This window comes from Nocardiopsis sp. NPDC006139 (genome assembly GCF_040614155.1).
GTDB classification, from domain to species: Bacteria; Actinomycetota; Actinomycetes; order Streptosporangiales; family Streptosporangiaceae; genus Nocardiopsis; species Nocardiopsis changdeensis.
Map to the genome: position 1 here is coordinate 115343 of NZ_JBEXTT010000010.1, position 111905 is coordinate 227247.

Genomic DNA, 111905 nt, shown 5'->3' on the forward strand with positions numbered 1-111905 from the left:
CGTCGGGGCGTTCGCGCAGCAGCCGGTTCCGCAGCTCCAGGGCGCCGCGCACCGGCACCTCGCGGCCCTCCAGCGGGGTCCCGGCGACGGCGGCCCGCACCTGGTCGGCGGACGGGGCGACCGGGGAGCGCACGACCGCCAGGTCGGTGTCCCAGCCCTCGCCGGGCAGGGCGCCCAGCAGGGCCGCCGACCACTTCAGGTAGGAGTCGGAGTCGGCGACCGCCATGACCCTGATCCGTCCGTCCCCGTCACGTTCCACCCGCGTGCTCCTCATCGTTGACCAGGGCGGCGGTCACCGCCAGATCCTCGCGCAGTCCGGGCGAGGCGAGTTCGGTCCACCAGTGTCCGGGGACCGCGTCCGTGCCGATCGACGCGCCGCGCACCAGCAGGCGCAGGGACACCAGCGCGGTGGAGGGCAGCGACCGCACGGCGTACCCCGGCCCCAGTCCGCGCAGCGACAGCTCGACCGGCACCCCGGCGCGCACCAGCCGCGCCCGCGGGTCGGCGGCCAGCAGCTCCAGCACCCGCGGGTCCTCCCGCCGGTGGGGGTGGTAGGCCACCGGCCCCCGCGCGAGCTGCCGCTCCAGCCAGCCCAGGTAGTCGGGCAGCCGGAGCAGGCCGTCGTTGACCAGCGCGGTCCCCAGGACGACCCGCTGCTCGGCGGGGTGGTCGTACTCCGGCAGGGAGCGTAGCAGCGGGAAGTCGTGGCGCATCACCCGGATCCCGGCGGCGGCCGCCGCCTCCCGAAGGTCGCCGGGGAGGGGCAGCATGGTGAAGACGGTGAGGCGGCCCTCCTGGGCGGCGCGGCGCAGGACGCGCGCGGCGGCCGTGCCCAGGGCCAGGCGGGCCGGGGTGCGCCGCACCCGGGCGCGCAGCACCGGCTGGACGGACGGGGCGCTGAGCAGCCGCAGCAGGTGCCACACCGCGAGCCCGTCGTCGACCAGGACGAGGCGGCAGCGGGGGGCGCGCGGCAGCAGCCGCTGCACCTGGCCGGAGAAGGCGTCGCCGATGACCCAGGTGAAGTCGGCGGTGCGGGGGCGGGTGGGGCGGCGGGCGAGCGCCGCCGGCGGGGTCGCGGGGAACAGGCCGCGCAGGGCGGCGTGGACGCCGGGCAGGCCGGCGGCGTCCTGGCGCAGCAGGATGCAGCCCTGGGTGGACAATCCGTGCGCCGCGTACGCCTCCACGGCGGACAGGAACTGGAGCGGGGATTCCACCCACGCCGACCCGTGCCCTTCGAAGGCCCAGGGTACGTCCGTGGGAAGAGGGTTCACGACGTGGCTTTCTCGGATCAATCAGACACGTGGGTTTCCAGCGTACACAGTGCACATAACGACCACTTCACCGAAGTACGTCCACCCGCCCCTGTTCGGCCACTATGTTCCTGCCATGGTGACGACGACCGGATTACAGTGGGCTCAGGAATCGACCCTGGAGGATTCGATGACCGCCGAGCCGCTCCCCTCCTGGTTCATGCCACCGCCCGGCGGGTGGACCGCCGATGCCATGGACGACCTCCCTCCGGGCGCCCCCCGGATGGAACTCATCGACGGGGCCCTCATCGTGCTCTCCCCCCGGACCGCCTTCCACTCCAAGGTCATGTACCGCCTGGCCCACCTTCTGGAGGAGGCCGTGCCGGAGGGCTTCGACGTCCTCCAGGAGATGACGATGAAGCTCGGGAAGTACCAGCGGCCCGAGCCCGACCTGCTGGTCTACCGCTATGAGGCGACGGCCGAGGAGCACCTGGACTGGACGCGGACCACCCACGTCCCCCCGGAGGACGTGGTCCTGGTCGTGGAGATCGTCTCCCCCGAATCACGGGACCGCGACCGCACCACCAAGCCCCTCAAGTACGCCCAGGCGGGCATCCCCCATTACTGGATCATCGAACCCGAGGAGAACGGCGCGGCGATCCACGTCCACGAGTTGGACGGCGTCCGGGAGCCCCGGTACGTACCGGTCACCGTCGCCCGGGAGCGCCTCAAGGTCGACGTGCCCTTTTCCCTCGACATCGACGTGCGGGAACTGCTGCGCCGGTGAGCCCCGCTGCGGCGGCGGGTACGGCGGGGTCAGCGGGGGCGGTGGGCGGGGCGGCGGCGCCGGGCGGGCAGGGCGTCGCGGGCCAGGGCCGCGGCGCCGACCAGGCCCGCCTCGTTGCCCAGGGCCGCGGCCACCACACGGGCCTCGGGGCGGTAGCCCCGGCCGGTGAGCCCGCGCTCGAACGCCTCCCGGGCGGGTCCCAGCAGCAGGTCGCCCGCCTCCGAGACACCGCCGCCGATCACGAACAGCTCCGGGTCGAAGGCCGCCGCGAGGTTCGCCAGGCCCGCCCCGAGCCACTGGCCGGCGTCGCGCATCAGCTCCGTGCAGGCGCGGTCGCCCTTGCGGGCCAGCTCGCTCACCAGCGGCCCGGTGATCCGCCGCACGTCGCCCCCCACGGCCTGGTGCAGCGCACGGGCCACCGGGGACTCGGCGGCCACCAGCTCGCGCGCCTCCCGGGTGAGCGCGTTGCCGCTGGCGTACTGCTCCCAGCAGCCCCGGTTGCCGCACTCGCAGCGGTGCCCGCCCGGGACCACCGTCATGTGGCCGAACTCCCCGGCCAGGCCGTACCGGCCGCGGTACAGGCGCCCGTTCAGGACGATCGCCCCGCCGATGCCGGTGCCCAGGTTGACCACGACCACGTCGTCGACCCCCTGGGCGGCGCCCGCGCTCACCTCCGCCCAGGCGGCGGCGTTGGCGTCGTTCTCCACCACCACGGGCAGGCCCAGGCGCGAGGACAGCGACTCCCGCAGCGGCTCCTCGCGCCAGGACAGGTGGGGGGCGAACAGCACGTTCGCGCGGTGCTGGTCCACGAACCCGGCCGCCCCCACGCCCACGGCGCGCACCGGGTGGCCCGAGCGCAGCTCCTCGACCACCGACACGATCGTGTCCTCCACGACCGCCGGGCTCTTGCTGCGCTCGGGCGTCTCGGTCCGCACACGCGCCAGCACCCGACCGCTCGGGGTGACCACACCCGCGGCGACCTTCGTCCCGCCGATGTCCACCCCGACCGTCAGGGCGTGCCCGTACCGCACCCGGTTCATCCGGTCCCCCCGGTCAGCCCAGCGCCGAACGCACCACCCCGGCGAGGTGCTCGGCGACCGCGGTCGCCTGCTCCTGCTCCGGGGCCTCCACCATGACGCGGACCTTGGGCTCGGTGCCGCTGGGCCGGATCAGGACCCGTCCGGTCCCGCCCAGCTCCTTCTCGGCCTCGCGCACCGCGGCCCACAGCTCCTCGGAGTCGGCGGCGCGGGACTTGTCCACGTCGGGGACGTTGATGAGCACCTGCGGCAGGCGGGTCATCACCTTGGCCAGCTCCGCCAGCCCCTGCCCGCGGTGCGCCATGGCGGCCAGCAGGTGCAGGCCGGTGAGCACCCCGTCGCCGGTGGTGGCGTGGTCCAGCAGGATGACGTGCCCGGACTGCTCCCCGCCCAGGGAGAACCCGCCGCGCTTCATCTCCTCCAGCACGTAGCGGTCGCCCACCGCGGTCTCCGCCACGGCGATGCCCTCGCGCTCCATGGCCAGCTTCAGGCCGAGGTTGGACATGACCGTCACCACGAGGGTGTCCCCGGCCAGGCGGCCCGCCTCCTTGGCCTCGGAGGCCAGGATCGCGAGGATGTGGTCGCCGTCGACCACGTTGCCCCCGGCGTCCACGGCCAGGCAGCGGTCGGCGTCGCCGTCGTTGGCGATGCCCGCGTCGGCGCCGTGCAGCCGCACCGCCTCCTGGAGCGCCTCCAGGTGGGTCGAGCCGCACCCCTCGTTGATGTTGTGGCCGTCGGGCGCGTCGCCGATGGCGATGACCTCGGCGCCCGCCCGGCGCAGCGCCTCGGGGGCCACCAGCGAGGACGCGCCGTGGGCGCAGTCCACCACGACCTTGAGCCCGGCCAGGGAGTGCGGGACCGAGGCCAGCACGTGACCGATGTAGCGCTCGGCGCCGTCGGCGGCGTCGGTGACCCGGCCCACGGCCGTGCCCACGGCCGGGGTCGAGGGCACGTCCAGCAGGCCCTCGATCTCGTCCTCCAGCGCGTCCTCCAGCTTGTGGCCGCCCCGGGCGAAGAACTTGATGCCGTTGTCCGGCGCCGGGTTGTGGCTCGCCGAGAGCATCACGCCGAAGTCGGCGTCGAGGTCACCGGTGAGGAAGGCCACCGCCGGCGTGGGCAGCACCCCCACCCGGACCACGTCCACACCCGTGCTGGCCAGCCCGGCCACCACGGCGGCCTCCAGGAACTCGCCGGAGGCGCGCGGGTCGCGGCCCACGACGGCTTTGGGGCGCCGCCCCTCGACCCTCGGCGCGAGCACCCGCGCCGCCGCGATGGACAACTCCAGAGCGAGCGTGGCGGTCAGGTCCCGCCCGGCGACCCCGCGTACACCATCCGTACCGAACAGCCGTCCCAAGGCGACAGCCCCCTTCAGAAGTGGCGCCGCGTCCGGCGCCGAGAAGATCAGTGTGACCGACAAGCCACGCGAAAAGGAAAGACCCGTACGACGCCCCCGAGTGTCGGGGACGGCGTACGGGTCGGAGCTCAGCCGAGCGCGAGCCGGCGCATGAGCCTTAGCGCTTGGAGAACTGCGGCGCCTTGCGGGCCTTCTTGAGACCGGCCTTCTTGCGCTCCACCTCGCGGGCGTCGCGGGTCAGGAAACCGGCCTTCTTGAGGGTCGGGCGGTTGTTCTCCGGGTCCAGGGACGCCAGCGCACGGGCGATGCCGTGGCGCAGGGCGCCGGCCTGGCCGCTGGGGCCGCCGCCGCTCATCCGGGCGAAGACGTCGTAGGCGCCCTCGAACCCGAGCGAGACGAAGGGCTCCTTGATGGTCTGCTGGTGGACCTTGTCCGGGAAGTAGACCTCGAGCGGCTTGCCGTTGATCTTCCACTCACCCGCGCCGGGCGTGATGCGCACGCGGGCGATGGCCGTCTTGCGGCGGCCGGTGCCGGCGCTGGGGCCGGACGCGGTCGGCACGTAGGCGGCGACCGTCTCCTCGGACTCGCTCGTGTACTCGGAGGGGAACTCCTCCGGGTTCTCGGCGTACTCCTGCTCGATGTCTTCGATACCGGTGGGCTCGACCACGGTTCTCCTCGTGTTCTCTGTGAAGTCTCGCGAACGCCTAGGCGGGCTGCTCGATCTTGGTGATTTCGAACGGGACCGGCTGCTGGGCCTGGTGCGGGTGCTCCGGACCGGAGTACACCTTCAGCTTCTTGGCCATCTGGCGGCCGAGGGAGCCCTTGGGCAGCATGCCCTTGACGGCCTTCTCGACGGCCCGCTCGGGGTTCTTCTCCAGCAGCTCGGCGTAGCCGACGGAACGCAGACCGCCGGGGTAGCCGGAGTGCCGGTAGGCCCGCTTCTGCTCCAGCTTCTTGCCGGTCAGGGCGACCTTGTCGGCGTTCACGACGATCACGAAGTCGCCGGTGTCGATGTGGGGCGCGTAGTACGCCTTGTGCTTGCCCCGGAGGAGCGTGGCAACCTGGCTCGCCATACGCCCGAGCACGAGATCGGTGGCGTCGATGACGTGCCACTGACGCTGAACATCGTTTGGTTTGGGGCTGTAGGTGCGCACGATCGTTTGCCTTCGCTCTTCAGTCGGCTGCCCCATCCCCCTGGTTCGGGATGGTGGACTCGTATTACGAAACACACCCGCGGGCGCGGGGCGTTTGGACCGGACGTCCCGTGCCACATCGTCAGGACGATCCGGTGGTGAGTGCGCAGACGATGGTGCGTGGATCGGCACCGGGATCAGTGGATGTCCCGGGGCCCACGGCAACTCAAACGCACGACGGAATATCCTACTGGCCACCGTCGCGCAGGTCAAAGCCAGCGGTTGGGGCAGACCGGCAGGACCACGCTCGGCGGGGAAAGCGCCGGCACGGGGTCACATCCGTGACCTCTCCGCCTTTCATTATGCCCGTTGCGCGGAGTGCTTCGTCCTTTCCGCGCCCGGGTGTTGGTTACCCTTGCACCGAAAGGCCGGTCTCCGCCCGGAACGACGGGCGCCGACGAGATGCCCGTCACCCCGGCGCGCCAGCGGAAAAACCGCGGGCACGGGCTTTGGTCAAGTCCCATCCCCAACGCCTCCGGAGACTCCCATCAGTACCCATCCGAACCCGCCGCAGTACGGTCCCGACGGGCCGGAGCCCGGTGACGGCCAAGACCTGCTCGGTTCCGCCCCCGCACACCCCCAGTACCCCTCCGCCCCCCGGGCACCGCAGGCGCAGCCGCCGCAGCCCTCTCAGGGAGGACAGCCCCTCCCCGGGCACGGCGCCCCCTCCGGGCCGCAGGCGCCGGGCGCCCCATTCGCCCCGAGCGGGCCGCACCCGGCCTACCCGGGGCACCGGCCCCCCTCCGGGCCGCAGACGCCTCAGGCGCCGACGCAGGGCCCCTCCGGAGCCCCCGGCGCTCCCTCGGGCCCGCAGGCGCCGCAGAGCCCGTACACCCGGCCCGCGGGCACCCCGCCGACCGGACAGTACCAGGGCGCGCCCCTCCCCCCGGCCCAGAACCCTCCCGGCGCGCCGATGCCGCCCACCCAGACGCAGGGCGGAGCCCTCCCGCTCACCCAGACGCAGGGCGGGCCGGTCCCGGGCGGACCGCTGCCTCCCAACCAGACCCAGGGCGGCCCGGTCCCGGGCGCGCCCCTGCCGCCCCCGCCGAACCACGGCGGACCGGCCCAGGGCGGACCGCCGCCCAACCAGACGCAGGGCGGCGCTCTGCCTCCCACCCACGCCCAGGGCGGGCCGCCGCCCGCGGTCCAGAACCCGCCGGGCGCGCCGGTGGGGCCGGGCGCCCGGCCCCCGGTGCCGCACGCCCCCCACCCGCAGGCGCAGCTCCCCCAGGCCCCGCAGGCGCCGTACGCCGCGCCGACCGGCGGCCAGCCGTCCATGGCCCCGCGCCCGCCGGGCACCGGCCCGCAGGCCCCCCAGGCCCCCGGTCCCCACGCGCAGCAGGGGCCCGTGCCCGGCCAACTGCCGCCCGCCCCGTACGCCGCCCCGACCGGCGGCCGGCCCCCGATGGCGCCGGCGCCCGGCGCGCCGATGGGCCCGCCCCCCGGCACGGTGCCCCCCGGCCCGCCCGCGCCCGAGCCGGTGTTCCCGCCCGACGCCATGGGCGCCACCCAGCAGATCTCCGCCGTCCCGGCGGGCCGGGGCGACAACCGGCCGCTCTTCCGCGACGAGGTCCCCGAGGACGCCGGCGCGGACACCGCCCAGTTCGACGTCCGGGCCGTCGACGACTACGACGACTACGAGGGCGGGTACGACGACTACGGCCCCTACGACGACGGGGCCGCCAAGCGCCGCAAGGCCCTGATGATCGGCGGGTTCGCCGTCGCCCTCGTGCTCGTCGGCGGCGGGACCTTCTACTTCGCCAGCGGCGGCCTGGGCGGCTCCTCCGGCAACGCCACCACCGTCTCCAGCGAGGACGACGACCCGGGGGCGCTGGCCGCCGAGACCCTCTTCCCCGAGACCCTGGAGATCGAGGGCCAGGGCTCGTTCTCCCGGGTGGCCGTGGACGAGACCGAGGACTGCGCCGCCGGCGCCCACGGCGACTACGGCACCGTGCTCGCCGACAACGGCTGCCGCCAGCTGGTCCGCGCCTCCTACCTGAGCGAGGACGAGGGGCAGGCCGTCACCGTCGGCGTCGCCGCGATGGCCGACGCCGAGAGCGCCACCACCGCCCTGGACGCCCAGAACCTGAACGACGCCCAGTGGTTCGCCGGGCTGGCCGGCGAGGAGGGCTCCCCCGCCGAGCGCCTGGGGCACGCGGGCGGCCACGGCAGCGGCGGCCAGTGGGGCCGGTACCTGCTCTTCTCCCTGGCCACCAACAGCGACGGGGGCGAAGAGGGCGCCGAGGACCTGGCCCCGGTCAGCGAGGGCTTCCTGGAGACGGCCTACGACCGGCTGTCCGAGGACCGCGGCTGACCCGCACCGCCGAAGCCGAAGGGGACGTCCGAGCGGACGTCCCCTTCGTGTTCTTCCCGGGCGCCCCCTGAGGGGCGCCAGGCCGGCGGCGCCCCCTACCGGCAGGGCAGCTCGCGGACGCGGCGGGTGGCGGAGGCGCGGGCGGCCAGCTCCTCGTCGGCCGGGTAGCGCACCTCCTCCAGGCTCAGCCCCTGCGGGCCGACCACGTGCACGGCCGGGTCCCGCACCGCGGCGCCCAGCACCCGGGCGGGCCAGTCGACCGGGCGGCGGCCGTCGCCCACCGCGAGTAGGCAGCCCACCAGGGCGCGGACCATGTTGTGGCAGAACGCGTCCGCCTGGATCGTGCCGTGGAGCAGGTGCGGGCCCACCCGCTCCCACTCCAGGCGCAGCAGCTCGCGGATGGTCGTGGCCCCCTCCCGCTTCTTGCAGAACGCCGCGAAGTCGTGCTCCCCCCGCAGCCGCTCGGCCGCCGCGTTCATGCGGTCCGCGTCCAGCGGGTTCTTGTGCCACAGCACGTCCCGGCGCAGCAGCGGGTCCACCCCGTAGGGCGCGTCGCTCACCCGGTACAGGTAGCGGCGGAACAGCGGGGAGAAGCGCGCGTCGAACCCGGGCGGGGCCGGACGGGCGGCGGACACCCGCACGTCGGGCGGCAGCACGCCGGCCAGCCGGCGCAGCACCCGCTCCCCCTCGCGCTCCCACGTCCCCGCGGGCACGTCGGCCTGGGCCACCTGGCCGCGGGCGTGCACCCCGGCGTCGGTGCGCCCGGCGCAGGTCAGCGACACCTGGGGCAGGCGCAGCACCCGGGCCAGGGCGGACTCCAGCTCGCCCTGGACGGTGCGCCGGTTCGGCTGTACCGCCCACCCGGAGAAGTCCGTGCCGTCATAGGCCACGTCGAACCGGATCCGGATCGCCGGCTCCGGCACCTCGTTCATCTCGTCCGTCACATCGGTCCCATCGACACCTCGGAAAACACGAGTGCCCGACCCCTGCGGGATCGGGCACTCGTCCGGTCGGTGTGCACCCGGGATGCGCCCGTGTGCCTCACACCCGACCTACTTGCTCTCGGAGTTCTCCTCGGCCGGGGCCTCGGCGGCCTCGGTGGCCTCCGCGCTCTCCTCGGCCTTGGTCTCCTCGACCTGGGCCTCCTCGGCCTTGGTCTCCTCGACCGGCTCGGCCGGGGCAGCGGCGGCGGCCGGCTTGGCGGCCAGCGCCTCGACCAGCTCGATGACCGCCATCGGGGCGTTGTCGCCCTTGCGCGGACCGACCTTGGTGATACGGGTGTAACCACCGGGGCGGTTCTCGTAGCGCGGGCCGATCTCGGTGAAGAGCTCGTGCACCACGGACTTGTCCGTGATCTTGGTCAGCACCTGGCGGCGGGCGTGCAGGTCACCGCGCTTGCCGAGGGTGATGAGCTTCTCGGCGTAGGGGCGCAGGCGCTTGGCCTTGGCCTCCGTGGTGCGGATGCGGCCGTGCTGGAACAGCGAGGTGGCGAGGTTCGCCAGGATGTGCCGCTCGTGAGCGGGCCCGGAACCCAGACGGGCGCCCTTGGTAGGCGTGGGCATGGTGTCGTTCTCCTAGTGATGCGGTCCACGGCCGCACTCGGCCGGGGACCATGGGGCGACGAAGGTCAGTACTGCTCCGTCTCGACGAAGGACTCGCCCTCGTCGTCATCGGAGCCGAAGGAGTCGGCCGCGGTGCCGGGGTCGAATCCGGGCGGGGAGTCCTTCAGCGACAGGCCCATGTCGACGAGCTTCTGCTTCACCTCGTCGATGGACTTGGCACCGAAGTTGCGGATGTCCAACAGGTCCTGCTCGGAGCGGGCAACCAGCTCACCGACGCTGTGGATGCCCTCACGCTTGAGGCAGTTGTAGGACCGGACCGTGAGGTTGAGGTCCTCGATCGGCAGCGCCAGGTCGGCCGCCAGGGCGGCGTCCGTCGGCGACGGGCCCATGTCGATGCCCTCGGCGTCGACGTTGAGCTCGCGGGCCAGACCGAACAGCTCCACCAGCGTCTTACCGGCGCTCGCCACGGCGTCACGGGGACGGATGGCGGGCTTGGTCTCGATGTCGACGATCAGGCGGTCGAAGTCGGTGCGCTGCTCGACTCGGGTGGCCTCGACCTTGTAGGTCACACGCAGGACCGGCGAGTAGATGGAGTCGATCGGGATCCGACCGATCTCCTGCCCGGCCTGCTTGTTCTGCGTCGCCGAGACGTAGCCGCGGCCGCGCTCGACCGTCAGCTCCATCTCCAGCTTGCCCTTGCCGTTGAGCGTGGCGATGTGCAGGTCGGGGTTGTGCACCTCGACACCGGCCGGCGGAGCGATGTCCGCGGCGGTCACCACACCCGGGCCCTGCTTGCGCAGGTACATCAGCACCGGCTCGTCGTGCTCGGAGCTGACGACCAGGCCCTTGAGGTTGAGGATCATCTCCGTGACGTCCTCCTTGACACCGGGCACGGTGGTGAACTCGTGCTCGACGCCCTCGATCCGGATACTGGTGACGGCCGCACCCGGGATGGAGGACAGGAGGGTCCTGCGCAGAGAGTTTCCGATGGTGTAGCCGAAGCCCGGCTCCAGCGGCTCGATGACGAACTTCGAGCGCAGGTCCGAGAGCGGCTCCTCGGTCAGCGTGGGACGCTGTGCGATCAGCATGGTCCGTGTTTCCCTTCCACATGGCCGCCCGCTATTTGACGGCCACCGACGGGCACCGGCGAGGTGCCCGCATTCCCACTCGGATTCCTACCCGTCCCGCGCGGTCCCGGAGCGTCTCCGGGGCCGGCGCGGGTTCAAGCGCGGCGGGGCGCCCGCGTGGATAGGACCGCGGGCGCCACGGCCGGGATCAGACCCGGCGGCGCTTGGGCGGACGGCAGCCGTTGTGCGGCACCGGGGTGACGTCCTGGATCGAGCCGACCTCCAGCCCGGTCGCCTGCAGCGAGCGGATGGCGGTCTCGCGGCCCGAGCCCGGCCCCTTCACGAAGACGTCCACCTTGCGGACGCCGTGCTCCTGCGCGCGGCGGGCGGCGGCCTCGGCGGCCATCTGCGCGGCGTAGGGGGTCGACTTGCGCGAACCCTTGAAGCCCACCTGGCCGGAGCTGGCCCACGAGATCACGGCACCGGTCGGGTCCGTGATGCTCACGATCGTGTTGTTGAACGTGCTCTTGATGTGAGCGTGTCCGTGGACAATGTTCTTCTTTTCCTTGCGGCGCACCTTGCGCGCGGCACCCTGACGGCCCTTAGGCGGCATGAGCGAAACTCCCAGAGATCATCGGTCCGTTGTTGTCTCGGACGCGGTCGAAAGGTCCGAGCGGACTACTTCTTACCGGCCTTCTTCTTACCGGCCACGGTCTTCTTCTTGCCCTTGCGGGTGCGCGCGTTGGTCTGGGTGCGCTGGCCGCGGACCGGGAGGCCACGGCGGTGGCGGATGCCCTGGTAGCTGCCGATCTCCATCTTGCGACGGATGTCGGCCTGCACCTCGCGGCGCAGGTCACCCTCGACCTGGTAGTTCGCGCCGATCCACTCGCGCAGCTTGACCAGGTCCTCTTCGGACAGCTGGTACACGCGGGTGTTGCCGTCGACACCGGTTTCCTTCAGGGTCTCGAGCGCGCGGGTGCGGCCGATCCCGAAGATGTACGTGAGAGCGATCTCCACCCGCTTGTCGCGGGGAAGGTCGACGCCTTCAATACGTGCCATGTGGGCGAAACTCCATCCATGCCTTCGCGGAGGTCTGACCCGCTCCACCCTCTCGTCGCCCAATCGACGAGGCCCCGGCCTCCGACCGGGGGTTCTCCCCGGGCCGGCCGCGTCGCGCGGCGCCCGGAGATCGGAACAGGTTGTTCGTTGTGTGATGCGGTCCCGCACCGGGGGCACTCCCCCGATCGGGTCCTGCGGCGTGAAGCCGCGGCCGGCGGGCCGGGGTGGTTAACCCTGGCGCTGCTTGTGCCGCGGGTCCGCGCAGATGACCATGATCCGACGGTTGCGACGGATCACGCGGCACTTCGCGCAGATCTTCTTGACGCTCGGCTTGACCTTCATGGTGACTCCGAACTCGGAGCCGTCCCGGCCGTGGGGCCCGGACGGTCTACTTGTAGCGGTAAACGATGCGCCCGCGCGTGAGGTCGTACGGGCTCAACTCCACGACGACGCGGTCGTCGGGGAGAATGCGGATGTAGTTCATCCGCATCTTGCCGCTGATGTGGGCAAGGACCTGGTGCCCGTTGTCGAGCTCTACCTTGAACATCGCGTTGGGTAGGGACTCGACAACGGAGCCCTCGATCTCGATGGCGCCGTCTTTCTTGGCCATGTCCTCCACGCCTCGCTCATCAACTGGTCGATCATGACAACCCGACGCGACCCCGGTGTCCCTTCACACGACGCGAAGGCACCGACGACGGGGAGACCCGCGTCGCCGACACCGAGGACACTGGAAGATCGGGCCAACTGCAAGAGCGGTACGTCACTGGAAGGACGTGGTGCGAAGAAGGCAGACTGACCCAACAGCCCGCGTATGGGCAATGACAGTCTATCCCCTCGGGGCAACCACTCCGGACCGCGACCCGTACCGCCCCGGCCACAACGCCGCGGTCGGCCGTTCTCTTCCCGGCCCGTGACCCTTCGGGCCCCGCTCCGCCCCGGCCCGCGCCCGGCGGGCTACTCCCCGATCTCGTCCCGGCGGCCGCGGCCGGTGGCCAGGACGCCGACGGTGACGACGGACATCACGATCCCCCAGGGTCCCAGGACCCACAGGAACCACGGGTAGTCGTAGTCCGTGGTGAGGTAGAGGATGAACCAGATCACGAAGCACAGGACGTTGACCCCGGCGTAGAGCATCCAGGGCACCATCAGCGCCGGGTCGCGCAGGGTCAGGACCGGAGGGGCCGCCCCCTCCTCCCGGCGCGGCGCGGCGCCGCGGACCTCCGCGAGGTCGCGTTCGGGCAGGTCCTGGGTGACCACCTCGAGCTCGTCCACGGTCCGCGCCTTGTAGGCGCGGCCCAGGCGCTCGGTGAACTCCTCGTGGTCCAGCCGCCCCTGCGCGAAGTGCTCCTGGAGGAGCTGCGCGACGCGGTCGCGGTCGGCATCGGACGTACGGGTCGACGGAACCGGGTCGGACACTGCGCGCACCTCGCATCCCGTGAGTGCTGCCGTCCCCCGCGCCGGGCGGCGGGAGCCGGGCCCGGCCTACCAGGCGGGCTGGACGAATCCCATTCGAGAGATCTTATCCCGGTCCGACTCGCGGGCGGTGAGCACGAGCGGGCCGTCCGCGGTGATCGCGACCGAGTGCTCGAAGTGCGCGGCGCGTCTGCCGTCCCGGGTCACCACCGTCCAGCCGTCGTCCAGCTGGAGGACGTCGTGGCGGCCCAGGGTGGTCATCGGCTCGATGGCCAGGCACATGCCCTCGACGAGCTTGAGGCCCTTGCCCCGGCGCCCGTGGTTGAGGACGTGCGGCTCCATGTGCATCTCGGTGCCGATGCCGTGGCCGCCGTACTCGCGGACGTTGCCGTAGCCGCCGTTGGCGGAGATGTAGTGGTCGATCGCGTGGCCGATGTCGCCCAGGCGCTTGCCGGGCCGCAGCTCGGCGATGCCCCGCCACATCGACTCCTCGCAGACCTCCATCATCCGCAGGTCCTCGGGGCGGGCCTCGCCGACCGCGACGGTGATCGCCGAGTCGCCGTGCCAGCCCTCCAGGACGGCCCCGCAGTCGATGGAGATGATGTCTCCCTCGGCCAGCACCCGGTCGGCGCCGGGGATGCCGTGGACGACCTCTTCGTTGACGGACGCGCAGATGGAGCCGGGGAACCCGTGGTAGCCCTTGAACGAGGGGGTCGCGCCGGCGTCGCGGATGACCTTCTCCGCCAGCGCGTCCAGTTCGAGGGTGGACACTCCGGGCCGCACCGCGGCCCGGAGTGTGTCCAGGGCGCGGGCCACGACCCGGCCCGCCGCCCTCATCAGGGCGATCTGCTCCGGCGTCTTGATCTGCACGCCGTTCGCCTTGCCGAACATCAGGACCCGGCCCCGGCCTTGCCCTCGATGGCGGCCATGGCCCGGCCGGTCACCTCGGCCACGGGACCCGTGGCCGCGATGGTGGCCAGCAGGCCCTCCTTCTCGTAGTACTCCACGAGCGGGGCGGTCTGCTCCCGGTAGACCTTCAGCCGGTGGCGGATGGTCTCCTCGCGGTCGTCCTCGCGCTGGTACAGCTCGGCACCGTCGTCGTCACAGCGCCCCTCGGTCTCGGGGGCGTCGTACTCGACGTGGTAGACCCGGCCGCACTGCGGACAGGAGCGGCGGCCCGAGAGCCGGCGCACGACCTCGTCCTCGTCGACCCTCAGTTCCAGGACGACGTCGAGCCGGGTGTCGAGGTCGCGGAGCATGCCCTTGAGCGTCTCCGCCTGGGGGACGTTGCGGGGGAACCCGTCGAGCAGGAAGCCCCCGGCCGCGTCGTCCTGGGCGAGCCGGTCCTTGACCATGGCGTTGGTGACCTCGTCGGGGACGAGGTCACCCCGGTCCATGTACTCCTTGGCCTTCTTACCGAGTTCCGTGCCACCGCTGACGTTGGCCCGGAAGATGTCGCCTGTGGACACCTTCGGGATCGACAGCTCGGCCGCGAGGATCTGGGCCTGGGTGCCCTTGCCGGCCCCAGGCGGCCCCACCAATACAGCACGCATTTATCGCAGAAAACCTTCGTAGTTCCTCTGCTGGAGGTGACTCTCGATCTGCTTCACCGTGTCCAGCCCGACACCGACCATGATCAGGATGCTCGTACCGCCGAACGGGAAGTTGGCGCTGGCGGCGCCGGTGGCGCCCAGGGCGACCATCGGCAGCAGAGCGATCACACCCAGGTACAGAGAGCCGGGAGTCGTCAGCCGGGTGAGCACGAAGTCGAGATACTCGGCGGTCGGACGCCCTGGTCGGATACCCGGGATGAAACCACCGTACTTCTTCATGTTGTCGGCGACCTCAGTGGGGTTGAAGGTAATCGCGACGTAGAAGAACGCGAAACCGACGATCATCACGAAGAAGGTCACCATGTACACGGGGTGTGTACCGGTGAGGAAGTACGTGGAGATGAAGTTCACCACGCGGTTGTCCGAGTCCTGGCCCAGGAGGCCGACCAGGAGCTGCGGGAGGTACAGCAGCGAGGAGGCGAAGATCACGGGGATGATGCCCGCCTGGTTCACCTTGAGGGGGATGTAGGTCGAGCTGCCCCCGTACATCCGGCGGCCCACCATGCGCTTGGCGTACTGGACCGGGATGCGGCGCTGGGCCTGCTCCATGAACACCACGGCCGCGATCAGGGCCAGGCCCGCGATGCAGATGACCGTGAAGATCCAGACCGAGCGCTCCTGGTAGAGGCTCATGATCGAGGCGGGGAACATCGCGACGACCTGGGTGAAGATCAGCAGCGACATACCGTTGCCCACGCCGCGCTCGGTGATGAGCTCGCCGAACCACATGATGATGCAGGTACCGGCGGTCATCACGAAGACGATGGTCACCAGGGTGAGGATGTCCTGGTTGGGCATGTAGGAGCTGACCGGGATGGCCCCCTGGAACAGGGCGCCCGTCCGGGCCATGGCGACGATGCTGGTGGCCTGCAGGACCGCGAGCATCAGCGTCAGGTAGCGGGTGTACTGGGTGATCTTGCTCTGCCCGGCCTGGCCCTCCTTCTTGAGGGCCTCCAGGCGGGGGATGACCACCGTCAGCAGGTTGATGATGATGCTCGCGGTGATGTAGGGCATCACACCGAGCGCGAACACCGCCAGTTGCAGGAGGGCGCCACCACTGAACAGGTTGACGAGCGCGTACACACCGGACTGGTCGCCCGCCGTGATGATCTCCATCTGGTCGCGGATCGCGGCCGAGTCGATACCCGGCGCGGGGATCACCGAACCCAGACGGAACAGCGTCAGGATGAACAGTGTGAACAGCAACTTGTTACGCAGGTCGGGCGTGCGGAATGCACGAACGAACGCACCTAGCACGTCTCCTCCTGCGCGGCTTCGGCGGCGGAACGGATTCCAGACATCGCGGCCGATCCTGAATCGTCGTTGAACGGCAGCCCCGGGCGGTGGCCCGGTGCTCGGAAGTACTCACACTACGTCAAGCGGTGAGGTCAAACAGATGGCACTGTAACAGCCATCACCGTGCTGTTGAGTTCGCGAGTCATAACGATCAACACTCACAAGCACGCGGGGCGCCCGCCGGCCCGATCGTTCTCCGACCGGCCCGGGCGGGCGCCCCAGTGTGCGCATGCGGGGTTGACCCCTACAGCTCGGTGACGGTGCCACCGGCCGCGGTGATCTTCTCCTTCGCCGAGGCGGAGAACGCGTCAGCGCTCACCTGCACGGCGACGGTGATCTCACCGGTGCCCAGCACCTTGACGAGCTCGTTCTTGCGAACGGCGCCCTTGGCCACCAGCGTGGCCACGGTGACCTCGCCGCCCTCCGGGAACAGCTCGCTCAGCTTGTCCAGGTTGACGACCTGGTAGGTCTTCTTGAACCTGGCGTTGCTGAAGCCCTTGAGCTTGGGCACCCGGCGGATGAGGGGCATCTGCCCGCCCTCGAAGCCGGGGCGGACGGTGTTACGAGCCTTGGTGCCCTTGGTGCCGCGACCGGCGGTCTTGCCCTTGGACGCCTCGCCGCGACCCTTGCGGATCTTGGCCTTGTTGGCGCCCGGGGCGGGCCGCAGGTGGTGCAGCTTGAGCAGCTCGTCGGGGTTGTAGTCGCTCATTCCGCGACCTCCTCGACAGTGACCAGGTGCGAGACGATCATGAGCTGGCCGCGCACCTCGGGACGGTCCTCACGGACGGTGGACTTGCCGATCCGGCCCAGGCCCAGCGACTGCAGAGCAGCGTGCTGCTTCTTCTTGCCGCCGATCTTGGAACGGGTCTGCGTGATCTTGAGCTTGGCCATGGTCAGGCTCCTGCCTTCGCCTCAGCACGAGCGCGCAGCATGGCGGCCGGGGCGACGTCCTCGATCGGCAGGCCACGGCGGGCGGCGATCTCCTCGGGCTGGTTGAGCCCCTTGAGCGCGGCGACCGTGGCGTGCACGATGTTCAGCGGGTTGGACGACCCGAGCGACTTGCTCAGGATGTCGTGGATGCCGGCGCACTCCAGGACGGCGCGCACGGGGCCGCCGGCGATGACACCGGTACCCGGGGCGGCCGGACGGAGCAGGACGACGCCGGCGGCGGCCTCACCCTGGACCCGGTGCGTGATCGTGCCCTGGATGCGGGGGACGCGGAAGAAGTTCTTCTTCGCCTCCTCGACACCCTTGGCGATCGCGGCCGGGACCTCCTTGGCCTTGCCGTAACCCACACCGACCATGCCGTTGCCGTCGCCGACGACGACCAGGGCGGTGAAGGAGAAGCGACGGCCGCCCTTGACGACCTTCGCGACCCGGTTGATGGTCACGACCTTCTCGATGTAGGAGACACCCTTGTCTGCGGCGCCGCCGCGGCGATCGTCACGGCGATCACGCCGCTCGCCACCGGCGCCGCGCCGCGGTGCTGCAGCCATCAGTGGTTCCTCTTCTCGTGGTTGTTCTCAGCCTTTACAGAGGTCATACGCCTAGAACTCCAGCCCGCCCTCGCGCGCCGCGTCGGCGAGCTTGGCGATCCGGCCGGCGTACTGGAACCCGCCGCGGTCGAAGACCACGGTGGTGACGCCGGCGGCCTTCGCACGCTCCGCGATGAGGCGGCCGACCTGCGCGGACTTGTCCGACTTGGTGCCCTCGAAGGAGCGCAGGTCCGTCTCGACGCTGGAGGCCGCGACCAGGGTGTGACCCTTGGTGTCGTCGATGACCTGGGCGACGATGTGCTTGGAGGAGCGGAACACGGCCAGGCGCGGACGCTCGGCGGTGCCGAAGATCTTCTTGCGGACGCGGAACTGGCGGCGCGCACGCGAGGTCGCGCGCTTGGCGGTCCGCTTGCGGGCCACGGTGATACCCATGCCTACTTACCAGCCTTTCCGGCCTTGCGGCGGATGTGCTCACCCTGGTACCGCACGCCCTTGGCCTTGTACGGGTCGGGCTTGCGCAGACTGCGGATGTTCGCCGCGACCTGACCCACGAGCTGCTTGTCGATGCCCTCCACGTGGAGGAGCGTGGGCTTCTCGACGCGGAAGGTGATGCCCTCCGGGGGCTCCACCACGACCGGGTGGCTGTAGCCCAGCGAGAACTCCAGGTTGGAGCCGCGGGCCTGGACGCGGTAACCGACGCCGTGGATCTCCAGGGTCTTGGCGTACCCCTTGGAGACACCCTCGACCAGGTTCGCCAGCAGCGCACGGGTCAGCCCGTGCAGCGAGCGGTTCTCCGGCTTGTCGTCCGGGCGGGACACCGTGACGACGCCTTCGGCGTCCTTCGCGACGGTGATCGGCTCGGCGACGGTGTGCTTGAGTTCGCCCTTCGGCCCCTTGACAGTGACGTCTTGCCCGTTAATCGTGACTTCGACGCCCTTGGGGGCCGAGATCGGCAGTCGACCGATACGCGACATGCTTCAATCTCTCCCTGGTTACCAGACGTAGGCGAGGACTTCGCCGCCAACGCCGTTCTTCTTGGCCTGCTTGTCGGTCATCAGGCCGCCGGACGTCGAAATGATCGCCACGCCGAGGCCCCCGAGGACCCGGGGCAGGTTCTCCTTCTTGGCGTACACCCGCAGACCGGGCTTGGAGACCCGTCGGATGCCCGCGATCGAACGCTCCCGGGTGGGGCCGTACTTCAGGTCCAGGACGAGGTTCTTGCCCACCTGGGCGTCCTCGCTCCGCCAGCCCTGAATGAAGCCCTCCTGCTGGAGGATCTCGGCGATGTGCGCCTTGATCTTGGAATACGGCATGGCCACGGTGTCGTGGTAAGCCGAATTCGCGTTACGCAGACGCGTCAACATGTCTGCGATCGGGTCGGTCATTGTCATGGCCGACTGGCCCTTCCTCACCGCGGTTTCCGTGTGCGGGTCTTTCCAGAACCCGTTCCCCGCGTGAACCCGCGGGGACGCACGACCGGACCTTCGGCGTGGTCGTGGGCACCGCCGTCCCTCCCGGGACTGCCGTGCCCTGATTGGTTGAGATCATGCCGTTCCGCCCGTGAGGGGGCGGACACTTTGTGAGACGCCGTGCGGCGCCTCGGTGGGGCCGAGCTCCGCGCACACCATCCGAGGGGGACGGGCGCGGGTCGGCCCCGCCGGGGACTACCAGCTCGACTTGGTGATACCGGGCAGCTCGCCCCGGTGGGCCATCTCGCGGAAGCAGATACGGCACAGGCCGAACTTCCGGAAGACGGCGCGCGGGCGACCGCACCGCGAGCATCGAGTATACGCGCGAACGCCGAACTTCGGCTTCCGCTGCGACTTGGCGATCAGAGCCTTCTTAGCCATCTGTGCTTACCCCTCAGGCTTCCTTGAACGGGAAACCGAGCCGCTTGAGCAGGCTGCGGCCCTGGTCGTCGTTGATCGCGCTGGTGACGACGGTGATGTCCATCCCACGCACGCGGTCGACCTTGTCCGGGTCCACCTCGTGGAACATGACCTGCTCGGTCAGACCGAAGGTGTAGTTGCCGTTCCCGTCGAACTGCTTGGGGGAAAGGCCGCGGAAGTCCCGGATCCGGGGCAGCGCCAGGGAGAGCAGCCGGTCGAGGAACTCCCACATCCGGTCGCCGCGCAGCGTGACGCTGGCGCCGATCGGCTGGCCCTCGCGCAGCTTGAACTGCGCGATGGAGTTCTTCGCCCGGTTGATCCGCGGCTTCTGCCCGGTGATCGCCGACAGGTCGGCGATCGCGCCCTGGATGAGCTTGGCGTCACGCGCCGCCTCGCCGACACCCATGTTGACCACGATCTTCGTCAGACCGGGGACCTGCATGATGTTGGTGATGCCGTGCTCGTCCTTGAGGGCCGGAACGATCTCGTTCCGGTACTTCTCCTTGAGCCGCGGCATCGGCGGGGCCGTGATGTCGTTGGTAACCGTCATCAGATGTCCTTACCGGTGCGGCGGGAGACCCGAACCTTGGTTCCGTCTTCCTCGAAGCGGTAGCCCACCCGGGCGGCCTTGCCGTCTTCCACGAGCGCGACGTTGCTCACGTGGATCGGGGCCTCCTTGGTGACGACCTCGCCCTGCTGGCCGCCCGCCGGGTTGGCCTTCCTGTGCTTCTTGACCAGGTTGACGCCCTCGACGACGACACGGTCCTCCTTGGGCAGGGCCTTGACGACCTTGCCCGTGGCACCCTTGTCCTTGCCGGCGATGACGATGACCTCGTCGCCAGATTTGATCTTCATCGCCTACAGCACCTCCGGCGCAAGCGAAATGATGCGCATGTACTTCTTGTCCCGCAGCTCGCGGCCCACCGGGCCGAAGATACGGGTGCCTCGCGGGTCCCCACCGTCCTTGATGAGCACGGCAGCGTTCTCATCGAAGCGGATGTAGGAGCCGTCGGGCCGGCGGCGCTCCTTGACGGTGCGCACGACAACGGCCTTGACGACGTCGCCCTTCTTGACTCCAGCGCCAGGCAGGGCGTCCTTCACCGTGGCGACGATCGTGTCGCCGATCCCGGCGTAGCGCCGACCCGAGCCACCGAGAACACGGATGGTGAGAATCTCCTTCGCACCCGTGTTGTCGGCGACCTTGAGTCGCGACTCCTGCTGAATCACGTCTGCTCCTGATGTGATGCGTGCGGTCCACTGCCGCACGGCTAGGTGGTCTGCACCCCTCGCGCCGGCGGCCGACAACGGGTGTCGGCCGCCGACAGGCTGGGGTTACTTAGCCTTCTCCAGGATCTCCACGACGCGCCAACGCTTCGTCGCAGAGAGCGGCCGCGTCTCCATGACCCGGACGCGGTCGCCGACGCCGCAGGAGTTCGCCTCGTCGTGCGCCTTGTACTTGGTCGTACGGCGGATGACCTTGCCGTAAAGGGCGTGCTTCACACGGTCCTCGACCTCGACGACGACGGTCTTGTCCATCTTGTCGCTGACGACGTAGCCCTCGCGCACCTTGCGGTAGCTGCGAGCCTCGGTCTGGTTCTCACTCATTCGGCTGCTTCCTTCGACTCCTGCGCCGACTCACCAGACAGCGGGGCGATACCCAGCTCGTGCTCGCGCAGGATCGTGTAGATCCGCGCGATCTCGCGCTTGACGGTGCGCAGTCGGCTGTGGTTGTCGAGCTGACCGGTCGCGGCCTGGAAGCGGAGGTTGAAGAGCTCGGCCTTGGCTTCCTTCAGCTTCTCGGCCAGGTCCTCGACGGACTGGTCGCGGAGCTCCTGGGCAGTCACGGACTTGGCCATCACTCCCCCTCCCGCTTAACGAACTTGCACTTCATCGGGAGCTTGTGCATGGCACGGCGCATCGCCTCCTTGGCGATGTCCTCGGGCACGCCCGACAGCTCGAACATCACACGACCGGGCTTGACCGGCGCGACCCACCACTCCGGGGAACCCTTACCGGAACCCATGCGGACCTCGGCGGGCTTCTTCGTCAGCGGGCGGTCCGGGAAGATGTTGATCCAGACCTTGCCGCCACGCTTGATGTGACGCGTCATGGCGATACGAGCGGACTCGATCTGCCGGTTGGTCACGTAAGCCGACTCCAGAGCCTGGATGCCGAACTCACCGAAGTTGACGGTCGTGCCGCCCTTGGCCTTGCCGCGCAGGTCCGGGTGGTGCTGCTTGCGGTACTTGACCTTACGAGGAATAAGCACTGGTCAGCTCCCCTCGGACTGAGCGGACTCGGCCGGGGCCTTGGCCTCGGCGTTCTGCGGCTGACCGCCACCGGCGGCACCGCCGCGACGGCGGCGCTGCGGGCGCTCGCGGCGCTGACCGCCGCCGCCACCGCCACCGCCGGCGGAGCGCTGCGCGGCCTGGGCCGCCTCGCGCTCGGCGCGGGTGGCCGGAGCGTCACCCTTGTAGATCCAGACCTTCACACCGATGCGGCCGAAGGTCGTACGGGCCTCGAAGAAGCCGTAGTCGATGTCGGCGCGCAGGGTGTGCAGCGGCACGCGGCCCTCGCGGTAGAACTCCGAGCGGGACATCTCGGCCCCGCCCAGACGGCCACCGCACTGGATCCGGATGCCCTTGGCACCGGACTTGATCGCGCTCTGCATGGCCTTGCGCATCGCGCGGCGGAAGGCCACGCGGCTGCTCAGCTGCTCGGCGACGCCCTGGGCGACCAGCTGCGCGTCGATCTCCGGGTTCTTGACCTCGAAGACGTTCAGCTGGACCTGCTTGGAGGTCAGCTTCTCGAGGTCGGTCCGGATGCGGTCGGCCTCCACGCCGCGGCGGCCGATGACGATGCCCGGCCGGGCGGTGTAGACGTCGACGCGGACGCGGTCGCGGGTGCGCTCGATCTCGACCTTGGAGATGCCGGCGCGCTCCATGCCGCGGGTCAGCATGCGGCGGATCGCGACGTCTTCCTTGACGTAGTCCTTGTAGGACTTGTCGGCGTACCAGCGGCTCTTGAAGTCGGTGGTGACGCCGAGGCGGAACCCGTGCGGGTTAACCTTCTGCCCCACTATCGGGTCCTTTCCTTGGTCTTGGACGAGGCGCCCGAGCGCTCGGCGACGACCACGGTGATGTGGCTCGTACGCTTCGTGACTCGGAAGGCCCGGCCGAAGCCACGGGGTCGAATGCGCTTCAGGGTCGGACCCTCGTCCACCCAGGCGCCCTCGACGACCAGCGACTCGCGGTCCAGCTTGTCGTTGTGCTCAGCGTTGGCGATGGCACTGGCCAGTACCTTGCCAACAGGCTCGCTCGCCGACTGGGGCGCGAACCGGAGCACCGCCTGTGCCTCGTCAGCGGGCAACCCGCGAATAAGGTCCACCACCCGGCGGGCCTTTCGGGGCGTAACACGGACGAACCGTGCCTGTGCCCTCGTTCCCATCGCTTTTCCCTCGCTCACGGAAATTCATCTCCACTCACCGTGGAGAACGTGGTTCTTACTGCCTGTTGCAACCGACTAACGGCGGCTACGGCGGTCTTCCTTGACGTGGCTGCGGAAAGTACGCGTGGGAGCGAACTCGCCGAGCTTGTGGCCGACCATGGACTCGGACACGAACACGGGGACGTGCTTGCGACCGTCGTGGACGGCGATGGTGTGGCCGATCATCTCGGGGATGATCATGGACCGACGGGACCACGTCTTGATGACGTTCTTGGTGTTGGCCTCGTTCTGCGACTCCACCTTCTTGAGAAGGTGGTCGTCGACGAACGGGCCCTTCTTCAGGCTACGTGGCATCAGACGTGCTCCTTACCGCTTCTTCTTGCCGCTGCGCCGACGCCGAACGATCAGCTTGTCGCTGGCCTTGTTCTTGGCCCGGGTCCGGCCTTCCTTCTTGCCCCACGGGCTGACCGGGTGGCGACCACCGGAGGTCTTGCCCTCACCACCACCGTGCGGGTGGTCGACGGGGTTCATGACCACACCGCGGACGGTCGGGCGCTTGCCCTTCCACCGCGAGCGGCCGGCCTTGCCCCAGTTGATGTTGGACTGCTCGGCGTTGCCCACCTGGCCGACGGTCGCGCGGCAGGAGATCTCGACCATGCGCATCTCGCCGGAGGGCATACGCAGCGTGGCGTAGCGCCCCTCCTTGGCCAGGAGCTGGATCTGAGTACCCGCGGAGCGGCCCAGCTTGGCCCCGCCACCCGGCTTCAGCTCGACCGCGTGCACGAACGTACCCGTGGGGATGTTGCGCAGCGGGAGGCAGTTGCCCGGCTTGATGTCGGACTGCGGGCCGTTCTCGACGCGGTCGCCCTGCTTGAGGCCGGCGGGCGCGAGAATGTAGCGCTTCTCACCGTCCACGTAGTGGAGGAGGGCGATGCGCGCGGTGCGGTTCGGGTCGTACTCGATGTGAGCGACCTTGGCCGGCACGCCGTCCTTGTCGTGACGACGGAAGTCGATCACGCGGTAGGCGCGCTTGTGGCCGCCACCCTGGTGACGGGCGGTGATCCGGCCGTGGCCGTTGCGACCGCCCTTGGAGTGGAGCGGACGGACCAGGGACTTCTCCGGCTCCGAGCGCGTGATCTCGACGAAGTCGCTCACGCTGGAACCGCGACGACCCGGCGTCGTCGGCTTGTACTTACGAATGCCCATCTTCTTCGTGCATTCCTTTACGTGTTACTGGTGTGGAGCGGTCAGGCGGGGACTGCTAGCGACCGAAGATGTCGATCTGCTGGCCGTCCGCGACACTGACGATCGCGCGCTTGGTGTCCGGGCGCTTGCCGTACCCGAAGCGGGTCCGCTTGCGCTTGCCCTTGCGGTTGATCGTGTTCACCGCGGTGACCTCGACGTCGAAGATCTGCTTGATGGCGATCTTGATCTGGGTCTTGTTGGCGTCCGGGTGAACGATGAACGTGTACTTGTTCTCGTCCATGAGCCCGTAGCTCTTCTCCGAGATCACCGGCTCGATGATGATGTCCCGCGGGTCGGGGATCCTCACTGGTCGTCCTCCTCGGACTGAGCAGCGGCCTTGGCGGCGCCGGAGGCGTGAGCCAGGAACTCGGCGTAGCCCGCCTCGGTGAACACGATGTCGTCCGCGTAGAGGACGTCGTAGGTGTTCACCTGGTCGGCGTCGAGGATGTGCACCTCTTCGAGGTTGCGCAGAGCACGGCGGTTGTGCTCGTCCTCGCGGGCCAGGACGACCAGGACCTTGTCGGACTCGGTCACCTGGCGCAGCGCCTTGAGGGCGGTCTGCGTGAGCTTCGCGTCGGCGTCCTCGGCCACGAAGTGGCTGATGACGTGGATGCGGCCGTGGCGCGCCCGGTCGGAGAGGGCACCGCGCAGGGCGGCGGCCTTCATCTTCTTCGGGGTGCGCTGGCTGTAGTCGCGGGGCTGGGGCCCGTGGACCGTGCCACCGCCGGTGTACTGCGGAGCGCGGATGGAGCCCTGGCGGGCGCGACCCGTGCCCTTCTGGCGGTACGGCTTCTTACCACCGCCGCGGACGTCGCCGCGGGTCTTGGTCGCGTGGGTGCCCTGGCGGCCGGCGGCCAGCTGGGCGTTCACGACCTGGTGGATCAGCGGGATGCTGACCTGCTGGGCGAAGACGCTCTCCGGCAGCTCGACGCTGCCCTTGGCGCCGCCCTCGGGGTTCTTGACCTCGATCTGGGCCATGGCTTACTTGTCCCCCTTCACAGCGGTGCGGACGAGCACCAGACCGCCGTTGGGACCGGGAACAGCACCCTTGACCAGGATGAGGCCCTTCTCCGCGTCCACGGAGTGAACGGTCAGGTTCTGGACGGTCTTGCGCACGTTGCCCATGCGCCCGGCCATCCGCATGCCCTTGAAAACGCGGCCGGGCGTGGCGCAGCCGCCGATGGAACCGGGCGAGCGGTGCTTGCGCTGCGTGCCGTGCGAGGCGGAGAGACCACGGAAGCCGTGGCGCTTCATCACACCGGCGAAGCCCTTGCCCTTGCTCTTGCCCGAGACGTCGACCTTCTGGCCGCTCTCGAAGACGTCCGCGGTGACCTCCTGGCCGAGCGTGTACTCGGAGGCGTCGTCCGTGCGGACCTCGACGTAGTGGCGGCGCGGGGTCAGGTCGTTCTTGCGCAGGTAGTCGCCGAGCGGCTTGTTGACCTTGCGCGGGTTGATCTGCCCGAAACCGATCTGAATGGCGGAGTAGCCGTCGGTGTCCGGGGTCCGGATCCGGCTCACGACGCACGGACCGGCCTTCAGAACCGTCACGGGCACCATCTTGCCCGCGTCGTCGAAGACCTGGGTCATGCCGAGCTTTTCGCCCAGAACTCCCTTGATCTGCTTGGTGGCCATGTCTGTGCGTCCTTAAAGCTTGATCTCGATGTCAACGCCGGCCGGGAGGTCGAGACGCATGAGCGAGTCGACCGTCTTCGGCGTGGGGTCGATGATGTCGATCAGCCGCTTGTGGGTGCGCATCTCGAAGTGCTCGCGCGAGTCCTTGTACTTGTGCGGCGATCGGATGACGCAGTAAACGTTCTTCTCCGTCGGCAGCGGCACCGGGCCCGCGACCTGTGCGCCAGTTCGCGTCACAGTCTCGACGATCTTCTTCGCCGAGCTGTCGATGACCTCGTGGTCATAGGCCTTTAGCCGAATGCGGATCTTCTGTCCCGCCATGTGGCCTGTTCGTCCTTCGCTTCAGTGTCCGTAACGGTGTCCGGTCACAGACGCCCAGGCCAGGCGGAATCCGCCTACAGCCGTGAGCCCCTATTCCCTTGAGAAACCGCAACAGGGCTTGCCCCTGCGGTGCGTCACCGTCACAGAGCCCGATGACGTCTTTTCGTTGTGCCGGGCGGGCCGCCGTGAGGGCGGCCCGCCCGGCACGTCGGGGCGGCTCCGTGGGGAGCCACCCCGGCGTGTGCTACTTGATGATCTTCGTGACGCGACCGGCGCCCACGGTCCGGCCACCCTCGCGGATGGCGAACTTCAGGCCCTCTTCCATCGCGACCGGCTGGATCAGCTGGACGGTCATCTCGGTGTTGTCACCGGGCATGACCATCTCGGTGCCCTCCGGCAGCGTCACGACGCCGGTGACGTCGGTGGTGCGGAAGTAGAACTGCGGGCGGTAGTTGTTGAAGAACGGCGTGTGGCGGCCACCCTCGTCCTTGGACAGGATGACGACCTGGGCCTCGAACTCGGTGTGCGGGGTGGTCGTGCCCGGCTTGATGACGACCTGGCCGCGCTCGACGTCCTCGCGCTTGATGCCGCGCAGGAGCAGACCGACGTTGTCGCCGGCCTGGCCCTGGTCGAGCAGCTTGCGGAACATCTCGACACCGGTGACCGTGGTGGTCTGCTTCTCGTCCTTGATACCGACGATGTCGACGGTCTCGTTGACGTTCACGATGCCGCGCTCGATGCGGCCGGTGACGACGGTGCCGCGACCGGTGATCGAGAAGACGTCCTCGATCGGCATCAGGAACGGCTTGTCGGTGTCACGCTCGGGCTCGGGGATGTACTGGTCCACGGTGCCCATGAGCTCCAGGACGGACTTGCCCCACTCGGCGTCGCCCTCGAGGGCCTTCAGCGCGGAGACCTTGGTGACGGGGATGTCGTCGCCCGGGAACTCGTACTCGCTGAGCAGCTCGCGGACCTCGAGCTCGACGAGCTCGAAGATCTCCTCGTCGTCCACCATGTCGGCCTTGTTCAGGGCCACCACGATGTAGGGCACGCCGACCTGGCGGGCCAGGAGCACGTGCTCCTTGGTCTGCGGCATCGGGCCGTCGGTGGCGGCCACGACCAGGATCGCGCCGTCCATCTGGGCGGCACCGGTGATCATGTTCTTCACGTAGTCCGCGTGACCCGGGCAGTCGACGTGGGCGTAGTGACGCGCCTCGGTCTGGTACTCGACGTGGGCGACGGAGATGGTGATACCGCGCTCGCGCTCCTCGGGAGCGTTGTCGATGTCCTCGAACGGGGTGAAGGGGTTGATCTCCGGGTACGCGTCGTGCAGCACCTTGGTGATGGCCGCGGTCAGCGTGGTCTTGCCGTGGTCGATGTGACCGATGGTGCCGATGTTGACGTGCGGCTTAGTCCGCTCGAACTTTTCCTTCGCCACTGGATGTCTCCTAGACGTACAGAGCTATCTGGTATCCGGGCCCGCCCCGAGGGGCGGGACCGGATTGGTTACGTGTTCGCGACTACTCGCCGCGAACCTTCGCCACAATTTCTTGGGCGACAGCGGACGGAACCTCCGCGTAGGAGTCGAACACCATCGAGTAGTTGGCTCGACCCTGCGTACGGCTGCGCAGGTCACCCACGTAGCCGAACATCTCGGAAAGGGGCACGAGGGCCTTGACGAGACGGACGCCGGAACGCTCGTCCATGGACTGGATCTGCCCACGGCGGGAGTTCAGGTCGCCGATCACGTCACCCATGTACTCCTCAGGGGTGGTGACCTCGACCGCCATGACCGGCTCCAGGAGAGTCGGCTTGGCCAGCTTGACGGCCTCCTTGAAGGCCATCGAACCGGCGGTCTTGAAGGCCATCTCGGAGGAGTCGACCTCGTGGTACTGACCGTCGGTCAGCGTCACCTTCACGCCGACCAGCGGGTAGTGGGCGAGGACGCCCAGCTCCGCGGCCTCCTGGCAGCCGGCGTCGACCGACGGGATGTACTCGCGCGGGATGCGGCCACCCGTGACGGCGTTGACGAACTCGTAGCCGCTGGTGTCGCCGCTCTCCGACTCGAGGGGCTCGATGTCGATCTTGACCTTGGCGAACTGGCCCGAACCACCCGTCTGCTTCTTGTGGGTGTAGACGTGGCCTTCGACCTTCTTGCGAATGGTCTCGCGGTAGGCCACCTGGGGCTTACCGATGTTCGCCTCGACCTTGAACTCGTCGCGCATGCGGTTGACGAGGACCTCGAGGTGCAGCTCGCCCATACCGGAGATGACGGTCTGGCCGGTCTGGTCGTCGGTGGCGACCTGGAAGGAGGGGTCCTCCTCCGCGAGGCGCTGGATCGCGATGCCCAGCTTCTCCTGGTCGCTCTTCGTCTTCGGCTCGATGGCCACCTCGATGACCGGGGCCGGGAAGGTCATGGACTCCAGGACGATGGCGTTCTGCGGGTCGCAGAGCGTCTCACCCGTGGTGGTGTCCTTCAGACCCATGACGGCGACGATGTCGCCGGCGCCGACCTCGGAGATCTCCTCACGCTTGTTCGAGTGCATGCGGTAGATCTTGCCGATGCGCTCCTTGCGGCCCTTGACGCTGTTGAGCACCTGGGTACCGGTCTGGAGAACGCCCGAGTAGACGCGCAGGTAGGTCAGCTTGCCGAGGTGCGGGTCGCTCATGATCTTGAAGACCAGGGCGGCCAGCGGCTCGTCGTTGCTGGGCTTGCGCGAGAGCTTGGTCTCCTCGCTCTCGTCCTTGGGGTCGTGGCCCTCGATGGCCTCGATGTCCAGGGGCGAGGGAAGGTAGGCCACGACCGCGTCGAGCAGGGGCTGGACGCCCTTGTTCTTGAACGCGGTGCCGCAGACGACCGGGATCGCCGTGCCGGCGATGGTGGCGCGGCGGATCGCCGGGACCAGCTGCTCCAGGGTGGGCTCCTGCCCCTCCAGGTACAGCTCCATGATCTCGTCGTCGGCCTCGGCCAGCGTCTCGAGGAACTGGTCGCGAGCCTCACGCGCGGCGTCGGCGTGGGTGTCCGGGATCTCGATCGTGTCGTACATCTCGCCCAGGGCGGCCTCGTCGTTCCAGACGTAGGCCTTCATCTTCACGAGGTCGATGACACCCTTGAAGTCGCCCTCGGCGCCGATGGGCAGCTGGATCGGCATCGCGTTGGCGCCCAGGCGCTCGCGGAACATGTCCACGCAGCGCTGGAACTCCGCACCGATCTTGTCCATCTTGTTGACGAAACAGATACGCGGCACGCCGTAGCGGTCAGCCTGACGCCAGACCTGCTCCGACTGGGGCTCGACGCCTTCCTTGGCGTCGAAGACCGCGACAGCACCGTCGAGAACACGCAGCGAACGCTCGACCTCGACCGTGAAGTCGACGTGGCCGGGCGTGTCGATGATGTTGATGGTGTGGTCGTCCCAGTGGGTGGTGGTAGCAGCCGAGGTAATGGTGATACCCCGCTCCTGCTCCTCCTTCATCCAGTCCATGGTGGCGGCGCCGTCATGGACCTCACCCACCTTGTGGGTCACACCGGTGTAGTAGAGGATCCGCTCAGTGGTGGTGGTCTTGCCCGCGTCGATGTGGGCCATGATCCCGATGTTGCGGACCCTGCCCAGGTCAAGCGCAGTCTTAACAGCCATGAGGCTCGTCTTCCCTCGGTTTATTGCTGTACAACCGCGGGGTTACCAGCGGTAGTGGGCGAAGGCCTTGTTCGACTCGGCCATCTTGTGCGTGTCTTCACGCTTCTTGACGGCCGCGCCGAGACCGTTGCTGGCGTCGACCAGCTCGTTCATCAGACGCTCGGTCATGGTCTTCTCACGGCGCTGACGCGAGAAGGAGACCAGCCAGCGCAGGGCCAGCGTGGTGGACCGGGAGGCGCGGACCTCGACCGGCACCTGGTAGGTCGCGCCACCGACACGGCGGCTGCGGACCTCCAGCGCGGGCTTGACGTTGTCCAGCGCCCGCTTGAGGACGACCAGCGGGTCCTGGCCGGTCTTCTCGCGGGCACCCTCCAGGGCGTCGTAGACGACGCGCTGGGCGATGGAGCGCTTGCCGTCGAGCAGCACCTTGTTGATCAGTGCGGTGACGAGCGGCGAACCGTAGACCGGGTCGGTGATGAGCTGGCGCTTCGGCGCCGGGCCCTTGCGCGGCATTCTTACTTCTCCTTCTTGGCGCCGTAACGGCTACGCGCCTGCTTGCGGTTACGGACACCCTGGGTGTCGAGCGAACCGCGGACGATTCGGTAGCGGACACCCGGCAGGTCCTTCACACGACCACCGCGCACCAGCACGATGCTGTGCTCCTGGAGGTTGTGACCGATACCGGGGATGTAGGCCGTGACCTCGATCCCGCTGCTCAGCTTCACGCGAGCGACCTTGCGCAGGGCGGAGTTCGGCTTCTTCGGCGTGGTGGTGTAAACGCGCGTGCACACACCACGACGCTGCGGACTCCCCTTCAGCGCCGGGGTCTTGTTCTTTGCGACCTTGTCCTGTCGGCCCTTGCGGACCAGCTGCTGGATGGTGGGCACCGCGTCTCCGTCTTCCTCGTGACCTACGCCGGTTCTCGTAGCCGTATCGCTATTGACCTGCTGGATTTCCCGAACCTCCCCGACCCACGCTGTCGGGCGTGTCGCGCTCGTTCGGACGCACGACGCACACCCTGAAAAGGGGCCGATTTTCACGGGAGGGGGTTCACGTGCGCTGCGCGCCGCAGGCCCTCGAAGACCGGGGCGCCGCACACACACGTGTGACCCGTCGACTCACGGGCACAATCACACAGGCTACCGTCTACCCTCTAGGCGGTCAAAACGGTGTGCGACATGGCGAGGACAGCGGAACCGGTCCTCACGTAGCCGTGGGTCGCCACCAGTCTACGCCGTCCCGGCGTTGCTTCGCCCCGGTTTTCCACCGGAGCCGGGTATAGCAGCGGCCGCTCCCCTCCGACCATTGTCACAGGGAGCGGCCGCCGTCTCTACAGGAGCAGCCAGACCGCGACGGAGATCACGGTGACCAGGATGCCGATCACCGCGAAAACGGTGCCGCCGGTGATGAGGCCGAGCCCGTCCAGCTGTCCGTTGGAGGCCCGGATCGCCCGCTTGGCCTTGGGTCCGGTGACCAGCAGGGCGAGCAGGGCGGTGACGAGGCCGACACCGGGGATCAGCGAGGCGACGCCCAGCCACATGGTGAGGACCGCCCCCCGCTCGGTGTCGGCGAGGAAGTCGACGCTGTCGTAGCCGGGGTAGGGGTCGCCGGCCTCGCCGCCGAGCGGACGGTCCTCGAAGCCGGGGAACTCCTCGGCGATGGGGTCCTTTTTCCGCTTCTTCGCCTTGGGCTTGACCGGCATGCCGTAGTCGGCGGGGGTGAAGCCGTCGTCGTACTCGGGATCCTCCTCCGGGGCGTCCGCCACCGGCGCGATCATCTGCGTGGCCTCGGGCTCCTCGGCCCGGGCGCGGGACTGCATGTCGGCAATCGCCGCCAGCGGGTCCTCCTCCGGCCCGGCCTCCTCGCGCCGCCGCCGCTCGGCCTCGCGCACCACGTCGGGCAGCCGCGGGTCGTCCCGGTCGAACGCCCAGGTGTTGCCGGAGGCGCCGGGCGCCTCGCCCTCCCAGGCGTCGGGCTCGGGCACGTCGGTCCAGGGCGCTGAGGTGCGCTCCTCCCGGGAGTCGGGCACCCGCACGGGGCCGGGGTCGCCGTCGGCGTTCCGGCTCCACCCCCAGGGGTCCTCCTCCCCGGGGGCCGCGTCCCCGTCGCGGAGCGGGTCGCCGCCCCAGCCGGTCCCGCGGTCGTCGCTCAGCGGATCGGCCTGCGGCCCCCAGGAGGAGCCGCGGTCGTCGGCACCGCGCGAGCCGTAGGAGTCGTCCGTCAGCGGGTCGATCCCGCCGCCCCGGGCGGACGCGCGCTCGCCCAGGGGGTCCGCGTCGGCGTCCCACGGCCCGCGCTCACCGAGCGGGTCCGCGCCGCCGTTGCGGCCGTCCGCGTCCCACGAGGTGTTCGGGTACCCCGTGGAGCCGCCGAGGCCGTCGTCCCCGTCGGGCTCCCAGGCCGGGGTGCGGCCGCCGTCCAGGTCGGGGTCCGCCTCCCAGGGGGCGTCCCCGCGCCCGATGGCGGGGCCGCGCAGGTCATCGTCCACACCCGCGGAGTCGCCGTCCCAGGGAGCGCGCTCACCACGCAGGTCCGCGCCACCGCTGCGGCCGTCCGCATCCCAGGAAGTGTTCGGGTACCCGGCGGACTCACGGAGGTCGGTGTCCCAGGTGGAACCGTCCCCGCGCAGGCCGGCGCCGCCGCGGTCTCCGTCCAGGTCGGGGTCCGCCTCCCAGGGGGCGTCCCCGCGCCCGGCGGCGGGACCGCGCAGGTCATCGTCCACACCCGCGGAGTCGCCGTCCCAGGGAGCGCGCTCACCACGCAGGTCCGCGCCACCGCTACGGCCGTCCGCATCCCAAGCAGCGGTGCGGCCGCCGTCCAGGGCGGGATCCGCCTCCCAGGAGGCGTCCTCACGCCCGGCGGCGGGACCGCGCAGGTCGTCCACAGGAGCGTCGGCGCCCCAGGGAGCGCGCTCACCGCGAAGGTCCGCGCCGCCGTTGCGGCCGTCCGCGTCCCAAGAAGTGTTCGGGTACCCGGCGGAGCCGCCGAGGCCGTCGTCCCCGTCGGCGTCCCAGGGGGCGCGCTCACCACGCAGGTCCGTGTCACCGCTACGGCCGTCCGCATCCCAAGCAGCGGTGCGGCCGCCGTCCAGGGCGGGATCCGCCTCCCAGGAGGCGTCCTCACGCCCGGCGGCGGGACCGCGCAGGTCATCGTCCACACCCGCGGAGTCGGCATCCCAGGGAGCGCGCTCACCACGCAGGTCCGCGCCACCGCTACGGCCGTCCGCGTCCCAGGAGGTGTTCGGGTATGCGGCGGGCTCACGGGGATCGGTGTCCCCGGCGGGCTCCCAGGCCGGGGTGCGGCCGCCGTCCAGGTCGGGATCCGCCTCCCAGGGGGCGCTCCCGCGCCCGGGGGCGACGGGGTCGCGCAGATCGTCGGCCGGAGCGTCGGCACCCCACGGCGCACGCTCACCGCCGAGGTCCGTACCGCCGCGGCCGTCCGAGTCCCACGCGGTGTTCGGGTACCCGGCGGACTCACGGAGGCCGTCGGCCTCCTCGGCGCCCCGAGGGGCGCGGTCATCGGCGTCCCAGGCCGGGGCGCGCCCGCCGTCCAGGTCGGGGTCCGCCTCCCAGGGGGCGCTCCCGCGCCCGGGGGTGACGGGGTCGCCCAGCCCGCCGCCGGACGCACCGGCGGCGTCCCAGGGGGCGCGCGTGTCGAGCGGGTCGGCGGTCCCGTCGCGGCCGTCTGCGCCCCAGGAGGCGTCCACGGCGGCGGGGCCGCGGAGATCGGCGTCCCCGGCCGTCGCGGCGCCGTCCGCGTCCCAGGGGGCGCGCTCGCCGCCCCGGTCCCCGGTCCCGGGGGCCGAGGGGGCGCCACCGGAGTCGGGGGTGTCGGTCCACACGGGACCGGAGTCCGGGCGCAGGACCGGGATCTCCTGGGTCTTCGGTTCGGTGTCCTCCCCCGGGATACGGGTGAGCGGCCGGTAGGCCGCGTCCCCCGCGCCCGGGTAGGACAGGGGGTTGGGCGGTTCCGCGGGAGGCCCGCCCAGTGCCTCCGGGTACGGGTCCGCCAGGGCGGGGCGCGACGAGCTCAGGCCCGCGTACCCCCCGCTGTCCGGGAAGACCGTGTCCCTCTGCTGCTGTTCCTGTCCCTCGAGCGGGTCCTGGTAGTCCGACTGCTTGAGGTGGCGGTCCTCACTCGGCTTGAACCACGAAGCGCCACCGCCGGAATCCCGTCCGCCCCCGTTATCAGTCATGCCTCTCCCGCCGGCGCCGTGGCGCCCTCTCCCCGGCCCGTGTCACGGACCCCTCGTTACAACCGAACGGCGGCGGTACCGCCCCCCGGAAGGGGCGGCACGCCGCCGCCGTCAGTTCACTTCGCTACCGGTTGTACGGCCCGAAGTCGTACTCCTCCAGCGGCACGGCCTCGCCGGAGCCCTGCCCGAAGGTGTACTCGCTCGGCTCCTCGTAACCGGAGACCGAGTACATCGAGGCCTTGGCCTCCTCGGTGGGCTCCACCCGGATGTTGCGGTACTGGGGGATGCCCGTACCGGCCGGGATGAGCTTACCGATGATGACGTTCTCCTTGAGGCCGAGCAGCGGGTCGCTCTTGCCGTGGATCGCGTTCTCGGTGAGCACGCGGGTGGTCTCCTGGAAGGAGGCCGCCGACAGCCACGACTCGGTGGCCAGCGACGCCTTGGTGATGCCGAGCAGCACCGGGCGGCCGGCCGCGGGCTGTCCGCCCTCGGCGACGACACGGCGGTTGATCTGCTCGAACTTGGGCCGCTCGACCATCTCACCGGGCAGCAGCTCGGTGTCGCCCGACTCCAGGATGTTCACGCGCTTGAGCATCTGGCGCACGATGATCTCGATGTGCTTGTCGTGGATGGACACACCCTGCGACTTGTACACCTCCTGGACCTCGGACACCAGGTGCTGCTGCACCGCGCGCGGACCCTGGATGCGCAGGACCTCGTGCGGGTTGATCGCACCCTGGATGAGCTGCTGGCCCACCTTGACGTGGTCGCCCTCGTCCACCAGGCGCTGGGCGCGCATGGGGACCGGGTAGGCGATCTCGTCGGTGCCGTCGTCGGGGATGACGACGATCTTGCGGCTCTTCTCGGTGTCGTCGATCCGGATCCGACCCTCGACCTCGGAGATCGGGGCCACACCCTTGGGGATGCGGGCCTCGAAGAGCTCCTGGACACGGGGCAGACCGTGGGTGATGTCCTGACCGGCCGAACCGCCCATGTGGAAGGTCCGCATGGTCAGCTGGGTGCCGGGCTCACCGATGGACTGGGCCGCGATGATGCCGATCGCCTCGCCGACGTCCACCGGCTTGCCGGTCGCCATGGAGCGGCCGTAGCAGGTGGTGCAGACGCCGATCTTCGCCTCGCAGGTCAGCGACGAGCGGATGCGCACCCGGGTGATCCCGGCGGCGATCAGCTTGTCGATGTTCTGCTCGGAGGTGTCCGCCAGCGCCGGCAGCACCAGGTCGCCGTTGGCGTCGAGGACGTCCTCGGCCAGGGTGCGGCCGAAGCCGGTGTTCTCGACGTTGTGCTTGCGCACGACGACGCCGGCGGCGTTCTTCTCGCCGATCTCGTGCCACAGCGACCGGTCGGTGCCGCAGTCGATCTCCCGGACGATGACGTCCTGGGCGACGTCCACCAGACGACGGGTCAGGTAACCCGAGTCGGCGGTCCGCAGCGCGGTGTCGGCCAGGCCCTTGCGCTGGCCGTGCGTGGAGATGAAGTACTCCAGCACGGACAGGCCCTCGCGGTAGGAGGACTTGATCGGGCGCGGGATCGTCTCACCCTTGGTGTTGGAGACCAGACCGCGGATACCGGCGATCTGGCGCACCTGCATCGGGTTGCCTCGGGCGCCGGACTGGACCATCATCCACACCGGGTTGTCGGCGGGGAAGTTGTCCTCCATGTTCTTGGCGACCTCGGCGGTGGCCTGGGTCCACACCTCGGTGAGCTCGTTGCGGCGCTCGTCGTCGGTGATGAGGCCGCGGTCGTACTCCCGCTGGATCTTGTCGGCCTTGCGGTCGTAGCCCGCGAGGATCTCCGCCTTCTGCGGCGGCGCGACGACGTCCTCGATGCCGATGGTCAGGCCGGACCGGGTGGCCCAGCGGTAACCGGCGTCCTTGAGGGCGTCCAGGGTCGTGGCGACCTGCACCTTGGGGTAGTTCTCGGCGAGGTCGTTGACCAGCACCGAGATCTGCTTCTTGCCGACCTGGTAGTTGATGTACGGGTAGTCCACCGGGGTGGTCTCGTTGAAGAGGTACCGGCCCAGGGTGGTCTCGAGGGTGTACGCCTCGCCCGGCTGCCAGCCCTCCGGCGGCGTCCAGTCCTTGGGAGCCGGGGCACCGTCCTCGATGCGCAGGCGGATCTTCGCCTGCAGGTCGAGGTCGCCCAGGTCGTAGGCCATGATCGCCTCGGCGGGGCCGCGGAACGCACGGCCCTCGCCGGTCGCCCCCGCCCGCTCCGTCGTCAGGTAGTACAGGCCGATGATCATGTCCTGGGTGGGCATGGTCACGGGCTTGCCGTCGGACGGCTTGAGGATGTTGTTGGTGGCGAGCATCAGCAGCCGCGCCTCGGCCTGGGCCTCGGCGGACAGCGGCAGGTGCACGGCCATCTGGTCGCCGTCGAAGTCCGCGTTGAACGCGGTGCACACGAGCGGGTGGATCTGGATGGCCTTGCCCTCGACCAGCTGCGGCTCGAACGCCTGGATGCCCAGGCGGTGCAGGGTCGGGGCGCGGTTGAGCAGAACCGGGTGCTCGGTGATGACCTCTTCGAGGACGTCCCACACGACGGGGCGGGACCGCTCCACCATGCGCTTGGCGCTCTTGATGTTCTGCGCGTGGTTCAGGTCGACCAGGCGCTTCATCACGAACGGCTTGAAGAGCTCCAGGGCCATCTGCTTGGGCAGACCGCACTGGTGCAGCTTCAGCTGCGGGCCGACGACGATGACCGAACGGCCGGAGTAGTCGACGCGCTTGCCCAGCAGGTTCTGGCGGAACCGGCCCTGCTTGCCCTTGAGCATGTCGGACAGCGACTTGAGCGGACGGTTGCCGGGCCCGGTGACGGGCCGGCCGCGGCGGCCGTTGTCGAACAGCGCGTCGACGGCCTCCTGGAGCATCCGCTTCTCGTTGTTGACGATGATCTCGGGCGCGCCGAGGTCCAGCAGCCGCTTGAGGCGGTTGTTGCGGTTGATGACGCGGCGGTACAGGTCGTTCAGGTCGGAGGTCGCGAAGCGGCCACCGTCCAGCTGCACCATCGGACGCAGGTCCGGCGGGATGACCGGGATGCAGTCCAGCACCATGCCCATGGGGCTGTTGCGGGTGTTGAGGAACGCCGAGACGACCTTGAGCCGCTTCAGGGCGCGGGCCTTCTTCTGGCCCTTGCCGGTGCGGATGGTCTCGCGGAGCTTCTCGGCCTCCTCCTCCAGCTCGAAGTTGGCGAGCCGGTCCTGGATGGCCTGGGCGCCCATGCCGCCGCGGAAGTACTTCCCGAAGCGGTCCCGCATCTCGCGGTAGAGCATCTCGTCGCCCTCGAGGTCCTGGACCTTGAGGTTCTTGAACCGGTTCCAGACCTCGTCGAGGCGGTCGATCTCGCGCTGGGCGCGGTCGCGCAGCTGGCGCATCTCGCGCTCGGCGCCCTCGCGCACCTTGCGGCGCGCGTCGCCCTTGGCACCCTGCTCCTCGAGCTCGGCCAGGTCGGCCTCGAGCTTGCGGTGCCGCTCCTCGATGGTGGAGTCGCGGCGCTGCTCCATGTGCTGCTTCTCGACCGCGATCCGCGCCTCCAGGGACTGGAGGTCGCGCTCACGGGCCTCGGTGTCCACCCACGTGACCATGTAGGCGGCGAAGTAGATGATCTTCTCGAGATCCTTCGGCGCCAGGTCCAGCAGGTAGCCCAGGCGGGAGGGCACGCCCTTGAAGTACCAGATGTGCGTCACGGGAGCGGCCAGCTCGATGTGGCCCATCCGCTCACGGCGCACCTTGGCGCGGGTCACCTCGACGCCGCAGCGCTCACAGATGATGCCCTTGAAGCGGACGCGCTTGTACTTGCCGCAGTAGCACTCCCAGTCCCGGGTCGGGCCGAAGATCTTCTCGCAGAAGAGGCCGTCCTTCTCGGGCTTGAGGGTCCGGTAGTTGATGGTTTCGGGCTTCTTGACCTCGCCGTGCGACCACTGGCGGATGTCGTCGGCCGTGGCCAGGCCGATGCGCAGCTCGTCGAAGAAGTTGACGTCGAGCACTTAATTCGTCCCCTGCTCTCGAAGAATGCGGAAGTTAGACCTCTTCGACACTGCTCGGCTCGCGCCGACCCAGGTCGATTCCCAGTTCTTCCGCCGCGCGGAAGACGTCCTCGTCGCTGTCCCGCATCTCGATGGACATACCGTCACTGGACAGCACCTCCACGTTCAGACAGAGCGACTGCATCTCCTTGATGAGCACCTTGAAGGACTCAGGGATGCCCGGCTCGGGGATGTTCTCGCCCTTGACGATGGCCTCGTAGACCTTGACCCGGCCCACCACGTCGTCGGACTTGATGGTGAGCAGCTCCTGGAGGGCGTAGGCGGCGCCGTAGGCCTCCAGCGCCCACACCTCCATCTCACCGAAGCGCTGGCCGCCGAACTGCGCCTTACCGCCCAGCGGCTGCTGGGTGATCATGGAGTAGGGGCCGGTGGAGCGCGCGTGGATCTTGTCGTCCACGAGGTGGTGGAGCTTCAGGATGTACTTGTAGCCGACGGAGATGGGCTCGGCGAAGGGCTCACCGGTGCGGCCGTCGAACAGGCGGGCCTTGCCGTCCTCGTTGATGAGGCGGTTGCCGTCCTTGTTCGGGCGGACCGAGCTGATGAGGCCGCTGAGCTCGTCGCCGTGCAGGCCGTCGAAGACCGGCGTGGCGACCCGGGAGTCCGGCGGGACGTCGGTGGCGCCGATGGCGTCGAGCGCCTTCTGCCAGTCCTCCTCCAGCCCCTCGACCAGCCAGCCGTTCTTGGCCAGCCAGCCCAGGTGGACCTCCAGCACCTGGCCGACGTTCATCCGGCCGGGGACGCCCAGCGGGTTGAGGATGATGTCGACGGGGGTGCCGTCCTCCAGGAAGGGCATGTCCTCCTGCGGGAGGATCTTGGAGATGACGCCCTTGTTGCCGTGGCGGCCGGCGAGCTTGTCGCCGTCGGTGATCTTGCGCTTCTGGGCCACGTAGACGCGGACCATCTCGTTCACGCCGGGGGCGAGCTCGTCGCCCTCCTCGCGGCTGAACACCTTGACGCCGATGACCTTGCCGGACTCGCCGTGCGGCACCTTCAGGGAGGTGTCGCGGACCTCGCGGGCCTTCTCACCGAAGATGGCGCGCAGCAGGCGCTCCTCCGGGGTGAGCTCGGTCTCGCCCTTGGGCGTGACCTTGCCGACGAGGATGTCGCCGTCGACGACCTCGGCGCCGATGCGGATGATGCCCCGGTCGTCGAGGTCGGCGAGGACCTCCTCGCTGACGTTGGGGATCTCGCGGGTGATCTCCTCCGGGCCCAGCTTGGTGTCGCGGGCGTCGACCTCGTGCTCCTCGATGTGGATCGAGGAGAGGACGTCGTCCTGCACCAGGCGCTGGGAGAGGATGATCGCGTCCTCGTAGTTGTGGCCCTCCCACGACATGTACGCCACGAGGAGGTTCTTGCCCAGCGACATCTCACCCTGGTCGGTGGACGGGCCGTCGGCCAGGACCTGGCGCTCCTCGACCCGCTGCCCCTCGGTGACGATCGGGCGCTGGTTGAAGCAGGTGCCCTGGTTGGAGCGCTGGAACTTGTGCAGGCGGTACGTCTTGCGGGTGCCGTCGTCGGCCATGACGGTGACGTAGTCGGCGGTGACGTCCTCGACCACACCGGCCTTCTCGGCGAGCACGACGTCGCCGGCGTCGGTGGCGGCGCGGTACTCCATGCCGGTGCCGACGAACGGGGACTCGGCCCGCAGCAGGGGCACGGCCTGGCGCTGCATGTTGGAGCCCATGAGCGCGCGGTTGGCGTCGTCGTGCTCCAGGAACGGGATCATGGCGGTGGCGACCGACACCATCTGGCGCGGCGACACGTCCATGTAGTCGACCTCGTCGGTGCCGACCTGCTCGAACTCGCCGCCCTTACGGCGGACGAGCACGCGGTCCTCGGCGAAGGAGCCGTCGGCGTTCATCGGCGTGTTGGCCTGCGCGATGATGAACCGGTCCTCCTCGTCCGCGGTGAGGTAGTCGACCTGGTCGGTGATACGGCCGTCGACGACCTTGCGGTACGGGGTCTCCACGAAGCCGAACGGGTTGACCCGCCCGTACGCGGCCAGCGAGCCGATGAGGCCGATGTTGGGACCCTCAGGGGTCTCGATCGGGCACATGCGGCCGTAGTGGGACGGGTGCACGTCGCGGACCTCGAAGCCCGCGCGCTCACGGGACAGACCGCCCGGGCCCAGCGCCGACAGGCGGCGCTTGTGGGTCAGACCCGCCAGCGGGTTGGTCTGGTCCATGAACTGCGACAGCTGCGAGGTGCCGAAGAACTCCTTGATGGAGGCCACGACGGGGCGGATGTTGATCAGGGTCTGCGGCGTGATCGCCTCGACGTCCTGGGTGGTCATCCGCTCGCGGACGACGCGCTCCATGCGGGCCAGGCCCAGGCGGACCTGGTTCTGGATGAGCTCGCCGACGGTGCGCAGGCGGCGGTTGCCGAAGTGGTCGATGTCGTCGACCTCGATCGGCAGGGTGCCGAGCGGGGTCTCGCGCTCCTTCTCGCCCGCGTGCAGGCGCACGAGGTACTCGATGGTGGCGACGATGTCCTCTTCGGTCAGCGTGCCCTGCGTGTAGTCGGTCTCCAGACCGAGCTTCTTGTTGATCTTGTAGCGGCCGACCTTGGCCAGGTCGTAGCGCTTGGGGTTGAAGTAGAGGTTCTCCAGCAGCGCCTGGGCCGACTCCTTCGTGGGCGGCTCTCCCGGGCGCAGCTTGCGGTAGATGTCCAGCAGCGCGTCGTCGGTGCCGGCGGTCGGGTCCTTCTCCAGCGTGTTGCGGATGGACTCGTACTGGCCGAAGCGCTCCAGGATCTGGTCGGTGGTCCAGCCCAGGGCCTTGAGCAGGACGGTGACGCCCTGCTTGCGCTTGCGGTCGATGCGGACGCCGACGAAGTCGCGCTTGTCGACCTCGAACTCCAGCCAGGCACCGCGGGACGGGATGACCTTGCAGCCGAAGAGGTCCTTGTCGGTGGTCTTGTCGACGGACCTGTCGAAGTAGACGCCCGGGGAGCGGACCAGCTGGGAGACCACGACACGCTCGGTGCCGTTGATGATGAAGGTGCCCTTGTCGGTCATGAGCGGGAAGTCGCCCATGAAGACCGTCTGGCTCTTGATCTCACCGGTGTCGTTGTTGATGAACTCCGCGGTGACGAACATCGGCGCGGAGTAGGTGGCGTCCCGTTCCTTGCACTCGTCGACCGTGTTCTTGGGCGGCTCGAACCGGTGGTCACGGAACGACAGGGACATCGTGCCCGAGAAGTCCTCGATCGGGCTGATCTCCTCGAAGATCTCTTCGAGACCGGACTGCTCCGTAACGTCCTTGCGGCCAGCGTTCCGGGCCGATTCGACCCGGGCCTTCCACTTGTCGTTGCCCAGCAGCCAGTCGAACGACTCGGTCTGCAGGGCAAGCAGGTTCGGAACCTCGAGGGGTTCCTGGATACGGGCGAAAGAAACGCGGTGCGGACCAAGGGCGTTAGCGGAGGCGTTGCGCGAGGCTGCCAACAGGGGTCCTTCCGAAGGCTTGTGGCGGTTGAAGCGCGCACGCCAGACGATCCGTCACGAGAAGGACCGCCGCAACGCGGTTGAGACGGTCACATCGAGCGGGAACGGGCACCGTGTCCAGACGAAACGGGCTGGTCGGCAGCCGGTCACCGGCACAGGGATCACCAAAGGGCAGCGCAAAAGAGCAGTGTAGCCGAACACTACACCGCTGTCCACTCATGGTCCACAGCGCAACTCACGACACCGGCAGGATCACCCGTGGAAGGCGATCCGTCAACCCCTGCGGGGGACCGATCCGTCCGGTGGACTGTGCGCTCGCCCTGGCCCTGGGGGGTCGTGTGAGCCATCGGACACCCGGAAGGGTTCCCCCGGGGCGGGCGGGTAAACACTCGCCCCCGGGCCCCTCAAGATTCCCGGCACCGGAGATTACCGTGTCCCGGGGACGATCCGCATCCGCGGGCGGTTCCACTCCCGGCCCGGGGCCGTCGCGGGCCCCTCCGGGTCCGAACCAGCTTCGCACACGCGCGCGAGATTCGCCGTCGCGGACTCACGTTCGGCGCGGCGGCGCCCCGGGGCCGCGCGGGGACCCCCGGACACACGAAGGCGGCCGCCCGCCCCCGAAGGGGCGGACGGCCGCGCAGGCGCAGTCGACGGGCCGTGTGGGGCCCGTACGGGACTACTTGAGGGTGACGGTGGCGCCGGCGCCCTCGAGGGCGGCCTTGGCCTTCTCGGCCGTCTCCTTGTTGACGCCCTCGAGCAGCGGCTTCGGAGCGTTGTCGACCAGGTCCTTGGCCTCCTTGAGGCCCAGGCTCGTGAGGCCGCGGACCTCCTTGATGACCTGGATCTTCTTGTCGCCGGCGGACTCGAGGACGACGTCGAACTCGTCCTTCTCGTCCTCGACGGCGGCGGCGCCGCCACCGGCACCCGGGGCGGCGGCGACGACGGCGGCCGGAGCGGCGGCGGTGACGTCGAACTTGTCCTCGAAGAGCTTCACGAACTCGGACAGCTCGAGGAGGGTCATCTCCTCGAACGCGGCAAGCAGGTCCTCGTTGCTGAGCTTCGCCATGATGCGATCTCTCTTTCTTTACGAACACGCGCGCCGTGGGGCATCACGTGCGAGCCAGTGGCCGGGCGCGGTCGGCACCCGCCGTGGTCCATAGGGTTTAAGCGGCTTCCTCGGAACGCTTGTCCGCCAGAGCCTGTGCGAGACGCACGGTCTTGGACGGCAGCGCCTGGAAGACGGCGGCGGCCTGGCCCTGCTTGGCCTTGAGCGCGCCGGCAAGCTTCGAGAGGAGAACCTCTCGGGACTCCAGATCGGCCAGCTTGGTGACGTCCTCGGCGGTCATCGACTTGCCGTCGATGATGCCGCCCTTGATCACCAGCGGCGAGTTCGCCTTGGCGAAGTCGCGCAGACCCTTGGCGGCCTCGACCACGTCACCGTGGACGAAGGCGACGGCGGACGGGCCGACGAGCAGATCATCGATCTGGACGTCGACGCCGGCCTCCTTGAGCGCCAGCTTGGTCAGCGTGTTCTTCACGATGGAGAAACGCGCGTTCTGGCCGAGGCTACGGCGCAGCTCGGTGAGCTGAGCCACAGTGAGCCCCCGGTATTCGGTCAGCACGGCACCGCTGGACTCCCGGAACTCCTCCGAGAGCGCGGCGACCGCGGCTGCCTTGTCCGGCCTCGCCATGGGACTCCTTCCAACATTGAACGCCGGTGATTCCCAAGGACCCGCGACGACGGGCGTCAGCACGAGAAAAAGCCCCGAGCGCGAGGCGCACGGGGCACGTCCGCGTATCCGGTCCGATCGCGCGGAGCGCGTACGGGCGGTACGGGAAAGCTCTTGTGACACCTGCGCGGGCGCCCATCGCGGATGGGTCCTTAGGTCACCCGATCGGGTGACGACCAGCGGTCTTCGGCAAGAAACCATCGTACCCGATCCACAGGGCGCTCGAACCTCCGTTTTCGGGAGCCCTCGCCGTGACGGTGCTCACCGGGGGATCCGGGAGGGATCCGGGGCCGTGCGGGCCCGGATCCCTCCGAGTGAAGCAAGAGGAGAATGCCCGGAATGTCCACTGCGCGTGGGAGCATCGACGGCACCGAGCACACCCCGCTCTCTGGTGCTCATCCCCCTTGAGAGAAAGCGACACAAGCACCGTGAAGACCCGAGTCCCGGCCCTGTTCACCGCCGGGATCCTGGCCCTGTCCCTCGCCGCCTGCGGCGCCGAGGAGGCCCCCGAGCCGACCGAGGAGGCCACCGAGGCCGCCGCGGAGGAGAACGGCGGCGGGGGCGGCCTCATCGACCTGCTGAGCGGCCTGGACGACAGCACCCGCGAGCTCACCAACTACACCCTCGCCCTCTCGATGACGATGCCCGACCCCGACCTGGGCGAGGTCGACGTCGACCTGACCTACGAGGTCATGGACGACCCGCAGGCGATGCAGATCACCATGGTGATGCCCGAGTTCGGGGAGGCGCTGGCAGAGCTGCTCGCCATGGGCGGTGAGGACCCGGGGCTCACCGCGGAGGAGCTGGGCACCCAGATCATGATCCAGCCCGCGGACGGGGAGACGCTCATCTCCGACCACAACGGCATCTACGAAGCGGAAACCCCCTGGGTCCGCGGCGGCGAGGACATGACGGACATGAACCCGGAGGAGCTGTTCGACCTCCAGGGGCTCCCCGACCTGGTCAGCGCCTTCGCGGGGATCGAGCAGGCCGAGGAGACCGGGGCCGAGGACGTCAACGGCGTCCCGACGACCGTGGTCGAGCTCGCCCTCACCGAGGAGGAGGCCGCCGCCCTGGACCCCGGGTCCGCGGCCGCCATCCAGGAGTTCCTCGGCGGCGATGTCCAGGAGACCCTGGAGGTCTCCATCTGGGTCTCCGAGGACGGCTTCCCCATGCGTATGAGCGTCACCGACAACGGGGAGACCATGCAGATCGAGTTCTCCGAGATCGGCACCACCTCGTTCGAGATCCCGTCCGAGGACCAGATCAGCGACATGTAGCCGCCCGCGGCGCCTCTCCCCCGGGCGCCCGCCGGGACCACCGGCCCCGGGAACGGCGACGGCCCCCGGCTCCGAGAGGAGCCGGGGGCCGTCCGTGTCAGGAGGACCGTCAGACCTCGAGCGGGATGCTCGGGCCCATGGTCGTGGAGACCACGGCCTTCTTGATGTAGCGCCCCTTGGCGGCGGACGGCTTGAGACGGGTCACCTCGTCGATGGCGGCCTGGTAGTTCTCCAGCAGCTGCTGCTCGCCGAAGGAGGCCTTGCCGATGATGAAGTGCAGGTTCCCGTGGCGGTCCACGCGGAACTCGATCTTGCCGCCCTTGATGTCGGTGACGGCCTTGGCCACGTCGGGGGTGACCGTGCCCGTCTTGGGGTTCGGCATCAGGCCGCGCGGACCCAGGACGCGGCCGAGGCGACCGACCTTGCCCATGAGGTCCGGGGTGGCGACGACGGCGTCGAAGTCGGTGAAGCCCTTGGCCACCTTCTCGATCATCTCGTCGTCGCCGATGATGTCGGCGCCCGCGGCCAGAGCCTGCTCGGCACGCTCACCGGTCGCGAAGACCAGGACCCGTGCGGTCTTGCCGGTGCCGTGCGGCAGGTTGACGGTGCCGCGGACCATCTGGTCGGCCTTGCGCGGGTCGACGCCCAGGCGCAGGGCCACCTCGACGGTCGCGTCGAACTTGGTGGTGGAGGTCTCCTTGGCCAGCTTCACGGCCTCGGAGGGGGCGTACTGCTTCTCGCGGTCCACCAGCTCGCTGGCTTTGCGGTGGTTCTTGCTGCGCTTCACGCTGTTCTCCTTATGGGGAACGTGTGGTCTGTGGGCCAGCGCGAGGCCCTGCCACGATTCGGTTCTGGAACTGTCGAGCATCCCTCGCCCGGCCTGTGTACGCGGCCGGGTGACGGGGCTACTTGACCTCGATGCCCATCGAGCGGGCGGTGCCGGCGACGATCTTGGCGGCGGCCTCGATGTCGTCGGTGTTGAGGTCGGGCAGCTTGGTCTGCGCGATCTCGCGGACCTGCTCGGCGGTGATGGAACCGGCCGTGCTGCGACCCGGGTCGGTGGCGGCCTTGTCCAGGCCCGCGGCCTTCAGGATCAGCTTCGGCGCCGGCGGCGTCTTCGTGACGAAGGTGAAGGACCGGTCCTCGTAGATCGAGATCTCGACCGGGATCACGTTGCCGCGCTGGGACTCCGTGGCAGCGTTGTACTGCTTGCAGAAGTCCATGATGTTGACGCCGTGCGGACCGAGAGCGGTACCGACGGGCGGAGCCGGGGTCGCCTGACCGGCGGGCAGCTGCACCTTGACGAGTGCGGCCAGTTTCTTCTTCGGAGGCATATCGGGTCCTTTGCCTGATCTGCGTTGTGTGCCGGTCCCTGTCCTCCCAGGGGTGCCGCGCGGCCGGGGACGGCCGGGGAACCACCGCTGCGGGAGGAACTGCGCCCGGCGGTGAAGGCGCCGGGCCGCGGCCCGCCGGGACCGGGCGGGCCGTGCGCGCCCGACCGGGGGCCGGACACGCGAGTGGGTCCGCACGAGGCGGACCCACCAAGTCTACGCCGCCCGGGCGAGTACCCGGGCGCGGTCGCCGGATCAGATCTTGGCGACCTGGTTGAACGACAGCTCGACCGGGGTCTCGCGGCCGAAGATCGACACCAGCACCTTGAGCTTCTGGGTGTCGGGGTTGATCTCGCTCACGGTGGCGGGCAGGGTCGCGAACGGGCCCTCCATGACCGTGACGGACTCGCCGATCTCGTAGGCCACGTCGGAGCGGACCTCCACGCCGCCGGTCCTGGCCTTCTGGACCTGCTCCGGCTCCTCCTCCGGCTCGGGCGCCAGCAGCTTGGCGACCTCGGTGAGGCTGAGCGGGGCGGGCTTGTTGGACAGGCCCACGAAGCCGGTCACGCCGGGGGTGTTGCGGATGGCCGACCAGGACTCGTCGGTGAGGTCCATGCGGACGAGCACGTAGCCGGGCAGGACCTTCTCGGTGACCTGCTGGCGCTTGCCGCTCTTGACCTCGGTGACCTGGTGCTCGGGGACCTCGACCTGGAAGATGTACTCCTCCATGTTGAGGGACTGGGTGCGGCTCTCGACGTTGGCCTTGACCCGCTTCTCGTACCCCGCGTAGGTGTGCACGACGTACCAGTCGCCGGGGAGCAGGAAGAGCTCGTTCTTGAACTCCTCGACGGGGTCGGGGCGCGGGGCCTCCTCGGCCTCCTCCGCGTCCTCGTCGTCCGCCGGCTCGACGTCGGTCGGTTCGGCGTCGGTCAGCTCGGCGCCGTCGGAGTCGGCCTGCGCGGCCTCCTCGGACGGCTCGCCCGCCAGGCCGGTCGCTTCCGCCGACGACTGACCCGGCTCCTCTTCGGGGAAGTCGTCATTGGTCAGTGGGGACTCGGACACGGCTGCTGCTCTTTCTCTCGTCGGGTGCGCTGCGCGGCCCCTCCTCGGTTCCGCCCAGCGCTTCTCGATGCCCAGCGGTTCTGCGCTGCGCCGGGGCCGGAACGCCGCGCGGGGCGCCCGGTTCGGGACCCGGTCCTGTCAGCTTAAGCTCTCCCGGAGCGACCCGGGGCCAACCCGCGCACGGGCGAGGCCGCGTCCCGCACGGGGCGGAACGCGGCCTGTGAGATCGGTGACCCCCCTCGGGGGACGGGCCGACCGGATGGCCGGCCGGGTGGCGCTAGAGGCCCTCGGGGGTGCCGAAGGTGCCGTAGAGCCAGGTGACGGCCTCGCCGAAGCCCCAGTCGAGGAGCGAGACGTAACCCAGGATCATGACCACGAAGACCAGGACCACGATGGTGTAGGTGACCAGCTCGCGGCGCGTGGGCCAGCGCACCTTGCGCAGCTCGCCGACGACCTGCTTGGTGAACGTCACCGGACCGGTGCGGCGCGTGGGCTCCTTGCCGGGCTTGGCGTCGGCGTCAGTCTGAGTCACCTGGGGTCCTTAGGGTCGCGGGTCATCCCCGAGATAGCAGGAAAGCCCGTTCGCGCGACGAAGCGGCCGGTCAGGCCGCCACGCCGCGCGAACGGTCGTGCAGGGCAGGAGGGACTCGAACCCCCAACCGCCGGTTTTGGAGACCGGTGCTCTGCCAATTGAGCCACTGCCCTATGCGGAAACCGCGATCCCACCATAGCCGGTCCGTGCCGTGCGCGCACACTGCCGGTGCGTAACACCTGGGCCACGGACGGCCGACTCGTGAGAGTTTACGGGTTCCCCCGCGCGCGGCCAAACCGATTACCCGCCGCCCGGTCCCGGCCCACCCCGCCACGGGCGCGGCCTCGCATGACACCATGGACGGCATGACCAACCGACCCCGTGTCTCTGCACGCATCAGCGCCATCTCCGAGTCCGCCACCCTCGCCGTGGACGCCAAGGCCAAGGCCATGAAGGCGGAGGGCCGTCCCGTCATCGGCTTCGGCGCGGGGGAACCGGACTTCCCGACTCCGGACTACATCGTGGAGGCGGCCGTCGCCGCCGCCCGCGAGCCGAAGTACCACCGCTACACCCCGGCCGGCGGCCTGCCCGAGCTGAAGAAGGCCATCGCCGAGAAGACCGCCCGCGACTCCGGCTACCAGGTGGAGCCCGCCCAGGTCCTGGTGACCAACGGCGGCAAGCAGGCCATCTACGAGGCGTTCGCCGCCCTGCTCGACCCGGGCGACGAGGTCATCGTCATCGCCCCGTACTGGACCACCTACCCCGAGTCCATCAAGCTGGCGGGCGGCGTGCCGGTCTACGTGGTCACCGACGAGACCACCGGCTACCTGGCGAGCGTCGAGCAGCTGGAGGCGGCGCGCACCGAGCGCACCAAGGTCCTGCTGTTCGTGTCCCCCTCCAACCCGACCGGCGCCGTCTACCCGCGCGAGCAGGTGCGCGCCATCGGGCAGTGGGCGAACGGGCACGGCCTGTGGGTGCTCACCGACGAGATCTACGAGCACCTGGTCTACGGGGACGCCGAGTTCTCCTCGCTGCCCGTCGAGGTGCCCGAGATCGCCGACCGCACCGTCATCGTCAACGGCGTCGCCAAGACGTACGCGATGACCGGCTGGCGCGTGGGGTGGGTCATCGGCCCCAAGGACGTCGTCAAGGCCGCGGGCAACCTCCAGTCGCACGCCACCTCCAACGTCGCCAACGTGTCCCAGGCCGCCGCGATCGCCGCCGTCTCGGGCGACCTGGCCGCCGTCGAGGAGATGAAGAAGGCGTTCGACCGCCGCCGCCGGACCATCGTGCGGATGCTCAACGAGATCGACGGCGTGTTCTGCCCGGAGCCGCAGGGCGCGTTCTACGCCTACCCGTCGGTCAAGGGCGTGCTGGGCAAGGAGATCCGCGGCCGCCGTCCGCAGACCTCCGCCGAGCTGGCCGAGCTGATCCTGGACGAGGCCGAGGTCGCGGTGGTCCCGGGCGAGGCCTTCGGCACCCCGGGTTACCTGCGCCTGTCCTACGCGCTGGGCGACGAGGACCTGGCCGAGGGCGTCAGCCGCATCCAGAAGCTGCTGGCCGAGGCCCGGTAGCCGCGCGCACACCGCCGTACGGGCCCGTCCGGAGCGTTCCGGGCGGGCCCGCGGCATGTGCAGCGCATCACCGGGGAAGTGGACGGCTCCGGCACCACGGGCGGCCCGGATACGGCAGGCTTGGTTCATGGAGACACCCATCACCGGCCGCCGCTTGGACCGGCTGCCCAAGGCCCATCTGCACCTCCACTTCACCGGGTCGATGAGGCACTCCACACTGGTGGAGCTCGCCGAGAAGCGGGGCGTGCACCTGCCCCAGGCCCTGGTGACCGAGTGGCCGCCCAGGCTGCGCGCCACCGACGAGCGCGGCTGGTTCCGGTTCCAGCGCCTCTACGACATCGCGCGCTCGGTGCTGCGCGAGCCCGACGACATGTACCGGCTGCTGCGCGAGGCGGCCGAGGACGAGCGGGAGGCCGGCTCGGGCTGGCTGGAGATCCAGGTGGACCCCAGCGGGTACGCGGCGCTCTTCGACGGGCTGACCGCCACCCTGGAGCTGGTGCTGGACGCCGCCCGGGCCGCCGAGCGCGACACCGGGGTGGGGGTCGGCGTCATGGTGGCGGCCAACCGCACGCGGCACCCGCTGGACGCCCGCGCGCTGGCCCGGCTGGCCCGCCAGTACGCGGGCCGCGGCGTGGTGGCGTTCGGGCTCAACAACGACGAGCGGCGCGGGCGGGCCCGGGAGTTCGAGGCGGCGTTCCGGATCGCGCGCCGGGCCGGGCTGCTGTCGGCCCCGCACGGCGGCGAGCTCCAGGGGCCGCTGAGCATCCGGGAGTGCCTGGACGAGCTGGAGGCCGACCGGGTGGGGCACGGGGTGCGGGCGATCGAGGACCCGTACCTGGTGGAGCGGATCGCCACCCAGGGGGTGACGCTGGAGATCTGCCCGACCTCCAACGTGGGCCTGGGGGTGTTCAACGAGCTGGAGCACGTGCCGCTGCGGCGGCTGTTCGACGCCGGGGTGCCGATCGCGCTGGGGACCGACGACCCGCTGCTGTTCGGTCCGCGCCTGGTGGAGCAGTACCGGATCGCCCGCGAGGTGTTCGGGTTCACCGACCCGGAGCTGGCCGAGCTGGCGCGGATGTCGATCCGGGGCTCGGGGGCGCCCGACTCCCTCAAGAAGGAGATGCTGTCCGGGGTCGAGTCCTGGCTGGCGGACGACCCCGGACAGCGGGACTGACCGCCGGGTCAGGCCAGGAGCATGAGGACGCCCTGGCCGACCATGACCGCGCCCGCGACGAAGAACAGGGACGCGGCGCCGATCCGGACGGCCCGCTCCGGGAGCTTCCTGCCCAGGACGGCGCCGAGGACGATGGCGATGGCGTCGGCGGCGACCATGCCGACGGTGGAGCCGATCCACACCGGCAGCCAGTCGTACTGCGTGCCCACCGCGATGGTGGTGAGCATGGTCTTGTCGCCCAGCTCCGCGATGAAGAACACCGTGAAGACCGTGACGAACGCGGACTTGATGCGCCGGGAGGCGGCACGCTCCTCGTCCTTGGCGGACATCTCGTCGCCGCGCAGCGTCCAGGCGCCGAAGATCAGGAACGCGATGCCCGCGACCAGGGTGATCCAGTCGGTGGGCAGGGACGCGCCCAGCACCTCGGCGATGAACACGCTCGCGATGTGCACGACGGCGGTCGCGGCGGTGATGCCGAGGATGACCGTGAGCGCGCGGTAGCGGGTCGCCAGTGACATGGCGACGAGCTGGGTCTTGTCGCCCATTTCGGCGATGAAAACGGCCAGGGCGCTGAATCCGAGGCCCGCGAGAAATGCCGTCATATGTCCTCTCCCTCGTGGCGGTCTGGGCGGAAGGGAGCGGATACGCCCCTTCGACCCGGTCGTGGTGATGGCCGGGTCGAAGGTCTCGTCCGCCCTGATGACCGCCCCTCCGGCGGGGAGGGAGGCATGCCGGGGCCCGCGTGACCGGGACCACAGGGGGTCCAGTATGTCGACCACGCGATCGGGGACTACTCCCCTTCGACGTGTCCGACCCTAGGACAGAATGGACGGGATTCGCAATTCATGGATCTGGCGAATTCACCGCGGAGGCGGGTCGAATAACGGTGTTCGGCCCGCCTCACTTTTTTATTCGATTCGGGTGCGCCTTTTCTTCGGCGGTGCTTCCGGCCGCCGGGCCGCCGGTGGCCTCACTGGACCAGCGCGGTGTGCGAGTGGCTCCCGCCCGGGTAGAGGAGGGTGGCGGTCGGGTAGGGGAAGGTCCCGCCCGGGAAGCGCGGGCAGACGTAGATCTGGAGGTTGTCGTTGTCGCCGATCTGGGCCCCGACCGGGTTCCCCCACCAGGGGCCGCGCGCCGTGAGGAGGTCCCGGTCCTCGTGCGGGACCCAGCCCGTGCGCTCGGAGTCCCACTCCTGCGAGGCGACGGTCAGCAGCGGGACCACCGTGTCGCCGCAGTAGGGGCAGAACCGGACGACGGGGTCGGTGCGGCCCCACGGGGGCCAGCCGCCGAACTTCCAGCCGGGGGCCCGGGACAGCTCGTTGATGTAGAACCTCTGGGGCTCGTCCTCGTAGGACGCGTCCACCGGGGCTCCGGCCGCCCGCCAGGCGTCCGGGTCCTCCAGTCGCCGCTGGAGCTCAGCGTCGAGGTCGAGGTGGTCCGGGTACTCGGTGACGGCCTCCGGTGAGAGCACGCAGGGCCGCGGGACGTAGGGGTCGTAGTCCTCGTCCTCCTCCGGCCCGGGCTGCTCGGTGCGGACGTCGGTGACGTCGGCGGAGGCGCGCCAGAACACCTCGGTCGAGGGCTTGTAGTCATCGATGTGCTCCCGGGGGCACCACAGCACCTGGAGCAGGTCGGCCCGGCCGAACCCCGCCATCAGGGGCACGTCGCGCGCGTACAGCTGGACGAGGGGGAGCATCGGGGCGGGCGGGCCCTCGTGCCAGCGATCGCAGAGCGGCCACGGATGGCGGGCGGGCCACAGCAGCGGCCCGCCGACCGAGCTGTCGTGGGGCGTCGGGGACCCGGGGCGGGGGTGCAGCCGGACCGCCGGACGCGCCAGCGGCCCCAGTTCGGGGAAGACCGCCGCGACGTCGAGCGGCCGCGGCGGGGTGGTACGGGTGGTGTGCATGGTGCCGATGATCGCAGCGCCCTGCGACCGTTCGCCCGGCCCCTCCCCGGTCTCCTAGAGGGAGACGCCGACCATCACGGGCTCGTTCACCAGGCGCACGCCGAAGGCCGCCTCCACCCCGGCGCGGACCTCGCGGGCCAGGTCCAGGAGGTCGGCGGTGGTGGCCCCGCCCCGGTTGGTCAGGGCCAGGGTGTGCTTGCCGGACAGCCGGGCCGGGCCGGAGCCGTAGCCCTTGCCGAAGCCGGCGCGGTCGATGAGCCAGGCCGCGGACAGCTTGACGCGGCCGTCGGCGTCGGGGTGGGCGGGCACCGGGACGTCCGGGCCCAGACGCTCGGCGGCGCGCTCGCGGACCGCGGCGAACTCCTCGGCGGTGACGACCGGGTTGGTGAAGAACGACCCGGCGCTGCGGGTGTCGGGGTCCGCGGGGTCCAGGACCATGCCCTTGCCGCGGCGCAGGCCCAGGACGGTCTCGCGGGCGCTCTCCATGGGGACCCGCTCCCCCGCCTCGACCCCCAGGGTGCGCGCGACCTCGGCGTAGGCGACGGGGCGGCTGAGCTTGCCGCGGTGCAGGGCGAAGACGACCTCGCACACCACGTACCGGTCGTCGCCCTTGAAGACGCTGTCGCGGTAGGTGAACCCGCACTCGGCGGCCGACAGCACCCGGCGCACGCCCTCGCGCCGGTCGTACACCAGCACCTCCCGGACGGTCTGGGAGACGTCCTGGCCGTAGGCGCCGACGTTCTGGATGGGGGTGGAGCCGACCCGGCCGGGGATGCCGGAGAGGAACTCCAGGCCGTTGAGGCCCTCGGCGACGACCCGCTCCACCAGCGGGTCCCACTCCACTCCGGCCTCGGCGCGCAGCAGCACCACGGGCTCGCCGGTGGCCGGGTCGGTCGTGCCGTCCTCCTCCAGGGACACGCCCTGGGAGGCGACGTGGACCACGGTGCCGGGGAACCCCGTGTCGGCGACCACCAGGTTGCTGCCGCCGCCCAGGACCAGCACCGGCTCGCCGGCGGCGTCGGCCGCGGAGACGGCCGCGACGAGGTCGTCGGTGGACTCGACCCGCCGGTAGGACCGGGCGGGGCCGCCCAGCCCGAGGGTGGTGTGGTCGGCGAGGCGGACGGCGGACGGCTCGGTGTGTGCGGACACGGGGTGTTCCTCCTGCTGCTGCGGCCTCAGGCCAGGCGGACGACGGCGGTGGAGCGGGCCAGGACCTTGGCACCGCCGGAGCGGGCGCTCAGGGCCACGGTGACCGTGCCGTCGTCGTGCTTCTTCTTGACGGTGCCGCCGACGGAGATCTCGGCGCCCTCGTCGTCGTCGGGGACCACGATGGGCGCGGAGAAGCGCACCGAGTAGTCGACGACGGAGCCGGGGTCGCCGGTCCAGTCGGTGATGAGGCGGGCGGCCTGGGCCATGGTGAACATGCCGTGCGCGATCACGTCGGGCAGGCCGACGGACTTGGCGAAGCGCTCGTTCCAGTGGATGGGGTTGAAGTCGCCCGACGCCCCGGCGTAGCGGACCAGGTCCAGGCGGCGGACGGTGAAGGTCCGCTCGGGGATCTCGGTGCCGACCTCGACGTCGGCGTGGCGCAGCTTGCTCACTGTCGCGTTCCTCGGATTGTGGGGGCCGGTGGTCTACTCGCCGCGGACGACGAGCATCATGCCCGCCGTGACGACGTGGTCGCCGGAGGCGTCGGTGGCGACGGTCTCCAGGGTGAGCAGCTCGTTGCCGCCCAGTGCCTTGACGTCGGTGATGCGTGTGACGGTGTCGAGGACGTCGCCCGCGACCACCGGGCGGCTGTAGCGGAAGCCCTGGTCGCCGTGGACGACGCGGGAGAAGTCGACGCCCAGCCCGGGGTCGGCGATGGCCTGGGCGGAGCCCGCCATGCCGAGGATGACGGGGAAGGTGGGGGGTGCCACCACGTCGGCGTATCCGGCGGCCTCGGCCGCGGCCGGGTCGGTGTAGACGGGGGCGGTGTCGCCCACGGCCTCGGCGAACTCGCGGATCTTGACGCGGGTGACCTCGTAGGCCTCCGGAGCCCGGTACTCCCGGCCCACGTAGTCGGGGTTGATCGCCACGCTCTGCCTCTCCTGAAAGGTGCCCTGGGACGCAAACGGCCCGGTGAGCGATTCGCTCACCGGGCTCGAAGTCTATGAGAAGCCGTGCTCCTCACGCGCGGTTCGATCGACCGCAACGGCTCACGCGGACCTAGCGGGTCTCGCGGTGCTCGTTGTGCTTGCGGCAGTTCGGGCAGAACTTCTTGATCGTGAGCCGGTCGGGGGTGTTCCGACGGTTCTTGCGCGTGATGTAGTTACGGTGATTGCACTCCTGGCAGGCCAGGGTGATCTTCGGCCTCACGTCGGTGGCAGCCACGTCGGAGTGCCTTTCTCGTGGAAGACGGACTTGGTGTTGCAGTGCACCGAGGGTGAACACTGCGAAGTCCCCGCCTCGACCCCTGGTGCACACTGTGTGGTGTCCAAGGGTCGGCGAGGTGGTAGCGGAGGCCGGACTTGAACCGACGACACAGCGATTATGAGCCGCTTGCTCTACCGACTGAGCTACTCCGCCCCGATCGGAGGGGAGGTTTCCGTGGTGTTCGGAACCGCCCCGGTCGGCCGGCGGAGATCCACCGGCCACCCACCTGAGTGGACCGGACCTCATCAAGTGGTGGAGCCCCTTTACGGAATCGAACCGTAGACCTTCTCCTTACCATGGAGACGCTCTGCCGACTGAGCTAAAGGGGCGCGCTGCCCGGGTTCCCGCTCCGTCGTTCCGGCCTTTCGGCCCGGCCCTCCGGGGCGTTCCCCCTTGCGCTGGTCATGACTATACATGGGTTGGGGGGTGCTCTGCCAAATCGAATGCGGCCCGCCCCGGAGCGGTCCGCCCGACCCCCGTCCGGAGGCCGCGAAACCCCTGTACGGCAGGGGTTCCCCGGGGTCCGGGAGGCGCGCGCCGACCGTCCGGGAGGACCCCGGATGTGACGCGCGCCGCGCGCTCAGTACCGGTCGGAGCCGTCGGAGACCCACACGTTGGACATGGCGTCCCGGTTGATGGTGCGGATGGTGGCGGGCAGCCCCAGCCGGCGCAGGGCGTCGGGCAGCCGGGTGTCGTGCGTGAACACCACCAGCTGGCGGTGGCGGCCCACCTCCGCCAGGACGGCGGACAGCCCCTCCACGGTCTCGGTGTCCATCGCCTGGACCGGGTCGTCCAGCACCAGGAACCCGAACGGGTTGCCGTCGACCAGGGTGCGCGGCAGGCAGATGGACAGCGCCAGGGCCTGGAACTCGCCCTGGCTGAGCAGCCCCGGGGCGCTGGTCTGGTCCCCGACGCCGTCGACCGTGACGTCCACCTCGACCCGGCGGCGGGCGCCGCGCCCGATCAGGCGCATGCCCCGCAGGTCGATGTGGCGTTCCTGGCGGAGCCGGAACCACACCTGTTCGGCCTGGCCCGCCACCGGGCCCAGGCGCTCCTCGCGCAGCAGGCGGGCCTGCTCCGCCAGCCAGGTGAGCGCCGCCTCGGCCTCGGCCAGGGTGTCGCGGGCGCCCAGCGCCTCCTTGGCGTCGTCGAGCCAGGCGCCCAGCCGCTCGGCCTCCTCCGCCCAGCCGCCGGTGGGGTCCTCCAGGCGTTCGGAGGCCTCCCGGCGGGCGCTGACGGCGGCGGCGCGCAGGCTCTTGCCGACGGTCTCGATGTGGTCGGCCAGTTCGCCCAGGTCGGTGATGGTGGCGCCCGACTCCCACAGGGACCACACGCGTCCCAGCTCGCTGTCGGGCGGCAGCCAGGAGGGGGCCGGGGCCATGAGGAACCGGGCCTGGTCGCGGGCGGCTTCGGCGCGCTCGTGGGCGGCCGCGGCCGGGGCCGCCTGCTGGCGCAGGACGCGCAGCCGGGCCTGGGCCCGGCGGACCCAGTCCGAGCCCAGCGCGCCGGGGGTGTCGCAGGTGGGGCAGGTCGTCTCCCCCGGGTGGCGCTGGTGGTGCTCGATGGCCTCCTCCAGCAGGCGCACCACCCCGTAGGCGTGGTCGTTCTTGTTGCCGGCCGCCATGGCCAGCTCCATCGAGGCGCCGCGCAGCTCGTTGACGACGTCGGTCATCACCACGCGCTCGGGCACCGACAGGCGGCGCAGGCGGCGCATCACCACGTGCAGGCCGGGGTCGCTGGGACCGTCGTCCTCGGCCAGGCGGCGCAGGGCGTCCAGGTCCAGGCCGGGGCCGGTGAGGAGTTCCGCGGCCCGGGCCGCGCGCGGGTCGTCGCAGGCGTGCAGGGCCTCCAGCAGCCGGGGCAGCTCCCGGGAGGGGCGGTCGCGGCGCTTGGCCAGGGAGTCGCAGAAGCGCGCCAGGCGGCGCTCGGCCTCCGCCAGGCCGGTGAGGCCCAGCAGGGCCGTGAGGGTGTCGTACAGCTCCGCGGAGCGCCCGGAGACGGTGCGGCCCAGCTCGTCGTAGGACAGGAACGGCCGGTAGCGGACCAGGTCCTCGCCCCAGTCGAGGGCCCGCAGCGGCGCGGAGGTGCCGTCCGGGCGGATGATCTCGCCGCGGGCGGAGCGGACGCTGTCCCCGGTCCAGCGGCGGGTGATCCGCGTGGGCGCGTCGTCGCCGGCGATGAGGATGTCGACGGTCGCCTCGGTGCTCTCGTCGTAGTGCAGGTTGCGCCAGCCGTCGCGCCAGCCGGTGGGCATGGCGTCCCAGCGGGGGTTGCGGCCGGTGAGCGCGGCCTCGGCGGACTCGGCGAAGCTGGACTTGCCCGAGCCGTTGCGGCCGACGATGACGGTCAGGCCCGGCCCCGGGGGGAAGGCCAGCTCGGCCGGGCGGCCGATGCCGCGGAAGCCCTGGACGCGGATGCGGGTGAGGTAGGCCCGGCGGACCCGGTCCGGCGTCCGCGGGGCCGGTGACCGCGGCGGGGGCTCGGGCACCGCGTGCCCCTGGGCGCGGGCCTGGAGCGCCTCCTCGCCCCACAGGGCGGCGGTGACCCAGGAGTGGACCCCGCGGGGCAGCCCCGACCGTGCCAGTGCGTCCATGAGGACCGCGGCGGTGGGGTCGTCACCGGTGGCGGCCTCGGCGCGGTCGCCGGTCTCGATCCCCTCGGGCACCCGGGTCATTGTCGTACCCCATCTGTCGTCGTTCCTGCACAAGCAGACTAGGACAGCCCGCACGAGAACCGCCCGTAAAGGTCGGTACCCGGTGGTCGGAGCACCGCCCGGGGGCGTCCCCGGGCGGTGCCGCGGCCGCGGGCCGTCCGGTGGGGACGGCGGCGGGCGACGGGCGGGCCGGGGCGGAGCGGGGGTCCGGGGGGAGCACGGCTACACGCCGACCAGGCGGCGCCTGCTGCCGTCCCAGGTGAAGTGCAGGGTGGCGATGCCCGGCACGTTGGGGTCGCGCAGGCATTCGTAGATGTTGAGGCTCGGCACGCTGGCGAAGCAGCCCCAGACGCGTTCGGAGGTGAGGACGAAGTCCAGGTCGAGCTCCACGAGCAGGCCCAGCAGGCGGCCGTGCGTGGGCTCGTCCACCTTGGCGAAGGCGTCGTCGAGGAGGATGAGGCGCGGCGCCCAGGGGGCCCGGGCGGCCAGGGCGTCGAAGTGGGCCGCGGCCGCGGCGAACAGCACGAGGTAGGCGACGACGCGCTGCTCGCCCTGGCTGAGGGCGGTGCGGTGGCCCAGACGGCGCTCGTGGCCCGTGGCGTCGGTCACGTAGACCGTGAACGTGAACCAGGAGCGGTAGTCCAGGGCGGCCCGCAGCTGGGCTCCGCCGGTGGCGGTGGGGTCCAGCCGGCGGATGGCCTCGATGCAGCGGCGCAGGGTGTCGCGCAGGCGGGTGGTCTGAACGCGGGTGCGCTCCTCGGCCGGGGTGGCCAGCAGCGGGACGACGGCCTCGATGTCGGCCCCGGCGTCCGGGGCCAGCCGCCAGTCCAGGCGCACGCCCAGGCCGGCGGAGGTCGTGACGTCCTTGAGGACGTCGTTCATGGTCTCGATGAGGGCGCGGGCCTCGTCGATCTGGCGGGCCAGGTGCTCGGCCAGCTCGCCCAGCAGGTGGCGCTCGAAGGCCTCCTCCTCGGCGATGGCGACGGTCTCCGCGGCCCCGGCGACGGAGGCGGCGATGCGTTCGGCGTAGGCCGTGATGTCGCGGGAGCCGTCCTCGTCGTGGACGGTGAGGCGCTTGAGGCCGCGCGGCTCGGTGAGCTCGGTGCGGGTCTGGGCCCAGCCGACGGAGGTCAGGAGCCGGTGCAGCTCCTCGCGGCTGCCCAGGATGGCGCTGTCGTCGACCTCGGGGACCTCCCCCTGTCCGGCCAGTCCCTCCTCCAGGTCGGCGACGCAGTCCCGCAGCAGGGCCAGGCGGGCGTCCGGGGCGGTGGCCGCGGGGTCGGCGGCGGTGCCCGGGCGGGCGGCCAGGAGGGCGGCCAGCGGGGAGTCCGCGGCGGCGCGGGCGGCCAGGCCCGCCGCGCCCAGCAGGACGGTGTCCGGGAGGTCGGGGGCGTCGCCCTCGCCCGGCAGGGACAGGGCCGCGGTGAGGCGGTCGCCCGCGGCCAGGGCGCGGCGGACCTGCTCCGCGCGTTCGGCGGTGGCGGCGTCCAGGCGGGCCTCGGCGCCGACCCTCTCGTCGCGGGCGCGCTGGGCGGCCCGCTCCAGCTCGGGCAGGCGGCGGGCGGCGGCCTCGGCGCGGTCGCGGACCTGGGCGCGGGCGGCGTCGAGCTGCTCGTCGGGGACGCCGCGGGCGCGGTCGCCGAGCTCGATCTGGCGGCGCACCGTGATCATGTCGTCGATGGCGGCGGCGCGCACGTCCTCGGCCAGGACCCGGTCGGCGCGGGCGCTCCGCCAGGCGTCGATGTGGCGCTCGTGGTCGGCCAGGGTCCAGGCCAGGACCTCCAGGTCGCGCAGCTCCGAGGCGATGAGGACGCGCAGGTGGTCCAGGGCGCGCAGGGAGCTGTCGAGGTCGGCGCGGACGGTGGAGAGGCCGTGCTCGTCCGCGGCGCCGCGCAGCCGGGCGCGGATGCCGAGGAGCTCGGTGCGGGCGGCGTCGGCCGCCCCCGCGGCGGTGTCGTGGGCGCGGCGGGCCGCGGCCGTGTCGGCGCGGGCGATGTCCAGGGCGGCCCAGGCGCGGATGAGCGGGGCCGGGTCGGGCAGGTCGCGGGCGACCTCCAGGAGCTCGGCGTAGGAGTTCTCCAGCCCCCAGCGCCGCTCCCCCGCCTCGGCGAGCAGGGCCTCGGCGATGGCGATGCGGCGGTCGGCGTTGGCGGACTGGCGGTCGCGCGCGCGTTTGCGGGCGGCCTCGCCGATGTACTCGGGCTCGCTCTTGAAGTGGGCGCCGGAGGCGACGCCGAGCCGCCAGGAGCCGGACGTGGACATGGCGCTGACGGTGGCGACCGAGTCGTCGCGGCGGTGCTTGGCCTCGCCGCCCTCCGGGGAGCCCGGGGCGGCGCCGGGTTCGGGGATCAGGGCGATGGAGGCGAGCAGGGCGCGCAGGGACTCGTGGCCCACGCCCCGGTCCGGGACGGCCACCGGGACGAGGGCGTCCAGGAGGGTGCGGCCCTTGGCCGGGCGGGCCGGGGTGAGCATGAGGTCCCGGGTGGCCGGGTCGTAGAGGCCGCCGTCGGCGCGGATCCACCCGGTGAGCAGGCCGGAGGCCTCCAGGGCGGCCTCCAGACCCGCCTGCTCGCGGGTGGAGAGGCCGTCGGCGAAGTCGACGGCGAGGTAGAGGGGGACGCCCTCGGAGTCCGGGCGGGGGTAGGTGGCCCAGGCCGGCCGGCCCGGGGCGTGCTCGGTGCCGCGGGCGCGGCGGTCCGCGAGCTCGGCGAGCTCGTCGGAGAGCCGGCCCTCCTCGCCGACGGCGACGTCGCGGCGGGCCCGCAGCTCCTCCAGCAGGGGGTCGACGGCGGCGTGGGCCAGGCGGGAGACGGTGGCCGGGACGGAGGCGTCCAGGACGCGCAGGGAGTCGGTGATCGGCAGCTCGACGCTGCCCTCCAGCCGGTGGACCGCCTCGCCCAGCGCGTGGGCGTGGCTGGAGTCGCGCAGGCGCGCCGCCCAGGCGCGGACGCCGTCGGCGTAGTCGGCGCTGCGGGCGCGCAGGTCGGCGATGGCGTCCTGTTCGCGGGTGTGGGCGTGCTCCAGGACGGCGTCGGCGCTCTCGGCCTCGCTGGTGAGGGCGACCAGGCGGCGGTCCGCGGCGGCCTCCGCGGTGGTGAGGCCGGTGAGCCGGGCGGCCTGGTCGGCGCGGTCGGTGGCGCGGTCGGCGGCGTCGCTGAGGCGGTCGTGCAGACGGCCCAGGTGCTCGCGCAGGGCGTCGAGGTCGAGGCCCTCGACCGGTTCGCGTTCGACCGCCTGCTCCAGGCCCTGGAGGTCCACGCGGGTGGTGCTCTCGCGGGGGGTGTGGACGGTGGCGGTGGTGTCGGGGACGGCGCCCAGGAGCTCGGCGTCCAGGCCGGCGGCGGTGGCGGCGCGGACCGCCTCGGCGTGGGTCTGGCGCAGGGAGTCCAGGGCGCGGCCGATGGCGTCGGTGTCCTCGCCCAGCAGGTCGATGGTGGTGCGTTCGACCCGTTCGGCGTGCTCGGCGGCGACCCAGGAGGCCTCGGCGGCGCGGATGTAGGCGCCGACCGCCGCGTCCAGGGCGCGGCGCTCGCCGGCGGTGGCCGCCTCGGCGGCCCCGCGGGCGCCGTCGAGGGTGCCCTCGTCGGCCGCGGCGGTGTCGCGGGTGCGGCGGACCTGGTCGCGTTCTTCCGCGATGCGGCTCTCGGCGGTGATGAGGTCGTCGAGCTCGGCGCGCAGCCGGTCGGTCTCGGCGGTGCGCTCGGCGCAGGCGTCGAGCTGCTCGCGGACCTCGGCGACGCGGGCGCGCAGGGAGCCGACCAGGTAGGCGCGGTAGTCGTCCAGGAAGGCGGAGACGCCGTCGCCCGCGGCGGTGAGGGCGTCCTTGTCGGCGCGGGCCTGCTCCAGGTCGGCGATGTTGCGGGCGACCTCGTCCAGGACGGACTCGTCCATGGGCGGCAGCGCCTCGGAGAGGACGCCGACCAGCTCGCCCGCCTCCAGGCGGTCGCCGATGGTGGGGCGGCGCAGCCGGTAGAGCAGGTGGATGAGGTTGCGGTAGCGGACGGAGTCGTCGATGCCGAAGAGGTCGCGCATCACCCGGGCGCGGTAGGGGACGGCCGAGGTGTAGCAGTTGTCGGCGCCGATCTCCGAGCGCAGGCGGTCGACCGGCTTGGGCCGGCCGTCGACGACGAGGTCGAGGTCGTGGCCGACGCGGCGTTCGGTGACGAAGAACACGCAGCGGGGGTCGGCGTTCCCGACCGCCATGACCGCCGCGCCCAGGGTGAGGTGGCGGGGCTCGGGGGCGTCCTCGTCCGCGTCCGGGCCGCCGGCCGCGGCGGCCAGCAGGGCGGAGGCGGTGGCGGCGCCGCGGGCGGCGCCGTCCAGGCCGCGGTCGCCGCGGGCGGTGGTGAACTCCACCCACAGGTAGCCCAGGCGGATCGCGGGGGCGCCGTCGGCGCCGTCCTCCGGCTCGCCGGGGGCCTCCTCCTCGGGTTCCTCCGGGCCGCCGAGCAGGTCCGGCCCGGTGTCCTCGGGGTCGGGCAGGCGTCCGGCGCGCGGGTCCTCGGCCATGAGCCAGCGCAGGCTGGTGCGGTTGGTGCCGGTGGTGTCCAGGCGGCGGGTGTCGCCGTCCAGCAGGAACGGCAGGAGCATCTCCAGCGCCTTGGACTTGCCCGCGCCGTTGCGGCCGCGCAGCAGCAGGCGGCCCTCGGCGAATTCGAGGACGTGGTCGTCGTACTGCCAGACGTTGCGGATGCCCGCGCGTTCGAGTCGGTAGCGGGGGGTGGCGGCGGGATCAGCCGTCGCCGTCGTCTCCTGGGTCACCACTGGTCGCGCTCACCTTCTCGTTCGCCACCGCTTGCAGCACGGACGCCACCCGATCGAGGTCTCTCCGGGGGTCGGGGGAGTCTTCTTCCTGACCGGAACCGCTCGTTCGGGCGGATTGTGTCCGGCTGTCATGGTCATTGTCCTGGATTCGGGGGACGCGCTCGTCCGTTTCGGACCCGTAGCGGGCGGCCGCCGCGGCGAGGCTCCAGGCCCCGGGCGCGCCGCGGAGCAGGCCCAGCCCGGTCAGCAGGTCCAGCACCAGGGCGCGCATCCGGTCGGGGTCGGGGACCTCGGGTCCCGCGGTGCGGGACCACTCGGCGCGTTCGGGGGCGTCCGCGCCGCAGAACACCGCCAGGGCGGCGTCCAGCTCCCGGTCCGGGACGGCGACGGAGGTGACGGGGCGGCCGGGGTGCAGGCGGCCGGAGAGGTGGCGGACGAGGGCGAGCGCCGCCTGGCCGACGGGGTCGTCGGAGGGGAAGCCGTCGGCCTCGTCCGGCAGGACGAGGGCGACGCCCTCGGCGCGGACCTCCACGTCGCAGCCCAGCAGGTTGCCCAGGGCCGCGGCGGCCCGCCACTGGTGGGCGGCGAGCCGGTCGCGCTGCCGGCCGGGGAGGTCCTCGCGCAGGACGACGGCGGTCTCGGCCAGGAGGCGGCGCAGGGCGATCTCGCCCTGGTTGTCGCCGTCGGGGTCGACGACGGACGCGGCGGCGAGGAAGGAGTCGGGGTCGTCGGCGGCCCTGGGCGGGTGCGCGACGACCGCGCGGACGACGCGGGTGTGCGGGACCAGCCGGACGTCGGCCAGGGCATCGGCGCGGTGGTCGGCGATGCGGCCCTCCGCCTCGGTGAGGGCGCCCAGGCCGGCCAGGAACTCCAGGGCCGCGCAGAAGGCGCGGCGCTCGCCCAGGCCGCGGGCGGGGTCGGCGTCGACGCCCGCCTCGTAGGCGGCCTCGCGGACCCGGCCGGCGAGCTCCCGGACGCCGATGGGGCCGGTGTCCTCGACCAGCACCGCCAGCGTCAGAGCCAGGTAGGTGTGGGTGCGCGGGGTGAAGGGCGCGCCGGTGGGCCGCGTCAGCGGCGCGGGCGCGCCGGGTCCGCGCTTGACGAGCCGGGCGTGGTCGTCGGCGACGGTCAGGCGGTACCCCAGGACGCGGTGGAAGCGCTGGATGAGCCATTCGGCGTGCGAGCGGACGAGGGAGAGCTCCGCGGGGTGGGTGCGCTCGGTGAGCAGGGGGCGCGCCATGAGGGCGCGCGCCGCCGCCTGCCGTTCACCGATGAGCGCGGTGTCCTCGCTGTGGATGTCCGACTCCATCACCCCCACGTCCCGGTCCGCGGCCGTTCCCGGCCGGGGCCGGCCGGTCCGGTGCCCCGGTCCTCGTCATCGTCGTTTCGGACCACGGGCAGCGCCCCGGTGGGCGGGTCCACCGCGATCCCCCCGGGCGGGGTCGCCGTCCGCGGCCGCGGGTCCTCCCCGGCGTCGGGGTCTCCGGCGGCGCCCGGGTGGCCGCCGGGCGGTACGGAGGCGTCGGGGTCCGGGCCGGGCCGGGGGCCCTGGACCGCGGGGAAGCCGTGCGGGGGCGTGGGCGCCTCGTCGTCCGGGGCCGCCAGGGGCAGGCCGCCGGGCGGGGTCGGTGTGTCGTCACCCGACGGCGCGGGCGGTGCGGGTGCCCCGGACGGCACGGGCGCCCCGGGGTGCACCGGTGTCACGGGCTGCGCGAACGGCGCAGAAGGCTCGGATGTCACGGGCGGCGCAGGTGATGCGGGGTGCGCAGGCGGCGCAGAAGACGCAGTCGGCTCGGATGGCTCGGGCTGCACGGACGGCGTGGGCGGGTTCGGCGGCCGGGGGGGCGCCGGGGGTTCCAGGAGTCCCGCCGGGATCTCGTGCTGCTCGTACGGGGTCACGCACAGGCGCAGGCCCTCGAGGGTCAGCTCGCCGCCCTCGCCCTGGACGACCACCTCGTACCCGGGCGCGGAGACCACGTGCAGGCGCAGGGCGAACTCCAGGTCGCCCGCCGCGGTGGGGCCGCGGCCCGCGTCGCCGGAGCCGAGCGCCGCGGTGAGGAGCTCCATGAGCACCTCCATGCCCGCCCCGGACAGGTCCAGGCGCGCGCGCGGCCCCGTGGGCCGGGCCAGCAGCGCGCGGACCTGGGCGGCGCCGGCGCGCCGCCAGTGGGCCGACGACTCGGCGGCGTCGCGCAGCCGGGCCTGCTGCGCGCGGTGGTCGCGGACCGGCTCCGGCGGCCGGGTGCCCGGCCGCTCGGTGACGGTGCTGCGGTCGGGTTCGGCCTGCCACCACCCCGTGGTGGCGGCGACGCCCTCGTCGACCCGTCCCCTCAGGTGGCGGGCCGGGTACAGGGCGTAGGCGGCCGCGGCCAGCGCGTCGGCGCGCTCCGGCCCGGCGTCCTCGAACCACGAGGCCAGGCGCAGCAGCGCGGCGCGGCCGTGGCGTGGCGCCGGCCGTTCGCCGCCGCTTCGTTCGTCGTCCGCGCGGTCATCCGCCCACTGGTTGAGTCCCACACCTCAGCAGGGTAGAGACCTCGGGGACGGCGCACGTCGGGTTCTCCCCCTCAGCCCCCTCGAATCACCGCCGGTGACCTGGGATTATGGCTGTTTGAGGAACTTTGGCATCATTCTCGCGGGCACTCCCGCCCGGGTGTTCCCGGTCACTCCTGGGCCGGGTACCCGAGCCGGCCGCCGTCGGCGTCCTCCAGTGCCCGGCGCACCTCGTCGGTCATGTCCTCGTCGTACTCGGTGATCGTGTAGGTGGTGAAGTAGCGGGTCCCCCCGACGTCGACCGGGTCGCCCAGCTCGACCTCCACCTCGTACGGGTCGTTCTGGCACCCCTGCTCCATGCACCAGGTGCCGAGGAGGTCGCCCTCCCCCCGCGCCCGGTCCTGCGACCACTCGTCCCACTCCATCCCGGAGAAGGTCGTGAACTCGGTGGCGACGTACTCGGTCGGCCTGCGGTCGTCGAACCCCTGCTCGTCCCCGTACCGGTTGAGGACGTACGCCCCGGTGCCGTCCGTCGGGGCCTGCGCCGTCGGCTCCTGCGGGGTGGCGCTCGGGGCCGCCCCCTCCTCCGGCTCCTGTGCCCTCTCTCCCCCGCACCCGGCGACCGCCGCCGCGACCGCCGCGGCGGCGACCCACGGTCCGATGCCCCGCATGACCCCTCCTCGTTGCGACGAGGCCCCCCGGCTCGCGCCGGGGGGCCTCTGGATACCGCTCTTTCCCGTCAACGGGGCTCGGGCCCCGCCGTCACCACAGGGTGGTGACTAGTTGTAGCCGTTGCCGCCATCGCGGTCGTGGCTGACGTTGGTGCTCGCCGGGCCGTTGACGCAGTCGCCGGTGGTCTGCGGCGACAGGATCGGCACGTTGGCCCCGACCAGGCCCACCGCCAGCTCGGTGTTGCAGAGCTGGATCGGGACGAGCTGCAGGTTCTGGTTGAACTGCTGGTCGCCACCGTGGGAGGCGGACGCCGGGGACGCGGCGAGGACCGCACCGAGCGCGATGCCTGCGACCGCACCGGCGATCGAGAACTTGCGCAGCATGGCGGTACCCCCTAGTCGATGTTGGTGCTGACCGGGCCGTTGATGCAGTCGCCGGTGGTGTCGGGCGACAGGATCGGCACGTTGACACCGGCGAGCAGGCCGACGGCCAGGTCGGTGTTGCACAGCTGGACCGGGATCGCCTGCAGGTTCTGGTTGTACTGCTGGTCACCGCCGTGGGAGGCGGAGGCCGGGGCGGCGAACAGCGCGGCGCCCAGGGCGATCCCCGCGACGGCGGTCGTCGTGACGAGCTTGCGAAGCATTTCGGGATCTCCTAGTCGATGTTGGTGCTGATCGGGCCGTTGACGCAGTCGCCGGTGGTCTGCGGCGACAGGACCGGGACGTTCACGGCGACCAGGCCGACGGCGGCGCTGGTGTTGCACAGCTGGACCGGAACCGCCTGCAGGTTCTGGTTGTACTGCTGGTCGCCACCGTGGGAGGCCGAGGCCGGGGTGGCGACGAGAACGGCGCCGAGAGCGGCGCCCGCGACGAGGCCGGCAACGCCGAGCTTACGCAGCATTGAATTACCTTTCGAAAAGATTTGAGGCAAGATCGCAGTCGGGCTATTGCCGGAACTAGCTGATGTTGGTGCCGATGGGGCCGTTCACGCAGTCGCCGGTGGTCTGCGGCGACAGGATGGGCACGGTGACGGCGACCAGACCGACGCTGCCGGTCAGGTTGCAGGACTGGATCGGCACCAGCTGGAGGTTCTGGTTGAACTGCTGGTCACCGCCGTGCGAAGCGTGCGCGGGAGCTCCGAGGAGGAGCGCGCCCATCGCGGCACCGGCGACCAGGCCAGCAGCGGCCATCTTCTTGATCATGACTTCCCCCGGAAATCGTCGAGGTGTTGACAGAAAAAGACGCAGGCGCTTCTTGCACCTGTGTCGCGGTGGACTGTGGCAATCATCAACGGCCCCCCGTTTTTTGTCAACGCCGAAACCCCCGGAACGCAATTGTCCATTTTGTCGGGAGAATTCTTTTTGTCGGTCCGGCGAATCCTTTTTTTGGTTCCTTTTCCGACACGCCGCCCCGAGGGCGTTACCCGGCCGTGTCCCGTCCGCTATAGAGCCGCGACCGACCGAATCTCGTTCACCCTGAGTGATGGAACCGTAACGACCGGTTCGTCCGCGTTCCGAAGCCGTTGTGTGATCCGGCTCTCATCCGCGCGTTCGGAGCGGGGGAAGGTCCGGAAACGCGACGGGGCCCCGACACCTGACGGTGTCGGGGCCCCGGTCCCAGTGTGGCAGGTCAAGGATTCGAACCTTGGAAGGCTAAGCCGACGGATTTACAGTCCGCTCCCATTGGCCGCTCGGGCAACCTGCCTGGGCTGCGACTTCGCGGTTCCGCGCGTCGCATGAACGAGAATAGCGGATGTTCCCCCCGAACCTGAAATCGGTTTCTCCGGCGTGCCCCGGTCCGCCCCTCGAGCGCCCCGAACCGGGTCCCCACTAAGCTCTGGGACCATGCCCGCGCCGCCGCCGGCCGGGTTCCGACCGATCGCGCGGGTGCCCCCGGGCGCCCGCCACCATGACAGACCCAGCAACGGGGTGTGAGAACGTGGCCGCCGAATCCAGCTTCGACGTCGTGTCCAAACTCGACCGCCAGGAGGTCGACAACGCCCTGAACCAAACGGGCAAGGAGCTCTCCCAGCGGTTCGACTTCAAGGGCACCGGGACCACCATCTCCTGGCAGGGCGAGGACGGCATCGAGATCCGCAGCACCTCCGAGGAGCGCGCCTCGGCCGCCCTCGAGGTCTTCAAGGAGAAGCTGGTCAAGCGCAAGCTGTCCCTGAAGATCCTCGACGCCGCCGACGAGCCCAAGATCTCCGGCAAGGAGTACCGCCTGCCGATCGGCCTCAAGGAGGGCATCACCTCCGAGGACGCCAAGAAGATCTCGAAGCTGATCCGCGACGAGGGCCCCAAGGGCGTCAAGGCCCAGATCCAGGGGGACGAGCTGCGCGTCAGCTCCAAGAAGAAGGACGACCTCCAGGCCGTCCAGAACCTCATCAAGGAGAAGGACTTCGATCTGGCGCTCCAGTTCGTGAACTACCGCTAGACCGCTGGTCCGTGTTCTCCGGGCCTCCGGGGCGGTCCCGCGGCCTCCGGGCCCGTGGAACGCCGAACGGCCGCCCCTGGGGGGCGGCCGTTCGGCGTTCTGCGGCGTCGGCGGACGGGAGCGGTGTCAGCCCAGGTCCCAGCCCCTGCGGAGGGCGCGCAGCCGCCGCACCCGCTCCGCGGTGGGCGGATGGGCCGCGAACAGCCGCCAGGCCCCCGTGGGGAACGGGTTGGTGGTCATCAGGTGCGCCGCGGGGAGCAGCGTCCGCTGCCGGGGCAGCGGGTGCTCGCGCATGCCCGCCTCCAGCTTGAGCAGGGCCGAGGCCAGCGCCTCCGGGTCCCCGGTGGTCCGCGCCGCCTGCTCGTCGGCCCGGAACTCGCTGCGCCGCCCCGCCCCGGCGCGCACCACCAGGAACGCGACCGGTGCCAGCAGCGCCACCAGCAGCCCGCCCAGCAGCTCGGGGACGTCCATCTCCTCCGAGTCGCCCAGCGGCACCAGGAAGGCGACCGCGCTCAGCGCGGTGATGAGCCCCGTGAGCGTGACGGTCACCGAGCCGGCCAGGGTGTCCGCGGCCTTGATGTGCGCCAGTTCGTGGGCGATGACGGTGCGCAGCTCGCGCTCGTCGAGCGTCTCCAGCAGCCCGGTCGTGCAGCACAGCGCGGCCCGGCGGCCCGTCCCGGTCGCGAACGCGTTGGGCGAGCGGATCGGCGACAGGTACAGCCGCGGCATGGGCTGGCGGGCGGCCGTGGCCGTCTCCCGCACCGTCCGGTACAGGTCGGGCTTCTCGATCTCCCCCACCGGCCGGGCCCGCATGGCGCGCAGCGCCAGCGAGTCCCCGAACAGGTGCACCAGGATCCCGGCGGCCACCACCACCGTCACGGCGAACTGGAACCCCTTGCCGGCGGCGCACAGCCAGCCCGCGAGGAGGAGGACCGCCGAGACGCCGATGAACAGACCGACCGCGCGCGCCGCACCGACGTGCACGCCGCCACCTCCCCGCTCTCTCGTCCCTGTATGTGTACATGGGGATGAACGTGCGGATCGGGGTCCCGCGTTCCCGGTTCGGACGTCCTCCCCGGTCGGCCCCTCCCACGTGGCGGCCGCGGGGCCGGATCCCGGGCACGGCGGCCGCGGCGCCCGCCCTCCGCACCGCCCCCGGCGCACATGTGACAATCGCCACCCGGCCGCGGTCCGCGCCGCCCCGACGACCTATAGTGCGAACGTGGCCCTGATCACTCCCTGCGCGAGGCCGCGGACACCGCTCCGCGTCCGCGCGCGGTCGTGCCTCGCCGCGTTCCCCAGGGTTGGCGCACCCGGTGGACGCGGGGGCCGCACTCCCCGTCCGTGTCCTCGCAGGACCGGGGGGCCGCCCCGCAGCGGTGCGCCCCGGCCGGAGGGCTGACACTCACAAGCGCCGCCGCCCCGACAACCGGCGGCCGAGGAGGTCGTCGATCTCAGTGTCCAAACAGATCGAACAGCTCGACCGCGTCGTCATCCGCTTCGCCGGGGACTCCGGCGACGGGATGCAGCTGACCGGTGACCGCTTCACCCAGGAAACGGCCGCGTTCGGCAATGACCTGTCGACCCTGCCGAACTTCCCCGCGGAGATCCGTGCGCCCGCCGGGACCCTGCCCGGTGTCTCCAGCTTCCAGCTGCACTTCGCCGACCACGACATCATGACCCCGGGCGACGCCCCGGACGTCCTGGTGGCCATGAACCCGGCGGCGCTGAAGGCCAACCTGGCCGACCTGCCACGCGGCGCCACCGTGATCGCCAACACCGACGAGTTCACCAAGCGCGCCCTGACCAAGGTCGGCTACGCCGCCGACCCGCTCACCGACGGGACCCTGGACGGGTTCAAGGTGAGCGCGGTACCGCTGACCTCCATGACGGTGGAGGCCCTGAAGGGCCTGGACATCTCCAAGAAGGACGCCGAGCGCGCCAAGAACATGTTCGCGCTGGGCCTGCTGTCGTGGATGTACAACCGGCCGACGGAGGGCACGACGGCCTTCCTGAAGTCCAAGTTCGCCAAGAAGGCGGACATCCTGGAGGCCAACCTCACCGCGTTCCAGGCGGGCTGGAACTTCGGCGAGACCACCGAGGACTTCGCGGTCTCCTACGAGATCAAGCCCGCCCGGCTGCCCGCCGGCACCTACCGCAACATCACCGGGAACCTGGCCACCGCCTACGGGCTCATCGCCGGTTCGCGGCGGTCGGGGCTGCCGCTGTTCCTGGGCTCCTACCCGATCACCCCGGCCTCGGACATCCTGCACGAGCTGTCCCGGCACAAGGCGTTCGGGGTGCGCACGTTCCAGGCCGAGGACGAGATCGCCGGCGTGGGCGCCGCCCTGGGCGCGGCGTTCGGCGGGGCCCTGGGGGTGACCACCACCTCGGGTCCGGGCATGGTGCTCAAGCAGGAGACGGTGGGGCTGGCGGTGATGACCGAGCTGCCGCTGGTCATCGTCGACGTGCAGCGGGCCGGGCCGAGCACCGGCATGCCCACCAAGACCGAGCAGACCGACCTGCTGATGGCACTCCACGGGCGCAACGGCGAGTCGCCGCTGCCGGTGGTGGCACCGGCCTCCCCGGCCGACTGCTTCGCGACGGCCCTGGAGGCGGTGCGGATCGCCGTCACCTACCGGACGCCGGTGATCATGCTCTCCGACGGGTACCTGGCCAACGGCTCTGAGCCGTGGCGGCTGCCGGAGGTGGCCGACCTGCCGGTGATCGAGCCGGGGTTCGCGACGGAGCCCAACGGGCCCGACGGGGCCTTCCTGCCGTACCTGCGCGACGAGGACACCCTGGCCCGGCCCTGGGCGGTGCCGGGCACCGCCGGGCTGGAGCACCGGATCGGCGGCATCGAGAAGCACGCCGAGACGGGCGACATCTCCTACACCCCGGCCAACCACGACCTGATGGTGCGCACCCGGCAGGCCAAGGTGGACGCCATCGCCCGCGACATCCCCGAACTGGAGGTGGACGATCCCGGCGGGGAGGCCCGGGTGCTGGTCCTGGGCTGGGGCGGCACCTACGGGTCGATCACCGCGGGGGTCCGCCGGGTGCGCCGCACCGGCCGCCGGGTCGCGCAGGCGCACCTGCGCCACCTCAACCCGTTCCCGGCGAACCTGGGCGAGGTGCTGGGCCGCTACGACCGGGTGGTCGTGCCGGAGATCAACCTGGGCCAGCTGGCCCTGCTGCTGCGCGGCCGGTTCCTGGTCGACGTCATCGGTTACAACAAGGTCCGCGGCCTGCCGTTCAAGGCGGAGGAGCTGGCGGGAGCGCTTCAGGAGGTCATCGACCGTGACTGAGCACACGCAGGGGGACGGCGGCTTCGCGGGGCTCCGGCTGGTGCCCAAGACCGACACCGCCTACAAGATGAAGGACTTCAAGTCCGACCAGGAGGTGCGCTGGTGCCCGGGGTGCGGCGACTACGCGATCCTGGCCGCGTTCCAGTCGTTCCTGCCCCAGCTGGGGGTGCCGCGCGAGAACATCGTGATCGTGTCGGGGATCGGCTGCTCCTCACGGTTCCCGTACTACCTGAGCACGTACGGGGTCCACTCGATCCACGGCCGCGCCCCGGCGATCGCCACCGGCCTGGCCACCAGCCGCCCCGACCTGTCGGTGTGGGTGGTCACCGGTGACGGCGACGGGCTGTCGATCGGCGGCAACCACCTGATCCACGCCCTGCGCCGCAACGTGAACATCAACGTGCTGCTGTTCAACAACCGGATCTACGGGCTGACCAAGGGCCAGTACTCGCCCACCTCCGAGGCCGGCAAGATCACCAAGTCGTCGCCGGTGGGGTCGCTGGACCACCCGTTCAACCCGGTGTCGCTGGCGCTGGGCGCGGAGGCCACGTTCGTGGCGCGGTCGGTCGACTCCGACCGCAAGCACCTGACGTCGGTGCTGCGGGCGGCGGCCGAGCACCCGGGCGCGTCGTTCGTGGAGGTGTACCAGAACTGCCCGATCTTCAACGACGACGCGTTCGAGCCGCTGAAGGACCCGCGGGCCGGGGACACCCGGCTGCTGCGGCTGGAGCACGGCGAGCCGCTGCGCCTGGGCGACGGCCGGGGCGTGGTCGCCGGGGAGTACGGCGGCCTGGAGGTGGTGGACGCGGAGTCCGCGGGCGAGGACCGGGTGATCCGCCACGACGCGCACCGGGAGGACCCGGGGTACGCGTTCGCGCTGTCGCGGCTGGACCGCCCGGCGTTCGAGCACGTGCCGATCGGGGTGTTCCGGGACGTGCGCCGTCCCACCTACGACGACCTGGTCAACGAGCAGATCGCCGACGCCCGCGCCGAGCGCGGCGACGGGGAGCTGGCGGCCCTGCTCGCGGGCGGGGACACCTGGGTCGTCGACTAGGCCGTGTTCTTTCGGGCCCCCGCTCCGGCACGCCCGTCGGCGGGCGGGGGTCTTCGTCCCCGCCCGCGCGTCGCGGGCCCCGGGCTCGCGGCCCCCGGGCGCACAGGAGGGCGTTCGCAGGAACGGCCCCCGGAGACACGACGCGGTCGGCAGCGGCCCGCTTCCGCCTCATGGCGGGGGCGGGCCGTCCGCATTCCCCCGCCGGGGTGTGGCGCACGACCGGGCGCCGGGAGCCCCGCGGGGGCGGAGCCCGGGTTTAGGGTGCCGGTATGCGTATCGTCATCGCCGGGGGACACGGGAAGATCGCGCTGCGGCTGGCCGGGCTGCTGGCCGCGCGCGGGGACGAGCCCGTCGCCCTCATCCGCAACCCCGACCACTCGCAGGACGTCGTCGACGCGGGCGCCGAGCCCGTGCTGATCGACCTGGAGAAGGCCACCGTCACCGAGCTGACGGAGAAGGTCATGAACGCCGACGCCGTGGTGTTCGCCGCGGGCGCCGGGCCGGGCAGCGGGGCCGCCCGCAAGGAGACCGTCGACCACAGGGCCGCGGTGCTGACCGCCGACGCCGCCTCGCTGGCCGGGGTGCGCCGCCTGATCCAGGTCTCCGCCATCGGCGTGGACAACCCGCTCCCGCCCGACAGCGACGAGGTGTGGGCCGCCTACGTGGAGGCCAAGCGCGCGGCCGACGCCGACCTGCGCGAACGCACCCTGGAGCTGGACTGGACGATCCTGCGCCCGGGGCGCCTCACGGACGAGCCCGGCACCGGCCGGGTGGCCCTGGGCGAGAAGGTGGAGCGCGACTCGGTGACCCGGGACGACGTCGCCGCCGTGATCGTCGCCCTCTTGGACGAACCGGAGACGGTCGGGAGGGTTCTCAACCTCGTGAACGGTGAAACGCCCGTCGTCGAGGCCGTCCGCGCCGCCGCCCGCTGAAAGCCGAACGCGGCCGCTCAGAGCGGCCGCTTCCGTCCTTCTGTGGCCAGATGGACCCATAGAAGGCATGATGGTTGGCGGAACCCGGCGGAGTCCCGCCACGGTTGGACGCGGATGACCGGGTATAGCAGCCCGACGGGTACTGACGGCTCCTACAGAGCAGATGGGTACGGTTATTCATGAGCGTCACACAGGTCGTGAGGGACAGCACGGTCGTCGAGCACGCCAAGGTCGCGGCGCAGCAGAAGCGGCGGATGTTCATCATCCAGCTGGAGATCAACGCCTACGACGAGGCCTCCAGCAAGCTGCGCCCGGGCCTGACCCGCATCCTGGAGGGGATCGAGGAGGCCGGCTGGCGGCTGGACCTGATCACCCCGGGTGAGGACGGCGAGAAGGACAAGCCGACCCGCATGTTCATCTTCCGCCCGGACCCCGAGGCCAAGAAGAAGGACGCGGCGCAGCAGCAGGAGGCGCAGCAGCCGGAGCCGTCGGGCCAGCAGCAGGCCTACCCGCAGCACACCGGGGCCCAGCCGGACCCCTACGCGGGTTACGGACAGCAGCAGGGCTACGGCCAGCAGCAGCAGTACCCCGGTTACGACCAGCAGCAGTACCCGGGCTACGGGCAGCAGCCGGGTTACGGCCAGCAGCAGCCCGGATACGGGCAGCAGTACCCGGGTTACGGACAGCAGCAGGGCTGGTGACCCCGGCCCCTCGGTGAGGGGGTGCGAAAGGGGCCCGTGCGGTGAGCCGCACGGGCCCCTTTCGCGTGCGCGGGGGGCGAACGGGGGCGCGTGCGGGCGGGCGGATCTCTCGGTTCTGTAACACGGAGGGGGCCGGTCCTCCGACATGTCTTTCATGTCGGACAGGAACCCGAGAAAACCTCGAAGAAACTCTGGATTCTTCCCTCAAAGTACTCCGGGCATGCGGATGACTACGCTAAGTTAATTCCGGCGGCTACAGCCACCCCGTTAGTGAGCTTCCGAAAGGTTTCCACGATGACCCGCATCGCCAAGATCTCCGGCCTCGTCCTCGCCACCGGCCTCGCCTTCGGCGCGATGACCGGCACCGCCGCGGCCGACAACAACGCCAACGTCCAGAACCTCACCATCCCGGTGTGCGTGGACGTTCTCCAGGCCGCGGGCGTCAGCGCCGACGGCTGCAACGTCGTCAGCTGGGACGCCACCTCCGGCATCGCCGCCGGCTAGCCGGCCCCGGCGGCCCCCGCGGCCGCCGACCCGGGACGTCACCGTCCCACCGTGCACGACCTTCACACCCGTAACCGAAAAGGACCTACATCATGAAGCGCTTCGCCTCCGTCTCCGGCCTCCTCCTCGCCACCGGCCTCGCCTTCGGCGCGATGACCGGCACCGCCGCGGCCGACAACAACGCCGACATCCAGAACATCACCGTGCCCATCTGCGCCGACGTGATCACCTTCTCGCTGGTCAGCATGGACGGCTGCAACGTGGTCTCCAACGAGTCCACCTCGGGCATCGTGGCCCTGGACTAGTCACGGCCCCGTGGCCGAGGGCGGGGGCGGTCGACACGCCCCGCCCTCGTGCGAACCGGTTCCAAGCGTGAACTCCGGCGCGGTCCGGCCTGCACCCGGCCCGCGCCGTTCGCGTGTCCGGGGCCGGGCGCGCCCGGCCCGACGGCTCAGGAGCCGCAGGCCGTGAGCGGGACCCCGGCCACTCCGTCCGTGCGCAGCCGGGCGTGCGTGCCCGTGTCGAAGCGCTCGTCGCCGTAGTGCAGCTTCTGCCTCTCGATCCCCTCCGGCCGGAACCCCGCGCGCCGCGCCACCAGGCAGGAGGCCGGGTTGTTGAGCCGGTGGCCCAGCTCCAGCCGGAACAGGCCGGTCTCCGCGAAGGCGTACTCGGCGACCAGCAGGGCCGCCGCCGTGGCCGCCCCGCGCCCGCGGGCGTCGGCGTGGACCCAGTAGGACACCCAGCCCAGGTCGTGGGTGCGGCTGGTCACCGACACCTGCACGTGCCCCAGCGCGACGCCCGTCCCGTCCGTGACGGCGAACCCGAACGCGTCGCCCGCCTCGGCGGCCGTCCGCTGACGGCCGATCCAGGCCAGCGCCTCCTCCCCGGTGGCGGGGACCTCCGGGGACTGCCAGGCCAGCCCGGGTTCGGCGAAGGCCGACAGCAGGCGTTCGGCGTCGCCCGGCTCCCAGAGCCGCAATCGGTACATCCGTCCCACTCCTCGTTCCGTTCCGCGGGTGTCGTCCCGCGGGGAGGACACCTACGGAATCATCCCCCGGCGGGTGTCACACCGGGGGGTGCGTGGTACGTCTTCTGTGTCATGACGACCGATACCTCCGACGCCGCCGGTGTCTTCGAAGCCCACCGTTCGGCGCTGACCGGGGTCGCCTACCGGATCCTGGGCACCGCCTCCGACGCCGAGGACGTGGTCCAGGAGGCGTGGCCGCGCTGGTCCGGCGCCGACCGGTCCGGGATCGAGGACCCGCGCGCCTACCTCGTCACCATCGTCTCGCGGCTGGCCATCGACCGGCTGCGCAGCGCCCGCGCCCGCCGGGAGTCCTACGTGGGCGAATGGCTGCCCGAGCCCGTGAGCGACCTGCCCGACGGCGCCGACCGGGCCGAGCTCGCCGACACCGTGGAGTTCGCGTTCCTGGTGGTGCTGGAGACGCTCAGCCCGCTGGAGCGCGCGGTGTTCGTGCTCCGGGAGGCCTTCCAGATGCCGTACGCGGAGATCGCCGAGATCATCGAGCGCAGCGAGGCCGCCACCCGGCAGCTGTCCCGGCGCGCCCGCGACCACGTACGCGAGCGCCGGCCGCGGTTCGAGGCGGACCGGTCGGCGCGGCGGCGCATCACCGAGCGCTTCCTCCGGGCCTGCATGGAGGGCGACCTGGACGGGCTCAAGGGGCTGCTCGCCGAGGACGCCACCCTGGTCGGGGACGGCGGCGGCAAGGCCAGGGCGCCGCTGCGGGTGCTGCTGGGCCGGGACAAGGTCGGCCGGTTCCTGATGGCGCTGCCGGGGAGCTTCGAGAAGTTCCTGGCGTCGGTCGGCGCGCCGGCGGCGGACATCCGCGTGGAGGTCGGCGAGGTCAACGGGGCCCCGGCCCTGATCTGCGCCGCCGCGGGCCGGATCGTCGCCGCGGTCGTCCTGGACGTGGACGGCGGCCGGATCCGGAACGTGTACCTGGTGGCCAACCCCGACAAGATGTCACATCTGCGCCTGCCCGATCCGTCCTAGGGGGTATGGAACTCACCGTTGTGGGCGGTGGCCTCGCCGGTCTGACCGCGGCCATCGCCGGCGCCGAGAGCGGCGCCTCCGTGACCCTGTACGAAGCACACTCCGCCCCGGGCGGACGGGCCCGGGCGACCGACCCGCCGTACGTGGCCAACGAGGGACCGCACGTGCTGTACGGCGACGGGTTCGCCGCGCAGTGGCTGCTGGAGCGGGACCTGGTCCCGGCGTACCGCCGGTTCCCGCTGGCGGCGGTCCCCGGGGTGAGGATGCGCGAGGACGGCCGGGTGCGGTCGGCCCTGTCGCCCGCACTGCTGGGCGCGGCCGCGCGCCGGCGCCTGCGCGCCCCGCACGACCGCGACTTCGGGTCCTGGGCGCGCGAGCACCTGGGCGAGAGGTCCGCGCGGGTGGCCGCGAACTACATGGGGGTGGCGCTGTTCGACCACGACCCCTCGCGGCTGTCGGCGGAGTTCGTGTGGGAGAGGTTCCAGCGGGTGCTGTCGCCGAAGCGGCCGGCGCCGCTGTACGTGGTGGGCGGCTGGACCGCGCTGGTCGGCCGGATGGCCCGGCGGGCCCGGGAGATGGGCGTGCGGATCGAGACCGGGGCGCGGGTGGACGCGCTGCCCGGGGACCGGCCGGTGATCGTGGCGACCTCCCTGGCGTCGGCCCGCGCGCTGCTGGGCGACCCGTCGCTGGAGTGGGAGAGCGGGCACGCGCTGCTCGTGGACCTGGGACTGCGCCGGGGGCGGGACCCGTTCGTGGTGTTCGACGCCGACGAGTGCGGGTTCGTGGAGCGGTACACGCGGGTGGACCGCACGCTCGCCCCCGAGGGCGAGGAGCTGGTGCAGGCGCAGATCCCGGTGCGGCCCGGGGAGTCCCGGGCGGCGGTGACCGACCGGCTGGAGCGGCTGCTGGACATGTCGCTGCCGGCCTGGCGGAGCCGGGTGACCTGGCGCCGCGACCAGGTCGCCAGGGGGCGCACCGGGGCACTGGACCTGCCGGGCACCACCTGGCGCGACCGCCCGGCGGTCGACCGGGGGGACGGCGTGTACCTGGCGGGGGACTCGGTGGCCGCGCCCGGCCTGCTGGGCGAGGTCTCGGTGGCGAGCGCGGTCCGCGCCGCCGCGGCGGCGGTCTCGGCCCGCGCTCCCCGCTCCGTCTGACCACCGCCGGGGCCGGGGGCGGGCCTCCGCCCCCGGCCCGCGGTCAGGCGACCCAGCGGTAGCGGTGCTCGGGGCGCCCGGCCGAGCCGTAGCGCATGCGCAGCTCGGCTCGGCCGTCGGCGCACAGGTACTCCAGGTAGCGGCGCGCGGTCACCCGGGAGACGCCCGAGCGCTCGGCGACGTCGGACGCGGACAGGTCGCCGTCGGCGTCGCGCAGCACCCCCGCGACCAGCTCCGCCGTGGCCGAGGTCAGGCCCTTGGGCAGCGAGCGTCCGCCCGGGGGGCGCAGCAGGCCGAACAGCCGGTCCACGTCCTGCTGGGTGGCCTCCCCCGCGGAGTCCATCTGGCGGTGGGCCACCGCGTAGCGTTCGAGCTGGTCGCGCAGGGCGCTCAGGGGGAACGGCTTGAGGAGGTAGTGCACCGCCCCGCCGTGCAGGGCGTCGCGGACCTGGGCGATGTCGCGCACCGCCGTGATCATGAGGAAGTCGGTGCGGCGGGCCTCGTCGGCGGCGGCCGCGCGCAGCGTCCGCATCACCTCGATCCCCGACGCGTCGGGCAGGTGCAGGTCGAGCAGCACCAGGTCCGGTCGGTGGCCGCGGATCTGGGCGAGGGCGGTCGCCGCCGTGTGCGCCACCCCCACCGCGGTGAACCCGGGCAGCGACTCCACCAGGTCCTGGTGGTTGCGGGCCACCCGCACGTCGTCGTCCACGACCAGGACGCGGATCACCGGTCCTCCCCCGCGCCCCCGGTGCCCTCCGGAGCGCCCGCGGAGGCCCGCGCGGCCGCGGGCAGGTAGGCGGTGAACACCGCCCCCTCCTCGCCGTCGGGCGCCTCCATCTCCACGCTCCCCCCTCTGCCCTCGCACACCTGCTTGACCAGGGCCAGGCCCAGCCCGCGCCCGCCCGCGTCCCGGGACGCCTTGGTGGTGAACCCAAGGCGGAAGATCTCCTCGGCGATCCCGTCGGCCACCCCGTGCCCGGAGTCCGTCACCCGGATCTCCAGCAGGTCGTGCGGCGGCCCGTCCGCCCCGGCCCGGTGCAGGCGCACCATCAGCTCCACCCATCCCCGGCCGCCGCCCGCGACGGCGTCCAGCGCGTTGTCCACCAGGTTGCCCAGCACCAGCAGGGCGTCGGCCCGCAGCCCCCGGTCCAGTGCGGGCACCTCCGTCATCGGAGAGATCCGCAGGTCCACCCCGATCTCGGCGGCCTGCGCCGACTTGGCGATGACCAGGGCGGCCACCGCCGAGTCCGCGACGTGCTCGGCGATACCCGTGCTGGTGCGGGTGTGCGCCGCCGACAGGTCCGCCAGGTAGGCGCGGGCCTCCTCGTGGGCGCCCAGGTCGAGCAGCCCGGCGAGCGTGTGCATCCGGTTCGCGAACTCGTGGGTCTGGGCCCGCAGCCCCCGGGTGACGGTGCGGGCGCCGTCGAGCTCGCCGGTGAGCCGGTCCAGCTCGGTGCGGTCCCGGAAGGTCACGACCGCGCCGGTCTCCTCGCCCCGGATCCGGACCGTCCTGCGGTTGGCGACCAGGATGCGGTCGCCGGAGAGCAGGAGCAGGTCCCTGCCCCGGTCGGCCCCCGAGACGATGTCGCGGACCCGCTCCGAGGCGCCGAGTTCGTCCAGGGTACGCCCCTCGGCGCCGTCGGGGAGCCCCAGCATCGCACGGGCCGGGGGGTTGGCGAAGACGAGGCGGCCCTGCGCGTCGACGGCGAGCACGCCCTCGCGGACCGCGTACAGGAGCGCCTCCCGGCTCTCCAGCAGCGCGGTGATGTCGGCCGGTTCCAGCCCGTGGGTCTTGGTCCTGACCTGGCGGGACAGCGACCACGCGCCGATCACTCCCAGGCCCAGGACCACGACGACCGTGCCCAGGACGGCGGGGACGGCGGCGCGCGCCTCGGTGGCGGCGTCGGAGCTGAGTATGCCCAGGGAGACGTACGCGACCACTTCGCCGCGGGCGTCGCCGCCGTTGACCGATCCGCCGCCGGAGAACACGGGGACCTTGGCCCGGACGGTGCGCCCCTGGGTGCCGGTCTCCACCCCCGTCCACTCCTCCCCCCGGGCCGCCGGCCCGGGCGGGGTGGACACCATCTCCCCTATGCGGTCCTTGTCCGGGTGGGTGTAGCGGATGCCCTGGGGGGAGGCGATGACCAGGTACTCCACGTCGGTGGCGGAGGCGATCCGGTCCGCCGTCGGGTCCAGGGCGGCGGCCGGGTCGCGGGACTGCACGCCCTCCACGACCGCGGGCATGACGGCGACCGCCCGGGCCACGCTGAGCACGCGCTCGGTGTACTGCCGGTCGGTGTGCCGGTCGAGGTGGAACACCCACAGGGAGCCGACGGCGACCAGGGCCGCGGCGAGCAGGAGCACGTAGCCGACGAACAGGGAGCCGGTCAGGGACAGGCGGGGACGGGTGCGCGGGGCGGTGGTGCGCGGCGGCCGTCGCAGGATGCGCGCGGTCATGCCGGGGCCTTCCGGGAGGGGATCGGTGCGGTCGCGGTGTCGGCGCCGTGGTCGCGGCGCCGGCGGGACGCCTTCCGGGTCTGTGAAGGCCCAGGTGGGCGCCCCGTTCGGCTGCTCGTCACGAACAATACGACCAATATGACGCCAGTTTTAACAACACTCTTACACGGGCGTGCGCCGCGTCACACTGTGACCCGGCTCTCCTCGTTCCCGCACGGCGAGGGGGCGAACGAGGTCGGAAGGAGACAGCGATGCGCGAACGCGGCGTGCCGCTCCGTGTCGCGGGCGGGCTCTGCGCCCTCCTGCTGGTGGGGACCGCACTGTTCGACGTGCGCCAGAGCGCGGCGTCGGGCACCGGTGAGCAGGAGAAGCTCCTGCTCATCGCACCCGCCGCGCCGGGCGGCGGATGGGACACCCTGGCCAGGGAGATGCAGAACGGCCTGCGCGAGGAGGACATCCGCTTCAACGTCGAGGTGCGCAACGCGGAGGGCGCGGGCGGCACCATCGGCCTGGCGCAGGTCGTCAACCGGGAGGGGCAGCACACCGTGATGTCCATGACCGGTCTGGGCATGGTGGGCGCGGTGGAGACCACCGGGTCGCCGTACACGATGGACGACATCACCCCGATCGCCCAGCTGGCCTCGGAGTACCAGGTCGTGGTGGTGCCCGCCGACTCGCCCTACGAGAGCCTGGACGACCTCGCCGAGAACTGGGCCTCCCAGGAGGGGACCCTGCCGGTGGCGGGCGGCTCGATGGGCGGCGTGGACCAGATCTTCGCCGGGCGGGTGGCCCGCTCCATGGACCTCTCCCCCGCGGAGATCAACTACCTGCCGTACTCGGGCGGCGGCGAGGTGCTGACCTCGCTGCTGTCGGGGACCGCCGCGGTCGGGTTCAGCAGTCTGAGCGACTTCGCCGACCAGGTGGGCGACGGGGGCCCGCTGCGGGTCCTGGCCGTGTCCTCTCCCGAGCGGCTGGAGGGCCTGGACGCGCCGACGATGCTCGAGGAGGGCTACGACGTCGAGATGTCGAACTGGCGCGGGGTCATCGCCCCGCCGGGGCTGACCGACGCCGAGGTCGAGGCCCTGGAGGAGCAGGTGCGGGAGCTGGTGGAGAGCCCGTCGTGGGCCGACACCCTGGAGCGCAACCGGTGGACGGACACCTACCAGGGACGCGAGGAGTTCACCGCGTTCCTGGAGGAGGAGGTCGTCGCCACGCAGGAGACCATCGAGGAGCTGGGGCTGTGACCGTGAACGGAACGGAGAAGGCGGCGCCGGGGTCCGTACCGGACCCCGCGGACGCGGTGGCGGCCCCGGAGGCCGGCGGGGCCGCGGAGACCGCGGAGGCCGCGAAGGCGGCGGAGGCCGAGGGCGCCGCGGAGGAGGCGCAGGCCGGGGACGGCCTGGACCCGGACACGGCCCCCTGGGGCGGCCCGGCCCGCTGGGTGGTGCCGGCCCTGGCCGCGGCCGTGGGCGCGCTCATGCTGTGGGGCGCGTTCACCATCGAGGCGCCGGCCAACGCGACCCGGCCCGGACCGGGTTTCTTCCCGGGGATGATCGGCGCGCTGCTGCTTGCGGCGACGGCGTTCCTGGTGGTGGGGAACCTGCGCCGGCGGCCCCAGGGGGCGGTCAACACCCTGGCGTGGTTCGAGGCGCGGCCGGTCCTGATCGTGGTGGCGGCCCTGGCGGTGAACACGGTCCTGCTGGAGTTCCTGGGCTGGCTGTTGGCGGGGGCGCTGCTGTTCTGGGCGGTGGCCTTCGCGTTCGGGGCGCGCGCGTACCTGCGTGACGCCGTGGTGGCGCTGTCGGTGTCGGCGGCCGTCCAGGTGGGCTTCTCGCTCGGCCTGGGGCTGAGCCTGCCGCCCGGGATCCTGGGGTGGGTGCTCTGATGACGGAAACACTGGTCGGACTCGGGGACGGGCTCGTCGCGGCCCTGACCCCGGGCAACCTGATGTGGGCGTTCCTGGGCGTGGTGCTGGGCACCGCGGTGGGAGTGCTGCCGGGCCTGGGCTCGGCGATGGCGGTGGCGCTGCTGCTGCCGGTGACGTTCCAGCTCGACCCGACGAGCGCGTTCATCCTGTTCGCGGGCGTTTACTACGGCGGGATGTTCGGCGGGGCGACCACGTCGATCCTGCTCAACACCCCGGGGCAGGCGTCGTCGATCGCCACCACGTACGAGGGCCACAAGATGGCCCTGACGGGGCGGGCCGCGCAGGCCCTGGGCACCGCGGTGATCGGGTCGTTCTTCGCGAGCATCGTCGGCACGCTGATCGTGGCGTTCTTCTCGCCGGTGATGGTGTCGTTCGCGCTGAACTTCGGGCCGGGCGAGTACTTCGCCCTGACGGTGTTCTCGTTCGTGGCGGTGGCCGCGGTCGTGTCCGGGTCGGTGCTGCGCGGGGTGACCTCGCTGCTCATCGGCCTGGCGATCGGCGTGGTGGGCATCGACGGCCAGAGCGGCACGCCGCGGTTCGACTTCGGGTCGACCGTGATGCTCGACGGTATCGACGTCGTCATCGTGACCGTGGGGCTGCTGGCCCTGGGCGAGGTGCTGTACGTGGTGGCGCGCGGCCGGTCCGCCCCGAACCTGGGCGCGATCCGCACCGGGCGACCGTGGCTGAGCCGGCGGGACTGGAAGCGGTCCTGGGGCCCGTGGCTGCGCGGGACCGCGCTGGGCAGCACCTTCGGCCCGATCCCCGGCAGCGGGGCCGAGATTCCGACGTTCGTGTCCCTGGGCGTGGAGCGCAAGCTCGCCCAGCGGCGGGCCGAGCGCAGGGGCGACCCGCAGGAGAACGAGTTCGGCCGGGGCGCCATCGAGGGCGTGGCCGGGCCGGAGGCCGCCAACAACTCCAGCGCGGCGGGCACGCTGGTGCCGCTGCTGGGGCTGGGGCTGCCGACGTCGGCGACGGCCGCGATCATGCTGGCGGCGTTCCAGCAGTACGGGCTCCAGCCGGGGCCGGTGCTGTTCGAGCGCAACGCGGACCTGGTGTGGACGCTGCTGGCGTCGCTGCTGATCGGCAGTGTGATGCTGCTCGTCATCAACCTGCCGTTCGCGCCGCTGTGGGCGAAGCTGCTGAAGCTGCCCAAGCCGTACCTTTACGCGGGGATCACGCTGTTCTCGGTGCTGGCGGTGTACGCGATCAACGCGTCGGTCGCCCACCTGGTGATCCTGCTGGCGGTGGCCCTGCTGGGGCTGGTGATGCGGTCCTTCGGGGTCCCGGTGGCACCGGCGCTGATCGGCGTGGTGCTGGGGCCGATCGCGGAGACGGAGTTCCGGCGGGCGCTGGCGGCGTCCTCGGGCGACCCGTCGATCCTGGTCGGCAGCGGGATCTCGATCGGGCTGTACGCGCTGGTGGTGATCGCCGCGCTCGTGCCGGTGATCGCGGGCCTGCGGCGCAGGCGGGCGGTGGCGAAGGCCGTGCCCGCGGAGGGCGGCGAGCGCGAGAGCGTGTCCTGACCACGGCCGGCCCCTTACTCCCGGGGGCCGGCGTCCAGCCGACCCACTACTCCCGGGGTCGGCCGCCGAACGGCCCCCGGCCCGTCCGCCGGGGGCCGTTCGCACGCGCGGGCCGGGGCGTGCCGTGCTCAGGCGGGGGGCGGCCCCAGGAGGTCCCAGCGGTTGCCCGCGAGGTCGAGGAAGACGGCGACCCTGCCGTAGGGCTCGTCTCGGGGCTCGGTGACGAACCGGACCCCGTGCCGCTCCATGCGGGCGTGGGAGGCGGCGAAGTCGTCCACCCTCAGGAAGAAGCCGACCCGGCCCCCGGTCTGTCCGCCCACGGCGGCGCTCTGGCGCTCGCCGTCGGCACGGGCGAGGAGGAGGCCGGTGACCGCTCCGGGCGGGCGGACCACCACCCAGCGCTTCTCCCGGCCGTCGTTGGTGAGGGAGGGGGAGTCCTCGGTCAGTTCGAAGCCGAGGGCTTCTGTGAAGAAGGCGATGGCGGAGTCGTAGTCGTCCACTACGAGGGTGACCAGGTCCATGTGCACGGGACCACGCTAGACCACGGTCTCCCCGGGACGGCCCTGGGGCGGGGCGGTCGGGGACCGCCCCGCCCCGCGGTGGCCCGGAGGGCCGTGGTCACAGGGGCTGGTCGTCGACCACGACGTCCCAGCTGACGTTGTCGCCCTCGACGGCGGTCGCCGTGACGGTCACGCCGTAGTTCGTGCCGCCGTCCACCAGGTTGCAGCGGATCTCGGCGCCGACCTGCGCGGGGAGGCCCTCCAGGCAGCTGAAGCCGTCGGGGGTCTGCCCGACCGCCGCCGCCAGCGCCTCGGACGACTTCTGGGCGACCTGGTCGGCGGGCACAGTGCCGTCGACCGCGGTGGCGCTGTTGCCGTCCCCGGCCGCGGGCTCGGTCCCGGCCTCGGTGTCGCCGGCGGCGCCCTCCTCGGTCGCGGCCTCGTCGACCACGACGTCCCAGTTGACGTCGCCGCCCTCGACCGAGGTCACCGTGACGGTCACACCGAGGGTGTCGCCGCCGCTGGTGAGCTCGCAGCGGATCTCGGCGCCGACCTCCGCGGGGAGGTCGTCGGCGCAGGTGAAGTCGTCGGGGGTCTGGCCGACCTCCTCGGCCAGCATCTCGCTCGACCGCTCGGCGACCTGCTCCGCGTCGACGGCGGCGGGGCCGCCGATGCTGAACGAGCAGCCGGTGGCCAGAAGGAGGGGAAGCGCTCCCAGGACGGCTCCGGCGATGACCCTGCCGCCTCTGATCTGCTGCATTGCGGGCTCCTCTACAGTTCGGGGGACGTACCCCCGGACAGACGCCGTGGCGGGCGCACGGGTTCCGCGAACGCGCGCTTCTCCACTCTCCCGTGGCCGAAGGGTCTCCTCCCCGTTGCCTCCGTCACCCTCCCTTCACCCGATGTCGACCGGGCCGTCACCCCGGCCCCGGCCCCGGCGTCCGCACCGACCGACGTGCTGTGCGTCCTCGACGACCGGAACAAGGTCGTCCGGATGCGGCGCGGTCCCGCTCTTGTCGGGGGCGGGCAAGGACCGATAGTGCGCGGATAGGGCCGGGGGCGGCCGGGCTGCTTAGCCTGCCGGTGCACCGGGAACGGCCCGGTGCCGACCACAGGAGGAAGCATGCGCACCCCCCGTCCCCTGGCCACGGCCATCGCCGCCGTCGCCGCAGTCCTGACCGTCGCGGTCTTCCCCGGCACCGCCGCCGCCGAGCCGGTCGACGGCCTCGACTGCACCGTCACGCGGCAGCTGATCAACTTCCAGGAGGTCCACACCTGTGTGGCCGAGTCCGAGGACATCCGCTGGAAGCTCACCGGACGCTGCGCCATGATGTTCGGCATCCAGTTCGTGTCCTCGCCGGTGGTGGAGGGCAGCGGCACCGCCATGGTGGGCTGCCCGATCGCCGGGCCGATCTCGGGCCCCGTCCACAACGTCGTCCGCGTCGTGCTCTGACCGCGTGCGGGACCGGTGAGGCGGACGGCCCGGAGGGGGACCGGGCCTCCGCCTCACCGGTCCCGGCGCCGCCGCTCCGCGAGGGCCGTGTGGACCGAGGCGATCGCGCTGGCCCCCTCGCCCATCGCCGCCGCGACGCGCTTGATCGACCCGGTGCGGGTGTCGCCGACCGCGAACACCGACGGGGCGCTGGTCTCGAACGGCAGCGGTCCGCGCCCCAGCCCCTCCCACACGGGCCCCAGGCCCAACTCGACCAGGGCGGTGTCGGTGCACACGAACCCGCTGCGGTCCCGGGTGACGCCGTCCAGCCATTCGGTCGCGGGGTCGGCTCCGATGAAGCAGAACAGGCCGCTGGTCGGGCGGGGCGCCCCGAGCCCGGTGCGCCGGTCCGTGAGCACGACCTCCGCGAGCCTGTCGTCGCCCCTCAGCCCGGTGACCTCGGTGTTCGTGTGCACGGTGATCTCGGGGTGGTCGTGCAGGCGCGCCACCAGGTACTCCGACATCTTGGCCGACAGGTCCGCGCCGCGGACGACGAGGTCGACGCGGCTGCCCCGGCCCGCCAGGTACAGGGCGGCCTGCCCCGCCGAGTTCGCGCCGCCCACCACGGTGACCGGGTGCCGGGAGCACGAGCGCACCTCCAGTTCGGTGGCGGCGTAGAAGATGCAGCCCGCCTCCTCGAAGTCCGCCCAGCGGTCCAGCGGCAGGGTGCGGTAACGGGCGCCGGAGGCCACCACGACCGCCCGGGTGTCGATACGGCTGCCGTCGGCCAGGTACAGCACCGGGTCGGGCCCGGTGGTGTCCAGCCGGTCCACCCGGCACGGCATGTACATCGCGGCACCGAACTTCAGCGCCTGGATCGCCGACAGCCGGGTCAGCTCCTCCCCCGCGATACCGTGCGGGAAGCCGGGGTAGTTCTCGATCCGGGAGCTGGACGCGGCCTGCCCGCCGGTGCCCAGGGCGTCCAGGACCACGGTGTTCAGCCCCTCGGAGGCCCCGTAGAGCGCGGCCGCCAGCCCGGCGGGCCCGGCCCCCACGACCACGAGGTCGAGGTCCTTGCAGCTCGGCCGGTAGGCCTTGCCGATGAGTCCGGCCAGGATCCCCGGGGTGACGTTGCGGGTCACCCGCCCGGCGAACACGACGGCCGGCAGGTCGCCCTCGGCCAGGCCGACGGCGTCGAGGAGCCTGCGGCCGTCCGGCGCGTCGGCGTCGTGCCACTCGTAGGGGAGCCGGACCCGGGCGGCGTAGGTGCGCAGGGCCAGGGTGGCCGACGAGTCGGGCCGGCCGATCAGATCGACGGGGCGGACCGCTTCGCGCAGGTACTCCCGGCGGACCAGCAGGGCCTCCAGGACGGTGTCGGAGAGCTCCGCCTCCTCGGCCATCATCGTGCGGAACCGCTCCCTGGACAGGCGGTGGACCCGGCCCGGCGCCACGACCCGTACCGTCACGAAGGCCATCTGGTCGCCGAGCAGGTTGACCTCGCCGAGGAAGTCGCCGGGCCCCATGGTCATGAAGACCTCCTCGGGGCGGCCGAAGGAGGCCTCGCGGACCACCTCGACGTAGGCCTCGTCGAGGACGATGAGGTCGCGCTCGAAGTCGCCGGCGCGGGTGAGGACGTCGCCGGCCTTCACCTCGTGCCCGGTCCCGTAGGAGCGCAGCCGGTCGAACCGGGCGAAGTCCAGCCGCGGCCGGAGCCTCTCCATGATCCCGTCGTGCGCAGACCGACCCATCCCGATGCCCCTTCCGCCCCCGTAGTTCCCTTTCCTACCTGTTCGGGCACGCGGATTCCAGGGACCCGGCGGCGGGGCGCCGGAGGCGCTCCGGGAAGGGGCGCCGGCGGGGCGGCCCTCAGGCGGCGCGGACGGGGTGCTTGAAGACCTGCTCGCGGTGCCAGCGCACGTGGTCGGGGGCGACCGGCGGGGAGGCCGCGGGCAGGAGCAGGTCGCGTCCGGCGAGGTCGGTGACGATCCGCCGGGCCTGGTCGGAGCGGGCCTCGAAGCGCGGGGAGACGTCCAGGGTCAGCTCCGCGGTGAGGCCGAGGACGCCCCGGTCCAGGAGCAGGTGGTGCTGGGAGCACAGCGCCAGCCCGTTGTCCACCGTGTCGGGCCCGGCCTGGGACCACCAGCGCACGTGGGCGGCCTCCAGGCCGACCGGGACGCCGTCCATCCACCCGTCGTAGCCGCAGAACGCGCACCGGTGGCCGTAGGCGTCCAGCACCGCCTCCCGGAAGGCGGGGTCGCGGTCGCCGGACGCGGCCCACCGCCCGGGGGCGAGGGAGAGCCCGGCCAGGGCCAGCACCTCCTCGTGCAGGGAGGACGGGAAGTTCGCGTCGAGCAGCAGGCGGGCGACGCGGGTGCGCAGCCCCGGGTCCTCCTCCAGCGCGCGGGAGAAGTCGGGGGCGAGGCTCCCCCGGGCGCCGGAGCGCCGCAGCCGGCCCGGATTGTCCCCGGGGTCGTCGCCGTCGTCCGTGGCGAGCAGCCACAGCCCGTCGTCGTTGGCCAGGCGGCGGAAGGGGAAGGCCGGCGTCGTGCCGTTCTTGGCCGGTGGGGCGAACTCGTCCAGCAGCAGCCGGAGGCGCTCCTCCGCGGCGCTGTAGAGGATGGGGGCGTCGCCGTGGCGCTGGTGGTGGCCCAGCGCGTACAGCAGCAGGAGGGGTTTGTGCGGCGCCCGCACGCCGTCGCGCCGCCACTGCCTGATCCGGCCGATCCGCTCTTCCCAGTCCATGGCGCACGACTCTAGCGGCGGGACGGAGGGCGGGATCACAGGCGACATGTCGGACTAATCGTCCTACGATTGCAGACGTGCCGGAATCCAACCGCGGCGTCGCCCTCGGGGCGGGCGCCTTCCTCCTCTGGGGCTTCGCAGCCCTCTACTGGCCCTTCCTCTCCGCCGCCCAGCCCGCAGAGATCCTCGCCCACCGCATGGTGTGGTCGCTGCTGGCGATGTGCGTGTTCCTGATGCTGGCCCGGCGCGGCTGGAAGTGGCTGCCCGGGGTGGTCCGCAGCCCGCGCCGGCTGCTGCCGGTGGCCGCCGCCGCGGTCCTCATCTCCCTCAACTGGTGGGGGTTCATCTACTCGGTGTCGACCGAGCAGACCCTCCAGGCTTCGCTGGCGTACTTCATCAACCCGCTGATGGCGGTGTGCCTGGGCGTGGTGCTGTTCTCCGAGCGGCTGCGCGCGGCGCAGTGGACCGCGGTGGGCCTGGGCCTGCTCGCGGTCGTGGTGATGACGGTCGGCTACGGCGTCACGCCGTGGCTGGCGCTGCTGATGGCCTCGTCGTTCGCGGCCTACGGCGCGGTGAAGAAGTACGTGGACCTGGACGGGATGCAGAGCCTCACCGTGGAGACCCTGGTGATGTTCCTGCCCGCCCTGGGCTACGTGCTGTACCTGGAGTTCTCCGGGGCGGGGACGGCGGTCTCGGTGTCCCCCGCACACACAGCGCTGCTGGTCGGCGGCGGTTTCGTGACGGCGCTGCCGCTGCTGATGTTCGGGGTGGCGGCCCGGCGCCTGCCGCTGAGCGTGATCGGGATGCTCCAGTACATCGCGCCCACCATCATGTTCTTCATCGGCTGGCTGGTGCAGGGCGAGGAGATGCCGCCCGCCCGGTGGGCCGGGTTCGCGCTGGTGTGGCTGGCGCTGTGCGTGTTCGCGTTCGACCAGGTGCGCGGCGCGCGGGCGCGGTCGGCGCAGCGGCGGCGGGCGGAGAGCCCGGCCGTCGAGCCCTGCGACTGACCTCGGGGTTCCCGGTTCCGGCGTTCCGAAACTACGATCCGTGACCTTGTGCTAACGTCGAGTCGCGAACCGGATGTCTCCCGGTTCCCGACGGTCCGCACGTCACGGAGGGCACCCTCATGTCCCGCACCAGCCGCACGCCCCGCGCCCCGCGCGCGGCCGCGGTGGTGCGTCCGCCCTCCCTGCTGCTGCTGCCGCTGTTCGTCGGGGCGGCCCTGGCCGCCCTGTGGCTGATCGGCGCGCCGTCCGCGCAGGCCGACACCGCCGGGCCGCTCGGCCTGGACCGGGCCGCCTCGCTGGACCGGGCCGCCTCGCTGGACACCGGGCTCGCGCAGGGGCTGGACCCCTCGCTGGAGGCCGGGGTCGCCGAGGTCGCCGCACCGGTCACCGACACCCTGGGCACCGTCCACCGGAGCCTGGAGGAGCGGACGGAGTCCGCCCCCGCCGTCACCGAGGTCGGCGAGGAGGTCCACGAGGGCGCCCGGCGCGTGGTCCGCGAGCTCTCGGCCGCCGACCAGGTCCAAGCGGAGAACCTCGTGGCCCACATCGCCGCCACCCGCGTGGCCCCCGCGCCGGCGGAGCCGGCCGCTGCGGCCCCCGCGGCCGCGGCCGAGCCCGCCGGGACCGCCCGCCCCGGCGCCGGGGACGGGGAGCCCGGCGGGGAGGCCGGTGCCGGGGAGGCCGTCCTCCGGGACGCCGCCCCCGCGCCGCTCCCGGTGCTCCGGGCCGCCGGGGCGGTCGCCGACGCCGCGACGGTGGACGGGCAGCGCCCCGCGGCCGCCGCCGAGCACGACGTCTCCGCGGCCCCCCAGCTCTCCACCGGTTCCGCCGCGCCCACCGGGGCCGGCGCCCCCGCGGTCGCCGGGTACCTCGCCGTCGTGCCCGTCACCGCTCCCGCCGCCGACGTGCTCTCGACCGCCGTCGACGCCGTGCACCCGGTGCCCGCGGGCGCCGCCGACGACCCCACGGTCTCCCCCGACTAGGAACGGGCCGCTCCGACGGACCCGTTCCCAGCCCTTCCCGCTCTGGGAGCTGACCTGAGTCCCGTGCCCCGTACCGCCCCGCCGCGGTCCCGCTCACGTGATTCACGTCAGCCGGTGGTCCACCGGCTCCCGGCCGGCCCCGACCCGACGTCGCGGCCGCCCCGCAGCACACCGCAACCACAGAGCCTTCTGGAAGGAAACCCATGTCGCAGGCCAAGCGCATTTCAGCCAGGGCTGTTCTGCTCGCCGCCGGAACCGCCGGCTTCGTCGCCCTCGGCGCCGGTGTCTCGGGGGCCGAGGCGCTCGCCTCCCCCGTCGCCGAGATCGCCCCCACCGTCGAGCGGGCGCTCGTGGAGGGCGTCGCCCCGACCATGAACAGCGCCTTCCCCGGCGGGATCGGCCCGGTCGCCGGGAGCACGCTCTCCGAACTCCAGGAGACCTCCCGCAACGCCGACAAGCCCGCGCCCGACCTGGCCGCGATGGTGCCCGCCGGCGAGCCGGAGATCGCCACCCCGGTCGGCGGCGTCGCCAACCCGAGCGCGGCGCTGGCCGACGCCCTCGCCGCCACCCAGGACGCGACCGGCCTGGACGGGAACCCGCACGACACCGTCGGGCACGACCTGGGCGAGGCCGTCCAGAAGCGGGCCACCGAAGCGGGCGACGAATTCGGGACCACCGCCCAGGGCGCGGGCGGGGCCGTGGAGGGGGCCGCCTCGGAGGTGCTCCCGCACACGGTGGTCGCGGCGTACGGCCTCCGCGAGGAGTTGGGCGTGCCCTCGGTCTCCGACCTGCCCCGCCCCGGCGACCTGGCCCAGGGCCTCGACGCCTCCCGGCTGTCCGAGGCCGCGGCCGTCACCGAGGCCGTGGACCTGTCCGACCCCACCGCGCTGACCCGGGAGAACACCCTGGGGGTCGGCGAGGTCCTGGACGTGGCCCCCGCCCTGCCGACCGCCGGCGGGACCGTGCCGCAGAGCGCCCAGGAGCCCGTGGTCCCGAACATGTGGGACTTCGCCTACGCGTTCGGCGTGGAGACGCCCAAGGCCCTCCAGGACGTGGTGGAGTCCAACCCGGTCACCGACGACAACTACGTGAGCCTGGGCGAGGAGGAGGTCCTGGGTGCGGTCGGCAACCGCAACCTGGACGAGAGCATCACCGCCGTTCCCCGGCGTGAGCAGCAGACCTCCCCCCTGGCGCAGGGGCCGGCCGTCGTGGAGACGCCCGCCGTCGCGCAGCTGCCCGACGGCCAGCGGACGCCGGGGCTGTCGGACCTGACCGACGCGCTGATGACCGGCGCCTCCGACCTGGGCTCGGCCGAGATGGTCGCCCTCGACGGGCCGATCGCCGACAGCGAGGTGCCGCGGGTGGGCACCGGGCTGCCCGCCGTGGACGAGGCCCTGCCGCAGGTCGCCGACACCTCGTCGCTGCCCACCCTGGCCGAGGGCCCCGACATGTCCACCGCCGAGGACCTGGTGACCGGACTGAGCCGCGGGCCCGCCCTGCTGGAGGACCTGGACACCAGCGACCTGGTCTCCATCGAGGGCGGCACCGCCGAGGCCCCGCCCGCGCCCGAGGGCACGGTGTCGCACCCGACCTTCCTGAACCCGCTGCCCGGCTCCGAGGCCCTGCCCGTGGTGAGCTAGGCGGTTCCCCCCGGGCGCGTACCCGCCCGGGGACCGGGACGCCCCCGACGCGCCCGGGGGCGTCCCGCCGCTCCTTCCCGCAGCCCGATGGCGCCGCACCGGCGGCGCCATCGGCGTGTCCCGCTCAGGCCGGGATGTGGTCGGCCGGCGGGAAGCCGCCCCCGGTTCCCTCCCACCGGGAACGCCGACGGCGCCGGTCCCGGTGGGACGCGGCGCCGTCGGTGCGCGGGCGGGGCGGTCAGCCGGAGCGTTCCACCACGTAGTCGCACAGGGCCTCGAAGGCGTCGCGCGCCGGGCCCTGCGGCAGGGTGGCCAGCTCGGCGCGGGCCTTGTCGGACCAGCCGCGCAGGGTCTTCTCCGCCTCGGCCATCGCCGGGTGGGCGCGCAGCAGGCCCAGGGCCTCCTCGGCCTCGGTGTCGTCCAGCGGGCGGCCCAGCAGCGACTTGAGCCGGTCGTCGGCCGGGTCGGTGGAGCGCAGCGCGTAGAACATCGGCAGGGTCAGCACGCCCTCGCGCAGGTCCGTGCCGGGGACCTTGCCGGACTCGCGGGTCTCGGCGGCCACGTCGATGAGGTCGTCGGCGAGCTGGAAGGCCATCCCCAGCGCGTCGCAGGCGCGGGTGAGCGTGCCGGTGGTCACCGGGTCGACCTTGCCGAACATGCCGCCGAACTCGGCGGAGGAGGCGATGAGGGAGGCCGTCTTGTCCCCGATGACCCGCAGGTAGTGGTCGAGCGGGTCGACGCCCTCGGGCGGGCCGGAGGTCTCCAGGATCTGTCCCTGGACCAGCCGGCCGAACGTCTCGGCCTGGAGGCGGACGGCCTCCGGGCCCAGGTCGGCGAGGATCTCCGACGCCTTGGCGAACACGTAGTCGCCGGTGAGGATGGCGATGGTGTTGCCCCAGCGCTGGTTGGCGCTGGGCTTGCCGCGGCGCAGTTCCGCCTCGTCCATGACGTCGTCGTGGTACAGCGTCGCCACGTGGGTCAGCTCGACCACGGCCGCCGCCGGGACGAGGTCGGGCATGTCCGGGTCGCCGAAGTGCGCGGCCAGCAGCACCAGCATCGCCCGGAACCGCTTGCCCCCGGCCTCCAGCAGGTGGGAGGCGGCCTCGGTCAGCATCGGGTCGCTCGCGCGCACCGACTCCCTCAGGACGTCCTCGACCCTCTCGAGACCGTCCTGGACCTCCCGGGCGAGGGCCGAGTCGACTCTCGGCAGAGCGAGAAACCCGCTCGGGACAGCACCGCTCACCGTAAAGCTCCACCTGTTGAACGGGCACGGCGGCGGCCTTTCGGGGTCGCCGCGTGCTCAGCACATGAACATGATCCGACTTGCCACGGTATCCGACCCGGAATGATCATCCAAAGCCACACCCGGGTACGACCCGGACCGGAACGGAACCGCAGCTCATCCGGCCCGGGCCGGGGCCGTGCCCCCTCGAACCCCCGCTCCGCCCCGGTTCGCGCGAGGGCGCCCGGGGAACTGGGGCCTTCGGCCCTTCCAGAACCCCGTGCGCCCTCGCGGACCCCCGGTGGTACAGGGGTGCGTTCGAGAACGGCCCCTACGGCCGCCCGCCCTCGGTGGACGCCTGGTCCACCATCACCGAGACCGGGTCCTGACCGCTCTCCGGGGAGGGCAGCAGGTTGTCGAGCACCGGCCCGGGGTACAGGCCGAGCGCCAGGGTGGCGGCCACGCCGATGGCGATGACCCCGCCGGTGGCGGCCCCGGCCCGCACGACGGTGGGCCCGTCGGCCTCCGGATCCCGGAAGAACATCACAACGATGATCCGGACGTAGAAGAACGCGGTGACGGCGCTGCTGAGCACGCCGACGATCACCAGCGGGGTGGCCCCGGCGGCGACGGCGGCCTCGAACACCGCGAACTTGCCGATGAACCCGCTGGTCAGCGGGATGCCCGCGAAGGCCAGCAGGAACAGGGACAGCGCCCCCGCCAGCAGCGGGTGGCGGCGGCCCAGCCCCGCCCACCGGTCCAGGTCGCCCAGCTCCTGCCCGCCGTCGGCGGTGCGGACCAGGGTGACCACGGCGAACGCGCCCAGGGTGGTGAACCCGTAGGCGGCCAGGTAGAACATCGCCCCGGCCAGGCCGTCGGTGCTCCCGGCGACCACGGCGGTGAGGATGAACCCGGCGTGCACCACCGAGGAGTAGGCCAGCAGCCGCTTCACGTCCCGCTGGGACACGGCGATGACCGCGGCGACCACCATGGTGAGCACCGCGATGATCCACAGCATCGGCTCCCAGGCCCCGATCCGGCCGCCGAAGGGCACGAAGAACACCCGCAGCAGGGCGCCGAACGCGGCGACCAGGGTGCAGGAGGCCATCAGCGCCGTGACCGGGGTGGGCGCGCCCTGGTACACGTCCGGCTTCCAGTTGTGGAACGGAACCGCGCCGACCTTGAACAGCAGGCCGACGGCGACCAGTCCGATCCCCATGAGCAGCAGCGGCTCGCCGTTGCCGTCGGCGAAGATCGCCGCCCCGCCGGCCTCGACGGCCGCGCGCACCTCGCCGAAGTTCACCGAGCCGGCGTAGCCGTACACCATGGCGGCGCCGAACAGGAAGAACGCCGAGGAGAACGCCCCGAGCAGGAAGTACTTGACCGCGGCCTCCTGGGAGAACAGGCGGCGCCTGCGGGCGAGCCCGCACATCAGGTACAGCGGGAGGCTCATCACCTCCAGGGCGATGAACATGGTGAGGAAGTCGTTCGAGGCGGGGAACATCAGCATCCCCAGCACCGCGAACAGCACCAGCGGGTAGATCTCGGTGTGCTGCGACCCGGCCAGGATGTGCGCCCGCTCCTCCTCGCTGCCGGGGACCGCGGCCGCCTGGGCGGCGAACGCGTCCCGGCCGTCGCGGCGCTCGGCGATGAGCAGCAGGCTCACCAGCGCCAGCACCGTGATGGTGCCCTGGAAGAACAGCACGGTCCGGTCGACGGCCAGCGAGCCGACGCCGACGGTCACCCCGGCCTGCCCGTCGGGCAGGGAACCGACCTGGAGCACGACGAGCACGAACGTCGCGAGCAGGGCCAGCGCGGCCAGGCCGATCTGGAGCGGGCGGCGGCGCGCGGCGGGCACGAACGCCTCGAACAGCACGGCCACCATCGCGGCGCCGAACAGGGTGAGCAGCGGTGCCAGCAGCCACCAGTCGAGGACCGGTGCCTCCTGGGTGACGACGGGGAGGTCCTGGGGGATCACTCCGCGCCTCCTTCCTCGGCGGAGTCGACCGTGGCCACCACGGTGCGTTCCGCGGCCGGTTCGATCGCGTCGAGCAGCGGCTGCGGGTACAGCCCGAACGCGATGATGAGCGCGAGCAGCGGACCGACGGCCCACGCCTCGCGCGCGGACAGGTCCTTGAACCCGGACACGCTGTCGGCGGTGGGCCCGGTCATGGTGCGCTGGTACATCCACAGGATGTAGAGCGCGGCGAGCACGACGCCGATCACGGCGATCAGGGCGGGCACGGGGCTGAACGCGTACACGCCGACGAACACCAGGAACTCGCTCACGAACGGCGCCAGCCCGGGCAGGGCGAGCCCGGCCAGGCCGGTGACCAGGAAGACCCCGGCGAGTTTGGGCGCCGCGTTCTGCACCCCGCCGAAGTCCTCGATGCGCGAGGAGCCGCGGCGGGCCACGAGCAGCCCCACGACCAGGAACAGGGCCCCGGTCGCGAACCCGTGGTTGACCATGTACAGCGCGGCCCCGGTCTGGGCCTGCGCGGTCATCGCGAAGATGCCCAGGGTGATGAACCCGAAGTGGGAGATCGACGTGTAGGCGACCAGGCGCATCATGTCGGTCTGGCCGATGGCCAGGATCGCCCCGTAGACGATGCTCACCAGGCTCAGCACCACCACGGGCCACACGAACCAGGACACGGCCGCGGGGAACAGCTCCATGCAGTACCGCAGCATGCCGTAGGTGCCGACCTTGTCGAGCACGCCCACCAGCAGCACGGCGGTGCCGGGGCGGGAGGCCCCGGCGGCCTGCGGCAGCCAGGTGTGCACGGGCCACATCGGCGCCTTGATCGCAAAGGCGATGAAGAAGCCGAGGAACAGCCAGCGCGCGGTGGACGGGTCCAGGGCGGCCAGCGCCCCGTCCTCCCCGACCAGGTCGGCCCAGAGGAAGGTGCCGCCGTGGACGAAGACCCCGATGACGGCGACCAGCATGACCAGGCCGCCGGCGAGGCTGTACAGCAGGAACTTGACGGCCGCCCGGGCCCGCTCGTCGCCGCGCCCGTACCGCCCGATCATGAAGTAGACCGGGATGAGCATGGCCTCGAAGAACACGTAGAAGAGGAAGACGTCGGTGGCCGCGAAGACCCCGATCATCATGGCCTCCAAGGCCAGTATGAGCGCGAAGTAGCCGCGCCCGCCGTCCTCCCGGTCGTCGTGCTCCCTCCAGGCGGCCAGGACCACCAGCGGGACCAGGACCGCCGACATGAGGATCAGGGTGAGGGCGATGCCGTCCACCCCGACGGCGAAGTGGACCCCGAAGCGGGGGATCCACGGGTACTCCTCCACGAACTGGAGGGAGCCGGCGTTCGACGTGTCGAAGCGCAGGGACATGGCGACCAGGACGGCCAGGGTGGCCAGGGAGAAGCCGAGCGTGATGCGCTTGGCGTTCTCGGCGGAGGCCGCCCCGGAGGCGGTGGCCGCGGGGGCGCGGACCGCCGTGGCGGTGCCGCCGCCCCCTTCGGACGCGACGGCGGCGGCCGACGCGGCCGGCGCCCGGCCGCCCGCACCGGTGCGCGGGAGCGCCCAGACGAGCACGGCGCCGATCGCGGGCAACGCGATCGCGATGGTGAGCCAGGGGATCATTGTCTACAACCTCACAACCAGCGTCGCGGCGACGATCACGGCGCCGAAGAGCATGGTGAGCGCGTACGACCGGGCGAAGCCGGTCTGCGCCCGCCCGAGCCCGCGGGAGGAGTCGCGCACGCCCGCGCCGAGCCCGTTGACGAACCCGTCGATGACCTTGTCCTCGATGTCGGAGAGCACCTTGGTGAGGACCTGGCCGGGGCGCATGAACAGCCCCTCGTTGATCTCGTTGCCGTACAGCTCGCGGCTCGCGGCGACGGTGACGAGGTTCCCCTTCGGCGCGGTGCGCGCGACCGGGCGGCGCAGGTACACGGCCCAGGCCGCCGCCACACCGAGGACCAGCACGCCCAGCGCCGCCAGCCCGTAGGGCGAGGTGAAGGCGTGGGCCAGGTCGAAGTGGTGCGGGTGGGCGCCGATGGTGGGCGCCAGGAAGTTCGCGAACCGGTCGCCGAACACCAGGAACGCGCCCAGGAACACCGAACCGATGGACAGCACGACCATGGGGGCGGTCATGCTCACCGGAGACTCGTGCGGGTGCACGCCCTCGTCCCACCGCTTCTCGCCGAGGAAGGTCATGAAGAACATGCGGGACATGTAGAAGGCGGTGAGCCCGGCGCCGAGGATGACCGCCGACCCCAGGACCATGCCCTGGGTGCCGCCGACGCCGAACGCCTCGGTGATGATGCTCTCCTTGGTCCACCAGCCGGACAGCAGCGGGACGCCGATGATGGCGAGGTAGCCCAGTCCGAAGGTGGCGAAGGTGATCGGCATGACCCGGGCCAGGCCGCCGTAGCGGCGCATGTCGACCCCGTCGTCCATGGCGTGCATGACCGATCCGGCGCCCAGGAACAGCCCGGCCTTGAAGAAGCCGTGCGTGATCAGGTGGGCGATGGCGGCCACGTACCCGACCGGGCCGAGCCCGGCGGCCAGCACCATCATGCCGATCTGGCTCATCGTCGAGCCGGCCAGGGACTTCTTGATGTCGTCCTTGGCCGAGGCGATGATCCCGCCGGCGAGCATGGTGGCGGCCCCGACCACCGCGACGGTGGTCTGCGCGGCGGGCGCGGCCTCGAAGACCGGCCCGGCGCGGACGATGAGGTAGACGCCCGCGGTGACCATGGTCGCCGCGTGGATGAGCGCCGACACCGGGGTCGGGCCCTCCATGGCGTCCAGCAGCCACGCCTGCAGGGGCAGCTGCGCGGACTTGCCGCAGGCGCCGAGCAGCAGGCACAGGCCGATGGCGACCAGCACCCCGTTCCCGGCGCCGGGGACGGCGGCGAACACGTCGCTGAAGCTCACGGCGCCCAGGGCGGTGAACATGATCATGATCGCCGCGAGCAGGCCCATGTCGCCCACGCGGTTGATGATGAACGCCTTCTTGGCCGCGGTGGCCGCCGACGGCTTGTACTGCCAGAACCCGATGAGGAGGTAGGACGCCAGGCCCACGCCCTCCCAGCCCAGGAACAGCAGGGCGAAGTTGTCGGCCAGGACCAGCACCAGCATGGCCGCCACGAACAGGTTGAGGTAGGCGAAGAAGCGCCGCCGCCCCGGGTCGTGGGACATGTAGCCGATCGAGTAGACGTGGATCAGCGACCCGACGAACGTGATCAGCAGGACGAAGCTGATGGACAGGGGGTCGACCAGCAGGTCCGCCCCCACCGTGAACTCGCCGACCGAGAACCACTCGTAGACCGGGACCGACACGCTGCGCGCGTCCTGGGCCCGGCCCAGGAGGTCGAACAGGATGAGGGCCGCCCACACGAACGAGCCCACCGGCAGCGCCGTGGCGAGCAGGTGGCCCCAGGAGTCGGTCCGCTTGCCTCCCAGCAGCAGGACCGCCGCGCCGGCCAGCGGCAGGGCGATGAGCAGCCAGGCGTTCGACAGAACCGCGCCTTCCGCGGCCACCGCCGTCCCGGTGTCGGCGGCGAGGAGAGTGTGTTGTTGCACTGCCACGTCGCCTTCTAGTGCTTGAGCAGGTTGGCGTCGTCCAGCGACGCGGACCTGCGGGTTCGGAAGATCTGCATGATGATCGCGAGACCGACGACCACCTCGGCGGCGGCGACGACCATCACGAAGAAGGCGATGACCTGCCCTTCGATGTCCCCGTGCATGCGGGCGAACGCGACGAACGCCAGGTTGCAGGCGTTGAGCATCAGCTCGACGCACATGAAGACGATGATCGCGTTGCGCCGGATGAGCACGCCGACCGCGCCGATGGTGAACAGCAGCGCCGCGAGGACGATGTAGTTCATCGGGTCCATGTCGACTCCACCTCCTGCCCGTCGCCGTTCTCCTGGGCCTGGTCGCCGGCACCCGCCTCGTGCGGGTGGGCCTCGGCCCCCGCGGTGGGCTCGCCCTCCTTGGAGTGGGCCGAGTCCGACGCCCCGCCGGGGAGCGGCGGGCGCCCCGCCCGGACGTCGTCGGGCACCCGCGACTGGTACTCGGGGTCGCGGGCGGTGAGCACCGGGTTGAGCGAGAGCCGGGCGACCTGGCCGTCCGGCAGCAGCGCGGGCATGTCGATCGCGTTGTGCCGGGCGTAGGTGCCGGGCCCGGGCAGCGGGGTCGGGTGGTCGCCGCGGATGCGGTCCTCGGAGATCTCCCGCTGGGTGCGCCGCTTCTTGGTGCGGGCGGTGTGGGCCAGCACCAGGGCGCCCAGGACCGCGGTGACCAGCAGCGCGGCGGTGGCCTCGAAGGCGACCACGTAGCGCAGCAGCAGCTCCCCGGCGATCCAGGGGATGCTGCCGCCCGCCGCCGCGGTCCCGGCGGCCAGGCCGACCGGGTCGCCCACGGAGATGCGGGTGATGCCGGTGGCCAGGGCGCCGACGAAGCACAGGGCGACGACGGCGGTGAGCAGCCGCTGCCCGCCCAGGGTCTCCTTGAGGGAGTCCGCGGAGCTGACGCCGATGAGCATCAGCACGAACAGGAACAGCATGAGGACCGCGCCGGTGTAGACGACGATCTGCACGACCATGAGGAAGGGCGCGGCGTTGATCCCGTAGAAGATCGCCAGGCCCACCATGGTCAGCGCCATGGACATGGCCGAGTGGACGGCCTTGCGGGAGAACACCACTCCCAGGGCGCCGAGCAGGACGACGGTCCCCAGGATCCAGAAGGCCGAGGCCTCCCCGCCGCCGATGGGGGCGGCGAGGTGGACCTCGTGCGTCGGGCCGAGGGGGGAGGCGAGGAGGGCGGAGGGGGTCATCGGACCGCCTCCGTGCTCTCGTGGTGCCCGTCCTGGGAACCGTGCTGGCCGCGGCCGGTGGCGTAGTAGTCGAGGTCGCTCTCGCCCAGGCGCATCGGGTGCGGCGGCGCCTCCATGCCCTCCTTGAGGGGGGCGAGCAGCTGCTCCTTGGTCCAGATCAGGCTCTGCCTGCTGTCGTCGGCGAGCTCGTACTCGTTGGTCATGGTGAGGGCGCGCGTCGGGCACGCCTCCACGCACAGCCCGCACAGGATGCAGCGCAGGTAGTTGATCTGGTAGACCCGCCCGTAGCGCTCACCGGGCGAGTAGCGGTCGTCGTCGGTGTTGTCACCGGCTTCGACGTAGATGGCGTCGGCGGGACAGGCCCAGGCGCACAGTTCGCACCCGATGCACTTCTCCAGCCCGTCCGCCCACCTGTTCAGCTGGTGCCGTCCGTGGAAGCGCGGCGCCGTGGGGCGCTTGACCTCCGGGTACTCGACGGTCGGCACCTTCTTGAACATGGTGTGGAAGGTGACGCCGAAACCCTTGACGGGATTGAGCCAATCAAGCACCGGTGACCTCCCCCTTCTGCTTGACGCTGCGGCCCGCGGCGGCCGGGGCCGTCCGCGGCGGTTCGGCGAGCACGCTGCTCCCGTAGTGCGGTGCGGTGCTCGGTGGCACGGGGAAACCGCCGAAGGCGGAGTCCTCGTGTGCGCGGCGGGCGTTCTCGGCGCGCTGGGCCGCCTCCTCGGCGCGTTCGCGGCGCGCCGACCGGAGCCAGGCGTAGAACGCGGCGAGGGTGGCGAGGGTGAACGCGGCGACGACCGAGCCGATGACGACCGGGGAGGCGCCGTCCAGGACGAGCATCCGCACGACCGCGACGGCGGTGATCCACACCAGCTGGATGGGGATGAGGACCTTCCAGCCGAACTGCATGAGCTGGTCGTACCGGACCCGGGGCAGGCTGCCGCGCGCCCAGATGAACAGGAACATGACGCCGACGAACTTGAGCAGCCACCACAGGGCGGGCCACCAGCCCTCGTTCGCCCCGGGGAAGGCGGTGCCGATCCCGAAGGGGGCGTACCAGCCGCCGAGGAAGAGCGTGACGGACACGGCGGCGACCGTGCACATGTTCACGTACTCGGCGAGGAAGAACATCGTGAACTTCATGGACCCGTACTCGGTCATGAAGCCGCCGACGATCTCGCCCTCGCCCTCGGCCAGGTCGAACGGGAGCCGGTTGGTCTCGCCGATCATGGTGACCAGGTAGATCAGGAACGACGGCAGCAGCAGCACCGCGAACCACAGCCCGCGCTGGGCCTCGACGATCCCGGACGTGGTGAGCGTGCCCGACATGATGAAGACCGCGACGAACGACAGGCCCATCGCGATCTCGTAGCTGATCACCTGGGCGGACGCGCGCAGGCCGCCGAGCAGGGCGTAGGGCGACTGGGACGCCCAGCCGCCGAGCACGAACCCGTACACCCCCAGGGCCGCGGTGGCCAGGACCACCAGGGCCGCGATGGGCAGGTCGGTGAGCTGGAGCGGGGTGACGACCCCGAACAGGTTCACCTCGGGCCCGATCGGGATGACCGAGAAGGCGATGAACGCGGGGACGGCGGCGATCACCGGGGCGGCGATGTAGACGAACCGGTCGACCCCCTCGGGGATCAGGTCCTCCTTGAGGGAGAGCTTGATCCCGTCGAACAGGGACTGGAGCAGGCCCCAGGGGCCCATCCGGTTGGGTCCGTGCCGCTGCTGCATCCGGCCCATGACCTTGCGGTCGGCCATGATCATCATCAGGACGCACACCATCAGGAAGACGAAGATGGCGAGCGCCTTGATGGTGGTGATCCACCACGGGTCGTTGCCGAAGGCGCTGAGCGTCTCCTCCGACGCCAGGTGCGCCACGCTGGTGGCGACGGGGGTCACTGGTGCCTCCCGGCGGTGCTCGGCGCCGACAGCAGGACCGTCTCGCCCGCGCCGCTGCCCAGGTCGCGACGGATGTCGCAGCCCCTGGCGTTGGCCGGGAGCCAGACGACCCGGTCGGCGATGTCGGTGACGACCACGGGAACGGTGACCGAGCCCCGGGTGCCGGTGACGCGGAGCGATCCGCCGTCGGGCACCCCGACCTCGTCGGCCGTGGCCTGGGACAGGTAGGCGCGGGCCGGCCGGGCCGTCCCGGCCAGGAACGGCTCGCCGTCCTCCATCCGCCCGGTGCCCAGGAGCTGGCGCCAGGTGGACAGCAGGGCCTCGCCGGGGCGGGGCTCGGGGACGGGGACCGGGCGGACGGCCGGGGCCGCGGCCCGCTCCCCCGCCCACAGGCCCAGCTCCAGCAGCTCGCGGTAGGCGGAGGCGGCGTCGGGCAGCCCCAGGTGGACGTCCATCTCGTCCGCGATCGCGGACAGGACCCGCAGGTCGGAGAGGGCTCCGGGGACCTTGAGCGCGTCGCCGAAGGGCCGGTGGCGGCCCTCCCAGTTGACGAAGGTGCCGGACTTCTCGGCGACGGCGGCGACGGGGAAGACCACGTCGGCGCGGTCGGTGACCTCGCTCGACCGCAGTTCGAGGCTGACGATGAACGGCACCCGGGCCAGGGCCGCGCGGGCGGCCTCGGGGTCGGGCAGGTCGTCGAGCTCGACCCCGGCGACGACCAGGGCGTCGAGCTCGCCGCGGGCGGCGGCCTCGATGATGGCGGCGGTGTCGCGGCCCGGCTCCGGCGGCAGCGTGCCGACGTTCCAGGCGCGGGCGACCTCGGCGCGGGCCGAGGCGTCCGAGACGGGCCGTCCGCCGGGCAGCAGCCCGGGCAGGGCCCCGGCGTCGACGGCGCCGCGCTCCCCGGCCCGGCGCGGGATCCACACCAGGCGGGCGCCGGTGCGGTCGGCCAGCGCCGCGGCGGCGGTGAGCGCGCCGGGGACGGCGGCCAGCCGCTCCCCGACGACGATGACCGCGCCCTGCGCGCCCAGGGCCTCGACGGCCTCGGGTGCGGTGTCCTCCAGGGCGTTGAGGACGCGGGCCTCGTCGCCCGGCACGGTGCCGATCAGCGTGCCGCCCGCCTTGGTGAGGCCGAGGCTGGCGTGACTGGCGACGGAGTACAGCTTCAGCCCGCGCTTGCGGTGGGCCTTGCGCAGCCGCAGGAACGTGGAGGGCGACTCGTCCTCGGGCTCGAACCCGGCCAGGAGCACGGCCGGGGCCTTCTCCAGGCCGGTGAAGTCCACGTCGATCGGGGTCCCGGCGACACGGGCCGCCAGGAAGTCGGCCTCCTCCCGCGAGTGGGCGCGGGCCCGCATGTCCACGTCGTTGGTGCCCAGGGCGACCCGCGCGAACTTGGCGTAGGCGTAGGCGTCCTCGTAGGTGAGGCGCCCGCCGGTCAGGACGCCGACCCGGCCGCGGGCGGCGGCCAGGCGGCGGCCCGCGACGGAGACGGCCTCCGGCCAGGAGGCGAACTCCAGGGCCCGGGAGTCCTCGTCGCGCACCAGCGGCCGGGTGAGCCGGTCGTTCTGGGTGGCGTAGGTGAACGCCCACCGGCCCTTGTCGCAGTTCCACTCCTCGTTCACCTGCGGGTCGTCGCCGGCCAGGCGGCGGGTGACCTTGCCGCGCCGGTGGTCGGTGCGCTGGGCGCAGCCGCCGGAGCAGTGTTCGCAGACACTGGGGGTGGAGACCAGGTCGAAGGGGCGGGACCGGAACCGGTAGGCCGACCCGGTGAGGGCGCCCACCGGGCAGATCTGCACGGTGTTGCCGGAGAAGTAGGAGTTGAACGGCTCGCCGCCGGCGATCCCGACCTGCTCCTTGGCGCCGCGCTCCATCAGCTCGATGAGCGGGTCCCCGGCGATCTGTGCCGCGAACCGGGTGCAGCGGGCGCACTGGATGCAGCGCTCCCGGTCGAGCAGCACCTGGCTGGACAGCGGGATCGGCTTGGGGAAGGTCCGCTTGACGTCGATGAACCGGCTCTCGCCCCGGCCGGTGGACATCGCCTGGTTCTGCAGGGGGCACTCGCCGCCCTTGTCGCAGACCGGGCAGTCCAGCGGGTGGTTGATGAGCAGGAACTCCATGATGCCGCGCTGGGCCTTCTCCGCCACCGGGGAGGTGAGGTGGGTGTTGACCACCATCCCCTCCATCACGGTGATGGTGCAGGACGCCTGCGGTTTGGGCATGCCGCGCCCGTTGCCCATGTCGGGGATCTCCACCAGGCACTGGCGGCAGGCCCCGACCGGGTCCAGGAGCGGGTGGTCGCAGAAGCGCGGGATCTGGATCCCGAGCAGTTCGGCGGCGCGGATGAGCAGCGTGCCCTTGGGCACCTGGATGCGGAAACCGTCGATGGTGACGGTGACCAGGTCCTCGGGCGGGGGCGCGGGGGCCGCTCCGCCCGGCGTGTTGGTGGTGACGGTCACGGGTTCCCTCCCGTCGTGGTCGGGCGGTCCGCCCACAGGGTGGACCTGGAGTGGTCGAAGGGGCAGCCGCCCTGCTCGACGTGGTCGATGTACTCCTGGCGGAAGTGCTTGATCGACGACATGACCGGGCTGGTCGCGCCGTCGCCCAGGGCGCAGAACGACCGGCCGAGCAGGTTGTCGCAGATGTCCAGGAGCTTGTCGAGGTCGGCCTCGGTCCCCTGGCCGCGCTCCAGGCGGTCCAGCACCTGGACCATCCAGTAGTTGCCCTCGCGGCAGGGCGTGCACTTGCCGCAGGACTCGTGGGCGTAGAAGGCGATCCAGCGGCCGACGGCGCGGACCACGCAGGTGGTCTCGTCGAAGATCTGGAGCGCCCGGGTGCCGAGCATGGAGCCGGCGGCGCCCACCGACTCGAAGTCGAGCGGGGTGTCCAGGTGCTCCTCGGTGAAGATCGGTGTGGAGGAGCCCCCGGGCGTCCAGAACTTGAGGCGGTGGCCCGCGCGGATCCCGCCCGCCATGTCGAGCAGCTCGCGCAGGGTGATGCCGAGCGGGGCCTCGTACTGGCCCGGCCGGGTGACGTGCCCGGACAGGGAGAAGAACCCGAACCCGGCGGACTTCTCGGTGCCCATCGAGGTGAACCACTCGGCGCCGCCCAGGACGATGCTGGGGACGCTGGCGATGGACTCGACGTTGTTCACCACGGTCGGCGAGGCGTAGAGCCCGGCGACCGCGGGGAACGGCGGCTTGAGCCGGGGCTGGCCCCGGTAGCCCTCCAGGGAGTCCAGCAGGGCGGTCTCCTCGCCGCAGATGTAGGCGCCGGCCCCGGCGTGGACGACCACGTCGAGGTCGAACCCGGTGCCGAGGATGTCCTTGCCCAGCAGCCCGGCGGCGTAGGCGTCGGCGACGGCCTTGCGCAGGCGGCGGATGACGTGGACGACCTCGCCGCGCACGTAGATGAACGCCTGGCTCGACTTGATCGCGTAGGAGGCGATCGCCACGCCCTCCACGAGGGAGTGCGGGTTGGCGAGCATGAGCGGGATGTCCTTGCAGGTCCCGGGCTCGGACTCGTCGGCGTTGACGACGAGGTAGCGCGGGTTGGGGTTGTCGGCCGGGAGGAAGCCCCACTTCATGCCGGTGGGGAACCCGGCGCCGCCGCGCCCGCGCAGGCCCGACTGCTTGACCAGGTCGACGAGGGCCTCGGGCTCCATGGCCAGCGCCCTGCGCAGGGCCTGGTAGCCGCCGTCGGCCCGGTAGCCCTCCAGGGTGAAGGAGTCGGGGCGGTCCCAGTTGTGGGACAGGACCGGGGTCAGGGTGGTCACTTGGCCTCCTCCTCACCCTGGGCGGGACGGGGAAGGTTCGCGGGATCGGGAGCCGTCCATCCGCGCTCGCGCGCGAGTGCCAGCCCGGCCAGCGAGGGCCCGGCGGCCTGCACGCCCTCGCCGGCGCGGCCGTCGTCGAACCCGGCCAGCACCCGGGAGGCCTGCTTCCAGGTGCACAGGGACGCCGGGCCGCGGGTGGGCGCCACGTCGTTGCCCAGGCGCAGGTCGTCCACGAGCCGCTTGGCCGAGTCCGGGGTCTGGTTGTCGAAGAACTCCCAGTTGACCATCACGACCGGCGCGAAGTCGCAGGCCGCGTTGCACTCGACGTGCTCCAGCGTGACCTTGCCGTCCTCGGTGGTCTCGTTGTTGCCGACGCCCAGGTGCTCCTTGAGGGCGGCGAAGATCTCGTCCCCGCCCATCACGGCGCACAGGGTGTTGGTGCACACCCCCACCTGGTAGTCGCCGCCGGGGCGGCGGCGGTACATGGTGTAGAAGGTGGCGACCGCGTTCACCTCGGCGAGGGTGATGCCGAGCTGGTCGGCGCAGAAGCGCATCCCGGCCCGGCTGACGTGGCCCTCCTCCGACTGCACCAGGTGCAGCAGCGGGAGGAGCGCCGACCTCGGCTTCGGGTAGCGGCCGATGAGCTCCTTGGCGTCCTGCTCCAGGCGCGCGACGACCTCGGCGGGGAACGTGTCGGCCCCCTCCGGGATCGCGGTCGCGCCGTGGTCGTGGCTGTGGTCGTGTCCGCTCACCGGTCCACGCCTCCCATCACCGGGTCGATACTGGCCACGGCCGCGATCACGTCCGCCACCGTGCCGCCCTCGCACATGGCGGCGACGCTCTGCAGGTGGGTGAAGGAGGGGTCGCGGAAGTGCACGCGGTAGGGACGGGTGCCCCCGTCGCTGACCGCGTAGCACCCGAGCTCGCCCTTGGCGCTCTCGACGGCCGCGTAGGCCTGGCCCGCCGGGACCCGGAAGCCCTCGGTGACCAGCTTGAAGTGGTGGATGAGCGCTTCCATGGAGCTGCTCATGATGTGCGCGATGTGGTCGGGCGAGTTGCCCATGCCGTCCGGCCCCAGCGCCAGCTTGGCGGGCCAGCCGATCTTGGCGTCCTCGATCATCACCGGGCCCGGCGCCAGCTTGTCCAGGCACTGCGCGATGATCTTGAGGCTCTCCTCCATCTCGGCGATGCGCACCCGGTAGCGGGCGTAGACGTCGCCGCCGTCGGAGACGGGGACGTCGAACTCGTAGCCCTCGTACCCGCAGTACGGCTTGGCCTTGCGCAGGTCGTAGGCCAGCCCCGAGGCCCGCAGCAGCGGGCCGGTGACGCCCAGGGCCATGCAGCCGGGCAGGTTGAGGTAGGCGACGTCCTTGGTGCGGGCCAGGTAGACCGGGTTCTCGTCGAGGAGCTTGCGCATGATGGTGATGCGCTTGGGCATCTCCTCCAGCAGCTCCCGGACCTTGCCGACAGCGCCGGGCGGCAGGTCCTGGGCGACCCCGCCGGGGCGGACGTAGGCGTGGTTCATCCGCAGGCCGGTGACGAGCTCGAAGATGTCCAGGATCATCTCGCGCTCGCGGAAGCCGTTGGTCATGACGGTGGTGGCGCCCAGCTCCATGCCGAACGTCGCCATCGCCACGAAGTGCGAGGCCATCCGGTTGAGCTCCATCATCATCACGCGGATGACGTTGGCCCGCTCCGGGATCCGGTCCTCGATGCCCAGCAGCTTCTCGACCGCCAGGCAGTACGCCGTCTCGTTGAAGAGCGGCGTCAGGTAGTCCATGCGGGTGACGAACGTGGTGCCCTGCGTCCACGTCCGGAACTCCATGTTCTTCTCGATGCCCGTGTGCAGGTAGCCGATCGCGACCCGGGCCTCGGTACAGGTCTCACCGTCCAGGGTGAGGATGAGGCGGAGCACGCCGTGCGTGGACGGGTGCTGCGGCCCCATGTTGACGACGAGGCGCTCGGCGCTGGTCGCCTGCGCCTTCTCGATGACGTCGTCCCAGTCGCCGCCGGAGGCGTCGATGTAGTCCTCGGTGACGGTCATGCCGTGCCTCCCTTCCGAAGGTGTTCTTGCCGGGTCACGTGTACGACCTCCGCTGGTCGGGCGGGGGCACGGTGGCGCCCCGGTACTCGACGGGGATGCCGCCCAGCGGGTAGTCCTTGCGCTGCGGGTGGCCGTGCCAGTCGTCGGGCATCTGGATGCGGGTGAGCGCCGGGTGGCCGTCGAAGACGATCCCGAAGAAGTCCCAGGCCTCGCGCTCGTGCCAGTCGTTGGTCGGGTAGACCGACACGATCGACGGGATGTGCCGGTCGGTGTCCGGGCAGGTGGTGGACACCCGGATCTCGCTGTTGTGCGTGATCGAGCGGAGATGGTAGACCGCGTGCAGCTCCCGGCCCTCCTGGTCCGGGAAGTGCACCCCGGTCACGCCCAGGCACAGCTCGTAGCGCAGGGCCGGGTCGTCGCGCAGGATGCGGCACAGCTCGGGCAGGGCCTCGCGGCGGACGTGGAAGGTGATCTCGCCGCGCGAGACCTCCACCCGCTCCACCGCCCCGGCGGCGTCGCCCAGGGCGGCCTCCAAGTCGTCGGCCACCCGGTCGAAGTCGGCGGTGCGCGGGTCGTCCGGGTCGGTGAAGGGCCGCTGCGAGGAGACGGGAGCGCTCCCCCGCACCTGCAGCCGTCCGAAGCCGGAGGTGTCCCCGGTGGTGGTGGTGCCGAACATGCCGGTGCGCCTGATCGGCGCGGCCAGGCGCTCCTCGCCCAGCCGGTCGGGGAGGCGCGCGGCCTCCTCGTCGCGTTCGCGCTCGTTGTCGGTGCTCATGTCAGTCCTTGCTCACCAGGGGAAGCGACCGGCGGAGCATGCGCTCCTCGGTTTCGGTGATCTCCTGCTCGCGGTGCGCGCCGAGCTTGGTGTTCTGCACCTTGTCGTGCAGCTTGAGCACCGCGTCCAGGAACATCTCGGGGCGGGGCGGGCAGCCCGGCAGGTAGATGTCCACCGGGACGATGTGGTCCACGCCCTGGACGATCGCGTAGTTGTTGAACATGCCGCCGCTGGAGGCGCACACGCCCATCGCGATGACCCACTTGGGCTCGGGCATCTGGTCGTAGATCTGGCGCAGGACCGGGGCCATCTTCTGGCTCACCCGCCCGGCGACGACCATGAGGTCGGCCTGGCGCGGGGTGGCGCCGAACTTCTCCATGCCGAACCGGGCCAGGTCGTAGTGGGGCCCGCCGACGGCCATCATCTCGATGGCGCAGCAGGCCAGCCCGAACGTCGCGGGCCACATCGAGGTCTTGCGGGCGAGTCCGACGACCTGTTCGACGGTTCCGAGCAGGACGCCGCTGGGCAGTTTCTCTTCGAGTCCCATCAGCTGCGGACCTCCTCCGGGCGGGGCTGCGGGGTGCGGACGCGGGGTGCGGGGGGTCGCGGGGTCAGTCCCATTCCAGGCCCCCGCGGCGCCACTCGTAGGCGTAGGCGATGGACACGTTCACCAGGAAGAGGACGATCGCGACCAGTCCGAACCAGCCGAGGGCGTCGAAGTGCACCGCCCAGGGGATGAGGAAGATGATCTCGATGTCGAAGACGATGAACATCATCGCCGTCAGGTAGTACTTGACGGTGAAACGGCCGCCGCCCGCGGGCTGCGGAGTGGGCTCGATGCCGCACTCGTAGGCCTGCATCTTGGCGCGGTTGTAGCGCTTGGGTCCCAGCAGCGCCCCGGCGACCATGGACACCACGACGAACGCGGCGCCGATCCCGCCGAGCACGAAAATCGGTGCGTAGAGCTCCACCGGTCACCCTCCTTCCGGCTGATCGGCGCGGCCGCGGGGCGTCGCGCTTGTGATTGCTTTCACTTGTGCGGGCTCTTCTCTGATCCGTCCCGTCGTCCCCGGTGGCGGCTGCGGGGCCGCCCGGAGGGGCGGGGCCGCTTATGCCGCGGGTGCGATCTTGGACAGGCCGTTGATGACCCGGTCCATGGCGTCGCCCTGCGAGGGTTCGGTGAGGTTGGCGAGCATCTTGAGCGCGAACTTCATGAGGGTGCGCTGGCGCAGGCCGTACTTGGTGGCGTACTTCATGAACTCGGGCTGGCCGATCATCTTCACGAAGTAGCGGCCCAGCGTGTAGTAGCCGCCGTAGGTGTCGGCGAGGACCTGCGGGTAGCGCAGCAGGGCGCGCTCGCGGGTCTGCTGGGTGGAGCGGCCGTGCGCCTGCACGACCACCTCGGCGGCGATGGCGCCGGCCTCCATGGCGTAGGCGATGCCCTCGCCGTTGAAGGGGTTGACCATGCCGCCCGCGTCGCCGACGAGCATGAGGCCGCGCGAGTAGTGCGGGACCCGGTTGAAGCCCATGGGCAGCGCGGCGCCGCGGATCGGGGTGGTCTGGTTCTCCTCGGTGAAGCCCCACTCCGGCGGCATGGAGTCGGTCCAGCGCCGCAGCAGCCTGCGGTAGTCGACGTCCTGGAAGGAGGCCGTCGAGTTGAGGATGCCCAGGCCGACGTTGCTGGTGCCGTCGCCGACGCCGAAGATCCAGCCGTAGCCGGGGAGCAGCACGTCCTTCTCACCGCTCCTGTCCCACAACTCCAGCCAGGACTCCAGGAAGTCGTCGTCGTGGCGGGGGCTGGTGAAGTAGGTGCGCACGGCCACGCCCATGGGGCGGTCGTCGCGCTTGCGGATGCCCATGGCGACGGACAGCCGGGAGGAGTTGCCGTCCGCGGCCACGACCAGCGGCGCCCGGAAGGTCACGGGTTCGCGGTCGGCGTTCTTGGCCCGGACACCGACGATGCGGTTGCTGCGCTCGTCCATGAGCGGCCCGGTGACGGTGGTGCGCTCCAGGAGCTTGGCGCCGGCGGTGACGGCTCGGTCGACCAGGATCCGGTCGAAGTCGAACCGGGTGCGCACGAGGCCGAAACCCGGGTAGGCGGCCAGGTCGGGCCAGGGCAGTTCGAGGCGGACCCCGGCGCCGACGATGCGCAGGCCGTGGTTCTTGATCCAGCCCTCGTCCTCGAAGGTGATGCCCATGGCGGTGAGCTGCTTGACCGCCCGGGGGGTGAGCCCGTCGCCGCAGACCTTCTCCCGGGGGAAGGCGGTCTTCTCCAGCAGGAGGACGTCGAGTCCGGCCTGCGCCAAGTAGTAGGCGGTGGTGGAGCCGGACGGTCCGGCGCCGACGACGATGACGTCGGCGTCGTACTCGACGCGGTCCCGGCCTCGGCCTCTGAGGTCGGGAGAGGAGGTGGCTGTCTCGCTCACGGGTGTGTCCTCGACTGCTCGCGCGGATGCACCGTGGCGGGCCAGTGCGGGGTTTCGACCCGCTCACGGGGGGCTGTCCTGGTCGTGTTCTCTCGGCGTTATGGGGCGTCCGGGCCGCGGTCCCGAGGGTGGCTCTGCGTGCGGGGGCCGTGACCAGGTGCGTTGTACGGTTGGGGACTCATGTCATGTCGGACATAGGGCCATGTGTCACATCCCTCGTGTCCTTGTGAAGCACTTCACAAGCTTCTTTTCGGCAGTCTAGCCCTCTGGCGGCGCGGTTGCGAGCCCCGGGGGGTATACGGAGCGAAACATTCTCAATCGCCCCATAGGCACACGAGAGCCATGAAAGCCACCACAGACTGACAAATACGCAGCTCATCACCCTTTCCACCGCCACATGCATCACATAGGGCACAACAAAAACCCGGAGAACACAGAGTTCTCCGGGTTTTGCGAGCTTTGAAGCTATTTAAGAAGTAGGCGACTCGGTGGGTCCTATGTCGGTTTTACTTCTCGCGGAAGCCCCGGTGGAGGGCGACGATCCCGCACGACAGGTTCCGCCAGGCGACCCGGGACCAGCCCGCGTCCTGGAGGTGCCGGGCCAGCTCGGCCTGGGCGGGCCACGCCATGATCGACTCCGAGAGGTAGTCGTAGGACTCGCCCTTGCCCGACACCGCGCCGGCGATCTTGGGCAGCGCGCGCATCAGGTAGGTCGAGTACAGGCGGTCCACGAATTCCACCGGGATGTGGCTGAACTCGCAGATCACCACGCGGCCGCCGACCTTGGTGACCCGCAGCAGCTCGCGCAGGGCCCGGTCCACGTCGTTGACGTTGCGCAGGCCGAACGAAATGGTCACCGCGTCGAAGGTCTCGTCGGCGAAGGGCAGGTGCAGCGCGTCGCCCGCGACGAAGGTGACCCCGCCCCGGGACGCGCCGCCGCGGCGGCGGACCCCCGTGGACAGCATGCCCAGGGAGAAGTCGCAGGCGATCACCCTGGCGCCCTTGCGGATGAAGGACTCCGAGGAGGTGCCGGTGCCCGCGGCCAGGTCCAGGACCAGCTCACCGCTGTGGGCGTCGACGGCGTTGACGGTCGCCCGGCGCCAGGCGCGGTCCTGGCCGAGGGAGATGACGTCGTTGACGAGGTCGTAACGGTCGGCGATGCCGTCGAACATCGCCGCGACGTCCTGGGGCTTCTTGTCGAGTTCAGCGCGGGCCATGCCCACCAGCCTACGGCCGCCCGGACGCCGCCGTGCCGCGGGCGGCCCCTCGGCGGCACGGATTTCGTTACTCTATGTGATTTAGGCGCGACTCTTTGCGAGAATCGGTCGTGCCCCTTACCCTGCCGCACGACCGAGGAGAACACCCCGTGAAACCGAAGCTCACCGCCCTGGTGCTGGGCATGGCCCTGCTGGTCCCGCTCGGGGCAGCGACCCCCGTGGCCGCGGGCGAGACCGCGCACCGGTCGGTGGTGGGCGAACGACCGGTCCAGTGGACGCCGCACGTCCTGGACGGGGCGGTCAAGGACATCCTCCGCGTGGGGGACACCGTCGTCGTCACCGGCGCGTTCGAGCGGGTCTCCGACGCCGACGGCGGGCGCGTCCACGAGCTGCGCAACATCTTCGCGTTCGAGCACGGCACCGGGCGGATCATCCGCGAGTTCGCCCCGCGCGTGAACGGGACCGTGGCCTCCGTGGTCCCCGGGCCCGACGGCACGGTCGTCATCGGCGGGGAGTTCCGGACGGTCAAC

At 71.6% G+C, this 111905-nt stretch carries 113 protein-coding genes and 4 tRNA genes (2 of these 117 running past the window's edge); 22 read left to right on the top strand and 95 right to left on the bottom strand.

Going from position 1 to position 111905, the window contains the following annotated elements; translation table 11 throughout:
• Nucleotides 1-259, bottom strand: partial view of a DUF6716 putative glycosyltransferase gene (locus ABZ249_RS15485; RefSeq protein WP_355262688.1) — the 5' portion only. 992 nt of this gene lie to the left of the window's left edge; 259 of the gene's 1251 nt are visible here — the first part of the coding sequence; its start codon is at nucleotides 257-259; the stop codon falls past the left edge of the window.
• Nucleotides 249-1271 carry a hypothetical protein gene (locus ABZ249_RS15490; protein WP_355262691.1) on the bottom strand — a complete coding sequence of 341 codons (1023 nt, stop codon included), beginning with the start codon at nucleotides 1269-1271 and terminating at the stop codon, nucleotides 249-251. Before ABZ249_RS15490 ends, ABZ249_RS15485 begins: the two co-directional genes overlap by 11 nt.
• Before the next feature lie 169 nt (nucleotides 1272-1440).
• On the opposite strand from ABZ249_RS15490, the gene ABZ249_RS15495 reads away from it, so the two are divergent.
• A complete protein-coding gene (locus tag ABZ249_RS15495; protein ID WP_355262949.1) occupies nucleotides 1441-2037 on the top strand; it encodes a Uma2 family endonuclease in 597 nt (198 codons plus the stop codon).
• A gap of 29 nt (nucleotides 2038-2066) precedes the next feature.
• On the opposite strand, the gene ABZ249_RS15500 is transcribed toward ABZ249_RS15495, so the two are convergent.
• The 4 genes from ABZ249_RS15500 to rplM all read right to left on the bottom strand — a co-directional run bounded on the left by ABZ249_RS15500 (nucleotide 2067) and on the right by rplM (nucleotide 5582).
• On the bottom strand, nucleotides 2067-3077 hold the full coding sequence (locus tag ABZ249_RS15500; RefSeq protein ID WP_220563375.1) for an ROK family glucokinase: 1011 nt from the start codon (nucleotides 3075-3077) through the stop codon (nucleotides 2067-2069).
• A gap of 13 nt (nucleotides 3078-3090) precedes the next feature.
• A complete protein-coding gene (gene glmM / locus ABZ249_RS15505; RefSeq protein WP_355262694.1) occupies nucleotides 3091-4428 on the bottom strand; it encodes a phosphoglucosamine mutase in 1338 nt (445 codons plus the stop codon).
• A 157-nt stretch (nucleotides 4429-4585) separates the two neighbouring features.
• A complete protein-coding gene (rpsI, locus tag ABZ249_RS15510) occupies nucleotides 4586-5095 on the bottom strand; it encodes a 30S ribosomal protein S9 (protein WP_220563377.1) in 510 nt (169 codons plus the stop codon).
• A 37-nt stretch (nucleotides 5096-5132) separates the two neighbouring features.
• On the bottom strand, nucleotides 5133-5582 hold the full coding sequence (gene rplM, locus ABZ249_RS15515; RefSeq protein WP_220563378.1) for a 50S ribosomal protein L13: 450 nt from the start codon (nucleotides 5580-5582) through the stop codon (nucleotides 5133-5135).
• Nucleotides 5583-6534: 952 nt separating this feature from the next.
• Here rplM and ABZ249_RS15520 point away from each other — a divergent pair.
• Entirely contained in the window at nucleotides 6535-7935 is a 1401-nt protein-coding gene (locus tag ABZ249_RS15520) for a hypothetical protein (RefSeq protein WP_355262698.1), read from the top strand.
• A gap of 95 nt (nucleotides 7936-8030) precedes the next feature.
• On the opposite strand, the gene truA is transcribed toward ABZ249_RS15520, so the two are convergent.
• The 41 genes from truA to rplJ form a co-directional block, all read right to left on the bottom strand.
• The gene (truA, locus tag ABZ249_RS15525) at nucleotides 8031-8867 is read right to left on the bottom strand and encodes a tRNA pseudouridine(38-40) synthase TruA (RefSeq protein ID WP_355262952.1); all 837 of its coding nucleotides are present in this window, start codon (nucleotides 8865-8867) and stop codon (nucleotides 8031-8033) included.
• 120 nt (nucleotides 8868-8987) lie between these two features.
• On the bottom strand, nucleotides 8988-9497 hold the full coding sequence (gene rplQ / locus ABZ249_RS15530) for a 50S ribosomal protein L17 (RefSeq protein ID WP_355262701.1): 510 nt from the start codon (nucleotides 9495-9497) through the stop codon (nucleotides 8988-8990).
• Nucleotides 9498-9562: 65 nt separating this feature from the next.
• Complete coding sequence (locus ABZ249_RS15535) at nucleotides 9563-10585, bottom strand: DNA-directed RNA polymerase subunit alpha (protein WP_220563380.1); 1023 nt, start codon at nucleotides 10583-10585, stop codon at nucleotides 9563-9565.
• Nucleotides 10586-10772: 187 nt separating this feature from the next.
• Nucleotides 10773-11177 (bottom strand): 30S ribosomal protein S11, encoded by a 405-nt coding sequence (gene rpsK / locus ABZ249_RS15540; RefSeq protein ID WP_013156138.1) that lies wholly within the window; start codon nucleotides 11175-11177, stop codon nucleotides 10773-10775.
• Nucleotides 11178-11242: 65 nt separating this feature from the next.
• Nucleotides 11243-11623: a 30S ribosomal protein S13 gene (gene rpsM / locus ABZ249_RS15545; RefSeq protein ID WP_220563381.1), complete on the bottom strand. Its 381-nt coding sequence runs from the start codon at nucleotides 11621-11623 to the stop codon at nucleotides 11243-11245.
• Between the two features lie 228 nt (nucleotides 11624-11851).
• Nucleotides 11852-11965: a 50S ribosomal protein L36 gene (rpmJ, locus tag ABZ249_RS15550; RefSeq protein ID WP_073382354.1), complete on the bottom strand. Its 114-nt coding sequence runs from the start codon at nucleotides 11963-11965 to the stop codon at nucleotides 11852-11854.
• Nucleotides 11966-12011: 46 nt separating this feature from the next.
• Nucleotides 12012-12233 (bottom strand): translation initiation factor IF-1, encoded by a 222-nt coding sequence (infA, locus tag ABZ249_RS15555; RefSeq protein WP_013156135.1) that lies wholly within the window; start codon nucleotides 12231-12233, stop codon nucleotides 12012-12014.
• Nucleotides 12234-12580: 347 nt separating this feature from the next.
• A complete protein-coding gene (locus tag ABZ249_RS15560) occupies nucleotides 12581-13042 on the bottom strand; it encodes a DUF1707 domain-containing protein (RefSeq protein WP_355262706.1) in 462 nt (153 codons plus the stop codon).
• Nucleotides 13043-13108: 66 nt separating this feature from the next.
• On the bottom strand, nucleotides 13109-13930 hold the full coding sequence (map, locus tag ABZ249_RS15565) for a type I methionyl aminopeptidase (RefSeq protein WP_355262709.1): 822 nt from the start codon (nucleotides 13928-13930) through the stop codon (nucleotides 13109-13111).
• Nucleotides 13930-14592, bottom strand: coding sequence for an adenylate kinase (locus tag ABZ249_RS15570; protein ID WP_355262712.1), 663 nt, complete (start codon nucleotides 14590-14592; stop codon nucleotides 13930-13932). Before ABZ249_RS15570 ends, map begins: the two co-directional genes overlap by 1 nt.
• Nucleotides 14593-15909, bottom strand: coding sequence for a preprotein translocase subunit SecY (secY, locus tag ABZ249_RS15575; protein WP_220563385.1), 1317 nt, complete (start codon nucleotides 15907-15909; stop codon nucleotides 14593-14595).
• A 283-nt stretch (nucleotides 15910-16192) separates the two neighbouring features.
• Nucleotides 16193-16657 (bottom strand): 50S ribosomal protein L15, encoded by a 465-nt coding sequence (gene rplO / locus ABZ249_RS15580; RefSeq protein ID WP_220563386.1) that lies wholly within the window; start codon nucleotides 16655-16657, stop codon nucleotides 16193-16195.
• On the bottom strand, nucleotides 16654-16839 hold the full coding sequence (rpmD, locus tag ABZ249_RS15585) for a 50S ribosomal protein L30 (protein WP_220563387.1): 186 nt from the start codon (nucleotides 16837-16839) through the stop codon (nucleotides 16654-16656). The genes rplO and rpmD overlap by 4 nt, the downstream gene beginning before the upstream one ends.
• A gap of 2 nt (nucleotides 16840-16841) precedes the next feature.
• Nucleotides 16842-17444, bottom strand: a complete 603-nt coding sequence (gene rpsE / locus ABZ249_RS15590) for a 30S ribosomal protein S5 (RefSeq protein WP_073382340.1) — start codon at nucleotides 17442-17444, stop codon at nucleotides 16842-16844.
• 51 nt (nucleotides 17445-17495) lie between these two features.
• Nucleotides 17496-17876: a 50S ribosomal protein L18 gene (rplR, locus tag ABZ249_RS15595; RefSeq protein ID WP_220563388.1), complete on the bottom strand. Its 381-nt coding sequence runs from the start codon at nucleotides 17874-17876 to the stop codon at nucleotides 17496-17498.
• 2 nt (nucleotides 17877-17878) lie between these two features.
• The gene (rplF, locus tag ABZ249_RS15600) at nucleotides 17879-18418 is read right to left on the bottom strand and encodes a 50S ribosomal protein L6 (RefSeq protein WP_220563389.1); all 540 of its coding nucleotides are present in this window, start codon (nucleotides 18416-18418) and stop codon (nucleotides 17879-17881) included.
• Nucleotides 18419-18436: 18 nt separating this feature from the next.
• Nucleotides 18437-18835, bottom strand: a complete 399-nt coding sequence (gene rpsH / locus ABZ249_RS15605; protein ID WP_220563390.1) for a 30S ribosomal protein S8 — start codon at nucleotides 18833-18835, stop codon at nucleotides 18437-18439.
• Nucleotides 18836-19108: 273 nt separating this feature from the next.
• Nucleotides 19109-19294, bottom strand: coding sequence for a type Z 30S ribosomal protein S14 (locus ABZ249_RS15610; RefSeq protein ID WP_073382333.1), 186 nt, complete (start codon nucleotides 19292-19294; stop codon nucleotides 19109-19111).
• Nucleotides 19295-19307: 13 nt separating this feature from the next.
• Nucleotides 19308-19883 carry a 50S ribosomal protein L5 gene (rplE, locus tag ABZ249_RS15615; protein ID WP_220563392.1) on the bottom strand — a complete coding sequence of 192 codons (576 nt, stop codon included), beginning with the start codon at nucleotides 19881-19883 and terminating at the stop codon, nucleotides 19308-19310.
• Nucleotides 19883-20188, bottom strand: a complete 306-nt coding sequence (gene rplX / locus ABZ249_RS15620) for a 50S ribosomal protein L24 (RefSeq protein WP_220563393.1) — start codon at nucleotides 20186-20188, stop codon at nucleotides 19883-19885. Before rplX ends, rplE begins: the two co-directional genes overlap by 1 nt.
• A gap of 3 nt (nucleotides 20189-20191) precedes the next feature.
• Nucleotides 20192-20560 carry a 50S ribosomal protein L14 gene (gene rplN, locus ABZ249_RS15625; RefSeq protein ID WP_013156121.1) on the bottom strand — a complete coding sequence of 123 codons (369 nt, stop codon included), beginning with the start codon at nucleotides 20558-20560 and terminating at the stop codon, nucleotides 20192-20194.
• Between the two features lie 105 nt (nucleotides 20561-20665).
• A complete protein-coding gene (gene rpsQ, locus ABZ249_RS15630) occupies nucleotides 20666-20938 on the bottom strand; it encodes a 30S ribosomal protein S17 (RefSeq protein ID WP_220563394.1) in 273 nt (90 codons plus the stop codon).
• Entirely contained in the window at nucleotides 20935-21189 is a 255-nt protein-coding gene (gene rpmC / locus ABZ249_RS15635; protein ID WP_073382437.1) for a 50S ribosomal protein L29, read from the bottom strand. The genes rpsQ and rpmC overlap by 4 nt, the downstream gene beginning before the upstream one ends.
• Nucleotides 21189-21602, bottom strand: coding sequence for a 50S ribosomal protein L16 (gene rplP / locus ABZ249_RS15640; protein WP_220563395.1), 414 nt, complete (start codon nucleotides 21600-21602; stop codon nucleotides 21189-21191). Before rplP ends, rpmC begins: the two co-directional genes overlap by 1 nt.
• 3 nt (nucleotides 21603-21605) lie before the next feature.
• Nucleotides 21606-22412: a 30S ribosomal protein S3 gene (gene rpsC / locus ABZ249_RS15645; RefSeq protein WP_220563396.1), complete on the bottom strand. Its 807-nt coding sequence runs from the start codon at nucleotides 22410-22412 to the stop codon at nucleotides 21606-21608.
• Nucleotides 22412-22780: a 50S ribosomal protein L22 gene (rplV, locus tag ABZ249_RS15650; protein WP_073382319.1), complete on the bottom strand. Its 369-nt coding sequence runs from the start codon at nucleotides 22778-22780 to the stop codon at nucleotides 22412-22414. The genes rpsC and rplV overlap by 1 nt, the downstream gene beginning before the upstream one ends.
• A gap of 75 nt (nucleotides 22781-22855) precedes the next feature.
• Nucleotides 22856-23134, bottom strand: coding sequence for a 30S ribosomal protein S19 (gene rpsS / locus ABZ249_RS15655; RefSeq protein ID WP_220563397.1), 279 nt, complete (start codon nucleotides 23132-23134; stop codon nucleotides 22856-22858).
• 12 nt (nucleotides 23135-23146) lie between these two features.
• On the bottom strand, nucleotides 23147-23986 hold the full coding sequence (gene rplB / locus ABZ249_RS15660) for a 50S ribosomal protein L2 (protein WP_073382314.1): 840 nt from the start codon (nucleotides 23984-23986) through the stop codon (nucleotides 23147-23149).
• A gap of 55 nt (nucleotides 23987-24041) precedes the next feature.
• Nucleotides 24042-24332 carry a 50S ribosomal protein L23 gene (gene rplW / locus ABZ249_RS15665; RefSeq protein ID WP_355262727.1) on the bottom strand — a complete coding sequence of 97 codons (291 nt, stop codon included), beginning with the start codon at nucleotides 24330-24332 and terminating at the stop codon, nucleotides 24042-24044.
• Nucleotides 24329-25003 carry a 50S ribosomal protein L4 gene (rplD, locus tag ABZ249_RS15670; RefSeq protein ID WP_355262730.1) on the bottom strand — a complete coding sequence of 225 codons (675 nt, stop codon included), beginning with the start codon at nucleotides 25001-25003 and terminating at the stop codon, nucleotides 24329-24331. The genes rplW and rplD overlap by 4 nt, the downstream gene beginning before the upstream one ends.
• Nucleotides 25004-25006: 3 nt before the next feature.
• Nucleotides 25007-25657 (bottom strand): 50S ribosomal protein L3, encoded by a 651-nt coding sequence (gene rplC, locus ABZ249_RS15675; protein WP_220563400.1) that lies wholly within the window; start codon nucleotides 25655-25657, stop codon nucleotides 25007-25009.
• 12 nt (nucleotides 25658-25669) lie between these two features.
• Nucleotides 25670-25978: a 30S ribosomal protein S10 gene (gene rpsJ, locus ABZ249_RS15680; RefSeq protein WP_014908366.1), complete on the bottom strand. Its 309-nt coding sequence runs from the start codon at nucleotides 25976-25978 to the stop codon at nucleotides 25670-25672.
• 244 nt (nucleotides 25979-26222) lie between these two features.
• Nucleotides 26223-27416, bottom strand: a complete 1194-nt coding sequence (tuf, locus tag ABZ249_RS15685) for an elongation factor Tu (RefSeq protein ID WP_355262733.1) — start codon at nucleotides 27414-27416, stop codon at nucleotides 26223-26225.
• Nucleotides 27417-27498: 82 nt separating this feature from the next.
• Nucleotides 27499-29613, bottom strand: a complete 2115-nt coding sequence (fusA, locus tag ABZ249_RS15690) for an elongation factor G (protein WP_220563402.1) — start codon at nucleotides 29611-29613, stop codon at nucleotides 27499-27501.
• 42 nt (nucleotides 29614-29655) lie between these two features.
• The gene (rpsG, locus tag ABZ249_RS15695; protein ID WP_220563403.1) at nucleotides 29656-30126 is read right to left on the bottom strand and encodes a 30S ribosomal protein S7; all 471 of its coding nucleotides are present in this window, start codon (nucleotides 30124-30126) and stop codon (nucleotides 29656-29658) included.
• A 2-nt stretch (nucleotides 30127-30128) separates the two neighbouring features.
• The gene (rpsL, locus tag ABZ249_RS15700) at nucleotides 30129-30500 is read right to left on the bottom strand and encodes a 30S ribosomal protein S12 (RefSeq protein ID WP_017538026.1); all 372 of its coding nucleotides are present in this window, start codon (nucleotides 30498-30500) and stop codon (nucleotides 30129-30131) included.
• A gap of 443 nt (nucleotides 30501-30943) precedes the next feature.
• Entirely contained in the window at nucleotides 30944-33808 is a 2865-nt protein-coding gene (locus ABZ249_RS15705) for a hypothetical protein (RefSeq protein ID WP_355262738.1), read from the bottom strand.
• A gap of 124 nt (nucleotides 33809-33932) precedes the next feature.
• Nucleotides 33933-37811 (bottom strand): DNA-directed RNA polymerase subunit beta', encoded by a 3879-nt coding sequence (locus tag ABZ249_RS15710; RefSeq protein WP_355262741.1) that lies wholly within the window; start codon nucleotides 37809-37811, stop codon nucleotides 33933-33935.
• 34 nt (nucleotides 37812-37845) lie between these two features.
• On the bottom strand, nucleotides 37846-41313 hold the full coding sequence (gene rpoB / locus ABZ249_RS15715) for a DNA-directed RNA polymerase subunit beta (protein ID WP_220563406.1): 3468 nt from the start codon (nucleotides 41311-41313) through the stop codon (nucleotides 37846-37848).
• Nucleotides 41314-41989: 676 nt separating this feature from the next.
• The gene (gene rplL, locus ABZ249_RS15720; protein WP_220563407.1) at nucleotides 41990-42379 is read right to left on the bottom strand and encodes a 50S ribosomal protein L7/L12; all 390 of its coding nucleotides are present in this window, start codon (nucleotides 42377-42379) and stop codon (nucleotides 41990-41992) included.
• A 97-nt stretch (nucleotides 42380-42476) separates the two neighbouring features.
• Nucleotides 42477-43004 carry a 50S ribosomal protein L10 gene (rplJ, locus tag ABZ249_RS15725; RefSeq protein ID WP_220563408.1) on the bottom strand — a complete coding sequence of 176 codons (528 nt, stop codon included), beginning with the start codon at nucleotides 43002-43004 and terminating at the stop codon, nucleotides 42477-42479.
• A gap of 467 nt (nucleotides 43005-43471) precedes the next feature.
• Between rplJ and ABZ249_RS15730 the strand changes: the two genes are divergently transcribed.
• The gene (locus ABZ249_RS15730; protein ID WP_355262746.1) at nucleotides 43472-44323 is read left to right on the top strand and encodes a hypothetical protein; all 852 of its coding nucleotides are present in this window, start codon (nucleotides 43472-43474) and stop codon (nucleotides 44321-44323) included.
• Nucleotides 44324-44432: 109 nt separating this feature from the next.
• Here ABZ249_RS15730 and rplA read toward each other — a convergent pair whose 3' ends face one another.
• From rplA to ABZ249_RS15755, 5 genes are all read right to left on the bottom strand, one after another.
• Entirely contained in the window at nucleotides 44433-45110 is a 678-nt protein-coding gene (gene rplA, locus ABZ249_RS15735) for a 50S ribosomal protein L1 (protein WP_355262749.1), read from the bottom strand.
• 118 nt (nucleotides 45111-45228) lie between these two features.
• Nucleotides 45229-45657 (bottom strand): 50S ribosomal protein L11, encoded by a 429-nt coding sequence (gene rplK / locus ABZ249_RS15740; protein WP_220563411.1) that lies wholly within the window; start codon nucleotides 45655-45657, stop codon nucleotides 45229-45231.
• Nucleotides 45658-45909: 252 nt separating this feature from the next.
• Nucleotides 45910-46716 carry a transcription termination/antitermination protein NusG gene (gene nusG, locus ABZ249_RS15745; protein WP_220563412.1) on the bottom strand — a complete coding sequence of 269 codons (807 nt, stop codon included), beginning with the start codon at nucleotides 46714-46716 and terminating at the stop codon, nucleotides 45910-45912.
• 277 nt (nucleotides 46717-46993) lie between these two features.
• Nucleotides 46994-47248, bottom strand: coding sequence for a preprotein translocase subunit SecE (gene secE / locus ABZ249_RS15750; RefSeq protein ID WP_220563413.1), 255 nt, complete (start codon nucleotides 47246-47248; stop codon nucleotides 46994-46996).
• Between the two features lie 100 nt (nucleotides 47249-47348).
• Nucleotides 47349-47421 (bottom strand) — tRNA-Trp (locus ABZ249_RS15755).
• 192 nt (nucleotides 47422-47613) lie between these two features.
• On the opposite strand from ABZ249_RS15755, the gene ABZ249_RS15760 reads away from it, so the two are divergent.
• Together ABZ249_RS15760 and ABZ249_RS15765 are read left to right on the top strand one after the other, a co-directional pair.
• Entirely contained in the window at nucleotides 47614-48822 is a 1209-nt protein-coding gene (locus ABZ249_RS15760; protein WP_355262754.1) for a pyridoxal phosphate-dependent aminotransferase, read from the top strand.
• Nucleotides 48823-48949: 127 nt separating this feature from the next.
• On the top strand, nucleotides 48950-49996 hold the full coding sequence (locus ABZ249_RS15765) for an adenosine deaminase (protein WP_220563415.1): 1047 nt from the start codon (nucleotides 48950-48952) through the stop codon (nucleotides 49994-49996).
• Between the two features lie 8 nt (nucleotides 49997-50004).
• On the opposite strand, the gene ABZ249_RS15770 is transcribed toward ABZ249_RS15765, so the two are convergent.
• The 18 genes from ABZ249_RS15770 to ABZ249_RS15855 all read right to left on the bottom strand — a co-directional run bounded on the left by ABZ249_RS15770 (nucleotide 50005) and on the right by ABZ249_RS15855 (nucleotide 66599).
• A complete protein-coding gene (locus ABZ249_RS15770) occupies nucleotides 50005-50598 on the bottom strand; it encodes a TMEM165/GDT1 family protein (RefSeq protein ID WP_355262757.1) in 594 nt (197 codons plus the stop codon).
• 368 nt (nucleotides 50599-50966) lie between these two features.
• Nucleotides 50967-51902 carry a hypothetical protein gene (locus ABZ249_RS15775; protein WP_355262760.1) on the bottom strand — a complete coding sequence of 312 codons (936 nt, stop codon included), beginning with the start codon at nucleotides 51900-51902 and terminating at the stop codon, nucleotides 50967-50969.
• Nucleotides 51903-51956: 54 nt separating this feature from the next.
• A complete protein-coding gene (locus ABZ249_RS15780; RefSeq protein WP_355262763.1) occupies nucleotides 51957-53051 on the bottom strand; it encodes a UDP-N-acetylmuramate dehydrogenase in 1095 nt (364 codons plus the stop codon).
• Between the two features lie 26 nt (nucleotides 53052-53077).
• The gene (locus ABZ249_RS15785; protein ID WP_355262766.1) at nucleotides 53078-53503 is read right to left on the bottom strand and encodes a MaoC family dehydratase; all 426 of its coding nucleotides are present in this window, start codon (nucleotides 53501-53503) and stop codon (nucleotides 53078-53080) included.
• A 33-nt stretch (nucleotides 53504-53536) separates the two neighbouring features.
• On the bottom strand, nucleotides 53537-53980 hold the full coding sequence (locus ABZ249_RS15790) for a MaoC family dehydratase N-terminal domain-containing protein (RefSeq protein WP_220565356.1): 444 nt from the start codon (nucleotides 53978-53980) through the stop codon (nucleotides 53537-53539).
• A gap of 130 nt (nucleotides 53981-54110) precedes the next feature.
• Nucleotides 54111-54260 (bottom strand): 50S ribosomal protein L33, encoded by a 150-nt coding sequence (rpmG, locus tag ABZ249_RS15795; RefSeq protein ID WP_014910184.1) that lies wholly within the window; start codon nucleotides 54258-54260, stop codon nucleotides 54111-54113.
• 134 nt (nucleotides 54261-54394) lie between these two features.
• Nucleotides 54395-54470 (bottom strand) — tRNA-Met (locus ABZ249_RS15800).
• 100 nt (nucleotides 54471-54570) lie between these two features.
• Nucleotides 54571-54646, bottom strand: a tRNA-Thr gene (locus ABZ249_RS15805).
• A gap of 251 nt (nucleotides 54647-54897) precedes the next feature.
• On the bottom strand, nucleotides 54898-56910 hold the full coding sequence (locus ABZ249_RS15810) for an AAA family ATPase (protein ID WP_355262956.1): 2013 nt from the start codon (nucleotides 56908-56910) through the stop codon (nucleotides 54898-54900).
• A 282-nt stretch (nucleotides 56911-57192) separates the two neighbouring features.
• On the bottom strand, nucleotides 57193-61734 hold the full coding sequence (locus ABZ249_RS15815) for a TIGR02680 family protein (RefSeq protein WP_355262769.1): 4542 nt from the start codon (nucleotides 61732-61734) through the stop codon (nucleotides 57193-57195).
• A complete protein-coding gene (locus ABZ249_RS15820; RefSeq protein ID WP_355262772.1) occupies nucleotides 61703-63043 on the bottom strand; it encodes a TIGR02678 family protein in 1341 nt (446 codons plus the stop codon). The genes ABZ249_RS15815 and ABZ249_RS15820 overlap by 32 nt, the downstream gene beginning before the upstream one ends.
• Entirely contained in the window at nucleotides 63043-64248 is a 1206-nt protein-coding gene (locus ABZ249_RS15825) for a DUF2397 family protein (protein ID WP_355262775.1), read from the bottom strand. The genes ABZ249_RS15820 and ABZ249_RS15825 overlap by 1 nt, the downstream gene beginning before the upstream one ends.
• 146 nt (nucleotides 64249-64394) lie before the next feature.
• A complete protein-coding gene (locus tag ABZ249_RS15830) occupies nucleotides 64395-64895 on the bottom strand; it encodes a hypothetical protein (protein ID WP_355262778.1) in 501 nt (166 codons plus the stop codon).
• Between the two features lie 108 nt (nucleotides 64896-65003).
• Nucleotides 65004-65279: a hypothetical protein gene (locus ABZ249_RS15835; RefSeq protein ID WP_220563425.1), complete on the bottom strand. Its 276-nt coding sequence runs from the start codon at nucleotides 65277-65279 to the stop codon at nucleotides 65004-65006.
• Between the two features lie 11 nt (nucleotides 65280-65290).
• Nucleotides 65291-65539: a hypothetical protein gene (locus ABZ249_RS15840; protein WP_220563426.1), complete on the bottom strand. Its 249-nt coding sequence runs from the start codon at nucleotides 65537-65539 to the stop codon at nucleotides 65291-65293.
• Between the two features lie 11 nt (nucleotides 65540-65550).
• A complete protein-coding gene (locus ABZ249_RS15845) occupies nucleotides 65551-65796 on the bottom strand; it encodes a hypothetical protein (RefSeq protein WP_355262782.1) in 246 nt (81 codons plus the stop codon).
• Between the two features lie 55 nt (nucleotides 65797-65851).
• A complete protein-coding gene (locus tag ABZ249_RS15850) occupies nucleotides 65852-66097 on the bottom strand; it encodes a hypothetical protein (protein WP_220563428.1) in 246 nt (81 codons plus the stop codon).
• A gap of 420 nt (nucleotides 66098-66517) precedes the next feature.
• Nucleotides 66518-66599: transfer RNA gene (locus tag ABZ249_RS15855), tRNA-Tyr, on the bottom strand.
• 234 nt (nucleotides 66600-66833) lie between these two features.
• Here ABZ249_RS15855 and ABZ249_RS15860 point away from each other — a divergent pair.
• Complete coding sequence (locus tag ABZ249_RS15860; protein ID WP_355262785.1) at nucleotides 66834-67331, top strand: YajQ family cyclic di-GMP-binding protein; 498 nt, start codon at nucleotides 66834-66836, stop codon at nucleotides 67329-67331.
• A gap of 126 nt (nucleotides 67332-67457) precedes the next feature.
• Here the strand turns inward: ABZ249_RS15860 and ABZ249_RS15865 are convergent, their stop codons facing one another.
• On the bottom strand, nucleotides 67458-68315 hold the full coding sequence (locus ABZ249_RS15865) for a M48 family metalloprotease (protein WP_355262788.1): 858 nt from the start codon (nucleotides 68313-68315) through the stop codon (nucleotides 67458-67460).
• A gap of 473 nt (nucleotides 68316-68788) precedes the next feature.
• Here ABZ249_RS15865 and ABZ249_RS15870 point away from each other — a divergent pair, with 473 nt between their 5' ends.
• From ABZ249_RS15870 to ABZ249_RS15895, 6 genes are all read left to right on the top strand, one after another.
• Nucleotides 68789-70639, top strand: a complete 1851-nt coding sequence (locus tag ABZ249_RS15870) for a 2-oxoacid:acceptor oxidoreductase subunit alpha (RefSeq protein WP_355262791.1) — start codon at nucleotides 68789-68791, stop codon at nucleotides 70637-70639.
• Nucleotides 70640-70706: 67 nt separating this feature from the next.
• Entirely contained in the window at nucleotides 70707-71693 is a 987-nt protein-coding gene (locus ABZ249_RS15875) for a 2-oxoacid:ferredoxin oxidoreductase subunit beta (RefSeq protein ID WP_255647122.1), read from the top strand.
• A 269-nt stretch (nucleotides 71694-71962) separates the two neighbouring features.
• Nucleotides 71963-72625, top strand: a complete 663-nt coding sequence (locus tag ABZ249_RS15880) for an NAD(P)H-binding protein (protein ID WP_355262794.1) — start codon at nucleotides 71963-71965, stop codon at nucleotides 72623-72625.
• Between the two features lie 179 nt (nucleotides 72626-72804).
• Nucleotides 72805-73326 (top strand): hypothetical protein, encoded by a 522-nt coding sequence (locus tag ABZ249_RS15885; RefSeq protein WP_355262797.1) that lies wholly within the window; start codon nucleotides 72805-72807, stop codon nucleotides 73324-73326.
• Between the two features lie 294 nt (nucleotides 73327-73620).
• Entirely contained in the window at nucleotides 73621-73830 is a 210-nt protein-coding gene (locus tag ABZ249_RS15890; RefSeq protein ID WP_220563435.1) for a hypothetical protein, read from the top strand.
• Between the two features lie 92 nt (nucleotides 73831-73922).
• Nucleotides 73923-74135, top strand: coding sequence for a hypothetical protein (locus tag ABZ249_RS15895; protein ID WP_355262800.1), 213 nt, complete (start codon nucleotides 73923-73925; stop codon nucleotides 74133-74135).
• Between the two features lie 146 nt (nucleotides 74136-74281).
• Here ABZ249_RS15895 and ABZ249_RS15900 read toward each other — a convergent pair whose 3' ends face one another.
• On the bottom strand, nucleotides 74282-74818 hold the full coding sequence (locus ABZ249_RS15900) for a GNAT family N-acetyltransferase (protein ID WP_355262803.1): 537 nt from the start codon (nucleotides 74816-74818) through the stop codon (nucleotides 74282-74284).
• Between the two features lie 111 nt (nucleotides 74819-74929).
• Between ABZ249_RS15900 and ABZ249_RS15905 the strand changes: the two genes are divergently transcribed.
• Complete coding sequence (locus ABZ249_RS15905; protein WP_355262806.1) at nucleotides 74930-75844, top strand: RNA polymerase sigma-70 factor; 915 nt, start codon at nucleotides 74930-74932, stop codon at nucleotides 75842-75844.
• Nucleotides 75845-75849: 5 nt separating this feature from the next.
• Nucleotides 75850-77001 (top strand): FAD-dependent oxidoreductase, encoded by a 1152-nt coding sequence (locus ABZ249_RS15910; RefSeq protein ID WP_355262809.1) that lies wholly within the window; start codon nucleotides 75850-75852, stop codon nucleotides 76999-77001.
• A 43-nt stretch (nucleotides 77002-77044) separates the two neighbouring features.
• On the opposite strand, the gene ABZ249_RS15915 is transcribed toward ABZ249_RS15910, so the two are convergent.
• Nucleotides 77045-77728: a response regulator gene (locus ABZ249_RS15915; RefSeq protein ID WP_220563441.1), complete on the bottom strand. Its 684-nt coding sequence runs from the start codon at nucleotides 77726-77728 to the stop codon at nucleotides 77045-77047.
• Nucleotides 77725-79458 (bottom strand): sensor histidine kinase, encoded by a 1734-nt coding sequence (locus ABZ249_RS15920; RefSeq protein WP_355262812.1) that lies wholly within the window; start codon nucleotides 79456-79458, stop codon nucleotides 77725-77727. Before ABZ249_RS15920 ends, ABZ249_RS15915 begins: the two co-directional genes overlap by 4 nt.
• Before the next feature lie 251 nt (nucleotides 79459-79709).
• On the opposite strand from ABZ249_RS15920, the gene ABZ249_RS15925 reads away from it, so the two are divergent.
• Genes ABZ249_RS15925 through ABZ249_RS15935 form a run of 3 tightly spaced genes read left to right on the top strand, consistent with a single transcriptional unit; the run spans nucleotide 79710 to nucleotide 82908 of the window.
• Nucleotides 79710-80702 (top strand): tripartite tricarboxylate transporter substrate-binding protein, encoded by a 993-nt coding sequence (locus tag ABZ249_RS15925; RefSeq protein ID WP_355262815.1) that lies wholly within the window; start codon nucleotides 79710-79712, stop codon nucleotides 80700-80702.
• The gene (locus ABZ249_RS15930) at nucleotides 80699-81343 is read left to right on the top strand and encodes a tripartite tricarboxylate transporter TctB family protein (protein ID WP_355262817.1); all 645 of its coding nucleotides are present in this window, start codon (nucleotides 80699-80701) and stop codon (nucleotides 81341-81343) included. The genes ABZ249_RS15925 and ABZ249_RS15930 overlap by 4 nt, the downstream gene beginning before the upstream one ends.
• Nucleotides 81343-82908 carry a tripartite tricarboxylate transporter permease gene (locus tag ABZ249_RS15935; RefSeq protein WP_355262819.1) on the top strand — a complete coding sequence of 522 codons (1566 nt, stop codon included), beginning with the start codon at nucleotides 81343-81345 and terminating at the stop codon, nucleotides 82906-82908. The genes ABZ249_RS15930 and ABZ249_RS15935 overlap by 1 nt, the downstream gene beginning before the upstream one ends.
• A gap of 128 nt (nucleotides 82909-83036) precedes the next feature.
• On the opposite strand, the gene ABZ249_RS15940 is transcribed toward ABZ249_RS15935, so the two are convergent.
• Nucleotides 83037-83435, bottom strand: a complete 399-nt coding sequence (locus ABZ249_RS15940) for a VOC family protein (protein WP_355262822.1) — start codon at nucleotides 83433-83435, stop codon at nucleotides 83037-83039.
• Between the two features lie 91 nt (nucleotides 83436-83526).
• On the bottom strand, nucleotides 83527-84168 hold the full coding sequence (locus ABZ249_RS15945; RefSeq protein WP_220563446.1) for a DUF4333 domain-containing protein: 642 nt from the start codon (nucleotides 84166-84168) through the stop codon (nucleotides 83527-83529).
• A 363-nt stretch (nucleotides 84169-84531) separates the two neighbouring features.
• Between ABZ249_RS15945 and ABZ249_RS15950 the strand changes: the two genes are divergently transcribed.
• Complete coding sequence (locus ABZ249_RS15950; RefSeq protein ID WP_220563447.1) at nucleotides 84532-84861, top strand: hypothetical protein; 330 nt, start codon at nucleotides 84532-84534, stop codon at nucleotides 84859-84861.
• Nucleotides 84862-84914: 53 nt separating this feature from the next.
• Here ABZ249_RS15950 and ABZ249_RS15955 read toward each other — a convergent pair whose 3' ends face one another.
• Complete coding sequence (locus tag ABZ249_RS15955; RefSeq protein WP_355262826.1) at nucleotides 84915-86588, bottom strand: FAD-dependent oxidoreductase; 1674 nt, start codon at nucleotides 86586-86588, stop codon at nucleotides 84915-84917.
• 118 nt (nucleotides 86589-86706) lie between these two features.
• The gene (locus tag ABZ249_RS15960; protein ID WP_355262829.1) at nucleotides 86707-87582 is read right to left on the bottom strand and encodes a phosphorothioated DNA-binding restriction endonuclease; all 876 of its coding nucleotides are present in this window, start codon (nucleotides 87580-87582) and stop codon (nucleotides 86707-86709) included.
• Between the two features lie 77 nt (nucleotides 87583-87659).
• Between ABZ249_RS15960 and rarD the strand changes: the two genes are divergently transcribed.
• From rarD to ABZ249_RS15975, 3 genes are all read left to right on the top strand, one after another.
• The gene (gene rarD / locus ABZ249_RS15965; protein ID WP_355262832.1) at nucleotides 87660-88589 is read left to right on the top strand and encodes an EamA family transporter RarD; all 930 of its coding nucleotides are present in this window, start codon (nucleotides 87660-87662) and stop codon (nucleotides 88587-88589) included.
• Nucleotides 88590-88708: 119 nt separating this feature from the next.
• Nucleotides 88709-89572 (top strand): hypothetical protein, encoded by an 864-nt coding sequence (locus ABZ249_RS15970; RefSeq protein ID WP_355262835.1) that lies wholly within the window; start codon nucleotides 88709-88711, stop codon nucleotides 89570-89572.
• A gap of 203 nt (nucleotides 89573-89775) precedes the next feature.
• Nucleotides 89776-91212, top strand: coding sequence for a hypothetical protein (locus tag ABZ249_RS15975; RefSeq protein WP_355262838.1), 1437 nt, complete (start codon nucleotides 89776-89778; stop codon nucleotides 91210-91212).
• 238 nt (nucleotides 91213-91450) lie between these two features.
• Here ABZ249_RS15975 and ABZ249_RS15980 read toward each other — a convergent pair whose 3' ends face one another.
• From ABZ249_RS15980 to ABZ249_RS16060, 17 genes are all read right to left on the bottom strand, one after another.
• Nucleotides 91451-92455: a polyprenyl synthetase family protein gene (locus ABZ249_RS15980; protein WP_355262841.1), complete on the bottom strand. Its 1005-nt coding sequence runs from the start codon at nucleotides 92453-92455 to the stop codon at nucleotides 91451-91453.
• A gap of 310 nt (nucleotides 92456-92765) precedes the next feature.
• Nucleotides 92766-94412 (bottom strand): NADH-quinone oxidoreductase subunit NuoN, encoded by a 1647-nt coding sequence (gene nuoN, locus ABZ249_RS15985; RefSeq protein ID WP_220563455.1) that lies wholly within the window; start codon nucleotides 94410-94412, stop codon nucleotides 92766-92768.
• A complete protein-coding gene (locus ABZ249_RS15990; RefSeq protein WP_355262844.1) occupies nucleotides 94409-96031 on the bottom strand; it encodes an NADH-quinone oxidoreductase subunit M in 1623 nt (540 codons plus the stop codon). The genes nuoN and ABZ249_RS15990 overlap by 4 nt, the downstream gene beginning before the upstream one ends.
• 3 nt (nucleotides 96032-96034) lie before the next feature.
• On the bottom strand, nucleotides 96035-97984 hold the full coding sequence (gene nuoL, locus ABZ249_RS15995; RefSeq protein WP_355262847.1) for an NADH-quinone oxidoreductase subunit L: 1950 nt from the start codon (nucleotides 97982-97984) through the stop codon (nucleotides 96035-96037).
• Between the two features lie 8 nt (nucleotides 97985-97992).
• Nucleotides 97993-98292 (bottom strand): NADH-quinone oxidoreductase subunit NuoK, encoded by a 300-nt coding sequence (gene nuoK / locus ABZ249_RS16000; RefSeq protein WP_220563458.1) that lies wholly within the window; start codon nucleotides 98290-98292, stop codon nucleotides 97993-97995.
• The gene (locus ABZ249_RS16005) at nucleotides 98280-99233 is read right to left on the bottom strand and encodes an NADH-quinone oxidoreductase subunit J (RefSeq protein WP_355262851.1); all 954 of its coding nucleotides are present in this window, start codon (nucleotides 99231-99233) and stop codon (nucleotides 98280-98282) included. Before ABZ249_RS16005 ends, nuoK begins: the two co-directional genes overlap by 13 nt.
• On the bottom strand, nucleotides 99230-99781 hold the full coding sequence (gene nuoI / locus ABZ249_RS16010) for an NADH-quinone oxidoreductase subunit NuoI (RefSeq protein WP_220563460.1): 552 nt from the start codon (nucleotides 99779-99781) through the stop codon (nucleotides 99230-99232). Before nuoI ends, ABZ249_RS16005 begins: the two co-directional genes overlap by 4 nt.
• A complete protein-coding gene (gene nuoH, locus ABZ249_RS16015; RefSeq protein WP_355262855.1) occupies nucleotides 99774-101141 on the bottom strand; it encodes an NADH-quinone oxidoreductase subunit NuoH in 1368 nt (455 codons plus the stop codon). Before nuoH ends, nuoI begins: the two co-directional genes overlap by 8 nt.
• Nucleotides 101138-103597 (bottom strand): NADH-quinone oxidoreductase subunit G, encoded by a 2460-nt coding sequence (locus tag ABZ249_RS16020; protein WP_355262858.1) that lies wholly within the window; start codon nucleotides 103595-103597, stop codon nucleotides 101138-101140. Before ABZ249_RS16020 ends, nuoH begins: the two co-directional genes overlap by 4 nt.
• Nucleotides 103594-104913, bottom strand: a complete 1320-nt coding sequence (gene nuoF / locus ABZ249_RS16025; RefSeq protein WP_355262861.1) for an NADH-quinone oxidoreductase subunit NuoF — start codon at nucleotides 104911-104913, stop codon at nucleotides 103594-103596. The genes ABZ249_RS16020 and nuoF overlap by 4 nt, the downstream gene beginning before the upstream one ends.
• Nucleotides 104910-105665: an NADH-quinone oxidoreductase subunit NuoE gene (gene nuoE, locus ABZ249_RS16030; RefSeq protein ID WP_355262864.1), complete on the bottom strand. Its 756-nt coding sequence runs from the start codon at nucleotides 105663-105665 to the stop codon at nucleotides 104910-104912. Before nuoE ends, nuoF begins: the two co-directional genes overlap by 4 nt.
• On the bottom strand, nucleotides 105662-106957 hold the full coding sequence (locus tag ABZ249_RS16035) for an NADH-quinone oxidoreductase subunit D (RefSeq protein WP_355262867.1): 1296 nt from the start codon (nucleotides 106955-106957) through the stop codon (nucleotides 105662-105664). The genes nuoE and ABZ249_RS16035 overlap by 4 nt, the downstream gene beginning before the upstream one ends.
• Before the next feature lie 34 nt (nucleotides 106958-106991).
• Entirely contained in the window at nucleotides 106992-107732 is a 741-nt protein-coding gene (locus tag ABZ249_RS16040; RefSeq protein ID WP_355262870.1) for an NADH-quinone oxidoreductase subunit C, read from the bottom strand.
• Between the two features lies 1 nt (nucleotide 107733).
• Nucleotides 107734-108279, bottom strand: coding sequence for an NADH-quinone oxidoreductase subunit B (locus ABZ249_RS16045; protein WP_220563467.1), 546 nt, complete (start codon nucleotides 108277-108279; stop codon nucleotides 107734-107736).
• 64 nt (nucleotides 108280-108343) lie between these two features.
• Complete coding sequence (locus ABZ249_RS16050) at nucleotides 108344-108703, bottom strand: NADH-quinone oxidoreductase subunit A (protein WP_220563468.1); 360 nt, start codon at nucleotides 108701-108703, stop codon at nucleotides 108344-108346.
• 138 nt (nucleotides 108704-108841) lie between these two features.
• Nucleotides 108842-110158: a geranylgeranyl reductase family protein gene (locus tag ABZ249_RS16055; protein WP_220563469.1), complete on the bottom strand. Its 1317-nt coding sequence runs from the start codon at nucleotides 110156-110158 to the stop codon at nucleotides 108842-108844.
• Between the two features lie 506 nt (nucleotides 110159-110664).
• On the bottom strand, nucleotides 110665-111375 hold the full coding sequence (locus ABZ249_RS16060) for a demethylmenaquinone methyltransferase (RefSeq protein ID WP_355262875.1): 711 nt from the start codon (nucleotides 111373-111375) through the stop codon (nucleotides 110665-110667).
• Nucleotides 111376-111524: 149 nt separating this feature from the next.
• On the opposite strand from ABZ249_RS16060, the gene ABZ249_RS16065 reads away from it, so the two are divergent.
• A protein-coding gene (locus ABZ249_RS16065; RefSeq protein WP_355262878.1) for a delta-60 repeat domain-containing protein crosses the window boundary here: on the top strand, nucleotides 111525-111905 show its start. The gene runs 882 nt beyond the window's last position; the window shows 381 of its 1263 coding nt (coding positions 1-381); its start codon is at nucleotides 111525-111527; the stop codon falls past the right edge of the window.

What these genes read in the sequence shown, in the direction of transcription:
- ABZ249_RS15495 (WP_355262949.1), top strand. Translation starts at nt 1,441, where the DNA reads ATGACCGCCGAGCCGCTCCCCTCCTGGTTCATGCCACCGCCCGGCGGG.
- ABZ249_RS15500 (WP_220563375.1), bottom strand. Translation starts at nt 3,077, where the DNA reads ATGAACCGGGTGCGGTACGGGCACGCCCTGACGGTCGGGGTGGACATC.
- ABZ249_RS15520 (WP_355262698.1), top strand. Translation starts at nt 6,535, where the DNA reads ATGCCGCCCACCCAGACGCAGGGCGGAGCCCTCCCGCTCACCCAGACG.
- truA (WP_355262952.1), bottom strand. Translation starts at nt 8,867, where the DNA reads ATGAACGAGGTGCCGGAGCCGGCGATCCGGATCCGGTTCGACGTGGCC.
- rplQ (WP_355262701.1), bottom strand. Translation starts at nt 9,497, where the DNA reads ATGCCCACGCCTACCAAGGGCGCCCGTCTGGGTTCCGGGCCCGCTCAC.
- ABZ249_RS15535 (WP_220563380.1), bottom strand. Translation starts at nt 10,585, where the DNA reads ATGCTGATCGCACAGCGTCCCACGCTGACCGAGGAGCCGCTCTCGGAC.
- rpsK (WP_013156138.1), bottom strand. Translation starts at nt 11,177, where the DNA reads ATGCCGCCTAAGGGCCGTCAGGGTGCCGCGCGCAAGGTGCGCCGCAAG.
- rpsM (WP_220563381.1), bottom strand. Translation starts at nt 11,623, where the DNA reads ATGGCACGTATTGAAGGCGTCGACCTTCCCCGCGACAAGCGGGTGGAG.
- rpmJ (WP_073382354.1), bottom strand. Translation starts at nt 11,965, where the DNA reads ATGAAGGTCAAGCCGAGCGTCAAGAAGATCTGCGCGAAGTGCCGCGTG.
- infA (WP_013156135.1), bottom strand. Translation starts at nt 12,233, where the DNA reads ATGGCCAAGAAAGACGGCGCCATCGAGATCGAGGGCTCCGTTGTCGAG.
- map (WP_355262709.1), bottom strand. Translation starts at nt 13,930, where the DNA reads ATGTTCGGCAAGGCGAACGGCGTGCAGATCAAGACGCCGGAGCAGATC.
- ABZ249_RS15570 (WP_355262712.1), bottom strand. Translation starts at nt 14,592, where the DNA reads ATGCGTGCTGTATTGGTGGGGCCGCCTGGGGCCGGCAAGGGCACCCAG.
- rplO (WP_220563386.1), bottom strand. Translation starts at nt 16,657, where the DNA reads ATGAGCGACTACAACCCCGACGAGCTGCTCAAGCTGCACCACCTGCGG.
- rpmD (WP_220563387.1), bottom strand. Translation starts at nt 16,839, where the DNA reads ATGGCCAAGCTCAAGATCACGCAGACCCGTTCCAAGATCGGCGGCAAG.
- rpsE (WP_073382340.1), bottom strand. Translation starts at nt 17,444, where the DNA reads ATGGCTGCAGCACCGCGGCGCGGCGCCGGTGGCGAGCGGCGTGATCGC.
- rplR (WP_220563388.1), bottom strand. Translation starts at nt 17,876, where the DNA reads ATGGGTATCACCGTGGCCCGCAAGCGGACCGCCAAGCGCGCGACCTCG.
- rplF (WP_220563389.1), bottom strand. Translation starts at nt 18,418, where the DNA reads ATGTCGCGTATCGGTCGACTGCCGATCTCGGCCCCCAAGGGCGTCGAA.
- rpsH (WP_220563390.1), bottom strand. Translation starts at nt 18,835, where the DNA reads ATGACAATGACCGACCCGATCGCAGACATGTTGACGCGTCTGCGTAAC.
- ABZ249_RS15610 (WP_073382333.1), bottom strand. Translation starts at nt 19,294, where the DNA reads ATGGCTAAGAAGGCTCTGATCGCCAAGTCGCAGCGGAAGCCGAAGTTC.
- rplE (WP_220563392.1), bottom strand. Translation starts at nt 19,883, where the DNA reads ATGACGGTTACCAACGACATCACGGCCCCGCCGATGCCGCGGCTCAAG.
- rplX (WP_220563393.1), bottom strand. Translation starts at nt 20,188, where the DNA reads ATGAAGATCAAATCTGGCGACGAGGTCATCGTCATCGCCGGCAAGGAC.
- rpsQ (WP_220563394.1), bottom strand. Translation starts at nt 20,938, where the DNA reads ATGAGTGAGAACCAGACCGAGGCTCGCAGCTACCGCAAGGTGCGCGAG.
- rpmC (WP_073382437.1), bottom strand. Translation starts at nt 21,189, where the DNA reads ATGGCCAAGTCCGTGACTGCCCAGGAGCTCCGCGACCAGTCCGTCGAG.
- rplV (WP_073382319.1), bottom strand. Translation starts at nt 22,780, where the DNA reads ATGGGAACGAGGGCACAGGCACGGTTCGTCCGTGTTACGCCCCGAAAG.
- rpsS (WP_220563397.1), bottom strand. Translation starts at nt 23,134, where the DNA reads ATGCCACGTAGCCTGAAGAAGGGCCCGTTCGTCGACGACCACCTTCTC.
- rplB (WP_073382314.1), bottom strand. Translation starts at nt 23,986, where the DNA reads ATGGGCATTCGTAAGTACAAGCCGACGACGCCGGGTCGTCGCGGTTCC.
- rplD (WP_355262730.1), bottom strand. Translation starts at nt 25,003, where the DNA reads ATGGCCCAGATCGAGGTCAAGAACCCCGAGGGCGGCGCCAAGGGCAGC.
- rplC (WP_220563400.1), bottom strand. Translation starts at nt 25,657, where the DNA reads ATGGCCACCAAGCAGATCAAGGGAGTTCTGGGCGAAAAGCTCGGCATG.
- rpsJ (WP_014908366.1), bottom strand. Translation starts at nt 25,978, where the DNA reads ATGGCGGGACAGAAGATCCGCATTCGGCTAAAGGCCTATGACCACGAG.
- fusA (WP_220563402.1), bottom strand. Translation starts at nt 29,613, where the DNA reads ATGGCTGTTAAGACTGCGCTTGACCTGGGCAGGGTCCGCAACATCGGG.
- rpsG (WP_220563403.1), bottom strand. Translation starts at nt 30,126, where the DNA reads ATGCCGCGCAAGGGCCCGGCGCCGAAGCGCCAGCTCATCACCGACCCG.
- ABZ249_RS15705 (WP_355262738.1), bottom strand. Translation starts at nt 33,808, where the DNA reads ATGACTGATAACGGGGGCGGACGGGATTCCGGCGGTGGCGCTTCGTGG.
- rplL (WP_220563407.1), bottom strand. Translation starts at nt 42,379, where the DNA reads ATGGCGAAGCTCAGCAACGAGGACCTGCTTGCCGCGTTCGAGGAGATG.
- rplJ (WP_220563408.1), bottom strand. Translation starts at nt 43,004, where the DNA reads ATGGCGAGGCCGGACAAGGCAGCCGCGGTCGCCGCGCTCTCGGAGGAG.
- rplK (WP_220563411.1), bottom strand. Translation starts at nt 45,657, where the DNA reads ATGCCTCCGAAGAAGAAACTGGCCGCACTCGTCAAGGTGCAGCTGCCC.
- ABZ249_RS15760 (WP_355262754.1), top strand. Translation starts at nt 47,614, where the DNA reads ATGACCAACCGACCCCGTGTCTCTGCACGCATCAGCGCCATCTCCGAG.
- ABZ249_RS15765 (WP_220563415.1), top strand. Translation starts at nt 48,950, where the DNA reads ATGGAGACACCCATCACCGGCCGCCGCTTGGACCGGCTGCCCAAGGCC.
- ABZ249_RS15770 (WP_355262757.1), bottom strand. Translation starts at nt 50,598, where the DNA reads ATGACGGCATTTCTCGCGGGCCTCGGATTCAGCGCCCTGGCCGTTTTC.
- ABZ249_RS15775 (WP_355262760.1), bottom strand. Translation starts at nt 51,902, where the DNA reads ATGCACACCACCCGTACCACCCCGCCGCGGCCGCTCGACGTCGCGGCG.
- ABZ249_RS15810 (WP_355262956.1), bottom strand. Translation starts at nt 56,910, where the DNA reads ATGGACGCACTGGCACGGTCGGGGCTGCCCCGCGGGGTCCACTCCTGG.
- ABZ249_RS15820 (WP_355262772.1), bottom strand. Translation starts at nt 63,043, where the DNA reads ATGGAGTCGGACATCCACAGCGAGGACACCGCGCTCATCGGTGAACGG.
- ABZ249_RS15830 (WP_355262778.1), bottom strand. Translation starts at nt 64,895, where the DNA reads ATGCGGGGCATCGGACCGTGGGTCGCCGCCGCGGCGGTCGCGGCGGCG.
- ABZ249_RS15835 (WP_220563425.1), bottom strand. Translation starts at nt 65,279, where the DNA reads ATGCTGCGCAAGTTCTCGATCGCCGGTGCGGTCGCAGGCATCGCGCTC.
- ABZ249_RS15840 (WP_220563426.1), bottom strand. Translation starts at nt 65,539, where the DNA reads ATGCTTCGCAAGCTCGTCACGACGACCGCCGTCGCGGGGATCGCCCTG.
- ABZ249_RS15845 (WP_355262782.1), bottom strand. Translation starts at nt 65,796, where the DNA reads ATGCTGCGTAAGCTCGGCGTTGCCGGCCTCGTCGCGGGCGCCGCTCTC.
- ABZ249_RS15850 (WP_220563428.1), bottom strand. Translation starts at nt 66,097, where the DNA reads ATGATCAAGAAGATGGCCGCTGCTGGCCTGGTCGCCGGTGCCGCGATG.
- ABZ249_RS15875 (WP_255647122.1), top strand. Translation starts at nt 70,707, where the DNA reads ATGAAGGACTTCAAGTCCGACCAGGAGGTGCGCTGGTGCCCGGGGTGC.
- ABZ249_RS15880 (WP_355262794.1), top strand. Translation starts at nt 71,963, where the DNA reads ATGCGTATCGTCATCGCCGGGGGACACGGGAAGATCGCGCTGCGGCTG.
- ABZ249_RS15885 (WP_355262797.1), top strand. Translation starts at nt 72,805, where the DNA reads ATGAGCGTCACACAGGTCGTGAGGGACAGCACGGTCGTCGAGCACGCC.
- ABZ249_RS15890 (WP_220563435.1), top strand. Translation starts at nt 73,621, where the DNA reads ATGACCCGCATCGCCAAGATCTCCGGCCTCGTCCTCGCCACCGGCCTC.
- ABZ249_RS15895 (WP_355262800.1), top strand. Translation starts at nt 73,923, where the DNA reads ATGAAGCGCTTCGCCTCCGTCTCCGGCCTCCTCCTCGCCACCGGCCTC.
- ABZ249_RS15900 (WP_355262803.1), bottom strand. Translation starts at nt 74,818, where the DNA reads ATGTACCGATTGCGGCTCTGGGAGCCGGGCGACGCCGAACGCCTGCTG.
- ABZ249_RS15905 (WP_355262806.1), top strand. Translation starts at nt 74,930, where the DNA reads ATGACGACCGATACCTCCGACGCCGCCGGTGTCTTCGAAGCCCACCGT.
- ABZ249_RS15910 (WP_355262809.1), top strand. Translation starts at nt 75,850, where the DNA reads ATGGAACTCACCGTTGTGGGCGGTGGCCTCGCCGGTCTGACCGCGGCC.
- ABZ249_RS15920 (WP_355262812.1), bottom strand. Translation starts at nt 79,458, where the DNA reads ATGACCGCGCGCATCCTGCGACGGCCGCCGCGCACCACCGCCCCGCGC.
- ABZ249_RS15925 (WP_355262815.1), top strand. Translation starts at nt 79,710, where the DNA reads ATGCGCGAACGCGGCGTGCCGCTCCGTGTCGCGGGCGGGCTCTGCGCC.
- ABZ249_RS15935 (WP_355262819.1), top strand. Translation starts at nt 81,343, where the DNA reads ATGACGGAAACACTGGTCGGACTCGGGGACGGGCTCGTCGCGGCCCTG.
- ABZ249_RS15945 (WP_220563446.1), bottom strand. Translation starts at nt 84,168, where the DNA reads ATGCAGCAGATCAGAGGCGGCAGGGTCATCGCCGGAGCCGTCCTGGGA.
- ABZ249_RS15950 (WP_220563447.1), top strand. Translation starts at nt 84,532, where the DNA reads ATGCGCACCCCCCGTCCCCTGGCCACGGCCATCGCCGCCGTCGCCGCA.
- ABZ249_RS15955 (WP_355262826.1), bottom strand. Translation starts at nt 86,588, where the DNA reads ATGGGTCGGTCTGCGCACGACGGGATCATGGAGAGGCTCCGGCCGCGG.
- ABZ249_RS15960 (WP_355262829.1), bottom strand. Translation starts at nt 87,582, where the DNA reads ATGGACTGGGAAGAGCGGATCGGCCGGATCAGGCAGTGGCGGCGCGAC.
- ABZ249_RS15970 (WP_355262835.1), top strand. Translation starts at nt 88,709, where the DNA reads ATGTCCCGCACCAGCCGCACGCCCCGCGCCCCGCGCGCGGCCGCGGTG.
- ABZ249_RS15975 (WP_355262838.1), top strand. Translation starts at nt 89,776, where the DNA reads ATGTCGCAGGCCAAGCGCATTTCAGCCAGGGCTGTTCTGCTCGCCGCC.
- ABZ249_RS15990 (WP_355262844.1), bottom strand. Translation starts at nt 96,031, where the DNA reads ATGATCCCCTGGCTCACCATCGCGATCGCGTTGCCCGCGATCGGCGCC.
- nuoK (WP_220563458.1), bottom strand. Translation starts at nt 98,292, where the DNA reads ATGGACCCGATGAACTACATCGTCCTCGCGGCGCTGCTGTTCACCATC.
- ABZ249_RS16005 (WP_355262851.1), bottom strand. Translation starts at nt 99,233, where the DNA reads ATGACCCCCTCCGCCCTCCTCGCCTCCCCCCTCGGCCCGACGCACGAG.
- ABZ249_RS16035 (WP_355262867.1), bottom strand. Translation starts at nt 106,957, where the DNA reads ATGACCGTCACCGAGGACTACATCGACGCCTCCGGCGGCGACTGGGAC.
- ABZ249_RS16040 (WP_355262870.1), bottom strand. Translation starts at nt 107,732, where the DNA reads ATGAGCACCGACAACGAGCGCGAACGCGACGAGGAGGCCGCGCGCCTC.
- ABZ249_RS16045 (WP_220563467.1), bottom strand. Translation starts at nt 108,279, where the DNA reads ATGGGACTCGAAGAGAAACTGCCCAGCGGCGTCCTGCTCGGAACCGTC.
- ABZ249_RS16060 (WP_355262875.1), bottom strand. Translation starts at nt 111,375, where the DNA reads ATGGCCCGCGCTGAACTCGACAAGAAGCCCCAGGACGTCGCGGCGATG.